Below are 105,170 nucleotides of genomic sequence, written 5' to 3'. Positions count from 1 at the left end.
TATCAAACCTAAAGCAATCGAAGCATAACCAGAAGCCGCCGCGCCATTACCTAAAGCAGCCGCATTAGAATTAAGAGCTCGCGCATTATAACCTACAACAGTCGCAGCATAAGCAGAAGCCGTCGCGCCAGTACCTAGAGCAATTGCGTATTCATTAGAAGCCGTCGCATTATAACCTAGAGCAGTCGCAAAATTACCAGTAGCCGTCGCATTATAACCTAGAACAGTCCCAAAATTACCAGTAGCCGTCGCATTATAACCTAGAACAGTCGAATATGGACCAGAACCTTGCGCTCTATTACCTAAAGCAATCGCCAAATTATCCGAGTCTATAGCATTAACACCTATACCAAGCGCATTAACACCAGTAGCCTCTGCTCCATCGCTTAAAGCAGTCGTATCATCATCAGAACCATCAGAGGCTGTACTCTGTGGATAAGACACACCAACACTGTCAACATCTTCAAGAGACGCATTTTTAACATCAGAATCCGCTGAAAAACTAGGAGAAATATTCAATAAAAATATAACACTCAAAGCCCCCAAACGCCAATTAATAAAAGATGGTCGATAACGAAGAAAATAAGGAAATTTCATTTTTTTTGCCATCAATATGATAGATATTTTTTTCATAATAAACTCCTCAATGAAAAAATAATTTTGAACATAAAAAAGACATATTTTGGCATTAACACCGTTTAATATTCTGAATAACGTTAGTGTACGGGGAGTGTATCTGAACGGATTTAGAATTAGAGATTACCTTTAGTAGAATCGGTAATATCGTAGGTAGAGTGTTTTGTGCTGTGTATCCTTTTTGTAGTGAAGTAAAAGTATGTCTTAAGAATGTATTTATAGTTACAGTGATTGTTGTGTTAGTTGTAGTTGAATAGAGTGTTTGTGTATTTTGAGAAGGGCTTCTTTGCTTGATAGTAAGTGGTAGTAGAAACTTGAAGTAAGGGATTGGTTGTTTTGTTTTAACTAACCTAAGTGTTTACTTCAGAGGTTTTACAGATATCATTGTAAAGTTGAAATGTCGCAATACTCAAAACTAATTTTTGTATTTTTTTAAGTTTTTTTCGTAGTGATTATATAAAAGCATTCTATAGTGTGTTTTTTATAATGCATTGCTTGCCCCCCTCTTCGAAGCCTCTCTTGAACAGAGAGATATTTGAACAAAAAGCTTGATATTTTTTAAATAACACTACTTAATAAATTACCTGTAGTATCACTTCTCGCGCTTATATAAACTCTTAAATAAAATAGCAAGAACAAAATGAGTCTTGTTAAATAAATAAGTCTTGTTAAATGTTTGTGATAATCCCTTTGTTTATACCGAATAAACGTTGTTTTTATTTACAATGATCGCGAAGTGTATTTCTACAATTTTTAAATCCGTACATAAAAATTATGTTTCAATCAGTTTGTAACATAAATACTGTTAAAAAAAATCTTCACATTACTTGATGCTTGTAAAAATAATCCACCCTCATCTTGGTTGATAAGGGTGGATTGTTTTTTTACTCACATATTTTGTTGATTATTATCGCAACCTCAGAGTAATTCCAGCACCTACTCCCCAATGACCACCTGAACGCGTTGCAGATATATTAGAGAGAATATTTCCATTTTCAGAGGTATAACCAGCACCAACAGAAAATGCAGATTGACTACGCCATAAACCACTACCAAATGAAAGACTTAAAGATCCCAGTATATCATAATAACGCAAGTTAGCCACCACCAAACCAATAGCTCCTGTCTGTCTTGCCTCTGTACAGACATCCTCAACTGCATAATTTAATATTTCAAACTTCATATCTGTATAAGACTTCGCATTATCAAGAATAATATCCATCTGCTACAAACTTACCCTCTCGTGGATATATCTTATCCGTAAAATCCTTTGCAATGCTATATTGCCAGAAAATCTCTACTTTTAAAAATGTATTTTTCCCTCTTAGATAGCCCTCCTATAATTAAAAAGAATCTCTCTCGAACAAAATAAGTCTTAAATTAATATACCTTCTACATTTATTAAGCCCTTAAACAAACGATCAAAAACAAAGTGATTCTTTTTCAATATTTGTACAAATCATTTTTCATAAAAAATAAAAATTATCTCTATTCACAGCAGTAGTGAAATAACTTCTTATAGCGTTTCTAAATTTGGATTTTAAAATTATCTGTCAATCTGGTCGTAATATGAACATTGTTTATGTCTGTAAAAAACAATTCACCCTCACCTTATTAGGAGAGGGTGAAACAAATTTTTCTTATGCATTTTATTTATTATCAGTTCAATATCATATTGAATCCCGCACCTACACCCCAATGACCACCAGAAGTACTGACCGATACATTAGACCGAAGAGAGCCATTCTCAGATGTATAACCAGTTCCAAAGGCAAAAGCAGATTGGCTACGCCATAAACCAGTACCAAATCCAATGCTTAATTTTCCAGGCATGTCACTGTAACGTAAGTTCGATACTGCTAATCCAATAGCTGCAGCTTGTTTTGCTTCTTTTCTTACATTTTCTATGCTGTAGCTTAAAGCATCAAACTTCATATTGGTATAGTTGTTCGCACGTTCAACGGCATCGTCAATCGCATCAATAACAATATTATTCACCCGTTGATCCGTATAATTTTTCGATTCATCAAGAATAATCTTCATCTGTTCTTTTGTATAATCATGAAGCTGACCACCATTAATCGCTTGCTTAGAACCCTCTTCAATCTTTCCATCCGCTACATTATCAATCGTTACAGGTTCACTGGCATCGCCACCTTTCAAAGTAACTTTGTTGATCTTTTTGCCATTTTTATCCCTATCATAACGAACAGCATCTTCAGCAATACCATCAACTTTGTTCTCAATATTAATAACCGTTTCGCCAATATCGGTAACCGCACCTGAAATATTATCAACTCTATCTCCAATATGCTTAACATCTTTTTCAACATCAGAGATACGTTCATTGGTTTGCCAGAGTTGTCCACCATTAACTGCATCTTTTGAATTTTCTGCAATTTCACCATCAGCAACATTGGTAATCCTATTCGGCTTACCACCGCGTCCAGCATCATAGGCGTTTTCCTCTTCATTCCACTTTAAAGCATCCGAATCGACCTTGTTTATGACATCATTAATACGGTTGTTAATATTTGACATCCCATTATTAATACCATCAAAAGCATCAGAAACATTATTATAGCTTTTCTTCTCACCAGCAGTGCCATTTGCATCGAATTGGGAAATCTTAAAATCAGGCGCTGTCCATTGACCATTTTCATATTTAGCACCACCACCAAAATACGTTGCAAGAGTCTGATTCAAAAGATAAAGCTGGTTGCCCGTAATGGCATCTGTCGAGCCTTGTGCAATTTCTCCATCCAAAAGAAACTTAAGTTTACTCTTTGTCTTTTCACCATTTTTGCCATGTTTTGCAACAAATGCTTGCTCTTCTTCACTCCATAATAAAGCATCATTCAAAAAACCATCAAATTGATTAGTAAACTCATTCACCACATTTGTTAGACGATTGTCCACACTCTGAATATTGCTATCAAGACCTTTTAAAGCTGAACCGACATCATGATATTTAACCTTAGCATTTTCTCCCTGACCATCTTCAGTAATGACAGATAAAGTATATGTTGGTGCACTAAAAATACCATTCTCAAATTTTGTATCACCACCAAAGTAATTTGCAATATCTCCAGCTATTTTATTAATCTGACTACCGTTGATTGCATCATGCGAATCTTCAGAAATATTACCATTCTTGACATTAAGGAGAGCAACAGGTTCGTTATTATTATTTTTACCACCTAAAGTTACACTGCCATAATTAACAGTACCATCTTCCTTTTTATCGTAGAGAACCGCTGCTGCAGTTACTGTCTCAATATTTTGAGAAATCTTCTCTATGCTTTCATCAAGTTGGTCTTTATTAACAGCTTGATCGCCGTTTTCTGCCTTACGCACACCAGAAATAGTGCGCGGTGAATTGCCATATCCTGCAATACTAATTTCAGTACCAGCTGTTTTCTTACCGATAGTGATAATATTTGTTGATGCGTCCTGTTGCACAAGATCATTTTTTTCCATATCAATAATCTTATTATTAATATTGTTGATAAAGGTATTTACACCAATAAATGCATCCGTAACATTATCATATGCCTCACCATCAATAAGGAAAGCTGGGTTTGTACTGTTAATCACGTTGGCACTACCACCAAAAAATTTTGAAGTATTTTCAGCAATCTTGAAAAGCTGGGAACCATTGATAGCGTCAGTTGAATCTTCAGCGATTTCACCATCCAAAAGGAATGTAATTTTGCTGTTTGCACCCTCACCATTACCATGAAGTGCAACAAACGCCCGCTCATTTTCACTCCATAATAAAGCATCTTGAGAAAAATTATCAATTCTCTGATTCAACACATTGGATACATTTGTTAGACGACTGTTCACATTTCTGACATTCCCATCAAGCCCTCTCAACGCAGAACCGACATCTTTAAAGACTTTTTGTTCCGTCTCACCATCTGCACCAACAAATGTTAAATTATATTGTGGACCTACAAAAGCGCCATCTACAAATCCTGCATCACCACCAAAGTAATTTGCAATATCTCCAGCTATTTTATTAATCTGGCTACCGTTGATAGCGTCAGTTGAATCTTCAGCGATTTCACCATCCAAAAGGAATGTAATTTTGCTGTTTGCACCCTCACCATTACCATGAAGCGCAACAAACGCCCGCTCATTTTCACTCCATAATAAAGCATCTTGAGAAAAATTATCAATTCTCTGATTCAACACATTGGATACATTTGTTAGACGACTGTTCACATTTCTGACATTCCCATCAAGCCCTCTCAACGCAGAACCGACATCTTTAAAGACTTTTTGTTCCGTCTCACCATCTGCACCAACAAATGTTAAATTATATTGTGGACCTACAAAAGCGCCATCTACAAATCCTGCATCACCACCAAAGTAATTTGCAATATCTCCAGCTATTTTATTAATCTGGCTACCGTTGATTGCTTCTTTTGAAGAATCGCTAATTCTTCCCTTTGCAACACCAGAAATTATACGATCTGCACCAGATTGGTTTGCAATATCAATCTTCGTACCATCTTTTTCTTTACCAATAGTGATAAGCTGACCATCTTCTTGCCACTTAACAAGAGTGTTGCCTGCTATTTCATTTTTCATTTCTTTTAACTGTGCAAAATTCACTGCATCAGTAGCTTGCTCTCCAGCTTTTACACCCCTGATAGTCCGATCGCCACTACTTCCTGCAATATCAATCTTTGTACCGCCTTTTTCTTTACCAATAGTGATAAGCTGCTCATCTTCTTGCCACTTAACAAGAGTGTTGCCTGCTATTTCATTTTTTATTTTATTCAGCTGTGCAACATTGACTGCATCACTCTCGTCAGTACCTTCTTCCACTCCTGTAATCTTTTGATTCCCTCCATCAATACCATCACTAGTCATTCTCGGACCATCAGCAATCACGAAGCCATCATCACTCATAGTGCTTCGGCCTGTAGTAACACTTGTCAGCTTAAGATTCTCGTTTAAAGCAAACTTGATGTTATTATTAGCTTCTTTTGCAATCTTTAAGTTCTCTGCTCCCTCTACATTGCTATTATCTACTGAAAAATCTACCGTACTGCCTAATGCAACAGATGTCGCTTCTTGTCCGCTAACAGAAAGTTTCCATCCTTCTTCCACCAAGCTTTTGATAGTCTTAAACTGTCCATAATTTACTGCATCGGTATCTTGCTCTCCAGCTTTTACACCCGTGATAGTCCGGTTGCCCCCACTTCCTGCAATATCAATCTTCGTACCGCCTTTTTCTTTACCAATAGTGATAAGCTGACCATCTTCTTGCCATTTAACAAGAGTGTTGCCTGCTATTTCATTTTTTATTTCTTTTAACTGTGCAAAATTCACTGCATCGTTATCATCAGTACCTTTCTCCACTCCTGTAATCTTTTGATTTCCTCCATCAATACCATCACTAGTCATTCTCGGACCATCAGCAATCACGAAGCCATCATCACTCATAGTGCTTCGGCCTGTAGTAACACTTGTCAGCTTAAGATTCTCGTTTAAAGCAAACTTGATGTTATTATTAGCTTCTTTTGCAATCTTTAAGTTCTCTGCTCCCTCTACATTGCTCTTATTTACTGAAAAATCTACCGTGCTACCTGGATCAACATCTGTAGCTTTACTACCGTTGACAGAAAGTTTCCATCCTCCTGCTGCAATATCTTTCAAAGCTTTTAGCTGGGCAACATTGACTGCATCGGTATCTTCAGTTCCTGCTGCCACCCCTGTAATCTGCCGTGTAATTTTATACCCTTCAACCTCTTTACTAGTATCACCAACACTAAAAGCCCCTGCAGTACTTTTCCATGTCTCACTAACTTCTGTTGATATAGTATCAGTCACAGGATCATAACCATTAACACCCTTTTCAACACGAGAGACAGATCCCCCACCAATAGCAACCCCATCTCTAACACGTGCCTGTGCATTTGCACCAATAGCAACAGAATCGTCCTTTTCAGCAAAAGTAAACGTACCTATTGCAATAGAATTTTCAGCTTCTGCTATTACTTTTCTGTTAGGCTCAGGACTTCTCTTAGACGAACCACTACCTATTGCAATAGAACCTGAAGCTTTTGCTTCAGCTTCTATTCCTATAGCAACCGCATAACTATCTTTTGCCTTTGTTTTTGTCCCTATAGCAATGCTCTCTTTACCAGTTGCAGTCGCAAGTCCACCGAGAGCAACTGTAGATTCCCCCGATGCCTCTGATCCCACTCCCATAGCAACACTTGCTTTACCGCTTGCAAGTGCAGAAACACCAAAAGCTTGCGCCCCTCCAGCTTTTGCTGTCGCTCCTGCACCAAATGCTGTTGAATAATTCCCCGTTGCAGAAGACCCACAACCGGTTGCAAAAGAATAAACACCAAAAGCTTCAGGCATAGCATTGGGTATCCCCCCTGTAAGAGTCCCCATATAACCACTATTTTGGGTTGTCGTGCTATCACCATTCCAAACAGCCTGTTGAGTAGTTGTGCCATAAGGATTATACCCATTAAATGCTAGATTTTCGATAAACCTTCGATATTGCTCCTCTGCAGTTATTTTTCTGTTCTCAGCAACTGACTGCTGCTGCTTACCGCCACGACCTACAACATTATCTGCACCACAGTAATCGTCATCACCAGCCAACACAACACTACCGTGGCTACCATGAGGATATAATACCCCCGGAGCACCGGTGCCTAGATTTACATTACCTGTTATAGCAAGGTTTGCAGCAAAAATAGGAGAAACACTCGATAAAAGCGTTGCCATTGCAGCTCCCAACGAAACCACTTTAACTAAATTTGATGTTAAATATAATTTTTTCATAAGAACTTCCTCCTATAAAGCTCAATATCATCACAACGCGCAAAACCCTCATCGCAAAATCCTGTTTGCGCACCCCAAAAAACAATAAATAAAGATAAAACCCACCCCCTATGATGCCGGTGTTTACTACGGCGCCATCCTCAAATATCTGCGACAATATTGAATCTAGAAAAGTCCCCAACCCTTTTAGCTAGAGGGATTCAAGCTAAAAAATAAAGAAAAACAAAATCTTTAAAAGTATTACATTAATCTCCATTCAAAAATATTACTATTCACCTCATAACAAAAACGGCTTTTTCAAGAGCAATTTTACTTTTCAGATAAAGCGCATAAGCAAAATGGCAAGAGTATAGAAAATAATTTTCCATTCATTTGCAAAAATACTTCCTCATAAACATGAAGAGAGGCATTTTATAATCGCTGTTCTTATAAACATAAGCTTATGATTTTTTTAGACTTAATCATATAATGTGTGATAGATAGCTGTTATCATGAGTATCTCACTCTGGAATAATACATACATCTTTAAAAGAGAAATTTCTTCACGCAATCAAGCATTTTTTTAATAAAGTCTCGATGCTTTAATCCTGTACTATTCATGAAATATAGAGCAGTTCTGTAAACTTTCTTTCGTTTTTTCTGCCTTTTTACGTGTGTTATCTTTTATTTTTAATTTATGGCAATCAAATTGCTGTAATGATTATTGTTTTTCACTGTTGCATAAATTTTTATAGAATATTGGTAAACGAAAAAATCTGTTTTTTAGCTCTTTACTCTAAAATGACCCGTTATATTTTTAGTATTGTCAGCATTATTTTTGCGGTCAAATATTACTAAAGAAGCGGATCCATAAATACCATTCCTCTTTCTAAAATTGTATCTTATTGGCTTAACCACAATTCTGTTTATGGGCGATTTTGTCTTTGAATATTAAACAAAAAAGCTCTCATCAAATTTTATTAAGGAAACCCATAAAAAATACTTGAGATTTTTTCCATCAACAAACCTTAAATCTCTTAGAGATGTGCACAAATAAAGCAAGATGCATACAACTTTCTATTGAAAGCAAATGGTTCATCCATATTCTGAAAAATTGCCGCTTTTCTTTTAAAAATAATTTATAGAAACATATGTTGAATGATAACTTAAAATACCGCTATCGTTTTCTTACCCATTTTAAATGATAAAGAAAAAAATCTTTAAAGATTTTCATTTTTAAGCAATGAAAACATATGAAACATTCTTGAGTAAGAAAAGAATCTCAAAACAAAATTATGATTCGCAATTATAAAAAAGAGACAGGACTACTTGGTAGCATCCTTTAGTGCACGGTAGGATAACTCAAAAAAAAATCTATAGTGCTATTTCAAATAACATATTGAAGGAAAAAAGAAAATTTTACAATGGCGCACCCGAAGAGATTCGAACTCCTGACCCCCAGATTCGTAGTCTGGTGCTCTATCCAGCTGAGCTACGGGTGCAATTTCTAATTCCTTATTACCTCAAGACAAAGGGTTCCTAATCGTTTCATTGATGAATTGCAAGTAAAAGTTGGTAAAAATAAGAATTTTATCTTTTCGTTGATCATATATTTTAACAAAGGCAACTGTGTATTTCTAATTTTAGCTGGATTTTAATACAACCATTTTCTTTTTGTATTAACAGTACAACTTAAGATGAACGATAGTTAACTTGACGTTTTAACTTACGAGAGATAGTCAAGCAAAAGATGAGATCTGTTTTTTGCGGTGGGGAGTAAGATACGCTACCTGCAGTTCGTTTTTGTATGAAATTCGAATGTTGCTGTTGAAGACTATTTCAGGCAAATTTGCATATTCATAACATAGCAAAGGTAGAAGTATGCGATTGTTTAAAAAGATTTTTCCACTAGTATTGTTCATTGTCATTTTGACGGTAGCTTATTGGGTAGGGAAACACAGTTCAGAGAAACGCATTGCTTTAATAAATAAAACAACAAGTTCATCCCATAAAGCTTCAAAAGTGACAAAAGAAAAATCGACAACAAATGTTGTTGTTGATCTTGTAAAAATTCAAGATTTTTACGAACATTTAAATACACTTGGAAGCGGACAAGCATTCGCTGAGGTGGCATTGACACCTTGGTCATCAGGTGTTGTTGATAAGATTTTTGTATCAGCTGGTACAAAAGTACAAATGGGCGATGTCATTGCAAAGCTTGATTCTGAAAAGGAAAAAATAGCAGTTGAAAAAGCAAAAGTGCAACGTGATAATAGTGCCTTAACACTTTCACGTGTTCTTAAATTACGTGCCAGCAAAACAGCAACAGAGGTTCAGGAAATTACTGCCCGACTAGAGCTGGAAAACGCTAATTTGGCTTTGCGTAATGCTGAATTAGATCTCGATCGGCGAACAATTCGTGCACCAATAAACGGAATCGTTGGCATTTTGCCCATCAACACAGGCAATACTGTAACCCTTAATACTGTAATAGGTCGTATTGAGAATAGAGAACGCATTTTAGTCGATATATGGGTTCCTGAACGGTATATATCCTATATTCATAAAGGAGATAAAGTAACCGCAACATTAACGGCGCAACCAGATAAAACCTTTGTTGGCCATATTTATGCTATTGATAATGTCGTTGATCCAGAAAGTCGCACACTTCACGTTCAAGTTGAGATCAAAAATGAAAAAGATACGCTTATGTCTGGTATGTCTTTTTCTATTGCACTGCAATTTTATGGTGGTTCCTTCCATGTCGTTCATCCTCTTGCTGTTCAATGGAACAGTAAGGGATCTTTCGTCTGGCGTGTGAAAGAAGGAAAAGTAGAATCTATACCAGTTTCGATTATTCAGCATAAAGAAGATAAAATATTTGTGAAAGCACCCCTCAAAAATGGTGATCAAGTTGTCATACAGGGAGTGCAGATGCTTCGCCCAGGCAGCAAGGTGACTATTAATGAAGCAAACGCCGACCAACAACAATTATCAGCACCTCGTGGGTAAAATTATATAATGAGTCAAGAAGTGAATACGAAACAAACTATAACCCAAGCAGAACAAGGTGGTATGATTGCCTTGTTTATTCGCAGACCGGTTTTTACCTTTGTTTTGAACGCCATGATCATCATTGCGGGATTTGCTGCATGGTTGAACATTGAAGTTCGTGAACTACCAGATGTTGATACTCCAGTGACAACGATTATGACAACTTTTTCTGGAGCATCAGCAGAAACAATTGATCGTGAAGTTACGAAAATTATAGAAGATGCAGTTTCTCGTGTTTCTGGTGTTAAAACAATTTCTTCAACATCTTCTTTTGGTCGTTCACGTGTCGAAATCAATTTTAATGTTGGTGTTGATTTGAATGTTGCTGCATCCGACATTCGCGATGCTCTGTCTCGCATTGCTTATTCTTTACCCAAAAACGCCGATACACCTCTCATCATTAAAGCAGATTCAAATGCTGCTGCTATGATGTATTTGGTTGTAACCTCACCAACGATGAGTATTGATGATTTAACAACGGTAGTAAACGATCAAATTGTTGATGTACTTTCTGCCGTTGATGGTGTTGGTGATGTGCAAGTTGCGAGTGCACGCACGAAGATTTTTCAAGTTGATATCGATGTAGCAAAGCTTGCAAGTTATGGATTAACCGTAGCAGATATTTCACGCGTTCTTGCTGATATGACAACAGATGTACCAGTGGGGTCATTACGCAATTCTAAACAAACTTTAATTGTACGTGCGACTGCACGCTTAACAACAGCAGAAGCTTTTGAACAAGTTCTCTTAAAACCTCATGTGCATCTTGGTGATGTTGCACATGTTACTTTGTCACCTGATATAGAAACAGTTATTCTTCGTGTTAATGGAAAGCCCGGAATTGGATTGGGGATCATACGTAAAGCACAATCTAATACTCTTAATATTTCTCAAGGTGTTCGAACTGTTCTTGACCATCTTAAAAATGTTGTTCCTGCTTCTGTACATGTGAGTATTATCAATGATGATGCACTTTTTATTCAAAATGCACTGCATGAGGTTGAAGTTGCATTGGTTATTGCTATTCTCAGTGTTATCTTGGTTATTTTTCTTTTTCTTAGAGATATACGTGTAACGCTTATTCCTGCCTTATCTATTCCTGTTGCTTTAATCGGTACAATTGCTGCCATTTACGTTGTAGGATTTTCTTTAAATATTCTCACATTGTTAGGACTTGTTTTAGCAACAGGTCTTGTGGTGGATGATGCGATTGTTGTGCTTGAGAATATTGTTCGATGGCGTAATATGGGATTAGGTCCTCGAGCAGCAGCAGCGTTAGGAACACGGGAAGTTTTTTTTGCTGTTTTAGCTACGACATTAACTTTAGTTGCTGTGTTTGTGCCTATCTCTTTTCTTCCTGGGCAAGTAGGAGAACTTTTTAGGGAATTTGGCTTTGTTTTGGCAATTTCTATTCTACTTTCTTCTATTGTTGCTTTAACACTTTGTCCTATGTTGGCTTCACGTCTTCTCAAAGAACATCCTGAGAACGATAAGAAAGAAAAACATCATTTTACTTTGTTGAATAAATTGGGAGCTTTTTTGAGCAAAAAGTATGCTTATAGTTTGCATAAATGTTTAGAAAAACCTTGGACGGTTATTTTTGCTTCACTTATTTTTGCGTGTCTTTGTGTCGGAGGCTATACAAAATTACAACAAGAATTGATACCAGCAGAGGATAGAGCTCTTGTTTTTTTGGTTATTAATGGACCACAGGGGATTTCAACACAATATCTAAATGAGCAAGTAGAACAAATTGAAACGAGTTTACAACCTTTACGTGATTCTAGAGAGATTGCTAATAGTTACTCTATCGCTGGTATTAATGGTTCACCCAATACTGCTTTTTTAATTTTATTGCTTTCATCTTGGGACAAGCGTTCGCGTAGTCAACAAGAAATTGTAGAAGATATTAATGCAAAAGTAAGACAGTTTCCGGCAGTCTTGGTATTTGCGGCACAGGGAAATTCTTTAGGAGTTAGAGGAACTGGTCAAGGTTTACAATTTGCAATTCTTGGAAATGATTATACAAAATTACAGCCAATTGCCGATAAGCTTGTTACTGCTTTACAAGCTGATCAGCATTTTATTCACCCACGGCTTACTATTGATGCAACACAACCGCAATTTTTTATTGAAATTAATAGAGAAAAAGCTTCTGATTTAGGGATTGATGTTACCAATTTGGGGGATACATTACAAGCAATGTTGGATGGGAAAAAAATTGGCTCCATTTATGTAGATGATCATTCTTATGATGTTAAACTGACATCACGTAAGAATCCTCTTAATAATCCGAGTGATTTAGAAAATATTTTTTTAAAAACCAAAGACAACAAATATGTTCCTTTATCAGTCGTAGCAAACTTGCATGAAAAAGCCATTGCACCTCAATTAAAACGAGAGGAACGCATGAGTGCTGTTATTATCAGCGCAAATCTTGCTCCAGATGTTGTTTTAGGAAGTGCATACCAAACTGTACAGAAAATTGCTGCTCCTTTGTTGTCAGAAGGCAACTATATTGTTCCTTTAGGGGAAGCTGCTACATTTGGTGAAACATCTTCCAATTTTATGATTGTTTTTGGAATTGCCTTTGTGATCACTTTGTTGGTTTTGGCTGCGCAGTTTGAAAGTTTTATTTCAGGATTTATCATCATAGCTACTGTACCATTAGGGATTGGTTGTGCCGTAATTGCTATGCTTTTAAGTGGAGTTAGCCTTAATATTTACAGTCAAATTGGTTTAATTTTGTTGGTTGGGGTTATGGCTAAAAATGGTATTCTCATTGTTGAATTTGCCGATCAGTTACGTGATCAAGGAAAAAGCGTGCGTGAAGCTATAGAAGAAGCAGCAAATATTCGCCTTCGTCCAGTTTGTATGACGATGATTTGCGCCATTTTAGGAGGAATTCCTTTAGTTTTAGCCAAAGGTGCTGGCGCAGAAGCACGTGTCGCTTTAGGGTGGGTTATTGTTGGTGGTTTGGGTTTAGCAACTATTTTTACGCTTTATGTCACACCAGTTATTTATCTTTTTCTTGGACGTTTTATAAATCCAAAAGCAGAAGAAGTTACACGCTTAACAAGAGAACTTAGCCAAGTTAATTAATCTGATAGGAAAAATTTGAAGTTTTGTACTTTCGTTTAAAAAATGTCGCTTTCAGATCTTATTCTTTTTGTGTCGCTTGATTTTATTATGTAAACAATCAAAACTGATTTCAACAAAAGAGACGATTTTCGTTTTGTTATTGTTTGTGTGTAAATTGTATTGTCAAAATCATAGGAGATAGCTTATTGATTCGAAATGAAAAAATCTTTGAGAAAGCTTTGAAAACTTTAAAAGAACATGCCACAAAGGATGGAGTGAATGATATTCGTAGGCATTTTCTAGAAGATAAGCAACGTTTTTCCCATTTTTCTTTGAGATTTGACGATCTCCTTTTTGATTTTTCAAAATGTGGTGTAACGCTAAAAACGTTGCAACTCTTAGATAATTTAGCTGTTGCAGCAGATGTATTGAAACGGCGTGAAGCAATGTTTTCCGGTGAACCCATTAATACAACTGAAAAACGCTCAGTTCTTCATATTGCGTTACGTTTACCTGCTAGCGAAAATTTTATGTTAAATGGTCGTGATCTTGTCCAAGATATTCAGAATGTCCTTGCTCATATGGAAAGATTTTCTGAAATGGTTCGTGATGGCACTTATAAAGGAGACAGTGGCGAGAGAATAAATGATATTGTCAATATTGGTATTGGTGGCTCTGATCTTGGACCTGTGATGGTCACAAGTGCTTTAAAACCTTATCATGATGGTCCGCATTGTCATTTTGTTTCTAATGCAGATAGTGCACATATTTTTGATACTCTTTCTGGTTTGAATCCGGCAACAACTTTGTTTGTCATTGCTTCTAAAACTTTTACTACAGCTGAAACGATTGCGAATGCACAAATTGCACGCCAATGGATTTGTTCACATTTAGGGGAGCAGGCTGTTTATAAGCATTTTGTAGCTGTTTCAAGTGCGCTTGATAAAGTGATAGAATTTGGTATCGATTCTTCAAGAGTTTTTGGATTTTGGGAGTGGGTTGGAGGACGTTATTCAATTTGGTCGGCCATTGGTCTTATTGTTATGCTAGCAATAGGAGGACAAAATTTTCGCCAATTTCTCAAAGGTGCTCAGCATATGGACCAACATTTTAAAACAGCACCTTTACATAAAAATATTCCTATTCGATTTGCCCTTTTAGGATTTTGGCATCGTGTTATTTGTGGTTATTCATCACGAGCTATTATTCCTTATGCACAGCGTTTAGCGCATTTCCCAGCTTATTTGCAGCAACTTGATATGGAATCAAATGGTAAGCAAGTTTCTCTGGATGGCAAGCCATTAACTTTTTCAACTGGTCCAGTTGTTTGGGGAGATTCAGGAACAAATGGTCAACATGCTTTTTTTCAGCTTTTGCATCAAGGAACAGATATTATTCCTGTAGAATTTATTTTATTTATAAAAGGACATGAGAAAAATTTATATCCTATGCATGACATGTTGATAGCAAATTGTTTAGCACAATCAAAAGCCCTCATGAAAGGACGTAGTGTTGAGGATACTCGGCGCATCCTTATAAAAAATGGAATTGGTAAATGTGAAGCAGATAATTTAGCACTCCATAGAAGTTTTGAGGGAAACCGCCCCAGTATTATGTTGGTTCAAGATTTGTTGACACCTTTTGCGCTCGGTCGTCTCATTGCACTTTATGAGCACCGTATTTTTGTCGAAGGTATTTTGATGAATATTAATTCATTTGACCAATGGGGTGTTGAGCTTGGGAAAGAATTAGCAAATGAATTGTTACCTATACTCCGCGGAGAAAACAAAGCTGATAAACGAGACAGTTCAACATTAGGACTGTTAGCACATATTCAAGAAAGACGTTCAGAATAAGTGTAATTTAACAACAGTTTTTTACTCTGTAGGAAAGAGAATATAAGATAGGACTGCATAAAATTTCATTATTTTTGTGTATATTTTTTTGATCATTAATGCGATTTTCTAAATTGTTTTTTAACAAAAAAGCTATAAAAATCTCATAATAAGTTATACAAAATTTGCTGATAAACCACAGTTCTCGTTTCATATTCGAAATAAACAAAAAACATTGAACAAATCAAAAGACTTAAAACTCTCTAAATTTTGCATAATAAACTGATTTTGTTGATAAATGGCGGTGCTATTGAATCCCTTCGAATTCAAAGATCGTAACCCAACAAGCAAAACATATCAAAAATCATCGTAACACAAGATTATTAAATACAACAACCAAGGATATAAAAGTAAACTTACGCTTATTCATTTTCTTGATTTTATTAAGGAGAGATATATACACTCTAACCTCCTAATACGCTGAATTTATTTACGAAATTGTGGTAAGTTATGATTGCAAAAAACAATAAGGACAGCACTAAGCAATAAATACTCAATAGTCCCCTATGTTTCAATGAAGATACAAGGGATGACACGAAAGAAGCCATTGGAAAATGAAAATACTTAAAGTTGATATGAACGCATGGTTTTTGAACAATAAACGCAGAACTGCTTTTGTATCCTGCCAATCAGTACGGATATGAGGAAGATAAGACTTTTTTCCTAATCCGTCACCGCATACCGTTTAAGTGTGAAGAAAAGATTGAATCTAGCCAATCTAAAACAATTTTTACCATCCAGAATTGCATACATACAAAGCATTGATTTATAATGATAATTTACTTTCTGTATGTTGGATGAGAGTCCTTAATATCGTAAGATTCTCTTATTTCAAACCTATTTATCTTAAATCAATCAAAACTATTCGCTTGCACATTACAAGCAGAATGAGCGTGTGGATAAAAACTGTACAAAAAAACTAAAAATGGTTCTTATGAACCGTCTTAATGCAAGGGCTGTTGGCAAAATTGGAGGCTGGCAAATATAATGATAGTGCCTGCTTTTACTTCCTAAGCATGGTGCTCAATGAATTTTACGGTATGCCATTCACAGGCGCCATCGTGAAATGGGCTTGGGTGCCTTAAGAAATGTCTCTTTAAAACAAGCCCACGAAGGTGCAGACCAATGGCATTCTGTTTTATGTGAAGGTCGTGCCCCCATTAAAAAACGTAATTATTTATGACCGCGCCAACAATGAATTGGCAATCTTCAATAAGTCTGGATCCCCCAAAAAGCGCACCATGTATCTGAAGTTATTCAGCTAACATCTTTTCAGTCAAGCAAAGTATTTCCTAAGTTCAGAAAAATACATGCTGCTGCCACTTATCAACAATGGCTCTGATACTTCAACATGTAACGATATTGATAAATTACTAATAGAAATTCAATACCAGTTTTATGAATCTTAATAATGATAAACAAACTCTACACTCTAACAATATCTTTGCTTCACTGAATGCCAGAAAGCATTCAAAGCGCGGTTCGTTATCAAAGCTACCGATATGCGCTGTATTAGCTAGCGCGTTAACAATGACAGAGATAGACTGGTATAAACTAGTCAATTGCTAAGATATTGATTTTTCATAACTAACAGCTCTGTATTTGCTTCAACGTACGGTTTTTCAGGAAAAGGTTATATATTAAGAGAAAAATTAGAAAAACGGGGTGTTTATAGAAGGAAAGTCAATTGTAAACAGCAAAAAGCTGCCAATACTGACATTTTGAAACAGAAACTCTTAATGCATAAGAACTTTTGTTTGGAATTAATGGCGGAGAGAGAGGGATTTGAACCCCCGATAGAGTTGCCCCTATGCCGCATTTCGAGTGCGGTGCTTTCAACCACTCAGCCATCTCTCCTTATAAAAGTACGGTGAGCTTTATACTCTTTTTCAGTACATGGCGGGTAGATAACCTTCAATTGCTTTTCATACAACCATTTTTTGCTTTTTTATGGGACTTTATTGACAGAGAATAGAAATTCCGTCATATATACAGAATGCAAGCGTGGGGAAATCTGCGCATATTTTCGTTTAGGAAGGTATTTTTACCCTTCTGTGGCAATCTATAACGACTGATAAAAAGCAGCCTATTTTTTCTTAACTTATAAGAAAGAGATTAAATAAGAGCTGGAATGAACGAAAGGATAAAAAATGTTCGCAGTCATTAAAACCGGTGGTAAGCAATATCGCGTTGTTGCTAACCAGAAGGTGAGAGTTGAAAAAATTATTGGTAATGCTGGTGAGGTTGTCGAATTAAGTGACATCTTGATGGTTGGGGAAGAAGGGAATGCAATTATTGGTGCACCTTTTGTCGATGGTGCCTTGGTTACAGCAGAGATTGTAGAGCAAACGCGTGGACGTAAGGTTATTGCATTTAAAAAGCGCCGTCGTCAAAATTCGAAGCGCACGAGAGGACATCGCCAAGAAGTAACGACACTTCGTATTTTAGAAATTTTAATGGGTGGTTCGAAACCTAAAAAAGCAGCGACAAAGTCAATTAAAAAAGAGGAAAATGCTGCATTAAAGGAAACCACAAAGAAAGTTAGTGCAGCTGATCCTGCTAAGAAGGTAGCCAAAAAAAACACTGAAAAAAAAGTTACATCGCAGAAGAAAACGACTGTAGCATCAAAGAATAAAGAAGATTAAAGGAGAACATCCATGGCACATAAAAAAGCTGGCGGTTCCTCGCGTAACGGTCGCGATTCAGAGTCAAAGCGTCTTGGCGTTAAAAAATTTGGTGGTGAAGCCGTTATCGCTGGGAATATTATCATCCGTCAACGTGGTACACGCTGGCACCCTGGTGATAATGTTGGCATTGGAAAAGATCATACCCTTTTTGCTCTATCAAATGGAACCGTTTCCTTTCGTAAGAAAGCGAGTAACCGTTCGTATGTTTCAGTTATTCCTGTAGTAGAGGCAACGAAATAAATTATAATATTTTTACAATAAATCAGTATTTTGTTGAATTTCAGGCTTGGAATTCTTTAACACGAAAAAGGAAGGGTGGGATACTATCTTTCCTTTTTTGTTATCTATGGTATAATGCAAATTAGAAGTAAGTGTAGAAAACTAAAAAACAGAATCTGGAAAAATGCTTTTCTTAAATAACTAAAAGATTGAAGTTATATTTCATTGGGACTGAAAACATTGACATGATGGGAATTACTGATAATCGGTGTGTGATGGTATAGAAGATTTATTTTTTTATTAACGAAAAAATATCAAGCAATTTATTTTTAAAAGATTTTAGGGAGTATCTGTGCAATCATATTGGTGAAATTGTTCTTGTTTTTTTAACGTTGGTAGTATTCATAATATTCTTTAAAGGTTATGATAAATTTATCTGTATAGAAAAAAATGATAAGTAGTAAGAGGCATTTATCAAAAATTTTTTGCACGTAATACGCGTTTAAGGAAATTTCAATAAATCGAGAGTGACATCACATTTAGCATAGTTTGGAGCAACCCAAATAAACAGCGTGCAATCAATGACATAAATAGTATTTTGGGGAATATTTATTATTGGATGTTATAAAATAACCTTTTTCAGTATAAGAGAAAAACTTGATTTAGAGTGAAAGCGCTTTTTATGAGAGTGTCTTACTGATCTTGTTTCAAATTATCTAGAAATTAAAATCATGCATGGGATTTTGTTTGGTTTTAGCTATTGAGAGTATCGTTTTTTAGAAAAGATACTTTACCTTTCTGGTATGTGACAAACAATACTCTGTTATCACGATATTTGTTTGAGAAAGAGAAGACTACAGTTAAGGCTACACCTTGAGGACCTTATATCATAAGATATCAGCTACATTGAATTTTAAGTAGCAAATTACATGCGGAAATTTGTGGCCGTGTAATACACCAAAAAAGAACAAAGACTGATTGCTTAGTTGGAGAGGAAGCTGTGAAAATGTTAATAAAGTTGCAGATTATTAGGGAGATACTTTCTTCTATAAGAGATGATGACAAATTATATCGAATAACTCAAGATAGTAAGAGCGTTTTTTAAAATAGCTTTTCAGTTAATAGAATCTGTAAAAATCAGGGCATTTATCTTTTTAAAGTAGAGTAAAAATCATATTTTCTTATGATAATTTTACGCAATTTGGGAGCAGATATACTTAAAATAAGATGATACTTGAAATCATTTGATAGATCATATTTGGTTATTTAAACATCTCACTAAGCCATATCCCATACAACAAAGGAAAATCATGATGTTACTTGTATTCTGTATTTTGGAAAATATGACTTTGAAATAAAATTTATCAGACATATTCATACTCAAATGTGAAGCAATTTAAATTCATTATGAGAGCTGAGGAAGTATAAGCAATGAATGCAGATTTTGATGATGTAGAAATTTTATCTATAAGATCTGTACTACTTGCAGCTTCTTTTGACCATAAAAATGACGCGATTCATGCTGCTGCTGAATTGCTTGTACAAGTTGGTGCGATTGATAAATGTTACCTAGAAAGCATGCTCAAACGTGAAGCAATCACGAATACTTGGCTTGGAAATGGTATAGCGATTCCCCATGGAATGGTTGAAAGCTGTGATTTGATTATCAGAGACGCTATTGCTGTTATACAGATTCCTGCTGGTGTTGAATGGTGGAATGGAAATAAAGCCCGTTTGGTCATTGCCATTGCAGCGTCTCCAGATCGCTACATAGAAATTTGCAAAAAATTGACGTGTCTTTTATTTGATAAAAGACGGCTTGAAGCACTTTTGACAACAGCAGATAAACAACAAATTATTACAACCCTTTTTGATCATAACATGAAGATGGAAAAGGCTTTCAGAGGCGATCTTCCAGTATACCAGGAATGGACTCTAGATTATCCAAGTGGTCTTCATGCACGACCAGCCTCTCTTTGGGTTGACTTTGCAAAAAAAATTTCAAGCTCTATCAGAATTCGCCATGGTCAATATGCCGTTGAAATGAAAAATTTAGTTGGTTTATTGCAATTAGGAGTAAAAAACGGCGATGTTCTCATTTTTTCTACGGATGCTGTAGAAGGCGCACAACTTCTTAAGGATGCGATTTCTGTCGTAAAGAAAATAAGCATAAGTGAAAAATGTATGGTGCGAGAAATAGAATCTCAAACAAAGGCTTTTCATGGTTGGTATCCGCGTTCCAGACAAAAAGGCATTTCTGGAGTTGGTGCAAGTTCAGGGCTAGCCTCTGGCAAAATCTTTGTTTTACGACAAAATACTGTTTCCATAATAGACCAACCAATAGATTTTGCAGCTGGCGCAGCATGTCTTGAAAATGCTCTTACAAAAACAAAACATAAAATGGCATCTGTTATTTCTAATATTACAGCGCGTATGGGAGCAGATTCTGCTGCAATTTTTTCTCCGCAAATGGTTTTGCTTGAAGATGAAAACCTGATAGCACAAACTTGTCGTTTTATGGCAGAAGGTCATGGTGTTGCTTGGTCTTGGGACAGAGCGGTTCGGCAATTTGCAGATATGTTTTCTAAGGTAGATAATCCTTTATTAGCAGCGCAGGCTGTGAATTTAATTGATGTCGGTCGTCGTGTTTTAGGAGAAATTAATCCATCATATCGATCATTCTTTTTAGATGATATTCCGTGTGGTATTATCCTCATTACAGATGATCTATCTCCTTCTGATTTAGCGCAGCTTGATTGTACAAAAGTTCAAGGATTGGCAACCGCGTGGGGCGGACCATTGTCTCATACTGCCATTTTGGCACGCACTCTTGGTATTCCAATGGTTGTTGCTGCAGGAGCTAATATTTTAACCGTTAAGTGTAATATTCAAGCTATTATTGATGGCGATAATGGATTCGTTTATCCTGATCCTACTCCCGAAGATGTTGAAGATGTTCAAAAGCACATGAGTATTATTGTGCAAAAGCGTGATCGTGAAATCCGCGGGTGTAAAACACCAATGCAAACGATAGATGGTCAAAAAATTCGTATTATGGCTAATGTCAATGATGCGAACCAAATCCCTGTTGCGCTAAATTTAGGAGCTGAAGGCGTGGGACTTATGCGGACAGAATTTTTATTTTTGGATAGTCCACATATTCCAAATGAAGAAGCACAATTTAATGTGTACCGAGCAATAATTGAGAAGGTAGGAGATAAACCATTAATTATTCGTGTACTCGATATTGGTGGAGACAAGCAGGTTACACATTTACATTTATCTAAAGAAAATAATCCTTTTTTAGGTATTCGAGGAACGCGGCTTTTATTGCGTCGGCGTGATCTTTTAATTCCTCAGTTGCGTGCTCTGTATCGAGCAGCAAAAGAAGGCGGAGATCTATGGATTCTGTTTCCAATGGTTATGTCTGTTTCAGAGATTTTTGCTATAAAAAAGATTACAGAAGAAATCCGCAATGATATCGATGCACCAAAATTAAAGCTTGGTATTATGATTGAAGTTCCAGCAGCAGCTGTTATGGCAGATATTTTGAGTGCTTATGTTGATTTTTTCTCAATTGGAACCAATGACTTAACGCAGTATACTATGGCTGTTGATCGGCAAAATCCTTATCTTGTTTCTGAAGCTGATAGTCTTGATCCTGCAGTTTTACGCATGATCCATCAGACTATTCAGGGCGCGGAAAAACACAAATGTTGGGTTAGTGTATGTGGTAGTATGGCTGGAGATCCTTTTGCAGCCATGATTTTAACTGGATTGGGGATTCATGAACTTTCCATGATATCCTGTGACATTTCTTCAGTAAAAGCCTGTTTACAAGGTCATAGTTTTGAAGATATGAAAATTTTAGCAAAAAAAGCATTACAGTGTGAAACTGCACAAGATGTACGCGCGCTTAGCAATAATATAATCTGATACAGAAACTTTAAAGATGGTTTGTCAATTCTGCAATTTTGTCAAGTCGTTATATTATAAATCACTTTTATTGAAGTGAAGTTTATTATCCGCGTGAATTACATTTCAATTTTGAAGATCCAGAAATAAGTGTAGCCATTTGTATTTCTGATGACTAAATACAATGAATAGTAACGGATTAATAGCAATGTTAATGATCTAATTTAAAAAAAACATGAGCAGCATATCAATTTTAAGATAATATTTATCTATGAGCGAGAGGATATCAAAGCAGGCATAAAAATTTCTGATTTACGATGATCCAATTATTGCGTTTTTATGATTATTCACGGAAAAATGATCTTTTAAAGAAAGAAGATGTGTTTGTTATTCAATAAGTATTACATCTTTTGATAAATAAAGTTATTTTTTGGGTTTTAAGTGTATAATTTAGGCTTGCACGTTATTTCTTTCTGGGTATAGTGCAAAACTTCTGGAGAGGTGGCCGAGTGGTTGAAGGCGCACGCCTGGAACGCGTGTATATGGGGAAACCATATCGAGGGTTCGAATCCCTCTCTCTCCGCCATTCAAATTTTTACTTTATGTAACATATTTATTTTATTAATCTTTTTTAGGGTGCGGGATAGTAAAATAAAATTTCGGGAATAAGATTTTTTTTACTCCTGTAAGATGGTAGTACTTTTCTCTTTTTTTGCTTCATTAATTAGCTCTTTAAGATTTGCTCCAATGATTGCGAATCAAGAATTCTTTTCGGGATATTTTTTTAGCAAAACCTGATGCTCAAATAATCTCTAATTTTAAACAATCAAAATCCTTAAAGATCTCTCGAACTATATCGCAATCATTGAGACTCAAGACAAATTTTCCTTGAATACCTTTAAGAAATCTCACTATTTTTATAAAAATTATCTTCAACAAAGTTGTTGCTGCGCTGTCTTCCAAGCCTCCTCATTAAAAAAGTGATTTTTAGACAGTGACAACATCTCTGGTCTTATCATCTGATGTCAGTCCCAAATCACCACTAACGATAATAAACTCTGTTTGACCAATACACTGAATAATTGTTTCTGAAATTTGTCTTAGATTCTTGGAATATACAAATTGTTATGAAGATTTAACACCGCTATTCTTAAGAATCTGACTTATTTCCTGTAGATTTGTATCTTGATACTGTCCAGAAACAAGCTCATCGCCGATTATTATCACTGAAGCTCGTGACGACCTTACAAGCTCGATCGCATTCATAATAGCTTTTTCTATTTCTTGAGTAGAGTTTATACCACTTAAATCATATGTAAGAGTTTTCCCAGTACGGATAACATCATCAATTATTTGGCTATTTTTTTGTGCTGGCTGGGAGAAACCTAAATACCCTCACAAAAATATGATAGTATAGAACATAATGCAAGGATTGGCTTCACCTTAACCTGCAATGTGAAATGCACTGCCGTATACTGGCTCGAAATAAGCAATATGATTGCCAATATTGGTGCTAAGGGCAACTCTCCTAAGCTCCCCATGTTTCTGTGGCTAAACCTAACAAAATATCGCAAAACATATTTTCTGCGACGATAACACCAAAATGTTCAGTTTTTTAACTAACCACAATGCAACTGCATCGACATCATGAATTTTAGCTTCGATATCTGATTACTGAGAAGCAATAAGGTTAAATAAGTCTTTAGTAAATTGTTTGCGCTTCATAAAATTAAGGATACGGCATAATTCACGAACGTTTTGCTAGCTTGGTTTTACACTCTGCTTCTGGAAGTGCAAAAAATTACTCTAAAATCAATATAATGATTGATTTATATCTATCATTATCACCCTTTATGTTGGACAATTATTATTGATAGGACTCCACAACGAACGAATGTCACAGCATCCGTTTAAGCAGGAGAGAAAATTATAATCATCACATATGAATGAAATCGTTATTATATTCAAAGCAGCTACACTGCTGTAATATAGCCTTAGTGGAATCAGCAAAAGCACATTAAAGACCGCTACCAGTATCAAAAACATTTGGGCACAATCCAGAAAGACTAAACATTGCCATTTTTGTCAGTTTGCTCATAAAACAGATCCTCGCAAACTGCTATCCAAAAAACCACAATCATCTCTTCAAAGCAGAAAGATAGTCCAATACGTCTTTTTCTTATCCATTCTCATCATGTGATAGCATTGCTTGAATTTCGGCGACAAGGATGTGTGCAAACGTATTTTCTATAGTTTTTAATGATACGAGATTTATCAATGTCTAAAAGCCAATACAAAATAAGCAAGATAACGCATGTTCTATAAAAAATGAGACTATTACCTCTCATTCAAAGCCTGAATACTTTCAAATCGTGCTTTCTTATGTGATTATGATTGATATCAATAGCACTGGTTTAGCTTTGATGAACAATAACATAATTTTATGGTATTTTGTTTATCATCACAATAATCCATCTTATACACAAATTATATATTTCGTGTATAATCTCTGTTCCTCATTGTTCTCAAAAAGTTTTTGTAAAAGCCATTTGGCAATATATCTTAAATGCGGTAAACTCTACAGTAGAAATGTTACCGAACTTCATTCATGAAGGGAAAATTGAAAATCATGGAGCAATAAGTTTTCTGATAGGAATTGGTTCAAAAGTTGATACTTTTCACCAAATTGACAAAACCATGATGTTGCTATACATGGCAACTCTTGGTGATAACAGTGGGATGATGATTCAGCACATTAAAGCCACATGGGAAAGCCGCAACGTGGAGGAGTGAGCATGACCTCTTTATGCGATAAAGAATTATCCGATACACTTGTTGGTCTTTATGATGATTATCAACGCGGTTTTGATATTGGAAAAGAGCTTAAATTGTGCGTGGATTTGGCTTTATCTCTTGAATTGGAACTCAGTATTCACCGCTTAAGTGAAGCAGATTCAGTCTTAAGAAAAGAAATCGTGCAAACCTTGCATCGTCGCAAAAACTCTCATTCCAATGAGAATGAGACTGGTACAGTTATTCATATGGATTCTGAAGAGCATAACTAATGAAATATGCCTCATACATGATTAAGAATTTGCTGATTTCTTTGCTAAATATAAAATAAAAGATCCCTAAAAATTTCAAAAAAATATGTCATGATATCCTTACGATAGTGAAATTAATCAGAAAAATCTGCCTAATACTTTTGATAAACCATCAAAAATGACTAGCATTCTCTAACACGAGTGCAATTCATGTTTTATTCATAAAAAACTCAAACTTTGATATTTGCTCATATGCGCTGTATGATCTTACATGCCAATTAAACATAACATATTGATTCATAAATATAATTAATCGATCTGCATATAGAGTATGAAACTCAAATATAATCAGACTCTCCTATTTCAAATCCTTTTTATGGCAAATCAATCAAAACCGTTTCCTCGCGCTTCATAAACAGGATAGCTATATGAATAAAAATCACTTGAGATAAGGATTAATGTGCCTCTTATAAACCATCTAAAAGTAAAGTTATTGCAACCTATAAACTAGCAAATAGAATAATGGCGCTGACTTGTACTTTCATAATCGTAAAGATGGTGGTGCTCAATGGATCTTATGCTACACCACACACAGGTGCCGTTGTGAATGGCGATGAACCTTACTAGCACCGTATTTATTTTGATGATGTAGATATCTTCATTAATCTCAATAATGGTATCTGCATTTTCCATGACCGCAATGTCCATACCCTGAACACCGATCTTCACCTCGTATCCCTGTTATGGAAAACAATAACTATAAAAATTAAGAGAATATTTTTTCAATTCAGGCGCATCAGTCTACTATAAACTAGTTTCCTCATCTATTATATTTGTTAGCTCTCAATAGAGCCTTCTAATACCTGATAGCTATCTAATGTCACAAACATGTATCTCTCATGTCAAAAAGCTCTCGCTCATACTACAACACGTTCCCAATGCTATGACAATTTTTACATACATCGAGAAAATTCTGAAAATACATTTTTGATTCTTATCTCAAGCAATTTTATTTGCACCCAATTTTACTTAAAACGCAAAACAAAAATATTCTCTTCTGAAGGATTTTTACCATTTTAATAAAACTATCTTCCACAAAATTTTCAGAGCTATAATATCCCTTCTTTGGGCACACATAAAAGAACCTTGCACATAAACCATTTAGAGAATTAAACGCGCTATAAGATACTTTTATGAAAAATTTAAATCTTAATATTTAAAGTAATTTTTTCCAAAGCTCCCATTGATTCTAAAGCTTATCAAAACTAAAATTGTGGCACTTTTTTCTAAAAAACTATTAAAATTCTTTTTGTTCTCATCTAACATTTCTACTCACATAATACGTTATTAACCTTTTAAATAGTATTTTATCTTGTCTCTATGTGCTATAAACTTTCTTGTCAGGCTAGAATGCCCCTCCTCAATACCCCAAAAATAAGTTTAAAGAATTTTCCCATGCCTAAAACAGATATTGAAATTGCTCGCACTGCTCAAAAACAACCCATCACTGAAATTGCGCAAAAAATTGGTATCGCACATGAAAATTTGATTCCTTATGGACATGATAAAGCTAAAATTTCTTCTGCATACATAAGATCACTCCATAAAAATCCTGATGGGAAACTTATCCTTGTCACAGCGATCAACCCAACGCCTGCGGGAGAAGGAAAAACAACAACAACCGTTGGTTTGAATGATGCACTCAATCTCATTGAAAAAAAAACAATCGCAGTCTTAAGAGAACCATCATTAGGTCCTTGTTTTGGGATAAAAGGTGGGGCTGCTGGAGGTGGTTATGCCCAAATCATACCGATGGATGACCTTAATCTGCATTTTACTGGCGATTTTCATGCTATCACGGCTGCCCATAACCTTCTTGCAGCAATGATAGATAACCATATCTACTGGGGGAATTCCCTAAACATTGATCCACGCCGCATTGTTTGGAAGCGAGTCCTTGATATGAATGATCGTGCATTGCGTGATATCATTATTTCATTGGGTGGAGTTACCAACGGTTTTCCACGACAAACAGGTTTTGATATTACTGTTGCATCAGAAATTATGGCTATTTTTTGTCTCGCTGAAAATTTAGAAAATCTTACGCAAAGACTCAAAAAAATTATTGTTGCCTATCGTTATGATAAAACACCCGTCACTGTCGCTGATCTTAATGCAGAAGGTGCAATGACAGTTCTCCTTAAAGATGCCATACAACCCAATCTCGTACAAACAATTGAAAATAACCCCGTTTTTGTTCACGGAGGGCCTTTTGCTAATATTGCTCATGGCTGTAATTCCGTTATAGCAACAAAAACCGCTTTAAAACTCGCCGATTATGTTGTCACAGAAGCCGGATTTGGAGCCGATCTTGGAGCAGAGAAATTTTTTAACATTAAATGTCGACAAGCGGGAATTAGACCAAATGCTACAGTAATTGTAGCAACAATTCGAGCATTAAAAATGAATGGTGGTGTAGATAAAGATAATCTAGCAGAAGAAAATATCACTGCTTTACAAAAAGGAGCAGATAATCTTTTAAGGCACATAAAAAACATGGAATACTATGGTATCCCTTGTGTTGTAGCTATCAATCATTTTGATTCCGATAGCGATGCTGAAATAAGCACATTACAAAAAATAGTTGCGACAACTGGATGCAAAGCTATTCTCTGCCAACATTGGAAACGAGGTGGAAAAGGCGCTATAGAACTTGCACAAGAACTTATTACCTTAATTGAAGAAAAAGATTCCCATTTTAAAGTTCTTTATCAAGATGATCTTCCACTTGTTCAGAAAATTAACTGCATTATAAAAAAACTCTATGGTGGATGTCGTGCTATTATCCCAACCCCTATTCTCAAACAGCTTGAATCTTGGGAAAAAGAAGGTTTTGGCACATACCCTATTTGTATGGCAAAAACACCCTATTCCTTTTCTTCTGATCCCACACAATACGGTGCCCCTACTGATTTTGAAATTCCTGTACGAGAAGTTCGTCTCTCAGCAGGTGCTGGCTTCATTGTTGTCATTTGTGGAAATATTATGACCATGCCTGGCTTACCACATCATCCTGCCGCTGAAAAAATTCAACTCGACGAAAATGATGAAATTCAAGGGCTTTCATAAAACTGTGTTCGCACATTCAATCATCACTCATAAAAAATTGCTTATAGCAAAAAAATAGAATCTTAAAAAGCAATGTAGACAAATGCCTTATATGTATGATATATACCTCATAACGTATTTCCTTTTAATATATTTTAAAAGGGATAGGTTTTTTGCCTATTATTTATGACACTAAAAAAAGCAGGATAGACCGTGCAAGTACTCGTTCGTGATAATAATGTTGATCAAGCGCTGCGTGCGCTGAAAAAAAAGATGCAGCGTGAAGGCATTTTCCGTGAAATGAAGATGCGCGGATATTATGAAAAACCATCGGAAAAGCGCGCTCGTGAGAAAGCTGAGGCTGTTCGTCGTACGCGTAAACTTGCTCGTAAGCGCGCACAAAGAGAAGGCCTTGTTAGCAACGGTCGAGCTGCTGCATTAAGATAGAGAGTTATCACACTAAAAATGAATGTCTCACTAAAATAGTGAGGTGTGATGGTAGTGTGTTTTTCTGATATTTTGATGTCTTACAGTTACATTAGTTGTGATGTAGGGGTAGTGTTGTGGTACTGAGATTAGACTTTTTCTCAATGTGAGTTTTGTTTTTTTCTTTCGTTTTATTTGTCTGATGTTATTCATTATCTGCTTTATTTAAAATGTAGTTTTTTGCTTTTTGTAAGTTAGTGAATTTTTCTGGGCTTTTAATCATCTCAAATAGAAAAAATCGAACACATTGTTCTTTAACGTTATTCAAAGTGTTTATTGCTGTGTGAAATACGCATTACATGTAAATTTTTTTGTCTGTCCCTTAATATTTTCTCTTTGCTCACAAACCCCATAATAATTTTACTTATCTGATATTAAGTATTCAGTATCTTTATCCTATAAATCAGTGCAAATTATGAAATGGAATTAATTACCACTATAGACATTGAGTCGATAAGGCATCATCATAGGCGGTCAAAGCATTGATTTATAATCATAAATCACTGATTTGCATATTGAATTAAGAATCCCAAATATCGTAAGATTCTCTCATTTCAAATCTGTCTATGTTGAATCAATCGAAAACATTCCTTTGCACGTCATAAGCGGAGCTGGCGTATGAGTAAAAACTGTATAAGAAAGGATTTTAAAATGGCTCTTCTGAACCTTCTTAATGCAAGGTCTGTTACAACATTGGGAACTAGCAAATATAATGATAGTGCCGGCTTGCTTCTCCATAAGCATACAAAACATTGATTTATAATAATAATTCACTGCTTTGCATATTGAATTAAGAATCCCAAATAACGTAGATTCTTTCATTCAAATCTGTCTATGTTGAATTAAACAAAACCATTCGCTTGCACATAACAAACGTGCAAGGCATGATATCAAAGTACTCTCTTTTTCTCATTTATTAAGAAACTCTATAATGCCTATTATTGTATAATAATCCGGAATTCATAGATGCCTATATAGTCCAAATTCTCTGCTTAGTATATCATTGGAATGAGCAATAAATGAGATGATATTATCCTAAAATAAAACTGCAAGGTTTGTAAGAAACGTTGCAAACTAGGAGTCGTTGTCTTTTTTATATTGATAACGTCATAAGCCAGACCATCATATCTTGTTTTCCCCCAATGCTGCCCACAATCCCGCATTAAACAGTTCATGAGTTATAGCTGTATCCGCATTAAAACTGCTTTTAAAATCGCATACCAATTGCATTATTAACATGTGATTAAATAATTTTTTGCTCATAATATGAATATAGTTGACTCTTTCTGTTTTGAAAAAAGTAGATACAATGTGTAATCTTTGTATGTCATGAAAAAGCTAACCCAACGCGTAAGATATTCAATCGTTTCGATATTCATCTAAAATAGACAATTATATGAGGATCGGATGCTGCTTTAAAAGTATACTCTCATAAGCATTAAGAGATGCAAACTTTTGTTTCATTTATTCCGTATTCTTATAATAATTCTCTCGTTGTTTAGATATCTTTAACTAGCAGTGTGCTATATTTTTTTAATACTATCTTTCAGATTGTAGATTATCGATATGCAGAAATGAAGAGATAAAAGGTTTAAGTGTGCAGTATTCTAGTTGGTTTAGATTTTCAACACCCGCATTATGCATCTTCATAGTAGGAATCGCTGTATTTCATTCATCTCACTTTTCGTACGCACAGACATCTTATCAAAATTTAGGACCAAGTGGTTTACCACTTCCACGGTTTGCTTCTATTAAGCCTACTCGTGTTAATGTACGTGTCGGACCAGGAAGCAATTATTCTATCATCTTTACCTATACAAAACAGGGCTTACCTATCGAAATCATTCAAGAATATGATCAATGGCGTAAAATTCGTGATGCAGAAGGTGATGAAGGATGGGTATATCAATCGCTTTTATCAGGAAAGCGAACTGCTATCACTATTCCATGGCAAAAAGATAAAACAAAAAGGTTGCTGCTACGCAAAAGCCCTTCAGACAACGCAAAACTTGTTGCAGAAGTAGAATCTAATGTCATTGGTAACATTCACCAATGCGATGGAAACTGGTGCGAGTTAAGCATTAATAATATCCGAGGATGGCTTCACCAACCCCAGTTATGGGGAATTTATCCTGATGAAAAAATTAAAGGCTAATGAACCTTTAAATCAATCAAGTTTGTTTTTTACTGAATTTTCTATATTCTATAGGATCATCTTTTCGGTTTTAACCGAACTATCAAATCAACATGTGATATTTCCATACCTTCTGGTGGTTTAGGCAAATTCCCAATAATAGGAGCTTCTCCTAAATTACAAGGAATATCAAGAATACGATTTTCGCCTTCGATATAAAAATGGTAGTGATCAGACGTATTGGTATCAAACCAAGTTTTCGAACCTTCTACAGCAATAATCCGCAATAATCCTGCTTCTGTAAATTGGTGAAGTGTATTATAAACAGTCGCTAAAGATACAGGAACGCCTAATCTAACTGCTTCTTCATAAAGCTCTTCAGCAGCAATATGACGGTTACCTTGAAAGAAAATCATATTAGCAAGCTCTAACCGCTGACGTGTTGGACGCAACCCATTTTGACGTAAATGTTTTTCTAACATAGATACAGAACGATGACGCACAATCTTCTCACAATCTTGCGTAGACTGTTTTTCCTCATTCAAAGCTAAATTTTCTGTGCTCACCGACATACTACGAACCATAATTTTCTTTTCCAATAGGGATAAAATACAAAAAATGAGGATAATACGCTATAATTTTTTATTCCATTTTTAAATAATCTACTATGCAAAATACATAAAAAAGGGGGAGTGTCATTAAAAATGATATAAAATCATTTCCCTCTTCTTAAAATTTGCTCTAAAAGTAGGTGGGGGAAAAGCACAGAAGTCAAAATATACGCAAATAAATGGAGTAACAATGGCTGAACAAAAGTCTCGCTACACTTATGAAGAACTTCTAAGCTGTGCTCGCGGCGCAATGTTTGGTAAGGGCAATGCGCAATTACCTGCACCACCGATGTTGATGATTCATCGAATCACTCAAATTAGTGAAACTGGCGGTGAATACAATAAAGGAATGGTTCGTGCTGAATTTGATATTACTCCAAACCAATGGTTTTTTGACTGTCACTTTTTAGGTGATCCGGTCATGCCAGGATGTCTTGGGTTAGATGGTATGTGGCAGTTAACAGGTTTTTTTCTTGGTTGGCTAGGTGAACAAGGAAAAGGAAGAGCTATATCGACAGGTGAAGTCAAATTGTCCGGTATGGTAACCCCGCAAACCAAAATTCTTGAATATGGAATCGATTTTAAACGTATCCGACGCGGAAACTTGGTCTTAGGAATAGCCGATGGATGGGTGAAAGCAGATGGAGAAGCCATTTATAAAGCAAGCGATTTACGTGTTGCTTTATTTAAAGAAGGTTGAAGCCATTTCTATTAAACGAGACATTTTGTTATTCTGTATGAAATAAGGAGGTATGAATGCGTCGCGTTGTTGTAACTGGAATAGGAATTGTCTCCGCAATTGGAAATGATCCTCAAACCGTTCGAACCAGCTTGTATGAAGCAAAGTCCGGAATTTCTTATGCACCCCAATATGCTGAATTAGGCTTTCGTAGCAGAGTTTATGGCAAACCTGATATCAATATAGAAGAACTTGTTGATCGACGTGCTTTGCGTTTTCATGGGCGTGGAACTGCTTGGAATCACATCGCCATGGATCAAGCAATTGTTGATGCAGGTTTAGAACTTCATGAAGTCTCAAACGAACGCACAGGTATCATTATGGGTTCTGGAGGTGCTTCAACACAATCAATTGTTGAAGCTGCTGATATTACACGCCAAAAGGGTCCAAAGCGCGTTGGTCCTTTTATTGTTCCCAAAGCAATGAGTTCTACAGCATCCGCAACGCTTGCAACTTTTTTTAAAATTAAAGGCGTGAACTATTCAATTTCTTCGGCTTGTGCCACTTCTAATCATTGTATTGGGAATGCTTATGAATTGATCCAATATGGTAGGCAAGATCGTATTTTTGCCGGTGGTTGTGAAGATTTGGATTGGACATTATCTGTTTTATTCGATGCCATGGGTGCTATGTCTAGCAAATATAATGATGTACCGGAAAAAGCTTCACGTGCCTATGACCTCAACCGTGATGGATTTGTTATTGCTGGTGGAGCTGGTGTTCTCGTTCTTGAAGAATTAGAACTCGCTAAAGCACGCGGTGCAAAAATTTACGGAGAAATTGTTGGATATGGTGCTACATCCGATGGACACGATATGGTTGCTCCATCTGGTGAGGGAGCAGAAAGGTGTATGCGTATGGCTCTTGCAACCGTAAATAATAAAATTGATTACATTAACCCTCATGCAACAGCAACACCTGTTGGTGATCCCTCTGAAATAGAAGCAATAAGACGTATCTTTGGAACAGGGGATCAATGCCCACCAATTTCTGCCACAAAATCTCTAACTGGTCATTCTTTAGGAGCGGCAGGCGTTCAAGAAGCAATCTATACATTATTAATGATGAATCACAATTTTATTTGCGAAAGCGCACATATCGAAGAACTCGATCCAGCTTTTGCCGATATGCCCATTGTTCGTGAACGTCGTGAACATCAACAACTTAATACTGTATTGTCAAATACATTTGGTTTTGGCGGTACCAATGCAACGCTTATCTTCCAACGTTATGCATGAATAGGAATTCTTAGCTGGTTGAAAAAGAACGGTCTTACGGAGAATAATATGAAAGGTTTGATGGAGGGCAAACGCGGCCTTATTATGGGGGTTGCAAATGACCATTCAATTGCTTGGGGCATTGCGTGTCAACTAGCAAAAGCAGGTGCTGAATTAGCATTTACCTATCAAGGAGATGCTTTCGGAAAACGAGTGCAACCATTAGCAGAAAAACTCGGCTGCAAATTGTTGCTTGAATGTGATGTAGAACAAATTGAAAATGTCGATCGCATCTTTGAACATCTTGAAAAGGAATGGAAAACTATTGACTTTGTTGTTCACGCAATTGGCTTTTCGGATAAGGCTCAGCTAAAAGGACGTTACGTTGACGTCACAACACGTGAAAACTTTAAACGTACAATGGTTATTTCAGCTTACTCCTTTACTGAAATTGCACAACGAGCTGGTAAGCTTATGCCCAATGGAGGTGCGCTTCTAACACTTACCTATGGAGCTTCACAGCAAGTGGTCCCTAATTACAATATTATGGGTGTCGCTAAAGCAGCCTTAGAAGCTATGGTGCGCTATTTAGCCGCAGATTTTGGTCCTCAAAATATCCGCGTGAATGCAATTTCCGCTGGTCCTGTTAGAACCCTAGCTGGTAATGGAATTGCTGCTGCACGCGCAATTTTTTCGTATCAACGCCGTAATGCACCTTTGCGTCGTACCGTAAACATCAACGAAATAGGAAAATCTGCTCTTTACTTGCTCTCTGATTTATCATCAGGCGTTACAGGTGAAATTCATTATGTTGATTCAGGCTACAACATCATGTCGATGCCAACACTGGAAGAATTAAAACAAAGTGAAGAAACTCGAGGAGAATAATTACTTGTGGCTCTCTTAAAATGCAAAGAATGCTCGTTTGCATATACCGCTTTTAAAATATATTGAATGCTCTCTTTAATGTATAATATCTATCATTAGAAAATGATGGTTTGTATTCAAAAGTATAACTTGGATAATGATCGAATTTCTCATTTCTAAGATATATTTTATGAGAAACTGTGCTTCGTATGAGCTTACAATTTTCAAAGTATTGCTGCTTTCGTCTCATAGGTCCGTGTGACCTATTTCAAAATTCGTATAGCAATATATTTGGTTTATAATAATAATTCACCGTTTTGCATATTGAATGAGAGCCATTGAATATCGTAAGATTTTCTCATTTCAAACTCTTGATATGATAATCATTCCCTTCTATGTTGCAATAAATTCAAGAGATAAACATCGCTTGAGATAAAAGCTAAAAATACCTCTCATGAACCACCTCAAGACAAGAGTTGTCAGGAACGGTTAGAAGCCGACAAATAAGTAATGATGCCATGTTTACCTTCACAAAGGTAAAGATCGGTTGTACGCAATGTATTTTGCATTATACCCTTCATAAAAATTATTCTGAAATAAGCTTGAAAGCTTCAAAAAACGTTTTTTAAAGGTAAATTTCTAGATGGACTGCACAATGATATCCTACAGTTCAATAACGCTCCTTTGTGGATGAGAAGTACAAGCATATTAAAGAATACAATAAAAAACGTAAGGTGATGCGTAATTTCCATTATTTTTAAAATATGGCTGTAAATACTTTAAGTGTCAAAAGCTGAATTAAAAAGTAATGATAAGACTAGAAATTAATTTTTTACCTTTATGTCTTTATATTCTTCCCTAAACAAGACTACATGTCTATTTTAGAAATTATCTAAACATAAATACGCAACACATTCACTCCAACCCAGTATACAAAGCTGAAATGACTTATAAAGTACTACTCTAACCTTTGTCTCAAATTACTGCTGCATTATCACCACATTTTTCACATGTTTGAATAATTTAAAAACATGCCGTATCATACATTTCATCTTTGAGTGTTCGACTTAGTAATGTATTGGCTGCTTCAACTACGTTTTTACTACAAAATAAAATTTGATAAATTTGCTCTGTAATTGGCATTTCTATTCCAATACGTTGTGCTAATGTACGCACTTCTTTAGTGTTGAAATAACCTTCAACAACTTGTCCAAGTTGTTTTTCTGCTTCTCTTACATCTATTCCTTGACCAAGCAGCATTCCAAAACGGCGATTACGTGACTGGTTATCAGTACATGTCAAAACCAAATCGCCCAAACCTGTCATACCCATAAATGTGAAAAATTCAGCTCCCATAGCGATTCCCAAACGACTAATTTCAGCTAGTCCCCGTGTAATGAGGGCTATTCGAGCATTCGCTCCAAATCCCATGCCATCGGATATTCCTGCACCAATAGCAATAACATTTTTAACTGCTCCACCTAATTGAACACCGACCATATCTGAATTTTTATAAACTCTAAAACTTTTTCCACAATGGAAAAGTTTCTGTAATTCTTCACTAAATCCAGCATCAGAAGCCGCTACTGTAATTGCAGTAGGCAAACCGATAGCAATTTCTTTAGCAAAAGATGGTCCCGACAAGACAGCTAAAGGAATCTTATCACCTAAAATCTCACGCGCAACTTCTTGCAAAAGACGTCCTGTACCACGCTCTAGACCTTTTGTAGCCCAAACAACACGCGAATGTTGATTCAAATAAGGCTGAATATTGCACAATACCTGATGAAATGCATAGCTTGGAACAGCGATCAATATATTGCGACTTGCTGTTATTGCAGTCTCCAGTGAATCTTCAAGCAATAGATTATCAGGAAACCGAATATCAGGCAAAAATACCTTATTACAGCGATATTTCTGTAATTCTTTGATATGTTGAGAATTATGTCCCCATAGTAAAACACGATGGCCATTACGAGCAAGAACAACGGCTAATACTGTCCCAAAAGAACCGGCACCAATAACTGTCATTGAAATGGCATTCATTAAGTTTTTTGACTATTTTCCAAATTCTTTGTTTCAATTGTGTATTGTTATTGTAAACACCCCATGAAATATTATTTCATATAAATATTCAACAGATTTGAAAATAACACTCCTCGGTGACTTCATTCTAACACAACATAAAACCTTTTCAAACCCCTCATGCCTTTATCTGAACTGTATAAATACATCTCTTGTACATTCTATAAATGACTGTTTATCTCAAATTAAAATTAAGGCTGCACTCAATTATCTATAAATTCCCTTATTTAAAATAAAAGCACATTTAAAATTATAATCACCCCATGATCACTCCTGCACTTATCAGCCCCATATATCTTACAACTTTTTTGTGACCAATACCTACCAAAAGAGCCAATGCTGAATGCATTGGCTCTTCTGATATTTTCACTCTAAGCAACTACCTTATAAAACCTGCGTATTTTGCGCTTGTTCTACAGGAACTTCTACCTCTAGTATTTATTACTCCATGGAATCATGTGTGTTTGGTGCCTGTCCCGTAGGTATTTCTGTACCTTGCACCTTCTCCATGGGAGACTGTATATCTGGAACTCGTCCTGCAGGCACCTGAGTATCTAATAATTTCTCCTCCAATACGGAACTATCTTCTTTTGATATTTCTGGCTCAACAATACGTCCTGAACCACCCATCATATTATAATTCAAATGGGAAATAGCCCACCAAGTGCCTCCAACAATAATAAAAACGCAAATAACTACAAACCACAAAGAAGCTAAGTTCCATTTAGCATCTGGACCAGAATTCAAATGCAAAAAGAAAACAATTTGCACCATAATCTGGATAATCGCCATCCCAATAAGATATGCAACCTTTGTGCTAATTGCCCAACTTTCCATCATCCCATACATCACAGGAAAAAAAGAACCCAAAGTAAATAATACAGCCAAAATAAAGCCAACTAAATAGGAACCTGTACTAGGGCCGTGTGTTTCGTTTTGCATGCTCATTATAGTGCTCCTAACAAATAAACCATGGTGAAAACACCAACCCATACAATGTCAAGCAAATGCCAAAAAATTGAAAGACACGCTAAACGCGTTTTATTATCCTGATCTAAGCCACTACGACGCAGATGACAAAACATGACAACCATCCAAAGAAGACCAACACTCACGTGAAGGCCATGGGTGCCAACCAAAACAAAAAACGCTGACCAATAAGCAGAAAGTACTTCTCGCCCGAAAAGCTGTACCCCTGTTTCAGGATCAATACCCGCATAAGCACCAGGATCGTAATAAAATACCTCGCCCAAAAGCTCATGAAATTCATAAAGTTCCATTCCAATAAAGCAACATCCGAGTGCAAAAGTGATCGCCATCCATAAACGTACACCACTGATGTTGCCTTTATGCACTTGTACCATTACAAATCCATAAGTAATCGATGACAGCAACAAAATCGCAGTCTCAACCAAAACAAAGTGTAAATCAATAAACTCATTACCCGCTTTTCCTCCCCCATAAGAAGCAGAAAAAACAGCAAAACTTGAAAAAAGTGTCGCAAATAGGATCAAATCCGAAAGAATATAGATCCAAAAGCCAAATGTCATTGTTGAGCTACTATCGTGATGATGCTCATCAACGTGAGCATTACTCATTGCTGTCGTACTCATACTGTTGCTCCTTGTTCTTTAAGAACAGCTGTAAAAACATCTTCAGTTTTTTGCACTTCTTCCGCTGAAATATAATAACCATGGTGATCACCCTTTAACGAATGACACACAATCGTTGCAACAAAGCCAATTAGTCCAACCGAAACAAGCCACCAAATATGCCAGACAAGCGCAAAACCAACGACTAACGAGAAAAACCCTGCAATAATTCCAGCCGACGTATTTGATGGCATATGAATTTTTGTAAATCCACTGGTTGGACGTTGATAACCATTTTTCTTCATATACCAATAAGCATCATCAGACCGAATCTCTGGAAGCATTGCAAAATTATAAGAAGGTGGAGGAGAAGAGATAGACCATTCAAGCGTCCGTGTATCACCCCAAGAATCATTTACTGTTACTGGTAAGCATCCTTTATGCTTGATACCGTACCAAATCGCCAAAAGAACCTGTAGTACAAAACAAAGAATACCAAGTAAGATAATACAAGCGCCCAATGCGGCAATTATAAACATTGGCTGCCAGCTAGATTCCATGTAATGTTGAAGACGGCGCGTTGCACCCATTAATCCAAGCGCATAAAGTGGGAAAAAGGCAAGATAAAAACCAACGAACCAACACCAGAAAGATGCTATGCCTAATGCCCGATTCGGTTTATAACCAAAAACTTTTGGAAACCAAAAAGCAAGTCCAGCTAAGTATGCAAAAACAACACCTCCAATAATTGTATGATGAAAATGGGCTATTAAAAAGAGCGAATTATGAAACTGCCAATCAGCAGGCACAATAGACAATAAAACACCCGTTAATCCACCACCAACGAAAGTGAAGATCATTCCCATGCACCATAGCATTGGAGGCTCAAAACGAATTCGACCTTTATACATAGTCAGCAACCAATTAAAGACTTTAACACCGGTTGGAATTGCGATAATCATCGTTGCAATACCAAAGAAGGTATTTACAGCCTCACCCCCACCCATTGTGAAGAAATGGTGCCCCCAAACAAGAAGCGAAAGAATCAAAATGACCAACATTGCCCATATCATTGAAGTATAACCAAAGAGGCGTTTTGAAGAAAAAGTTGATACAACTTCAGAAACAATTCCAAAAGCAGGAATAACCAAAACATAAACTTCAGGATGCCCAAAAACCCAGACATAATTAATCCATACCATTGGATTTCCGCCACCAACATTGGTAAAAAAATTCATACCCAAGTAACGATCACATGCCAAGAGCGCAAACGCTACAGTTAAAACAGGATAAATAACTAAAATCAGAACATTGCTGACAAAGGCGCTCCAACAAAAAATAGGCATTCTCATCATTGTCATCCCAGGAGCACGCATTTTAATGATAGTCGCAACAAAATTGATTGAACCCATCGTTGTCGCAATACCAGAAAGCTGAAGCGACCATAAATAATAATCCACCCCTGTATCTGGACTCATTTGCAACTCTGTGAAAGGTGGATACATCAACCAACCACCACGACCAAAATTACCAACACCTAGTGATATATTAATCAATATTGCTCCTGCAGCTGTAATCCAAAATCCCAAATTATTAGCAAAGGGAAAGGCAACATCACGAGCGCCAATTTGAAGAGGTATAAGATAATTGAAAAGACCAAATAAAATCGGCGTAGCCATGAAAAAGATCATTATGGTGCCATGAGCCGAAAAAATCTGATCAAAATGCTCAGGAGGTAAATAACCTGCCGTTTCACTCCCAAGAGCTAAAGCTTGATGCGTTCGCATCATAATCGCATCCGCAAAACCACGAACAAGCATGATAATACCAAGGATGATGTACATAATGCCAATGCGTTTATGGTCAACTGTTGTAATCCAATTTCGCCATAGAACTCCCCACCACCCAAGTACTGTCAAAGCAATAACAGCAATTAAACCACCCACAACAATCGCAATACATGTGTATAAAACGATCGGCTCATGTGCAAGTGCATGAAAAGCACCAGCAGTAGGATCTGTAAGTCTTCCAAACATTGTCTTAACCCATATCAAATGAATTCGAGCTTAAAAGAAACCTCATTTTTAAAAGGATCTTTCTTAATCGATATTTTAAATTACCTAGCGATATTTAAATAACGCCAGGATCAAAAACTGAACAAAGTGCACCCCAAAGTGTCTGAGCTGCAGCACGCTTCATCAAGTCTTCATTACATACCGCCTTGTCATCGACACATCGATTAACAATATGGTAGTAAAGCCGCTTCTCAACAGGTGCAAAATAGCGCACTCTAGCATCCTTTTCCTTCGCAGCAATATCACCCATACGAGGCGCAACAGAAAGCTGACGATAAGATGCACGATCAAGCATTTGGCCATGAGCCCGTGCTTTAGCAATCCAACCATCAAAATCCTGCGAAGATACAGAATGCCATTGAAACCGCATACTTGCAAAACCATCACCGCTATAATTTGCCGAGCTTCCTTTGAACACTCCTTGTTCTTCAGCCACTAAATGCAACTTAGAATTCATCTGCGGCATAGCATAAAGAACTGTACCCAATTTGGGCACCCAAAAGGCATTAAGAGAATTTTCAGATGTTATCTGTAACAAAACCTGACGCCCTTTAGGCGCATAAATTTCATTAATTGATGCAATATTATACTCAGGATAAATAAAGAGCCATTTCCAATCCAGAGCCACAACATCAATTTGTAATGGCTTACCTTCACCAACAACTTCCACCGGAAGAGGTTTCTCTGGCTCAAGCTTATAGGTATAATAAGCTGTCAACGAACCTAAAACAATCACAATAATAACAGGTATGCCCCACATAAAAGCTTCAATTTTATTCGAATGCCCCCACTCAGGTAAATACTCCTTTGCTGTATTCGACGCACGATATTTAATGGCTAAAAATACCACACTCACCATCACTGGGATCACAACGCAAAGCATAACAGCAACGCAGACGATGATCAAAATAAGCTGTTGACGTGCTACATAACCTGAAGGTTGAAGAACATCAAATTTACAACCAGATAAAAGAAACGTAATCCCTAAAATAACGAGTACCTTCATTCGTCTAACAAAGCTTCTCATTTCACCTACCCCATCATACACACTAAAAGTTGCCATAAAAAAATGACGAAACTTTAATGATACGTTTACTTATTTAAAAAGAATTATCAAGTAAATTCAAATATCCCTATTAACATTATACAATTTTTGATCTCTCTATATCTCATTTAAGCCTATTAGTAATATATTCAAGCGCAAACCAATATCCATCACGCCCACAGCCAGCAATAACCGCATCTACAGCTCTAGATGTATAAGAGTTATGACGAAAAGATTCACGCTGATAAATATTAGACAAATGAACCTCTACTTTTGGTCCTGAAAACATTTTTAAAGCATCAAGAAGCGCAAGAGATGTATGACTGTAAGCCGCTAGATTGACGATCAATCCAGCACTCATCCCAATTGCTGCCTGTATCCATTCTATCAATTGACCCTCACTGTTACTTTGATGAAAATGCACCATCACACCAAGTTTTGTTGCCCATTCTCTGCAAAATTTCTCAATATCCTCTAGAGTTTCAGTTCCGTAAATTTCTGGTTCACGTCTACCAAGAAAATTCAAATTAGGACCATTTAAAACAGTTATAATTGTAGACATAGAAAACCTCTTCGTTTCGACCTTTATCCTATAAAAAATTGAGCAATTTTTTACTGTAATAAAGCTCCATCCTTAATTTCAAAAAACTCTGCTCGTCCTTTTAAAGCATCAAATAAAATGCGATCTGTTCCTGTCATAAATGTTTGCCCACCTAACTCATCAAGAATATCAAATAAAGCAGCACGTCGATGAGAATCGAGATGTGCTGCCATTTCATCAAGAAGAAGAATAGGAGCCTTATCCGACATTAGTCCTGTTAAACGTGCATGACACAAAACCAGACCTGTCAAGAGAGCTTTTTGCTCACCTGTTGAACAAGAGGTGGCAGGCATATTTTTATCAGCATAAAAAACTTGCAAATCTGTGCGATGCGGTCCTTCTAATGTCCGCCCAGCAGCACGATCTATTGTACGATTATGACACAACAAACGACAAAATTGCTCTTCAACTTCAACTGCTGATAGTTTACTCAAAGCCGTTTCTAAAAAACCATCAACTTGTAAAAAAGCCCGTGGAAAAAGTATCTGAGGTGGCGTTTGCACAAACATATCATTCAAAAGCCGAACAACCTCTATACGCGCGGCAGCAATAGCCGTTGCAAGCTCTGCCATCTGCTTTTCTAAAGCATCAAACCAAGCTCGATCGTCACTCCCATCTAAAAATAAACGATTCCGCGCACGCATAACTTTGTCATAATCCGCTATGCGGCGACCATGTAAAGAATCTATCGCTAAGACCATACGATCCAAAAAACGACGGCGTTCAAATGAAGAACCTAGAAAAAGTCCATCCATACTAGGAGTCAACACACTCATGTGACAGTAATCTGTTAAGCAATCACCTGTCTCATTCACACCATTAATATGTACTTTCCGACTGTTATCATTCACGTCCAAAGCTGTACCAATATTCACTTCGCCATAAAGAGCACATTCAAGACGTGCAAAAACAACAAATCCTTCACCTCCACCATTTGCAAAACTGACATCAGAATAAGCTGCACGCCGTAAACCACGACCAGGAGAAAGAAAAGACAGGGCTTCTAAAAGATTCGTTTTACCAGCACCATTATGACCAGTAAAAACGACATGTTGACCTGAAAAATGAATATTAAAAGAAGAATAATTACGATAATGCGCTAATCGTAGTTGCCTTACTGCCACTTTATGCACATGACCATCCATGCACCGCAAAGCAACTACTCTCAAACGCGAATGGGCATCAGCACGTAAAGCGCATCCGCATCATCATTATCACGAATCAAAGCCGGAGCCCCAGCTTCAGCTAGCATAAAAATCATCTCATCACTTGAAAGTTGTCCAGCAATATCCAAAAGATAACGAGAATTAAACCCTATCTCAAGCGGATCTGATGTATAAGTTGCTACCAATTGATCTTCTGCGCTTCCTGAATCAGGATTGTTAACAACAAGCTTCAACAGCCCCTGCTCGATCGTTAATTTTACCGCACGCCCACGATCACTCGAAATTGTCGAAACTCGATCAACTGAAGAAGAAAAGTCCTGCCTATTGACAACCAATTTTTTATCATTTTCAAGAGGAATAACACGCTGATAATCTGGAAATGTTCCATCAATCAATTTTGAGGTAAAAATAACAGAACCCACAGAAAAACGAATCTTCGTTTCTGAAAGCTCTACACATACTTCACTTTCAATTTCTTCTGAAAGAAGCTTTTGTAACTCTCCCACCGTTTTACGAGGAATAATAACACCTGGCATACCATCAACACCAGAAGGTGCCTGCATATCAACCTGTGCCAAACGATGACCATCGGTGGCAACTAAACGCAACTTTAGAACACCGTCATTAACAACATGAAAATAAATACCATTAAGATAATAACGAGTTTCTTCGGTAGAAATAGCAAATTGCGTGCAATCAAGTAAATGTTTTAACCCTGACGCGGATAGAGAAAAACGATAACCAAACTGACCAGGAAGTGACTCTGGAAAGTCTACCTTCGGAAGACACTGAAGCTGAAAATGTGCACAACCCGAAACAACCGACATCGTGCCCGCTTGATTCTCATCAACGGATAAAGCAACCTCACTGCCATCAGGAAATTTTCGAACTATGTCGTATAGCAAATGAGCTGGAACAGTTATTGCTCCAGTTTGCTCAACATTGACTGTAAAAGATTCCATAACCTCTAGATCAAGATCTGTTGCCTTTAATTGTACACGACCATTATCTGCATCAATCAGTACATTTGATAAAATAGGAACAGTATTACGGCGCTCTACCACACGGTGAACTCGGCCCAGAGATTTAAGAAACTGACTGCGATCGACTGTAATACGCATAAAATACCCATTGTAATTTACAAAAATTATAGAAACTCTTTAGATTTAAATAGCTTATCCCCTTAGGAATCACTTACCGAATTTTATTCAACATCTTTTCAAATGGCAAGCAACTCCTGTATAAGCAAAAAACTCTCCTTATTAAACCCTATACGATAATTTTAAAAAAGCAGAAAATTACAAACACTATACAGCCTGCTCGCCAATCAATCGTTTAAGCAATTCAAGTTCTTTGGCTAATGTCTGATCACCACAAACCAAATCTTCAATTTTACGAACAGCATGTAAAACTGTCGTATGATCACGCCCACCAAAACGACGCCCGATTTCTGGCAAAGAGCGAGGTGTCAACATTTTTGCCAAATACATCGCAACCTGTCGTGGCTTCACCACTGTACGTGTTCGACGATTAGACAACAAATCTTGCTTAGAAACATTATAATGACGTGCAACCGCACGTTGGATCTCTTCGATCCGGATACGCTTAGGTTCACCAGAACGCATCAAATGACCTAATAACTCATCAATTCGTTCTAAAGATAAATCAGACTCAAATGACTGGCGGAACAATAATTGATTAAACGCTCCTTCAAGATCACGCCCTGATCCTAAAACTGTTTTCGCGATATACTCTAGAATATCATCAGAAATCGTGATCATATTATCATCTTGTTGTGCTGCCTCTAAACGCTGACGCAGCATTTTTAAACGCATTTCATAATCTGGTGCTTCAATTTCAAGGGCAACGCCTCCCTGAAGACGAGAGCGAACTCTAAGATCAAGTGATTCTAATTCCGCTGGTGGACGGTCTGCAGCCACAACAACTTGTTTTGCGCTATCAAGCAACATATTTAGCAAATGACAAAATTCGTGCTGTATTGATTTTCCCTGCAAAAATTGCATATCATCAATAATAAGAAGATCAATATCACGAAGCTGCTCTTTAAAAGAAAGAGCGTTATTATCGCGAATAGCCGTTGCAAAACGCCACATGAAATATTCAGCGGTCAAATAAATAACCCGCGTAGGTGTTAAACGCTTTAGCGTAGCAGCAGCAATAGCTTGAAGCAAATGTGTTTTTCCCAAACCGACAGATGCATGAATAAAAAGAGGATTAAATCTTAAAGCACTTTTATGTCCTTCTGCAATCGAACGTGCTGCAGCTAAAGCAACACGATTAGAAGAACCCTCCACAAAACTTTCGAAAGTATAGCGAGAATCAAGTGGTGAACCAAAAACACCTGTTTGAATATTCTTTACTGAATGCTCTGTATAATTTTCAACAAAAGACGAAGCTGACTGATCTTCCAGAACAACAGGAGCTTCATTTGTTTTACAGACAATACCCTTGGAAACACGATTCATACCACGAACAATAATCTCAACGCGAAGAATCGCTGAATTCTCCTGTTTCCATAAATTTGTCAAAAGAGAACCATAGTGATTATTAATCCATGAACGCAAAAATGCTGTAGGAACAGAAAGCTTTATAAAATTGCGGCTATATTCGTCGAGTTTTAAGCGACCAAACCAACTTGTATAAGCTTCAATACCAACCTGCGCCTTTAATTGGGCCATAACACGTGTAAAAGCTGCTGCACCTTCCTCCTCTGAAATAATAGGATGCTCCACAGAAGCATTTCTCCTAACCGACTCTCCACTATCCACTATCTGACTTTTTATTATTTCTTTTGCCGATAGGATATCCACCGAAACCCTTTTAAAGGAGCTAGCTTTAGAGTTCAATTTATCCACCATCTTTCATCCTGATAAAAATAAAAATCTGTCTCGCCAAAAAGCTAAAAACCAATTTAGCAAAACACCATACCCCAAATAAAATTATTCATCTCCCCCTAGGATAGTTTCATTACAACCCCACAAACAAAGATGACCAATGAGATTTGCTTGCATTCACGATATGACCCAATTTTCTAAAATGGCAAACATACCAATCAAAAAACTAAAAAACACGCCAGAAAACTCTTCCAATATGAGAGCCTATAATAGCCTAAACAACAGCATCTTAATGCTCAACATAACCAAGATAATTCGCTCATGTGAACCCTGCTTGCTTTTAGCTTTCAACAAGGACCATACAAAACAGCAGAGGCAAAATGCAAGAGGTCAAAATCAAATCAAAAGCTCATAAAAAGCAGCTATAAACCTGCTTCTATACACAGGGAATGAGAAAAATTATTAATTCAATTCATTTTTTTTCTCTGAATTTACCAATAATTAAAGAATCTTCTCAGACTAAAAAAAAAAAATTAAAATGCTTGACAAAAAAGACTCTGTAAAAAAACCACAAAGCTTGTGGATAACCGTATAAATTCTCTTTACTCATTCATGGAAAGAATCAATCCAAAGTCTTACCTTTAAAGGATTTTAAATTGCCCAAAAATAAAAAAACCAGCTTCCATAAGGATGCTGGTCTGATTCTCAATAAAATGGAAAAAATTTAAACGCTAAGAGCTCTCAAACGTTTTGCCAAACGCGACACTTTCCGCGCCGCGGTGTTTTTATGAAAAACGCCTTTGGAAACTGCACGCATAATTTCAGGTTCAAAATCCTTAAACGCTATTTCTGCAGATACTCTATCACCAGAAGCTAAAGCATCATCAAACTTACGTATGAAGGTACGAACACGTGAACGGCGGGCCCTATTAATCTGCGTGCGTGCAGCAACTTTGCGCACCGCCTTTTGAGCGGAAGGTGTATTCGCCATAAATTAACTCTCTTTCAACACATCGGATAGAATGAATCTAAAAAACATCTCTACCAATACAAAAAACTCAGCCCAGCAAAGCTATAAAGCTGCTTATAACGGCACAACTTATAGCGCAACCCTAAAGGCAACGTCAATCAAATTCTCAAAGATGGACATAAAAAAACAATGCTCAATTTCTCAATAACTGCTTTAAGAGTTTTTCCCCTCAAATAAATATAATTTAAATCGCAAGATGACGCAAAACATACTGCAAAATTCCGCCATGATGCAAATAATCCAACTCATCTTCAGTATCGACACGGCACAACAATGGAACAGCTTTTACTGTTCCGTCAGAAAAAGTAATTGTAGCTACAGTCTTCTGACGGGGCTTCAAATTATGTATTCCTTCAATCGTTACTTTTTCATCACCCTTTAAACCCAATGACTTCCAGCTTGCACCTGCTTCAAACACAAAAGGAACAATTCCCATACCAACAAGATTAGAACGGTGAATTCGCTCAAAAGACTGAGCAATTACCGCTTTTACACCAAGAAGATTGGTGCCCTTCGCTGCCCAATCACGAGATGAACCATTGCCGTATTCAATACCAGCAAAAACAACAAGCGGAACATTTTCCTGTTTGTATGCCATTGCTGCATCATAAATTGTTTGTTCTTTTCCTGATGGGTAATGAATTGTATAACCTCCTTCACGACCATTCTCTCCTAGCATGAAGTTACGAATACGAATATTGGCAAAAGTTCCACGCATCATCACTTCATGATTCCCGCGACGAGTTCCATACTGATTAAAATCAGCCACTTTAACCCCATGATCAATTAAATATTTTCCAGCAGGAGAATCAACCTTAATAGAACCAGCAGGAGAAATGTGATCTGTAGTGATCTTATCACCAAATAAACCTAAGATTCGTGCATCTTTAATATCTGGTAAAACATCAGGAATCTTCCGCATACCATCAAAATACGGTGGATTGCGCACATACGTTGACGTATCATCCCAAGAATAGGTAGCCCCTGTTGGGACTTGAACTTTTTGCCAATTTTCGTCTCCCTTAAACACATCTGCGTATTTTTCGGCAAAAATTTTACGTGTGACATTCTTTTCGATAAATTCCTGAATTTCTTTAGAAGTTGGCCAAATATCTTTCAAATAAACGGGTTGACCATCTGAACCTACTCCAAGAGGCTCTTTAGTCAAATCTTTACGCACTGTTCCTGCTAAAGCATGCGCGACAACTAACGGTGGTGAAGCTAGATAATTTGCCTGCACATCAGGGGATACACGCCCTTCAAAATTACGATTTCCTGAAAGAACCGCTGCTGCAATTAAACTATTATGATTAATCGTTTTAGAAATAGCTGGATATAAAGGACCAGAATTCCCAATACATGTCGTACACCCAAACCCTACTAAGTTAAATCCTAAAGCATCCAAATCTTTTTGCAAACCTGAATTGTAAAGATAGGCTTCCACAACTTGTGAACCAGGTGCCAGAGAAGTCTTAACCCACGGCTTACTTTTGAGACCTTTTGCCACAGCATTGCGCGCTAAAAGTCCCGCAGCAATCAAAACACTTGGATTTGATGTATTCGTACAGGAGGTGATTGCAGCAATGACTACATCACCGTGACCAAGCGTGTATTTCTCACCCTCAACCTGATAACGGTCATCTTGCCCAGCAGTTTTCTTATAATCTTCAACCAATGCCTTCTCAAAACCTTGCCCAACACTTTCTAATGCAATGCGCCCTTCAGGACGCTTAGGACCTGCCATAGAAGGCACAACACAACCCATATCTAATTCCATCGTATCACTAAAAATGGGGTTGGCTATCATTTCATCATGCCACATCCCTTGCGCTTTGGAATAAGCTTCCACCAGAGCTATACGATTTTCATCACGTCCTGTCATATTGAGATAACGCACGGTTTCCTTATCAATTGGGAAAAAACCACAGGTTGCTCCATATTCAGGCGCCATATTTGCAATCGTCGCCCGATCAGCAAGTGTCATATGTTCTAGACCGGGGCCAAAAAACTCAACAAATTTACCGACGACACCTTTTTTGCGCAAAATTTGCGTCACCATCAACACTAAATCGGTCGCCGTCACACCTTCTTTAAGTTTACCTGTTAGACGGAAACCAATCACTTCAGGGAGCAACATAGAAACGGGCTGACCTAACATTGCCGCTTCGGCTTCAATACCACCAACACCCCAACCTAAAACGCCCAAACCATTTACCATCGTCGTATGCGAATCAGTTCCCACACAAGTATCAGGATAAACCGTTTGATAACCCTCTTCATTCTTTACCCATGCGCATTGTGCTAAATATTCTAGATTAACTTGGTGACAAATCCCCGTCCCTGGAGGTACAACGCGAAAATTTTGAAACGCTTGCTGCCCCCACTTAAGGAAACGATAGCGTTCACTATTGCGTTCATATTCATGCGTAACATTCTCCTTAAAAGCCATAGGAGTGCCAAAATCGTCAACAATAATTGAGTGATCAATGACAAGATCAACGGGAATGAGTGGATTTATTTTTTCAGCACTCCCTCGAAGTTTGGCCATAGCATCGCGCATAGCAGAAAGATCAACAACTGCCGGAACACCTGTAAAATCCTGCATGAGAACGCGCGCAGGGCGGTAGGCAATTTCTGCACCAGCCTGACCTTTATTGTTTAACCACTTCGCGACATTTAGGATGTCCTCTTTCTTGACCGTACGACCATCTTCAAACCGTAATAAATTTTCTAGAATAACTTTCATCGAAAACGGCAAACGGGAAATACCCTCAAGCCCATTTTTCTCTGCCTCAATCAAACTATAATAAATATATTCTTTGCCACTAACATCTAAAGCTCTACGACAATTAAAGCTATCAATTTGAGTCATGACTGTCCACCCTCATACTACAAACTCACCCAATTTCCCGGAACGAACAACACAAACTACGAGTTAAGGTCGCAGCTTGAGCGCAGACGCAATAACCTCCGCCATCCATTTCCCCCTTCACCTTTTCATAGGCAAATTCGGAAATCAGCGTAAAAAACCATTTTACACCACATCGATGTAACATATCGCTTATAGAACTATTTCTAGAACTATTCTAGGTACAATTACATAAAAAACGTGTTTTTTATCCTATAATGCAATAAAAACTATAAAAATAAATGAAAATAGGAAATTACATGGTATTATTGGGTAAAAATCTGGCAGCTCACAGAAATGAAAAAGTTCTGTTTCAAGATCTTTCTTTTCGTTTATTTCCACAACAACTCATGACAATAACAGGGCCAAATGGAATCGGAAAATCCACATTACTACGAATCATTACCGGTCTTTTAAAAGCTGCTAAAGGCCATATAAGCCTTGAAGATCATGAAAAAACATACCCTGTAGCAGCCGCATGCCATTATCTTGGTCCTCAAAATGCTATGAAACCTTTCTTATCTGTCATCGATAATCTACAATTTTGGTCAGTATTTTACGGACAACATCTACGCTATCCGCATGAAGCCCTTACTGAAATTGGTCTTTCTGATCTTGAAAACTTACCCTTCAACATTTTGTCAACCGGACAAAAAAGACGCGTCGCTCTTGCCCGCCTTTTACTTTCCTATCGCCCCCTTTGGATTTTAGATGAACCCATATTGGGAGTTGATAGCTGTGCTCAAACTCTCCTTGCCAATATTTTCCAACGCCATTTAAACCAAGGCGGTATGATTATCGCTGCAACGCATAACTCCCTCGGCATTCCAGAACATCATAGAATCGCTCTGGAACAATTTTCACCACTAGGAAACAAAAAACATGAAAGCACTGTTTTGGCGCGATCTTAGATTAACCTTATCGTCACAAACCTCTTCGTTAACAGGGCTGTTATTTTTCATCGCTGTTATTATAATAACTCCGATCACTCTCGGACCAGATCCTAAGATGCTTGCACAAATAGGACCAGGCATATTATGGCTTGGAGCTCTCCTTGCAGGAATTCTTAATCTGAATAAACTTTTTCAAACCGACTACGATGATGGAAATCTCGACCAATTCATCCTTTCTGGACAAAGACAAAGTTTCACATTGATTGTACTGACCAAATGCCTTGCCCATTGGGCAGGAACGATGCTTCCCCTTATTTTGGCTACTCCTATTTTGGCATTTATGCTGCATTTAGATACCATGATAACTTTTACAACAATACTTACCCTATTATGCGGAACACCTGCCATTATTTTTATTGGCGCTATAGGAGCTGCACTTGTAACATCATTGTTACACAATACTCTTCTCATTTTCATCATTATCTTGCCGTGGATCATTCCAATCATGATTTTTGGTGTTTCTGCTGCTACAGCCCCAGTAAATTCAAATGTCTCTTTTCTCTCTTCCTTAGCTCTTCTTATCGCTTTTTCACTTCTTTTGAGTCTTTTTGGCTCTCTGGTCACAGCTATAACACTCAAGCTTTTATCAGAATAATAAAAGATGATTGCCGCACAGCAAAACTCTGCCTATTATAAACCGTATGAATGAAACATCTCACACACAAAAAATGGGGTCACTCTCTGCAAGTTTAACCCATTTTATGAAAATAAGCCGTACCATTTTACCTTGGTTAACCGGTATAACATTGTGCCTTCTTATCTTAGGGCTTATTTTGATTATGCGCTCTCCTGATGATTATCAACAGGGTATTACCGTTAAGATTATGTATATTCATGTCCCTTTCGCATGGCTTTCTACATTCTGTTATATTATAATAAGCGCTGCTGCTTTAGGAAATTTAATTTGGAGAAATTATCTTGCTGATGTAGCACTTAAATGTGGTGCACCTATTGGGGCAATTTTTACAGCCTTAGCCCTAGTGACAGGTGCGCTTTGGGGACGACCCACATGGGGAACATGGTGGGTATGGGATGCACGACTGACATCCGTTTTAATCTTGTTTTTTATTTATCTTGCCATTGTTGTGCTTGCTCGCGCTTTTGATAATCGAGAAAAAGCTGCTCGCGCTACAGCAATTCTCACACTTATTGGGCTTGTAAATATCCCTATTATCAAATTTTCCGTTCATTGGTGGAATACGCTCCATCAATCCGCATCCATTCTGCGTTCAGATGGGCCGACAATTGAGTATGCTATGCTATGGCCTCTTGTCACAATGATTTTTTGTTTCAGCTTTATGTTTATTGTGCTCTATTTAATGGCTATGCGAAACGAAATTAATAGTCATCATATCCAAATGCTTCAGATAAAAAAAGCCTGTCGTGCACAACATCAGGAATCTTCATCATGCTCGACCTAAATAACATTTACAATAGACTTTTAGGAAATCTCTCTCAACAAATTGACTTTTTCCTTGGTACTCTTCACCACAATCAAATTGTTATCTTAAGCTATATGCTTTCTGCCATTTCTCTACTATGTCTTATTGGGCACATCCTTTGTAAAGCTATATACCAAAAGAAGATTCTACAGCAGTTAAACAAAAAAGAACCGTTTAGGAAAGAAAAATATAATGAAAACAATCCCTAAAAAACCTAAAACACACATATCACTATCTGTATTTTTGGGTCTTTTTGGATCTTTTATATTTCTTCTTCTCATTATGATTTTCTCCTATTTTATGGATAGAAAACACCTCAACAATACTTCTCTTTTCCCGAACACATTTACTGAAAAAATTGCTCCTCAAACAAATCTTCCCCTCCTTGATAATGAAAATTATTTTCTAAATTCAGAACAATTTAAAGGACGCGTAACACTGATCAATTTTTGGGGATCTTGGTGCTTATCTTGTCGCAAAGAGCATCCACTTCTTATGAAGATTGCACAAGATAAACGTTTTGATCTTATTGGCATTAATTATAAAGATAGCAAAGAAAACGCCAAACGATTTTTGAACAATTTTGGAAATCCTTTTAAAGCTATTGGCATTGATATTTCAGGTCATACAGCTATTAACTGGGGAGTGTATGGACCACCAGAAACTTTTCTTTTGAATAAAGACGGTATTATTGTTGCTAAGCATGTTGGCCCTTTAACATGGCAAATTTATCAGAAAAAAATCCTGCCAAAAATCGAAAAAGCTATAATATCAGATGACGATGAATTGCTTCATTAAGAGAAGCCATTATTTTCCTTTATTAAACGGAGAAAACAATCAGATTTTCTCATTACATTTCCTTTATAATGAAACAATAAAAATCCTTGCTTACACCTCGTAAAAAGAGATGACATATGAATAAAACTGTTTGGAAAACGCAGGATACCTTCTTATTGCACTTCATGCAAAAGCAAACGCAACATTAGAAAATATAAATACCTGCCATGAACTATCTCAATATAAGAAACAATATTGGGGACTGGAAAAGAGAATGCTAGTTACTCTCGTAAAGATAAAGGTAGTGATAAGAAGCCATATCGCAATTGAAAGAGTGTAAACAACAAAAATACGAGCTTCTCTACAATTTCCATTACTTAAAAGACATTGCTGTAGCTACTTTGGAAATTTGTAAAATAAGGACGGTAAAAATGGAAAACTTATACCTTAATGATATATAATGATGTGATAACATGGGAGGGTAACACTTCAACGTATCATCCAAGAGAAAAAACCTCTATACTCATTAAGAGCCCCACCTTTGCAAATTTCTCCCTCATTGCATATTATGCGCTGTTCACTGATAATGTATAAAAGGCAATAGAGATTATATTCTTATCCGCCGTCTTTCAGATATTGGCTGAAATGCTATTTTAGCATGAAACGTACAATAAGGACTATTTTCACTGGAATCAGCGCCACAAAAATGAAAATCAGATGACAAAGGATCCCCAACTGGCCACCTACATGTATTTTCACTCAATTGCAGAAGGTTCAGCTGGCGTGATATAGGCACAATGACATCGGATTTTGTAGGTACATCATTTTCTATCACATCCTCTTCTATAAATTCCATCTTTAATGCTGTTGCTCCCACATTGCAAGACGTGGTATCTGCTGGCATTACCGTTGATGTAGTGCGGCGTATACGCGAAGATGATGGGCTTATAGGTGTCTTTTGTGCACGTGACACTGCTTGCGCTGTCTTACCACGTCCTGGTAGCTTTAATCGGTGCACTTTACCAATAACTGCATTCCTGCTGACTCCACCTAACTGAGCTGCAATCTGACTTGCACTTAAACCTTCACTCCAAAATTTCTTTAAAAGTTCAACGCGTTCATGTGTCCAACTCATATCTGCACTCCATTTCAATCATCTCATCGAGATATAGATCACATGTTCCAATTACATTTTCAATAAGCTAAATAAAAAACTTTCACTTCCCCATCCAAGCACAAAAGCCTCATTCAACCTATAAAATTTATAAACTGAAACACCTCCTTACCTGCTGATTTAAACTACAATATGCATTGACTTTATGACAAGAGTCTTTCCTTCTTGAAGAGTTTATTTAGAATGTTTTCCCCAACTTGAAAATCAAGCACAAGACAACTCTCCTAATTGCTTAGACTTTTCCTTTACAGATGCTTATCGCAGAACCTTTATTGACTTTTCGTCAATCGATGCAATGATCTATTATATGGGTGTGACAATTAACTGCACCATATTTAAAGATGCAACATTGTCTTGTCTATTATATGCATATGGCAAAATTTCAAACATAAAGGAAAGAATAATGAATGCTACTGCTATACAGCCACTTTACAGGTGCTTTGCTCGACGTGATTTGCATTTCAAAAAAGGTAATGGTGTATGGCTTATTTCCGATAAAGGAGAGTGCTATCTTGATTTGACATCTGGTATTGCTGTTAACGCATTAGGGTATGCACATCCACAATTAGTTGAGACCCTCAAAAGACAAGCTGAAAAAATTTGGCATCTTTCCAACCTTTTTCAATCACCTGAACAAGAGATTCTCGCCACACAGCTTTGCGCAAACAGCTTTGCTGATAAGGTTTTTTTCTGCAATTCTGGTGCTGAAGCTCTAGAATGTGCATTCAAAACTGCTCGTCGTTATCATTACGAATCTGGTCACCCAACACGCATTGAAATTATTACTTTTGAAGGAGCATTTCATGGACGTACACTTGCAACGCTTGCTGCTACTGGGCACGAAAAATATCTTGAAGGCTTTGGTCCCAAAGCTGGTGGATTTACTCAAATCCCTTTTTGTGATGAAAACGCTTTACAAAATGCTATCAATGAAAATACCGCTGCTATTCTGATTGAACCTATTCAAGGTGAAGGAGGAATACGAACAGTTCCTCATGAATATTTAAAATTTTTACGCAAAATATGCGATGATAATAATCTGTTATTCATTTTAGATGAAGTCCAAACAGGTATTGGACGAACAGGAAAACTGTTTGCCTATGAATGGAGTAATATCACACCTGATATCCTTACCCTAGCAAAAGGACTAGGTGGAGGATTTCCGTTGGGAGCTTGTCTTGCAACAGATAAAGCTGCAAAAAGCATGACACTGGGAACCCATGGATCAACCTTTGGAGGAAATCTTCTCGGGATGGCTGTCGGCAACAGTATTCTTGATATCATATTAGAACCAGGCTTTCTCGATCACGTTCAGAGTATGGGAAATAAGCTAAAAAGTGGACTTTTGAATATTCTCAATACCTATCCTGATATTATCTATGCAATTCAAGGCACGGGCCTTATGATAGGCATTCAGTGTGTTGTGCCTTCAAATACCGTCGTTAATGCTTTGGAAAAAGAATATGTTCTCAGTGTTGGTGCCAATAACAATGTTGTGCGCTTATTACCTCCTCTTATCATAAATGAAGAGGAAATAATGGAAAGCTTGCATCGTATTGAAAAAGCAATTGCTTATCTTTCGCAAACAAACAAAAAAAAGCAAATATCATAAAGTGTCACCTCACAGACTTATCTGTTTTAACCCCACGAATAGCACGACCATTATCGATTATGCAAAAACTCTCAAAGCATCTTTTAAAGCAGGAAATATTTCAAAACCTTTTATTGGTAAAACGCTTGCGATGATTTTTGAAAAACCATCAACACGAACCCGTATTTCATTCGATATCGGCATGCGCCAGCTTGGTGGAGATACAATCATGCTAACAGGTTCAGAAATGCAACTTGGTCATAGTGAAACCATAGCTGACACAGCACGCGTTCTATCACGTTTTGTGGATATTATTACATTACGCACAACAATACATGACCGGATGCTTGAGTTGGCACAATATGCACAAATTCCTGTCATTAATGCCCTTACAGATGATACGCATCCCTGCCAAATTCTAGCAGATATTCTTACCTATGAAGAACACCGTGGACCAGTTGTGAACAAAATATTTGCGTGGATGGGAGACGGCAATAATGTGCTTCATTCTCTGATTGAAGCTGCTGCTCTTTTTAACTTTCACCTGCGAATTGCCACTCCAAAAGGGTATGAACCACAAGAAAAGTTTGTACGCTGGGCACGCGAACGTGGAGCCCATATTACCCTGACCCATAATCCCCAAAAAGCTGCTCAAGATGCTGACTGCATTATAACCGACACATGGGTTTCGATGGGACAAGAATTTCGTGCCTGCAATCATTCTATTTTTTTGCCTTATCAAGTCAATGAAGCTTTAATGCAATTAGCTAAACCAGATGCTCTTTTCATGCATTGTCTTCCTGCTCATCGTGGTGAAGAAGTTGTCGATAGTGTGATAGATGGTTCACATTCCGTTGTTTTCGACGAAGCTGAAAATCGTCTTCATACCCAAAAAGCAATTCTTTCTTGGTGTTTACAAGATACATTTTTCTCTTCACAATAACCTCTAAAAACAAACCATAATAAAAGGCAAAAATATGAGCGAACAAACCGCAGAAGAAACCTCTCTCAACAATATCTATCTAAATGAAGATGATACTGTTATTCCCTTTCAAGTCGAAGAACTTGATATCCGTGGGCGTGCTGTACAATTTGGAGAAACTTTAAATTCTATTCTCACAAGACATCAATATCCTGAACCGGTTTCTTACCTTTTAGCAGAAGCTTTAGTTTTAACCGTTTTGCTCGGAACTTCTTTAAAACTTCAAGGAAAGTTTATCTTACAAACCCATTCCGATGGACCAGTTAACATGTTAGTATGTGATTTTTCTCCTCCTTCCAATCTACGCGGTTATGCTCGTTTTGATAAAGAACAGTTAAAAAAAGCAATGACCAATAATCAAATATCTTCAGAAACACTTTTGGGAAAAGGGACTTTAGCCTTCACCATATACCAAGGTACCCATACGCAACCCTATCAAGGGATAGTTGCATTAGATGGATCAAATTTACAAGAAGCCTCCCGTATCTATTTTGATCAATCAGAACAAATTCCCACCGATATCCGTTTGGCAGCTGCTCTATTAATCAATCGAGATAAACATGGAAAACCGCAGAAAAAATGGCGAGCAGGAGGACTTTTGACCCAACTCTTGCCCAACGCATCATCTCATCATAAAATAGATGAATTCAATCAAAAACGAGATGAAATAAAAAAAACCGAACAACTTGAAAACCAATGGCAAGAAACCAAAGCACTCACAGCAACCATTGAAAATACAGAATTGACAGATCCCCAAGTCGGCAGTAAGCGGTTATTATTCCGTCTTTTCCATGAACACAGTGTTAGAGTTTTTAATCCCTTCTCTCTTGTAGATCAGTGCTCTTGTTCACGAGAAAAAATTAAAGGAATGCTGGAAGGATTTCCCACTGATGAACAAAGAAAAATGATTAAAAATGAATATATTTCAGTTACATGTGAATTTTGCTCAACAACGTATCGTTTTAAACCACAAGAACTGTCTGAGAATAAAACGTAAAAAATATCTCTTACAAACGAAAAAATGTTGGTTGCACTGCGCAAACCATGTTCATCATACTACCACAGCCAACACAAACTTTATTACTGTGCATGCTCTGAAGCAAAAAACAAAGTAAAATATTGTATGATTTTGATAACATCATTGCTGATAACAGCTAAAAATCCAAGTACGGCATTATTTATGTAAACCTAAATAACCAAAACCGAAGCTAGCAGACAAATATCTAATGACTTAAAAACTGAAGATTTCAAAACTGTTGTCATACTTCAAACATTTTTTATACAGAATTATTTATTTCACAAATACTCTTAAATGATAACAGTAATCCTTTTTAAAATAGCTTGCACAAAATCACTGCTTGTAAAAATTGAAAGCGATAGCGTAAATACTACGCGTAAAACTCTATCTTCTTGCATTTTTTTCAATAATATGTCCTACAAAACACTACAGTGGATAAAAACAATAGTAAAAAATAGCCAAACAGTATTATAATGTTCCCCTCCCCGACACAAAACGACGCAATAAAACATAAAGTGCACCTCCACCACCATGCTGGCGAGCTGCTTGCTCAAAGGCATGAACATAATATCGAAAAGCGGGCGTTGATAACCAATGGGGGACAACCTTATACAAAGCACCATCGCTTCCAGGTGACTGACCTTTTCCTGTAATCACAAGCACATAACGTAATCCATTTTTCTGAGATGAGTGTAAAAAATTTTTTAAGAAAAAATAAGCCTCTTCCTGCATACAACCATGAAGATCAAGACGCGCCTCAATAGGATAATGACCTTTGGCAATTTTACGGTGCGCAGCACGATCGAAAAAATGAAGCTTATGCACTTGTGCATCAGTTCCCTTTTCTTTTTTTATCACAGCTGATCTCTGTTTGTCTTCCTGAGATAACGGAAAACCTTGTATTATCTGCTGTTTTTTATTGTCAATATTTGCAACATCTTTTGTAATAGAAGAATGGGATTTATCATGCAGTGGTTTTATTGTACGACGAACCATATCCCATAAAAGACGATCTTGTGAAGATAGTAAATCTTTTTTTTGTCTCCATTCATTCGTAGACATTTCAATCTTTAATCTTTTATAAAATTTTATTTACATGATCTCACAGATGGCAGAAATATTAATTTTCATCTTCTGTTGCAAAAAGCTTCCAATTTGGATCTGATGATAGGCTATTGCGAACAAAAGTCCAAACATCTCTAATTTCTACGATAGTATCAGGATCCCCTTCTATAGGCTCTTCCTGCTCATTATAGGTTACAGAAATCATTTCACTGATAATCCGCACGGTTACAAATTCATCCTTGTCTTTTACTGTTGCTGAAACAAACTCGATCTTATTAATCCCAACAAAAGTAAACTGAACCCTTTCATTATTTTTTTCACGGTTTTCAATAGCGGCACAAAAGCTCTCAAAAACATTTTTGGAAAGCAATCTTTTTAATTGATCGCGATCACCTTTAGCAAAGGCTGTTACAATCATCTCATAAGCAACCTGCGCACCCTTTATAAAAAATTGAGGAGAAAAACGAGAATCAACCTTACGAAGTGCCCGCAAACCTTCATTCAATACACTTCCTTTTGGTGCAATAGCATCAATTTCGCTAAAATCGCTCTTTTGCGAATTACCCTCATGAGGGAACGAAATAATATTGTCAGCCGTTTCTTCTTCAACCTGTTTTTTAGAACAACGTGAATAAGGATCAAAGGGAGGCTTTTCAAAACCAATCCGTTTTCCTAATACATTACGCAGTTGCATAAAAACGACAACCATAATAACAAGAGCTATGACAAGTATAACGTCAAATTCCATAGGTGCTGTTAATCCCCAAATCTAATATGATCTGTAATAAACATTGCAGTCCATATCATTTATCAATAAATATGTAAAATAGGGAATTGATCATTCAAATATTTTATTCATATCTTTTAAAAAAGATGTCTCTTAATAATTAATAATTTTTATCCTAAATCTTAAGAAGGAAATTTTTATGTGATAAAGTTTTATTCGATAAATCCTCGTTTTTTTATCATTATCCTCCTCAGCATTCTCTTGATTGAAATCGCTGGTTTTATCTTTGTTGGAGAAGAAATTGGAATTATTGCAACTTTGAGCTTGATTATTCTTACAACACTCGTTGGAGTTATTTTGTTGCGAATTCAAGGGCTTAGCCTTTTAAAAAATATACAACGTGAACTTATCCAAGAACAAGCATTAGAAAATAACGCCTTTATCATTTTTAGCGCCATTTTGCTTATTCTTCCTGGATTTGTAAGTGATCTTTTGGGACTACTACTCCTTATTAAACCAATCCGTTCTGTTGTATGGCATTTCTTTTTATCCTTGAGAAATAAAATAAACGCTCATGATCAAAATAAAACCACTTCTGGAAATAATTCTGAAAAAACCATCGACCTTAAAGCAGAAGACTACAAAATCCACAATACCGCAGAATCTCCATGGCGTAAAAATGATGAGCATCATTGAAATACCGAAAAATCTGTAATGGACTTAAAAAATCATGAACACAAGAAGAGCTTTCCTTGCAACCTTTTGCAAGGCGTGATAACCAGCTTGGTCTTTAGATCTAAGATAGAAATAAATACATTGTAATAATGAGAAGGTTTGTACTATGGTCGAAGGTGAAATAAATAACAGTGGTGGAGAGCCAATTTTTGCTGTATTAACTCAATATTTAAAAGATTTATCGTTCGAGAATCCAAGTGCTCCCAGTTCACTGCGTCCACGTGAAAAAACACCACAAATCGATATTAACATTAATGTCAACGCTGATCCAATCGGAGATGACAATTATGATGTTGTTTTATCCCTTTCCGTCAAAGCCAATGATGATGCCGAAACCTTATTTCATGTAGAGCTCATTTACGGTGGTGTTTTCCATATCAAAAACATCCCACAAGAGCATGTGATGCCACTCGTGTTTGTTGAATGCCCTCGTCTTTTATTTCCATTTGTTCGACAAATTGTATCTGACGCTACCCAAAATGGTGGTTTTCCACCTTTGTGGATTGATCCGATCGATTTTGCAGCGCTCTTCCAGAAACGTATCGCTGAAGAACAAAAGAACAATGAAAGTCAGACTCAACCATCCTAAGAATTTATTCTTTAATGATTAAAAAGGCCCTGAAATATCAGAGGCCTTTATTTTTATAACTTTTTCGCATGATAGGCGGCTAACATCGCAATATTGACGACGTCAGTATCATTTCCGCTAAACGGCACAATTTGCACGGATTTTTCCAATCCAATCAAAATAGGACCAATAATAGTTGCTTCACCAAGCTCTTGTAGCATTTTGCTCGCAATAGAAGAGGCATGATATCCAGGCATTACTAAAATGTTCGCAGGCTCCGTTAATCCCATAAAGGGATATTGCTGCATCAATTTCAAATTCAGCGCCACATCAGCACTCATTTCTCCATCAAATTCAAAACTAACCTTGCGTTCATGTAAAATATTAATAGCATCCTGAATATGTTGTGTAATCGGTCCTTTCATATAGCCAAAAGTAGAAAATGCTACAAACGCTACCCGTGGTTGATATCCCAACCCATAAACAAAAGAAGCTGTTTGTTCTGCTATATCAGCAAGCTCTTCAGCATTCGGATTCTCGTAAATAGCTGTATCTGCGATAAACACAGTTCGTCCACGACAAATAGCCATTGAGATCCCAATCAAACGTTCTTTTGGATTTTCACCAATCACTCGGCGTATATCAATCAGGGCTGTTTCATAATTGCGTGTCACCCCTGTAACCATGGCATCTGCATCCCCTAATGCCACCATACAAGCAGCAAAATAATTGCGATCATTATTGATACGACGGTGACAATCACGCAATAACCAGCCTTGACGCTGCATCTTTTTATAAAGATAATTCGCATAAGCCTCCGTATGACAGGAAAGCTTAGCATTCATAATCGAAATACCTTCACGCTTAAGATCAATACCTGCTGCTGCGGCGGTTTCTCTCACTTGCTCTTCACGACCAATCAAAATTGCTTGTCCTAATTTTTGACGAACATAAGAAACTGCAGCGCGCATTACCGGCTCTTCTTCACCTTCTGCAAAAACAATTTGTTTTGGCGCTTGACGAACATGATTATAGATACCACGCATCATAGAAGAAATGGGATCACGTCTTGCATTTAAATCACGCTCATAAACTTCTAAATTATCAATGTTCTTTTGAGCAACACCACTTTCCATCGCTGCTTTTGCCACTGCCATTGAAACGACCGTGAACAAACGCGGATCAAAAGGAACAGGGATGATATAATTTGGTCCGAATTTCAATCGTTTTCCACTATAGGCTTCTGCAACACTGTCAGGCACTTCCTCATGCGCTAAATCTGCAAGAGCCCTTGCTGCAGCGATTTTCATGTCTTCATTGATAACTGTCGCACGCACATCAAGCGCACCACGAAATATATAAGGAAAACAAAGAACATTGTTAATCTGATTTGGATAATCCGAACGACCTGTTGCTATAATAGCATCATCGCGTACTTTCATCACCTCTTCTGGCGTAATTTCTGGATCGGGATTGGCCATAGCAAAAATGATCGGCTGAGGTGCCATTGACTTTACCATTTCTGGGGTAATGGTACCTTTAGCAGAAACCCCAAAAAATATATCAGCGCCTTCCATTGCTTCAGCAAGAGTGCGTTTATCCGTTTGAATAGCATGAGCAGACTTCCATTGATTCATCCCCTCTTCACGCCCTTTATAAACGACACCCTTTGTATCACATAATATGATATTTTCAGATCGAAATCCCATTGCCTTCATCAATTCAATACACGCAATTCCAGCAGCCCCCGCACCATTACAAACCAACCGTGTATTTTGCATATCGCGCCCCGTTAAATGTAAGGCATTCAACACACCAGCAGCAACAATGATTGCTGTGCCATGTTGATCGTCATGAAAAACAGGAATATTCATAATTTCTCGTAAGCGACTTTCAATCATAAAACATTCTGGTGCTTTAATGTCTTCAAGATTGATTCCTCCAAAAGACGGCTCTAAATAACGCACTAAATTGATAAAACTTTCTGTATCATTTGTATCAATTTCTAGATCGATTGAATCAACATCCGCAAAGCGTTTAAAAAGCACAGCTTTGCCTTCCATTACTGGCTTAGATGCAAGCGCACCTAAATTGCCTAAACCCAAAATAGCTGTTCCATTTGATATAACAGCCACAAGATTGCCCTTTGCCGTATAATCATAAGCTAGCGCTGGATTTTGAGCAATTGCTTTAACCGGAACAGCAACACCTGGTGAATAAGCAAGTGATAAATCATGCTGCGTTGCCATGGATTTTGTTGCAACAATTTCAAGCTTTCCAGGACGACCTCGCCTATGAAAATCAAGAGCTTCTCGTTCACCAGCACTATAAATCGTTTGAGGTGTTTTCTGATCCTGTTCACTTTTTTTCATTTCACTCAATTTTCTCCAAAAACAGTGTAAGTTCTGTTCTACAGTACATCTCATTACTCAATTTTAAAATTTGATTAATATATGAGAAATCGCTATGCTTACTCTAACAGACCTGATCGTACGTTTCAATTGAGAGATAATGAAGACGAATGTTGAAGTAAATAAAAAAGGATATTAAAAGCTCAATTGAAGAAAACAGACACATCAAAATGGATAAGAAGATCAACCACAAGAATAATTTAATGATACAGCCTGATTCTTCATCTGCTCCCCATCAACAACGCCCCACACCTATGATGGAGCAATATATAGAGATCAAAGCAGTGAATAATGATTCCCTGCTCTTTTACCGAATGGGCGACTTCTATGAATTATTTTTTAATGATGCAATTGAAGCAGCTCAAGCTTTAGGAATCACACTAACAACACGTGGCAAACATTTGGGTGAAGATATTCCTATGTGTGGAGTCCCTGTTCATGCTGCTGATGATTATTTACAAAAGCTTATTGCACGCGGTTATCGCGTTGCTGTGTGTGAACAAACAGAAGATCCTATAGAAGCGAAAAAACGTGGATCAAAATCGGTCGTTCGGCGTGATGTTGTCCGCCTTGTGACACCTGGAACGATAACAGAAGAAAAACTCCTTGATCCGACATGTGCAAATTATCTGATGACACTTTCTCGCATCAAAACCAGCGATGGAGAAGAATTTGCCCTTTCCTGGATTGATATCTCAACAGGTATATTTCGTGTAACAGAAAGCCGCCATGACAAACTCTTGACAGACATTATGCGTGTGGACCCACAAGAACTCATTGTTTCTGATTCCTTTTTTCATGACAAAACCCACAAGCCACTTTTTAATGTTCTCGATCGCATTGTTTCGCCTCAACCTGCTAGTCTTTTTGACGTGGTCACCGCTGAACGTGATATTTGCGGTTATTTTAAACTCTCAACCCTTGAAGGTGTTGCTGATTATTCACGATCAGAACTTTCCGCAATTGCGTCTGCCATTCGCTATATCGAAAAAACACAAATCACGCATCGCCCTCCTCTCATGCGCCCTGAACGCCAAAATGAAAGCGATACCCTTTTCATCGATGCTGCAACAAGACAGAGTCTTGAGCTTGTTCGAACCACATCAGGACAACGTGATGGAAGCTTACTCAAAGCTATTGATCGTACCGTAACAGGAGGTGGATCACGCCTTCTTGTTGATCGACTCATTGCTCCCCTCACCACACCTTCTGTTATTGATCATCGTCTCGATTCGATTTCCTTTTTTTTACGAAATACCTCTCTCGCAGAAGCTATAAAGCTCATTTTAAAGGGAGGACCCGATATGCCCCGTGCAGTTTCACGTTTGGCTCTTGGACGTGGAGGTCCTCGTGATATCGCTGCAATTCAACGTGGTTTTGACATCATTCGTGAACTTCATCAACTTCTTAACAATGAATTACTGCCACAAGAAATAAGTGACGTACAACAGGTTTTCTCACATCTGCCTACGGCTTTACATTGTCATTTAGAAAAAGCCTTAGCTGATGATCTCCCTCTGCTTAAACGTGATGGTGGTTTTATCCGTCCTCAATATCATCAAGAGCTCGATGAAATGCGCGCTTTACGCGATGAATCTCGCCGTATCATTGCTGAACTTCAAGCACAATATGCTCAAGAAACAGATATTAAAACTCTTAAAATCAAGCATAATAATATTCTAGGATACTTTATTGAAGTCACAAATATACAAGCATCAGCACTCACAAATAGTCTACAAGCTAAAGCACGTTTTATTCACCGACAAACAATGGCAAATGCTATGCGCTTTACCACTACAGAACTTGCCGATCTTGAAAGCCGCATTGCCCATGCTGCTAACCATGCCATGATGCTTGAACTAGAGATCTTTGATACTCTTGTTCATGAAATTATCGAACAAGTTGATTTCATTCGTAAAGCTGCTGAAGCACTTGCTATTTTAGATGTATCCGTCGCATTAGCACAACTTGCTGAAGAACAAGAATATTGTCGTCCTAAAATTGATCAATCACTTACTTTTCATATCACAGCAGGACGCCATCCTGTGGTAGAACAAGCATTACGCAAGCAAGCAGCAGAACCCTTTGTTGCCAATAACTGCGATCTCTCTGTACAAAATAATCATCAATATGCAGCAATTTGGCTTTTGACAGGCCCCAATATGGGAGGAAAATCAACTTTTTTACGACAAAATGCTCTCATTGCTATTATGGCACAAATGGGATCATTTGTTCCAGCAACTTCAGCCCATATTGGCGTTGTTGATCGTTTATTTAGTCGTGTTGGTGCTTCCGATGATCTTGCACGGGGACGCTCAACCTTTATGATGGAAATGATTGAAACAGCAACAATCCTTAATCATGCAAGTAGCCATTCCCTTGTTATTCTTGACGAAATTGGACGAGGAACCTCAACATTTGATGGACTTTCAATTGCTTGGGCAGCTGTTGAATATCTTCATGAAGTTAATCACTGTCGCGCAATTCTTGCCACGCACTTTCATGAAATGACAGCCCTGACCGAAAAACTTAACCGTCTTCATAATGTAACAATGAAAGTCAAAAATTGGGATGGAGATGTAGTTTTTCTTCACGAGGTTGCACCAGGAGCCGCAGACCGCTCTTATGGCGTACAAGTTGCAAAGCTTGCTGGACTTCCCGAGGCAGTTATTACACGTGCTACAGATGTTCTCTATCAATTAGAACAAGGTGAAATGACTGGAAAAGGACATAAATTAATTGATGATTTACCGCTCTTTTCCCTTAAAGCAGTATCGCCTGTGAATGAAAAAACACAAAAACATTGCGCACTGCATGAAGCTTTAGAAAATATCCACCCTGATGAACTTTCTCCTAAAGAAGCGTTAGAAGCACTTTATCGCCTCAAACAACTGGAATAAATAAAACCCTTTGAATGAAAAAGAACGGACTTCTTTCTTTATTATTCTCATCCACACGGATCATTTATTGTATTAGCAAATCTTACTTTAAGAAGAGATCTAGACATGCTCTGCCTGCTTTTACATTTAGCTCTTGAACATTGACGCCTTCGTGGACACTGCTGCAATCTCGTATCGTCTTTACACAATATGTCTTAAAAAGCATTAAAACCGATACCAAGAAGGCAAGTATACAACAATTTCTGAAACCAATGATTTATTTTTATACAAAAAAGAAATTTGTAACACTCAATAATCCTCTCATCACATTTTTCTTTTTTCAAAAACAGACTCACTCTACCTACAGGCACAACGATAAAATCTAGCGTGCTTTCCTCATTGAATTTTTCCCATTGCAAAATAGCCTCATAGAGAACTGTCATTTTCCTACGTAACAATGTAAACATCACCACAAGTAGGTACATCATACCACTATTTTGTATCATAAAAGATTAGCAGAGGCATTTTATCGCCTCAAACAACCGGAACAAAAAAACCTTTGTTAGCATAACATTGATCAAATTTTCACCAAGCTTTTCATCTTCTACAAACTGGATTTTTTATGCAATCAAATGCTACGAACTGCGCCTTTTGCAGCAGAAGTCGTTAGTGCTGCGTATGCTCTAAGAGCCTTTGAAACTTTCCGTTTACGCTCCTCAGCAGGTTTCCAAGCTACAGTTCCTTTTGCTTCCATTTTGGCACGACGACGCATTATTTCAGCATCATTGACCAACATCTGAATAGTACGATTAGGAATATCTATTTCTATGATATCACCTTCTTCTACCAAAGCAATTTCCCCTCCTTCCGCAGCCTCTGGAGAAATATGTCCGATAGAAAGACCTGATGATCCCCCTGAAAAACGACCATCTGTGATAAGTGCACAAACCTTTCCTAATCCTTTGGATTTGAGGTAACTCGTTGGATAGAGCATTTCTTGCATTCCAGGTCCACCGCGTGGACCTTCATAACGAATTAAAACAATATCACCTGATTTAATTTTATCAGTCAAGATTGCTGAAACAGCTGCATCTTGACTTTCAAAAATTCTTGCCGGACCTTTAAAAGTCAGAATTGATTGATCAACACCTGCTGTTTTCACAATGCAGCCATCTTTTGCAAGATTTCCATACAGAACAGCTAATCCGCCATCTTGCGAATATGCATGTTCGCTATCACGAATCACACCATTTTCACGATCAAGATCAAGGGTTTCATAGCGACAAAATTGGCTAAAGGCCGTTTGTGTTGGAATCCCACCTGGAGCAGCGCGATAAAATTCATGAACTGTTGTTTCATGGGTTTGTTTCACATCCCAGTGCCCAAGAGCTTCTTTCATTGTTTTTGCATGAACCGTATAAGTGGATGTATCGATGAGCCCAGCTGAATCCAATTCACCTAAAAGACCCATAATACCACCAGCACGATGCACATCTTCCATATGCACATTAACAACAGAAGGCGCAACCTTACACAAAACAGGAACACGACGTGAAAGACGATCAATATCCTTTATGGTAAAATCCACCTCACCTTCTTGTGCGGCTGCTAAAATATGCAATACAGTATTGGTTGATCCTCCCATGGCGATATCCATAGTCATTGCATTTTCAAAAGCCTTACGTGAAGCGATAGAACGCGGCAAAACTGTCTTATCATCTTCTTCATAATAACGTTTGACCAATGTTATGATCTGTCGTCCAGCTTCTTTAAAAAGAATCCGACGATCTGCATGCGTTGCTAGCACTGACCCATTTCCAGGAAGAGCAAGCCCTAATGCCTCAATCAAACAATTCATAGAATTAGCCGTAAACATTCCTGAACATGAACCACAGGTAGGACAAGCAGCACGCTCTATTTCAACAATTTCTTCTTCTGTATTCTCTTGAGAAGCTGCCGCAACCATTGCATCAACTAAATCAACGGTAAGATCTTGATTTTTCCATTTAATCTTACCTGCTTCCATAGGACCACCTGAAACAAAGATTGTTGGAATATTCAAGCGTAACGCAGCCATTAACATGCCAGGTGTAATTTTGTCACAATTGGAAATACATACAATTGCATCAGCACAATGGGCATTGACCATGTATTCAACAGAGTCAGCAATAATTTCACGCGAGGGCAAGGAATAAAGCATTCCATCATGTCCCATTGCGATTCCATCATCCACAGCGATCGTGTTAAATTCTTTCGCAACCCCACCAGCAGCAATTATTTCTTGTGCTACCAATTGTCCAAGGTCTTTTAAATGAATATGTCCTGGTACAAATTGTGTAAAAGAGTTTGCAATGGCAATAATAGGTTTACCAAAATCAGTATCTTTCATTCCTGTTGCACGCCAAAGCCCGCGAGCTCCTGCCATATTGCGCCCATGAGTTGACGTCCTTGAACGGTAAGAAGGCATTACTTTTTCCCCTTAAATAATTCCACTTTCTCTTTTGCACTGTAAGCAAATCCAAAAACAAGAGGTCGTGTATTAAAATAAGAAAAATACCTCTATTGAGGCATTTAAATCATAAAACTTTGAAACCATCTATAAGCTCCATTCAACAGCTATTGTGCGTAGCTCAATAGGTTTCTCTCATAACTAAATATTTTTTTACACAATGTTCTTTGAACCATTTGCGAAATCGATAATAGCTAAACTTAGATAACATTGACTTGAGAGAAGTTTAGAATAAGCATTCACTTGAATTATAGAGATCATGGTTGGCACTTTATCATGAAAGCTAAACTTATCGGTAATACTTCTTTATGCAAATACTCTTTTATCCTTTTGATACGTTGATTTATCTTTACTACTTTAGAACAGCTAATATAGTAATTAATGTATAAAGCTTAAGATCAATTTTTTACTTTAAAAAACTATACCATGCATTCACGATTTTTTGCCTTTACTAAGATACTCCTATTTTGAGCTTAAACAAACTGATAGCATCGATAATATGAGCAAAAATATTTGTTTTAAATGTTTCACTGAGGAATATTTATGTTCCTCAATGGTTTCAAGATACCCCTCTGGCTTAAAATGGATAGTTCTCATTGATGAGAGAATCTCTTCTGGATTAAGTTAATATATTGATTTATAATAACTTATTCCTTCGTATATTGAATAATAGCCCTGAATGTCGCGAACTTCTTTTATTTCAAATTTTTTATGATGAATCAACCAAAACCATTCCTATCCACACACCATAAATGGAATTGTTATGTTTGCTTTAGAAAAGACTAAAAACATTTCTTATGCACCATATTAATGCAAGAATTGCTATAATATTGAAAGTTAGAAGATAAACTGGAAGCTAGTAACTAGAATAATAGTGCCGATTTGTGCCTTGCAATCGAAATGGTAACGCACGATATATTTTACATTATTCTCTTTACGGTACTGTTGCAAAATAGACTTATTGAACAATGAGAAATGTCTCTTTAAAAACTACGCAGCATATTAAAGAACTCCGTAAATGAGCAACGCAATTGCATTCTATACTTTGTGAGAAATATGTCCCTATTAAAGAGGTGATAACAAAAACTGTAGAGCAATATGTACATTATAAATATGTACATCATAAATGGCCAATAATTCACGCGTTTCATAGGCATTGCAAAATATCACCTGCCACTTCTTCATTCCTTATTCATTACAGAAAAAGCTTATAAACTCATAAAAGTGCATAGCGGACAATTGTAAACCAACGCACTATAAGCTCACTGAGAAATATGAGGAAACATTACTGTCGAAACAACTGCTATGAAAAGCAGAATACCTTTCCAAAGGCTCTTTTATACAGCCAGTACTTTATATAAGAAATTACCTTTTTGGTGGAGCTAAGCGGGATCGAACCGCTGACCTCTTGCATGCCATGCAAGCGCTCTCCCAGCTGAGCTATAGCCCCACATAAGAAAAAATCTTCCCTAAAGATATGATAATCTTAGAAGGATTTTTTTAAAACGAGAAAAATCGAAGATCAAGAAGAATTTGCATTCTACCAGAACGAACAGCTTTCCGCTTCTTCTTTAAGAGTCATCATCGTTAGAAACACCCCCTCCGAGAATGTCAGATACATCATCATCATCATCTTCATCATGAGATAAGAAAGCATCATCATCATCACCAAGATCAACATCACTATCCTCTAAATCAGGAAGATCATCATCTTTAGAATCATCACCATCCTCTTCAAGAAGCATAAATGCAGATTTTTCAAGTGCTGTATCAAGCTCTTCAGTATCAATATCTTCTTCACTATTTGCTTCAGCTGCTGCAACCTCAAAATAAGAACGTGGATAAGAAATCCCTGTATAAGGCGACACAATAGGATCGCGATTCAGATCATAAAATTTCTTTCCCGTTTCCGGATCAACACGCTTAGTTCCAAGTTCTTGTTTTGCCATGAACCGTGCCTCTTTAGTTAACTATAATTCCACTGAAAAAATGAATTTTATGGTGCTTAATCAAAAAATAGTGTCTTTGTCAAAGATAAATACATCATACACATAGATTTCCTCATGACGCCTTTCAAAGCATATGCTAAAGAATACCTAATTCATAAAATGTAGATAGAATTAAATAGAACTTTCATGCAAAAATCAATACCCATAACTGCCTATAAATCTGCTAGTCTTTCTGGAAAAATTAAGATCCCTGGAGATAAATCAATTTCTCACCGATCTCTTATATTAGGAGGATTAGCGAGCGGTAAAACATATATTCATGGATTGCTTGAAAGCGATGATGTTTTAAAGACAGCAACTGCCATGCAAGCTATGGGAGCCTGTATTCGTAAGGAAAATGATCTCTGGATTGTACATGGAACTGGAAATGGCTGCCTTTTAGCTGCGCAAAATCCTTTAGATTTTGGTAATGCTGGAACAGGTGCCCGCCTTATCATGGGAATGGTTGGTCCTTATCATATGAAAACAACCTTTATTGGTGATGCTTCTCTCTCTAAACGCCCGATGGGACGCATCCTCGCCCCATTGCGGTTAATGGGTATTGAAGTTGAAGCAACCCATGGCGATCTTCTCCCTTTAACACTTTATGGCCCCAAAATGGCTAACCCAATTTGCTACCGCATTCCCATGGCTTCTGCTCAAGTTAAGTCAGCACTCCTACTTGCTGGGCTTAATACTGCCGGCACCACAACAGTTGTTGAACCAATTCCTACACGAGATCATACAGAAAAAATGTTAAAAGAGTTCGGTGCTCAACTTGAGATAGAAACAGATGCAAAAGGAATGCGTTTTATTCATCTCCATGGTCAACCACACCTTACTGGACAAAGAATTGATATTCCAGGAGATCCCTCTTCTGCAGCTTTTCCACTTATTGCAGCTCTTCTCGTAGAAGATTCTGACATCACCATTGAAAATGTTCTTATAAGTAATTCTCGAATGGGGCTTATTGAAACATTATGGGAAATGGGAGCCAAAATTACGCTTTTGAATCAAAGACAAACAGGTGGAGAGACTGTTGCTGACCTGCGAGTCCAATCATCAACGCTAAAAGGTATCACTGTACCCACAGAACGCGCCCCATCAATGATTGATGAATACCCTTCTCTAGCAATAGCTGCAAGCTTTGCGGAAGGAAAAACAGTTATGCTCGGAATTGAAGAGTTGCGTGTTAAAGAATCAGATCGACTATCTGCACTTGCTCAAGGGCTCAAAATGAATCATGTAGAATGTGAAGAAGGTCAAAGCTTTCTCATTGTTCATGGGAAAAACTCTGCAAAAGGATTGGGAGGTGGAAGCGTTATCACACATCTTGATCATAGAATTGCTATGTGTTTTCTGATTTTCGGGCTTGTCTCAGAAAAACCTGTTACGATTGATGATAAACGAATGATTGCTACCAGCTTTCCAGAGTTTATCCCTTTTATACAACAACTTGGAGGGAAAATCTTTTGAAACCTTTTGTTATTGCAATTGACGGACCAGCAGCCTCTGGAAAAGGGACATTAGCACGAAAAATTGCTGCGCATTATCATCTTCGCCATCTTGACACTGGTCTCTCTTATCGCGGTGTTGCATATGCACTTTTACAACAAGCATTAGCTCTCGATGATGAAAAAAAGGCTCTTGCTTATGCCACAGAACTTGATTTTAATACTTTAAATTCAACTCTACTCTCTTCTCATGAACTTGGAGAAGCCGCTTCAAAAATAGCGCTTATGCCTGCTGTACGTAAAGTGCTTGTCGCCAAACAACGTCACTTTGCAAAAATTTTGCCTGGCAGTGTGCTTGATGGTCGAGATATTGGCACTGTTGTCTGCCCCGATGCAGATATTAAGTTTTATGTTCTAGCCAATGTTCAAACGCGTGCAAAACGTCGCTATCAGGAAATTTTAAAAAAAGGAGTTCAAGCAGATTATCATAAAATTCTTGAAAATCTTGAACAACGTGACAGTCGCGATATAACCCGTAAACAAAGCCCACTAAAACCAGCCCCAAACGCCCACTTGCTTGATACATCAGAATTGAGTATAGAAGCAACATTCGCAATTGCATGCACTTTTATTGATCCAATCATAAAAGAGCGTATAATTGGATAAAGTCGTCAAGGTGATTTCCGGCTGAGCGCTAATTTTTCTTCCTGTATTAAGGAAAAAAGCAGGAAGTTACCCAGTGTCAACACTAACCTAGCGCTTATACCTTTATAAGGTATGTATCAGGAGTTCTTATGTCACAATACAATCCCACAACAGCGGATTTCGAAGCTCTTCTCATGGAATCCTTCCAAACTAATGACCTTAACGAAGGATCAGTTGTTAAAGGCCGTATCATTGCAATAGAAAAAGACATGGCCATTATTGATGCTGGACTTAAAGTCGAAGGACGCATTCCACTCAAGGAATTTGGAGCTAAAGGAAAAGATGGTTCCTTACAAATTGGAGATGAAGTTGAAGTTTACATTGAGCGCATTGAAAATGCGATGGGAGAAGCCGTCCTCTCGCGTGAAAAAGCACGCCGTGAAGAAAGCTGGATCCGTTTAGAGGAAAAATTTAATGCCGGTGTACGCGTCGATGGAGTTATCTTTAGCCAAGTAAAAGGTGGCTTTACAGTCGATCTCGATGGTGCTGTTGCTTTCTTGCCTCGCAGCCAAGTTGATATTCGCCCTATTCGCGATGTTTCGCCTCTCATGCACAATTCACAATCCTTTGAAATTTTAAAAATGGATCGTCGCCGTGGAAATATTGTTGTTTCACGTCGTACTGTCTTAGAGGAAAGCCGTGCTGAACAGCGTTCAGAAATTGTACAAAATCTTGAAGAAAACCAGATCGTTGAAGGTGTTGTGAAAAACATCACCGATTATGGTGCCTTTGTTGACCTTGGAGGAATTGATGGCCTCTTGCACGTCACAGATATGGCTTGGCGACGTGTAAATCACCCATCTGAAGTCCTCACAATTGGTCAAACGATTAAAGTTCAAATCATTCGCATTAATCAAGATACACACCGTATCTCTCTTGGCATGAAACAGCTCGAAAGTGATCCTTGGGAAAGTATCAGTGCTCGATATCCAATTGGTAAAAAAATTACCGGAGCTGTTACAAATATTACAGATTACGGTGGTTTTGTTGAAATTGAACCAGGAATCGAAGGCCTCATTCACGTTTCCGAAATGAGTTGGACAAAGAAAAATGTTCACCCAGGAAAAATCCTCTCTACTTCACAAGAAGTAGAAGTGGTTGTTCTTGAAATTGATCCTTCTAAACGGCGTATTTCCCTTGGCTTAAAACAAACATTTGAAAATCCATGGGTTGCTTTTGCTAATAAATTCCCTGTTAATTCACAAATCGAAGGAGAGGTTAAAAACAAAACAGAATTTGGTCTCTTTATTGGTCTTGAAGGCGATGTTGACGGCATGGTTCACCTCTCCGATCTTGACTGGAACCGTCCTGGTGAACAAGTTATTGATACCTACAAAAAAGGTGATGTCGTTCAAGCTGTGGTCCTTGATGTTGACGTTGAAAAAGAGCGTATCTCTCTTGGAATTAAGCAACTTTCTAGCGATAAAGTTGGAGAAGCAGCAGCCTCTGGCGAACTTCGCAAAGGAGCTGTCGTAACATGTGAAGTTATCGCTGTTAATGATAATGGCATTGAAGTCAAATTGATTGACCACAATCTTGAAACAACCATTCGCCGTGCTGACTTGGCACGTGATCGTGATGAGCAGCGTCCTGAACGCTTCGCAATTGGTCAAAAAGTTGATGCCCGCATTACTGCTTTTGATAAAAAAACACGTAAACTTTCTGTATCTATAAAAGCTTTAGAAATTGCAGAAGAAAAAGAAGCCGTTGCACAATATGGTTCTACAGACTCAGGTGCTTCTCTTGGTGATATTCTTGGTGCAGCCTTGAAAAAACAAGAACAAGAATAGTTGTAAATTTTAAAATAGATATTGAAATTAAGGTCGCTTATCTTTTTAGCGACCTTTTTTATATTTCAAAATAATTGTCTGTTTGTTTGTTCAACAAACTTTTCAAAAATTACAAATATTTCTCAAATAAAAACAAAAAATTTGTTTTTTTTCTATAAACTGCTCACTATTAGGATAAAGTACTCACAACCTTTTAAACATGAAGAAACTATGGAATTAAATAACAATAGAATATTATGGCACTCACAACATCATCATTTATAAAGTATTTTTTTTCTAGAAAAACAAAAAGCTCTTATTTTACTAAATCTTACTTTCCTATTCGTTCAACTTATAAATCACAGGATGAATTTTATAAATTAGGCTATAATATAGCATCAAGCAAAGAAATCCTCCTTCCTGAATATAAAGGAGAAAAAGATTTTTATAAGCAATTGAATGAAAATGCTAAACTTATTCTTCATGTTTTTCATATCTGTGATGCTGCTGCTCGAAATGACGAAACTATTTCACCATCTGCTCAATGGCTTATTGATAACCATTATACCATTGACAAAACGATACAACAGCTACGCCGTAATTTATCCAAAGCCTTCATTAAGAAACTTTCTCTTTATCAGCAACAGGCAGGAATACCACGTATCTTTGCTTTAGCTTGGCTTTATATTGCTCATACAGATAGTAGATTTTCACAAAAAACACTTACAGCTATGATCAATGGATTCCAAGAAATTTGTGTCCTTACAATTGGTGAATTATGGGCTCTGCCTTCTGCTATACAGATGCTCCTCATTGAAAATGTCTGTCGTCTCTCACTGCGGATTGAACAAAGAAAGCATATGCACTATCTTGCTCATCAAGCAGCTGATAAAATTTCTCGTGCAGATAACGAAACAAAATTACACGCTCTTTTTACTCAGTATGAGTCATTCACCGTTGATACAACCTTTTCAGCACGCTTATTTTATCATCTGCGTAGTGCATCTGTTGATTCAACCACCGCATTAACTTGGCTTGAAAAGCAATTACAGAAACAAAGCAGTAACCTAGAAACTATAACAGCCAATGAACATGATTGCCAAGCCGCAGATGGCATAACTATGGGCAATATTATCCGCTCCTTCAACATTATTGAAGACGTTGATTGGACAGCATGGTTTGAAACTGTCAGTTCTGTAGACTCTATTTTACGCAAAAATAGTGATTTTTCCGATATCGATTCTCATTCACGTGATATCTATCGACAAGTAATTGAAAAAATTGCGTGTTTTTCACCTTTCAGTGAGTTGGAAATTGCACAAAAAGCTATAGAGATGGCACACTCTTCATCTCAAGAGACATCTCATCATAAAAAATCCTCTATTGGGTGGTATCTTACCGATGAAGGGCGTTGTGCCTTTGAAAAAGCCTGTGATTACACTCCACCTCTTTTTACAAGATTGGCGAGAGTTCTTTGTTGCTCAAAGATAAGAATCATTGCAATTCCTGTTTCTTTTTTAACGCTTGTTTTTCTGCTTGTAGTCCATGCTCTTTTACAGACAAGTGGTATAACACCATGGATGTCCTTTCTTTTTACCGCATTAGCACTTTTTCCTGCTATGGACGCTGCTTTTGCGTTCTTTAACACTGTTGTTTCATGGCTTATCCCATCAAAACAGCTCATTGGTTATGAATATAAAGAGGGTATTCCCAACCATGCGCGTACAATGGTTGTTGTGCCTACTTTAATCACATCACGCGATGATATTGATGAGCAAGTACGCAATCTTGAAGTGCACTATCTTTCTAACCCTAAAGGTGCCATTCATTTTTCACTCATTACAGATTGGAGTGATGCTCCCTTAAAAGAAAAGCAAGATGATCTTGACCTGTTGCATTATGCACAAAAAGCTATCGATAAACTTAACCACCGTTATCATCGTGATGATATCCCGCTCTTTTTCCTTTTACATCGTCGCCGCCTTTATAATACCAGTGAAAAATGCTGGATGGGATGGGAAAGAAAGCGTGGCAAACTCCATGAACTAAATCTGTTATTAAGAGGCGATAAAAACACAAGTTTTTACCCAACACATCCTCACCTTCCTATGGATTGTCGTTTTGTGATGACTCTTGATGCAGACACAAAGCTTACCCCTGAAAGTGTTACAAAACTTGTTGGAAAACTGAATCATCCACTCAACCACCCCATTTTCGATCCACAAAACAAAAAAGTTGTAAAAGGCTACAGCATTTTGCAACCCCGCGTTACACCTTCTCTGACAACAGGAAAAGAAACTTCAATCCTGCAACGCGTTTTTTCTACCAATCGTGGCATTGATCCTTATGCTTTTGCTGTTTCTGATACCTATCAAGATCTTTTGGGAGAAGGAACCTTTATAGGCAAAGGTCTTTATCATATCGATGCATTTGAACAAGCGCTTAATGGTAAAATAAAAGAAAATACCGTTCTCAGTCATGATCTTCTAGAAGGAGGATATGCACGTGCAGCGTTGGTAAGTAGTGTAGAAGTGATTGAGGATTACCCGATAGCTTATAACGTTGACGTTGTGCGCCATCATCGCTGGGTACGCGGTGATTGGCAACTTTTACCTTATCTCTTCTCTTGCCATAAAATCAATTCCACGACACGTTGGAAAATGCAAGATAACTTGCGTCGTTCTCTCACACCACTTATGTGGTTAATCGCAGCTATTGCAGGATGGTCTCTTTTACCGTTACAAATAGCAATTATTTGGCAAATATTCTTGCTATGTAGTCTCTTTGTTTCACCAATTTTAGACGTGTTACAAACTCTTATTCCATCCAATAATGATGATTCTTTGCGCGAAAAAATCCAATTAATTTCGCATAAAACAGCCCTCGTGGGAGCAAATATCTTACTCAAAACGACATTTCTTGCCCATTCAGCTTATTTTATGACTGATGCAATTATCCGCACACTCTATCGCATGAAGATTTCAAAACAATATTTGCTTGAATGGAAAACCTCCGCCGCAACAAAAGCTATTCCAAATAGTTTAAGCTTCTATGCCCTTACAATGTGGCCAGCATCACTTATTGGGATTATTGCCTTAGCAATGCCTCTATCCTCTCATAATCTTACGAGCTTTATTGCTTTTCCCTTTGGACTAGCATGGTTTTTTTCACCTTTGATTGCTTGGATTGTCAGTAAACCATCAACATTTGAAGATGGCCTTCATCTCTCTTCAGAGGATACAAAAACACTACGGAGCATCGCACGGCGGACATGGCTTTATTATGCAACCTTTGTTAATGCCAAAAACAACCATTTGCCACCTGATAATTTCCAAGAAGATCCAGAACCTCTTCTTGCTCAACGTACATCCCCTACAAATATTGGAGTTTATCTTCTCTCTGTTATTGCTGCACGGGATTTTGGTTGGATTCATTTTAAAGATGCTCTTACACGCATCGAACACACGCTAAACACTCTTACAAAAATGGAAAAGTTCCGTGGTCACCTTTATAATTGGTATGAAACGGACACACTCAAACCTCTCTTGCCGACTTATGTATCAACTGTTGATTCAGGAAATCTTGCTGGACATTTGGTAACCCTCTCCTCAGCTTTGAGTGAATGGGCTGAAACACCTGATATTTTATTACAAACTGATAGAGCAGGCTTATCTGATGTCAATACTATTCTTGAAGAAACTGTAAAAGAAATTCAAGATAATCAAGCAGCTTTACGACCCTTACGCCAACAAATCGAAGAGCGCATCACTCATTTTCATCACTCTATTAATGCTTTCATAGAAAAACCAGATATGGCTGTCTGCCATATCACAGATCTTTCACTTACCGCTTATGATATTGTGCATTTAGCAGAGAAACTCAATCAAAAAATCCAAACTATAGAATCCACTAATGCATTATCTTGGGCGAAACGCCTTTTAGAAACCTGTGAAGTTCACCATCACAATGTTACGAATGACTATGATAACGAAAAATTACGAAAAACATTAAACAGTTTGGCTATGAAAGCACGGCAAATAGCCTTTGATATGCAATTTGATTTTTTAGCACAGCCTGAACGACACCTTTTGTCTATTGGATATCGTGTTCAAGAAAATAAACTTGATGAAAATTGTTACGATCTACTCGCTTCAGAAGCGCGCCTTGCAACTCTTTTTACTATAGCAAAAAGAGATATAAAAGTTAAATATTGGTTTCACCTTGGTCGACTTCATGTTCCTATCGGTTGGAAAGGCGCTCTCTTATCATGGTCTGGCTCCATGTTCGAATATCTTATGCCATCTCTTGTCATGCGTGAGCCATTGGGGTCTCTCATGGACCAAACAAATCGGCTGATTATTCGTCATCAAATAGAATATGCTCATAAACGAGGATTGCCATGGGGTATTTCAGAAGCTGCATTTAATGCTCGCGATCACTTAATGAATTACCAATACGCCAATTTTGGCGTTCCAAGCATCGGGCTCCAACGTGGACTCTCACGCAATACGGTTATTGCCCCCTACGCCAACTTTTTAGCAGCACAATATGTACCAAACCAAGCTGTTACCAATTTAAAACGACTGCGTGATCTTGGAGCTCTAGGAACATATGGTTATTATGACTCCGTCGATTTTACCCCTTCACGCGTAAAAACAGGAGAAAAATACGCTGTTGTGCGCAATTATTATGCGCACCATCATGGTATGTCTATTCTTGCTGTCAACAATGTTATTTTTCAAGGACGGATGCGCGATCGTTTTCACCGTGATCCAGCCATTGAATCCGTACAATTTCTCTTACAAGAAAGAGCCCCGCATCAAATTCCTATTATTCATACTAAAGCTATTAATCCCATAAGTCATAATTCTCAAGAATGGGATGAGGTCCCCTTACGCATTATTACAAACCCGTTACTCAAACCACGTGCAACTTTGCTCTTATCCAATGGTTTTTATTCTACAATGCTGACAGCAAACGGATCTGGTTACAGCCGTTGGCACGACTATGCTATCACGCGCTTTATACCTGATACGACAGAAGATCAACAAGGTACTCTATTCTTCCTACGTGATATGCATAATGGACGCTGGTGGTCTGTTACGAGTGAACCAACACGCATTATCGAAGAAGAAACAACTTGCATTTTTACAGATGAAAAAGCTGAATATACGAAAACAGTTGATGGCATAAAATCAACACTTGAATGTCTTATTGCGTCTGAAGGATGCGGTGAAGGCAGACGTATTCAACTTATGAATACAACAAACAAAGACCGCCTTATTGAAGTTACCTCTTATGGTGAACTAGCGCTAGAAACTATAGAGAATGATTGTGCACATCCTGTTTTTTCTCGCATGTTTATAGAAACAGAAATTGCAGAGAAAGGAACAACAATTTTTGCCACAAGACGTAAACGTTCTCCCAATGACCCTGAAATCTGTATTGCTCATTTTGTCACTGATCCCACAGGATCTCTCCAAAAAACAGAAGCGGAAACTGATCGCTCCTTGTTTATTGGTCGTGGACGATCCATTCATCGGCCGGCTGCATTTGATCAAAATGCTCGTTTTAGCAATAGTCAGGGTTGTGTTCTGGACCCAATTATCTCACTGCGATGCTATATAAAAATTCCAGCATATGAAAAAGCTGAACTCATTTTTTGGACTTTTGCTGCGCATACAAAAGAAACATTGCATAGTCATATTAAACATTATCGACAATCTAATATATTCCAGCAAGAATTTTCAATGGCATGGACACGCTCACAAGTTTCATTGTATCAAAAAGGTATTGACCTTAGAGAAGCTATTACTTTTCAAAAATACGCAACACCACTTATCTATCCTGATCGAACGTGGCGTCTTCCTTCCCCAATATTAGCAAAAACTCTTGGAAAACAATCTGATCTCTGGCCAATGTCCATTTCAGGAGATATCCCTATCTTTCTTCTCCGATTAGATAATGAAGGAGGTATTGCTGTACTGCGTGAACTTCTTAAAGCGCACGAATATTGGCGTATGCGCGGACTTATTGTTGATCTGGTTATTCTTAACGAACACGCATTTTCCTATATACAGGATACACAACGCGCCATTGAATGGGTATGCGAATCTTACCGACATCGTGCCGATGAAATGAACAAACATCAACATATTTTCACGCTACAGCGTGATCAGATGAATGAACAAAGTTTTAAGACACTTCTTGCAACAGCCCGCATTATCCTTCATGCTCAAAATGGCTCTTTATCTGAACAACTCAAACGGCTTGATGAGAAGGATTTTGAGGCAGAAATTCGTAGTAGTTGTCAAGAATCTCGCTATAAAGTAAATTACGAAAAGCATCATGAAAGAAGGCAAAGTTTAACTCAAACAGAACAAAGCTTCTCTGGCTCTATTGGTACTATTAATCAACAAAAATCACCTACTCTCTTTGTTAATGGAGAAGATCTACAATATTGGAATGGTTATGGCGGTTTTAATCACCATAACTATTATGTGATACGTCTTCATGGACACACTAGGACACCACATCCGTGGATTAACGTCATTGCTAACAAAAACTTTGGCTTTCATGTCTCTGCTGAAGGTGCACTCTTTACATGGACGAACAATAGCCGTGATTATCAATTAACCCCTTGGAGCAATGATCCTATTTCTAACCGTCCAGGGGAAGCACTTTATCTCGTGGATCGCTTGTCTTTAAAATGTTTCTCACCCGTTTCTGCTGTTGAATGTGATGAAAGTGTTGTTTATGAAGCTTGCCATGGTTTTGGATTCTCAACCTTTAAATCCACACATTCAGGAATCACTCTGGAGCTTACCCATACGATTGATCAAGAAAAGCCTGTTCGTCTCTCGCGTCTCATCCTCAAAAATGAAGGAAAAAAATTACGCAGCTTACGCCTTTATAATTATGTTGAATGGGTTTTGGGCAATGTCCGCACAAAATATGCCCCCTTTATACTCCCTTCTTATGATTCCAACCGTGGTGCACATTTCATTCAAAATCCTTATCACATCGAAAAATATCAACAAGTAACATTTTTATCAGCATCTGAAATGCCAACCAGCACTACTGCTGATCGTACCGAATTTATTGGTTTAACGGGAACAGTTATGCACCCACACGCTATCCGCAAAGCTGGTACCCTTTCAAATACTGTTGAAGCTGGATGTGATCCTTGTTCAGCATTCACGTATGATATTGATTTGTTGCCAGGACAAACAAAAGAAATCATCTTCTATCTTGGCAGTGCTGAAAACAGACAGGAAGCTGAAAAACTATTGGATCAAGTGCGTCAATATGACTTTGAAGTTCTTCTCACGCAACAAAAACAACAATGGTGTGATTTTGTTTCTCCTCTCCAAGTAAAAACACCTGATCCCTCTTTTGATATTATGGTCAATCATTGGCTTCCTTATCAAACCTATGCTTGCCGTATGATGGCACGTGCCGCTTTTTATCAAGCCAGCGGCGCATTTGGCTTCCGCGACCAATTACAAGATAGCTTATCCTTGTTATTATTGAAACCACAACTAGCACGTGAACAATTATTAAACGCTACGAAGCATCAGTTTCTTGAAGGTGATGTACAGCATTGGTGGTTACCTGATACCAATGCGGGTGTTCGCACACGCATTTCTGATGATATTGTTTGGCTTGCCTATGGAACAGCCATTTATGTTAATACAACCGGCGACTACGCATTTCTTGATACCTTAACGCCTTTTATTGAAGGTATCTCTCTTACCGAACAACAGCATGATGCTTATTTTCAACCCACGCAATCCTCAAAAAGTGCCACAGTTTATGAGCATTGTGCCTTAGCTCTCAATCTTGCTATCAAACGCTGTGGACCACATGGACTCCCCCTTATTCTCGGCGGAGACTGGAATGATGGTATGAATTTAGTGGGTATTGAAGGAAAAGGTGAAAGCATTTGGTTAGGATGGTTTCTAGGCACCACGCTACAAACATTTATTCCCCTCGCCCAAAAACGTGATGATAACAATCATGTGAAAGCATGGAGTTCCTATCTTGAGCGTTTGAAAAAATCCCTCGAAAAAAACGGCTGGGATGGTGCTTGGTATCGACGTGGTTATTTTGATGACGGAACACCTCTTGGCTCTAAAATAAATGATGAATGCCAAATTGATACTATTGCACAATCTTGGGCTGTTATTTCTCAAATGGCACCTCTCAAGCGCCAAAAACAAGCAATGACCTCAATGCTTGAACATCTGTGCGATGAAAAAGGCGGTCTTATACGTCTTTTCTGGCCACCTTTTAATAAAACAACTCTTGAACCCGGTTATATAAAAGGTTACCCTCCAGGAATTAGAGAAAATGGCGGTCAATACACCCATGGTGCTATTTGGAGCATTTTGGCACTTGCAGAAATGAATGAAAACGATAAAGCCTATGCTTTATTTTCTATGATCAATCCAATTACACATGGAGAAAACCCTGAAATTTATCGTGTTGAGCCTTATGTGATAGCTGCAGATATTTATGCTCTTAAACCACATCATGGACAAGGCGGTTGGACATGGTATACAGGCTCAGCAGGGTGGTTTTATCGCGCTGCAACACAAGCTATTCTTGGCATTAATCGTCAAGATAACCTGTTATTTCTACATCCACACTTGCCTTCCTCATGGCCAAAATATGAAGCAAAAATGAAATTTCATGATGCTGTTTATACCATTAAAGTACAACGGGGATCTGAAAATATGCTCAGTGTGAATGGAAAAAAACATACCGAAATTCATGCAGGAATAGAGTTACAAAAGACAGGAAAACATGAAATCATACATATAATTAAGTCTTAAAAACAGAAAAAATAAAAGGCTTTTTTATTCTTGCTCAAAACCTTAGAGTTGTTATAGTCTCTCCCGTCCTTATATTGATTTTTGTTAATACATAGTCATTTTAGAGGCTACGAGACTGAAAGAAAGAGGGTTATGAACCATCCTGATATTGCTAGGCGTGTTTACAATCATACTTGGAAACTTGATCCCATTATCCGTTCACTTCTCGATACGGATTTTTACAAACTTCTTATGGTACAGATGATTTGGGGACTTTACCCCAATGTTAATGTTACTTTTTCCCTTATAAACCGTACCCAAACAATACATCTTGCTGATGAAATTGATGAAGGTGAATTGCGTGCACAACTTGATCACGCTCTTAGTTTGCGATTTACGAAAAAAGAAATGATCTGGCTTGCTGGTAATACATTTTATGGACGTAAACAAATTTTCGAGCCAGATTTTCTTCATTGGCTTGAAAATTTTCAACTCCCTGAATATGAACTCGCCCGTAAAGATGGACAATATATACTCCATTTTCATGGCCCGTGGCCCCATAGCTCCATGTGGGAAATCCCCGCCCTCGCTATTATCTGTGAATTACGTTCACGTGCTGCTATGAAAAAATTGGATCGTTTTGCTCTCGATGTACTTTACGCACGCGCTAAAGCAAAAATGTGGAGTAAAGTTGAACGTCTCAAAAAATTGCCTGATATTAAAATATCTGACTTCGGCACGAGGCGTCGTCATTCTTTCTTATGGCAACGCTGGTGTGTTGAAGCATTGAAGGAAGGTATTGGCGATTCCTTTACTGGAACTTCCAATGTTCTTCTCGCCATGGATACAGATTTAGAAGCTCTTGGTACTAATGCACATGAATTACCAATGGTTATTGCCGCTCTTGCCAATAATGATGACGAATTGCATAAAGCCCCTTATAAAGTCCTGCAAGATTGGAACCGTTATTATGGTGGAAATCTTCTCATTGTTTTGCCTGATACCTTTGGTACAGAAGCATTTTTACACAATGCTCCAGATTGGGTCGCTGATTGGACAGGTTTTAGACCTGACAGTGCTCCCCCCATTGAAGGCGGTGAACGCATCCTCCAATGGTGGGAAGAAAAAGGAAAAGATCCACGTGAAAAATTATTGATTTTTTCTGATGCGCTCGATATTGAAACAATTGAAAAAACTTATCATCATTTTCATGGAAGAGTACGCACGAGCTTTGGCTGGGGAACAGACCTTACGAATGATTTTGCAGGTTGTGCACCACAAGACATAGCAACCTTCGGTGCTCTTTCTCTTGTTTGTAAAGTCACCCACGCCAATGGTAAACCCGCTGTAAAACTTTCAGATAACCCTGAGAAAACTATCGGAGAACAGCGAGAAATACAACGTTATCTCAATTTTTTTGGTAATGAAAAACGTGTTGCAAGACCCGTAAAGATCTGATTGTAAGTCCATTTCCATAAAACGTAAAGATAAATGCTTATAAAGTTTCTAATGAATGATAACTCATAAGCCAATGCGATTTCTTAAGCATTGAATAAAAAGAGCATTCCTTCTCTCTATATAACCCGTCATTATTCATCAAAGTAGCTTTACAAATATTTGTGTTCAACTGTTCATGCAAAATACTTTCCACGTGTAAAATTGTTTCATAAACCTCTCTCATACCACATTCTCAAAAAACTTATGATCCTATACACCACTTAATACCCTATACACCGCTTAATACATGAATGTTATTTCCCATTGAGAACCACCATCTTTACACTTGTAAAGGTACAAACCAGCGCCATCGTATATTTGCCAGCTCATGATGTTGCCAACAAACCACGCATTAAGATAGCTCATAAGAGACGTTTTAATCTTTTTTACAGCAGCCATTTATCCACATACCAACCCCGCTTGTGACGCGAAAGAGAGTGATTTTGATTGCTTCAAAATGAACAGATTTGAAGTGAATGAATCACACAATATTCGAGCCTTTGATTCAATATGCTACGCAACAAAAAATTATCGTTATGAACCAATTCTTTGATATTTTGATATGAAAAACTCTCTTAATGAACAGAGTAAAAAAGTATTCGATTTGTAAAACCTTTTATTTTTGTCATTATGAAGATGGACGCGTCACGACATAAATAGAAATAAATAGTAAAATAACCGCAACGAATAAGGCAAACCACAAGGTAGGATGCACCATCACTAAAAATGATAAAAAACCACCTGCCATACTTACTACCGCAAAAACTTTAACAAGTGTAGAAATGGCTCCCCTTTCTTCCCATTGTTTAATAGGTGGACCAAAAATACGGTGATTATTCAACCAATGATGAAAACGCGGTGACGAACGAGCAAAACACCATGAAGCAATTAATAAAAATGGCACTGTTGGCATAATAGGTAACATAATACCAATAATACCCAATACAACCATTACCCATCCCACTATAAAAGTGCAAATACGCACAGAGCGAGACATTTTAAAATCTTTTTTCATTCTTTAATACTATTTTTCTCTATAAAGACCTTTTTCTTCCTGCTTTTCAAGCGCTCTTGAACACAATTACTTCCAATACCACCTTATTCATAAATATATTTCTTGTGATAATATCCTCTAAAACATAAAGCAGTTCACGAGATATGATGATCATTTAAAAATTTTCAAGAAATCAGCATAAATCTTTAGAGAAAAGTAAAATAAAAAGGCTGCAGAATAAATCAATGCAGCCTTTTAATCACGAATGCAGTCTTGGGGGGAAGAAATACTGCACCCATTTGCTAGATATTAGGAGGAAAAAAATCTAGCGCTCTGCTGTTTAGTTAAAACAATTATATGAGACAACACACAAAAATGCATAGCTGACATGTGTAAATTATATTACACTTAAATTTCTTGAACACGAACATGACGTAAAAACATTGATGTAAAAATAGCAATAAAAATCAGTGTTAAAATAAGCACAATTGTGGAAGCAGAATCTGAACCAATGAATAAGCTTAAATAAATTCCTAAAAAACCAGAAAAAGCCGCAACAAATACAGCAATCACCAACATGAGAGAAAATCGTTTCGTAATGAGATAAGCAATCGCTCCAGGTGCTATCAAGAAAGAAATAACAAGAACAATACCAACAGCTTTTAAAGCCGCAACAATCGTGAGAGAAATCATCGTTAAAAGGGTATAATGGAGCATCGATATCCGTAATCCCACTGCACGCCCCTGAACTGAATCAAAAATATACAGCATAAAATCACGCCATTTTGCGACTATAATAAAAGTAACAATAGCAGAAATGATTACTGTCTGCGTAATATCAAGCCAGTTAACCCCTAAGAGATTGCCGAATAGAATATGATTTAAATCTAAGCTACTATAAATAGATGTTGCCAAAACAAGCCCTAAACCAAACATTGATGAAAAAACGACACCCATCACTGTATCCTGCTTAATACGGCTATTGCTCTCTAAAAAACCCGTCAAGATAGAACAAACCATACCCGCAATAAAGGCACCACAAGCAATCAAAGTCATCGTCACATTAGCAGGATGCATCTGCTGAAACCAAACAAATGGCAAAGAAGTCAAAAATGTTATCACCCATGGTGTTGCCATATAACCAAGAACAACACCAGGAAAAACAGCATGGGAAATTGCATCGCCTAAAAGCGCCCACCCTTTCAAAATAAGAAAACAAGAAAGCATCGCCATGGGGATAGAAAGAATCATGACAATAAGCATACCTTTCAGCATAAAAGAAAACTGAAAAGGAAGGAGTAATTGATCAATCATGATAGCATCATACCTTTTTTTGCCGCATTGATACGTAAGCGCGCAGCAATAAAACCATGTTTAGGAGCAAAAATAAAAGCTAGAATAAATAAGAATGCTTGAAAAAGCACAACAACACCACCTGTTTGCGCATTTAAAAAATAACTCACATAAACACCTAATATGCTTGTGAATGTTCCAATCACAACAGCAATAACCAAAATATTTACAAAACGATCACTTAAAAGATAAGCTGTTGCCCCAGGCGTCACAACAAGGCAAATAACCAAGAATGCTCCAACCGTTTGCATAGCAGCAACAGTACAAGCAGCAAGTAGCGTGAAAAAAAGAAACTTTAAAAACTTTACATTTAATCCGATAGCACGCGCATGCGTTTCATCGAATAAAGAAACAAGAAGATCTTTCCATTTCAAAAGCAATATAAACAAAGAAAAAAAACCAATAAAGGCCAATTGTAAAATATCTGATGAACTAACCGCCAAAATATTTCCCAAAACAATCGTATCAATATTAACTGCCATCGGTTTTAACGATTTGAGAAATAACCCAAAAGCGAAAAAGGAAGAAAAAATAAGACCAATAATGGTATCTTCTTTTAACTTTGTCCTGTTATTAAAAAATAACATCGCTGCTGCTGCAAGACCACCAGAAAAAAAAGCCCCAAGTGAAAAAGGTAAACCTAAAAGATAAGCACCTGCTACGCCAGGTACAATCGAATGTGAAAGTGCATCACCAATAAGCGACCAACCTTTTAACATCAAAAAAGCAGAAAGAAAGGCACAAACACAACCAACCAATCCCGAAACCCACATCGCATTAACCATATATTGATAACTCAGTGGTTCAAGTAACCAAGAAATCATGCCACGTGCCCCATATTATGAGTATTTTCATGAATGAGAGATTGTTTATCCCCTGTACAAACTTCATCTCTTTTAGAATCTTGAAGATCAAAAATATGATGATGCAAAACACCACCAAAAGTTTTCTCAAGATTTTCCTTTGTAAAGATAATTTCTGTTAACCCAGAAGCTAAAACTGTCCCCTTTATTAAAACTGTGTGATCACAAAATTCCCGAACAGAACCCAAATTATGCGTAGAAACCAATATCACAGCTCCTTCTTTACGAAGATCTTGTAATAAAGCAATAATTTTATCTTCTGTTGTGACATCAACCCCTGTAAATGGTTCATCTAATAAAATTGCTTTTGCCTGCTGTGCAAGAGCACGCGCTAAAAAAACACGCTTTTTCTGACCACCAGAAAGTTCTCCAATTTGTCGCTTAGCAAATGCCAGCATATCGACACGTTCTAATGCAACACGGACAGCTTCATAATCTCGTGCCCGTGCATAGCGAAAGAAATTCATGTGACCATACCGCCCCATCAAAACAACATCTTCAACAAGAACAGGAAAATTCCAATCAACATCTTCACTCTGAGGAACATAAGCGATAAGATTCTTTTTCAAAGCCGTATCAACGGGCAAATCAAAAATGCGAATTTTTCCTTTTGAAGGGTATACAAATCCCATTATAGATTTAAATAATGTTGATTTACCTGATCCATTGACACCAACCAACGCCGTAATGGAACCTATTGGACTCTCAAAATTTACGTCCCACAAAGCTGTATGTCCATTACGATAAGTAACTGTTATTCCTTGAGCAAATATTCCAGATCCTGTCATTGGCCCTTTACTCCCTCTAACAAGGCATCGCTAATGCGCCCACTGGTAACACGTAATAAATCAATATAGGTTGGCACCTCACCATTTTTTTCACTCAAAGAGTCAACATAAAGAACACCACCGTATTTAGCTCCCGTTTCTCTAGCAACTTGTTTGGCAGGTGCAGAAGAAATAGTGCTTTCAGAAAAAACTACATTGATATTGTATTTACGAACCATATCAATAACATGCTTAACTTGCTGCGGTGTTCCTTGTTGATCAGAGTTAATGGGCCATAAATAAAGTTCTTTCAGATCAAAATCATGCGCCAAATAGCTAAATGCGCCTTCACTCGTTACAAGCCAACGCTTGTCTTGAGGAACCACGTCTAATTTAGCTCTTATTGGATCAATTGTTGCACGAATCTTCTGTTTATAAATTTCAGCATTTTCTTTATAAATAGCAGCATGCTCAGGATCGTATTTTACAAAAGCGTCGCGAATATTATCAACGTAAATCAAAGCAGAAGTTGGTGACATCCAAGCATGCGGGTTAGGTTTACCACTAAAGGGACCCTCACCAATTTCAATGGGTATAATACCTTCTGAAACAACAACACTTGGAACATCCTTGATGTTTTGAAAAAACTTTTCAAACCAAAGCTCTAACTCTAATCCATTCCACAAAATAAGATTTGCTCCCTGCGCACGCATGAGATCGCGAGGTGTAGGTTGATATTCATGAATTTCAGCACCTGGTTTTGTGATTGATTCAACTTCAGCAACATCACCTGCAACATTTCGCGCCATATCAGCAATGATGGTAAATGTTGTAACAGCTTTAAATTTACCAGCACACAAAGCAAAATTGGGTGTGAAAAAAATAACAGCCCCCAAAACTATGGTAAAAAATGTTTTCATGTTCATGGATCTTCTCTTTCGTTCATAGCCCAATATTATTGCTAATGATTTGCATTACCATTTATTAATAACAATTATTTTTTACTTTTACAACGAGGAATTCTTACAAAAAAATAACTTTTCTAGTTATTTTTAAATTCCCTTTTTACCTTTGAAAAACTGATAATTTAAAAAGAATATATTTGGCACAATAATTTATTTCAAAAAACATGACAGATCTTAAATATCTAAAAATAAAGGAGCACTCAGAAGCACTCCCTTTTCATAAAATAATTCAGTAAAAAAGAAATATATTCAACAACGCAAATATGCGCCTGTCATCTTAGTAACATTTTCTACAACCTTCAAAGCAAGTTCTTCTAGATCTTCATCCGTCAAAGTTCGTTCAATAGGCTGAATAGAAATTTCAATTGCAACAGATTTTTTATTTTCTCCAAAACCTGAGTCTTCGAAAATATCAAAAACTTGTACCGAATGAATAAGCTTTTTATCCGCTCCACTTGCGGCACGAACAATCATAGAAGATGTGACAGTCGCATCAACAACAAACGCAAAATCACGCCGCACCATTTGAAACGGTGATAATTTCAATGGAGAACGGCTTTTTGTTGCTTTTTTCTTTGACTCTGGAATACGCTCGAGAAAAATTTCAAAACCACATAAAGGGCCACTGATATCCAACTTTTCTATTGTCGCAGGATGAAGAACACCAAAAAAACCAAGAATAATCTTTGATCCAAGCTTCATAACCCCTGAACGACCAGGATGATACCAATTAGGTGCTCCAACTTCAATTTGAACTTTGCTAATATCCATACCACATGCTTCTAAAACAGCCAATGCATCTGCTTTTGCATCAAAAGCATCAACAGCTGCTGCATTCCCATTCCAAAAACGCCCAACCCCTTCAAATTGTTCTGTTCCGCGACGAATCCCACCAACAACACATTGTTGCTTATCAGGTGTATCACCTTCATAGATGCTGGAAACTTCAAATAATGCAAGATCTGAAAAACCACGGTCAGCATTTCGTTGTGATGCCATAAGCAAACCAGGCAAAAGAGAAGGACGCATCACTGACATATCAGCAGAAATAGGATTAACTAATTTAAGCTGTTTTTGTCCCCCTCCAAAAGCAAGTGCCTGACTTTCAGAAATAAAAGACCATGTCACCGCCTCTTTCATACCACGCTGAACTAAAGCCAAACGCGCAATGCGTGAGCGAATTTGTGCACAGGTCAAAACTGGACCTCTTTCCTCTGTAAAATTTGCTAACGGAATGGGCTTAATTTTATCCAACCCATAAATCCTCATAACCTCTTCTACTAAATCAGCTTTGCCCACAATATCAGAGCGCCATGTTGGCACTTTAACTGTTATGACATCTCCTTCCCCTTCAATGTCAAATCCAAGCCGCGACAAAATAGAGACAACTTGTGCAGGCTCTATTTCCAAATTTGTTAAACGTTTAATTTCAGAAAAAGGAAAAGTTATCTGTCTCATTGCTAGCTGATGATAACCAACAATCTTCATCTTTGAATTTTCACCACCACAAAGACGCAGAGTTAATGATGTTGCAATATCAAGCCCCATTTCCATAAAAGCCGGATCAACACCACGTTCAAACCGATAACGGGCATCAGTAATAAGCCCTAATGCACGCCCCGTCTGCGCTATGCTCTGCGCATCCCAAAGTGCCGATTCAATAATAACATGGCGTGTTGTTTCATCACAGCTTGTTCTTTCACCCCCCATAATACCAGCTATCGAAACAACACCTTCCTCATCTGCAATAATACAATCTTTAACCCCTAAATTATAAATTTTTCCATTAAGTGCTTGAAGCTGTTCACCTTCACGCGCATATCGTACACTCAAGTTCCCTTTAATCTTATCTGCATCAAAAACATGCAGTGGGCGACCAAGATCAAAACTTATGTAATTGGTCATATCAACCAATGCATTAATTGGTCTTAAACCTATCGCACTTAAACGCTGTTGCATCCACTGTGGCGCTGCACCATTTTGAACATTGCGTATTTCACGCCAAGCAAAACCTAAACATAACGATGTACTTTGCAAAAAATCTAACGAAACATTAAGCGGTGTTTCAAAAGAAATATCGAATTGTGGCAAAGACAATTCTTTTAATCGCCCAATTCCAGCAGCAGCAAGATCACGCGCAATACCACGAACACCCGTGCAATCAGAACGATTAGGTGTTAAACCAACATCAATGACCGGATCATCTAAACCTGCATAAGCTGCAAATGAACCTCCTATAGGAGCATCTTCAGGAAGCTCAATAATCCCATCATGTTCATTCGATAATTCAAGCTCCGCTTGTGAACACATCATTCCAAAACTTTCAATACCGCGAATTTTGCCTACAGACAGTGTTACATCAAGCCCAGGCACATAAGTCCCCGGTAAAGCAAGGACACCAACAAGCCCAGCACGTGCATTTGGAGCTCCACAAACAATTTGCTTAGGCGTATCATCTCCCATATCTACTGACAAAATCTGAAGTTTATCTGCATCAGGATGCTTTGTGGCTGTCAAAACTTTTGCAATCACAAAACCTTTTAAAGAAGAACGATCATCAACATGATCAACTTCAAGGCCTATAGCCGTTAGTTTATCGCAAATTTCATCTAAAGATGCATCTGTTTCTAAGTGATCTTTTATCCAAGACAATGTAAATTTCATTTTAAAACCTCATCTGAAAACCATGTTAAGATCACACATTGTTTAAGCCGAGAAAAAAGCAGGCATATCAAAGAAGCGAAAACCATAATGATCTAGCCAACGCAGATCAGCATCAAAAAAGGCACGTAAATCAGGCATTCCGTATTTCAACATGGCAATACGATCAATACCCATACCCCACGCAAAACCCTGATATTCATCGGGATCAAAACCAACATTCTTGAGCACATGAGGATGCACCATTCCACATCCTAAAATTTCCAACCAATCCTGCCCTTCCCCAAATTTTACTTCTGAACCAGAACGATCACACTGAATATCCACTTCCATAGACGGCTCTGTAAAAGGAAAAAAAGAAGGACGAAAACGCATCTTCACTGAAGGAACCTCAAAAAAAGCTTTACAAAAATTCTCATGAAGCCACATCATATGTGCAATATTAGAGGTTTTATCAATTACAAGGCCTTCTACCTGATGAAACATAGGTGAATGCGTTGCATCCGAATCCATACGGTAAGTTTTTCCAGGAATAATGATACGTATCGGTGCTTTTTGCTTTTCCATCGTACGAATTTGTACAGGGGATGTATGGGTGCGTAATAATTTCCGCTCTCTCATGTTATCAAGATCAAAAAAGAAAGTATCATGCATTTCCCGCGCTGGATGACCTTCAGGAAAGTTCAGCGCCGTAAAATTATAATAATCTGTTTCAATATCTGGTCCCTCTGCAAGAGAAAAACCCATTTTTGTATAAATGGCTATAATTTCCTCAATCACCTGCGAAATAGGATGAATACGCCCCCGTTCTATGGGCGAAGAACGTACAGGCAAAGTGACATCAATCGTTTCGCAAGAAAGGCGCGCATCCATTTCCTGACTCTTAAGAAAATCACGTCTTTGCGCCCATAATTCTAAAACACGATTTTTTAACCCATTAAGAACAGGTCCAACTTTACGACGCTCTTCAGCATCCATCTTTCCTAATTCTTTTAATTTTTCAGAGATACTGCCTTTTTTGCCTAATGCTGCAATACGCACCCCTTCAAGTGCCTGTTCATCTCTCGCTGCTTCTAAAGCTAAACAAATGTCTTGTTCCAAACGCTCAATGTCGCTCATGTTTTTGCCTATTTTTTGAATAGAAAAAACCCGTACTAGTAACAACCAGTACGGGATCCCGAATAAATAAATGCTTTAAGAGAACACGACTGGCTTATTTGACAGCGCCTTCAAAAGCATTAGGCGTCGTATCCTTTAAATATTCCAAAGCCTTCTTTGCAGAAGCAACAAGAGCAGAAAACGCTGCCTTTTCGTGAATCGCTATATCTGAAAGAACTTTACGGTCAACCTCTACACCTGCTTTTGATAAACCATCAATAAAGCGTCCATAAGTTAAACCTTCTGCGCGAACAGCTGCGTTAATTCTCTGGATCCATAAAGCACGGAAAGTACGCTTTCTATTTTTGCGATCACGATAAGCGTACTGCTTTGAACGATCAACTGCTGCTTTGGCTGCACGAATGGTATTTTTACGCCGACCATAAAAACCCTCAGCCTGTTTCAGAACTTTTTTGTGTTTAGCGTGTGCTGTCACACCTCTTTTTACACGTGCCATGTAATATTCTCCTAAAAATCAAAAGCGTGAGGTTTAAAAACCATTTGGCAAATAATGCTGGATAACTTTTTTAGCATCTTGTTCGCACAAAACCATCGTTCCACGTGCATCACGAATAAATTTATTCGAACGCTTAATCATGCCATGACGCTTACCCGCAGCTGCTACTTTAACTTTGCCTGACGCAGTGATTTTAAACCGCTTTTTAGCGGATGATTTGGTCTTCATCTTGGGCATTTTGCTACTCCATACATTTCATTCATTTAAGTGAACTTGTTCATTCAAGCGGACCAACGCCTAAATAAGCATTTAAACAGCCACGGCATGCCCTGCCGGGCGGCTCTACAAAGACTTTTCATAAGCTAGTACACATAAAATAGCAAGAGCATATTAAAAAAAAATGGGTGCACCATTTCCTTGAACTTCAACCAAAGGTGCTGGAATTGCATTCGTCTTGATTGCTGCTTTACACAAATCAGCAATAATACACCGTGTGCATTGTGCTTTACGGGCTTGACAAATATAACGACCATGTAAAATAAGCCAATGATGTGCGTGACGAAGATAACGAACCGGTATAATCCTTAGCAGCTTTTCTTCAACAATTTCTGGTGTTTTGCCAGGTGCTAAACCGAGACGATTACTTAAGCGAAAAATATGCGTATCTACCGCTAATGTAGGATGTCCAAAAGCAACATTTAAAACAACATTCGCTGTTTTACGTCCCACTCCAGGAAGTGTCATAAGAGCTTCACGATTATCAGGAACTTGTCCCCCATACCGCTCAATTAAAAAATTACAAAGCGCGTAAATATTACGTGCTTTTGCACGCCAAAGACCAATTGTACGAATATAATGGGCAATCCCTTCTTCTCCTAATACAACCATTTTTTCTGGCCTATCAGCGAGACGAAATAATTCCCCCGTTGCTTTATTAACGCTCACATCTGTAGCTTGAGCTGAAAGAACAACAGCAACTAAAAGAGTAAAAACATTTGTATAAATAAGATCACTCTTAGGAAGAGGACGTTGAACAGAAAAACGACGAAATATTTCTACAATTTCCTCTTCACTGTACACTATTCCAGAAGATTTTCGTGTCTTTGACAATTTTATTATTCTTTGAGTCATTGAACTCTCTTAATCTTCTCTCTTGAAGTTATCACTTACGCTCGCCATATGAGAAATATGCAACAAACGATTTTTTTAAGTTTTGTTAAATAAAGCCGCTTTGAAGAGGATCATCACAATGACACATGTGACGCCTTTCTCCAATCCCTTTCTTTTAGGATTTGAAACAGTAGAGAAAATATTACAACGTATTGGTAAGTCCGATGAGTCTTATCCAGCCTATAATATTGAACGTTTACACAAAAATGATGATACCAATCATATACGCATAACTTTGGCTGTTGCTGGGTTTAAAGTCAATAATCTCAGTATCGCGCTTGACGACAATCAACTGATCATTCATGGTAAGCAAATGGATAACCAGAATCATCAATATTTATATCGAGGTATAGCTTCACGCCAATTTCAACGCACCTTTGTTCTTGCTGAAGGAATGCGTGTCACAAATGCAGAGTTGAAAAATGGTCTCTTATCAATTAATCTGCATCAACCAAAGTCACAAAAACAAATAAAGCAGATTCCTATCAAAGTCAGCAATAATGCGTGATAAAAGTTTAAAGCGTAAAGGAATAGTGAAATGGGAGAACATAAACAGAACTTGTTATTACAGGATGAGTCCTATTCTGAAATGGGTCAAATTGCCTATCTAAAAAAAGTTTGTACAGATGATCTCGCTAAAAATTTTCCTGATCTTCCACCAATGACTCCAGGCATTACAGTATGGGCTCTTTTTGGTGAAACAGGCTACCCAATCATTTTATCCGATGAGCGCTCTATCGCTCTGGCAGGAGCTAATGAACATGAACTCCAAATTGTAACTCTACACTAAATCATATTATGAGAATAACTTAATTGTCTGTATAAATCTTTTTCAATTCTATCTGAATGAAAAAATAAACAGACTATATGCAGTAAAAGATTTAAGTGGCAAATGATATGCTTTCCTGAACCAGTAGAGCACGATAATAAAATTTCTACTGATAAGGAAATAATAAGTGGGTTAGTGCAATTTAACAAGCTATCATGCTTGTTTTAAATCAAAAGTTACATCGCTCTCAACTTTATACACCTCACCTTTAGAATGAAGGCGGTGTTCGTTTGTTCTCTTTTATACTTTAATTTTTTGGCTATTATAATGAACAATCTTTATGAATTAAACATTTTAATTTATTCTTCTGTTTTTGTATATTAATTTTTTTACCTTTTGATTTTGTATTTTTTTGAAAAAATTTGATGAAAAAATCCTCCGCCGGATATTCTCAAATGCATTAGAAGCATTTCCTGCTATCTAATTTTTCAATTATTGCAATCAAAAAACCAACCATTCATGGACCACAAAAACGGTATTTTCTTATTTCAGCCATAAAAATCTTGCATTAAAGTTGCTTAAAACCAACATAATCCTTGATCAGATATTTTATAATCCTCCTAACGGCGCCCACATGCTCTTAGTTGCTGTTCGTAGCGTCTAGATAGACTTGCCATACGTTGTGCTGCTTGTACAAGTGCGCTATTTGCATGCCCTCTATTTCGTGCATAACCCCCATGACCCATATGGTAATTTAAATAAAGGTTATAGGCATCATCAAACCGAATACCATTACGTTGAACACTTTGACGATGGTACCAAGCAACGAAATCAGCCGCATCTGCAAAATCCGTACGCCGTGCAAAAGACCTCCCTGTGGAGCGGAGATATACTGCCCATGTACTGTCAAGCGCTTGAGAATAACCATAAGCTGTTGATTTACGCTTCCATGGAATAAAACCAAGCAGTTTTGTGCGTGGAGGACGTGCATTATAACGAAAACTCGATTCCATATTAATGGTTGCAAGAATAATAGGCATAGGAATTCCATAGCGCATTTCTGCTCTTTTAGAAGCTTTTTCCCAATTATCAAAAAAACCATCTTTTTGAGCAAAAATAGCGCAAGCATTATTTGTATAGATAGGGGTGGTGGTTGCGCATCCTCCCAACAAAAACACCAATGTCCCTAAAAACAAAGAATTCCGCATATTCTTTCTTCCTCTCATGGAAAATAATGAAATGAGAGTACTAAAAAATTATTACCAAGCCAATAAAAGAGATGAACCTACTTGTAACAGCAAAATCCTCGCTTTACTCTTCATCAACCATACGCAATGCTTGTGGTTCAACAGATGTTGTTACTTTCGTTATCTTAGAGTTATCTTCTTTTAATTCAAAAGTCTCAATACGGTTAGCCCGCTTCATAATTTTAGAAGATGATATTAAAATTCCTTCTATATCTTCATTCGCTTTGTAAAAATGCTTCTGTAATGCACGCACACGTGTGTCCATTCGTCCAAAATCTTCCATCAATTTTGCTACTTCCGACTGAATCAAATGCGCTTGTTCACGCATCCGCGCATCTTTCATAATGGTTTGAACAACCTGAACAGATAGCATCAATAAAGATGGTGAGACAATAATCACATGTGCTCTATTGGCTTTTTGTACCAATGACTCAAAATCCTCATAAATTGTTGCAAAAATTGATTCCGATGGCACAAAGAGAAAAGCAGTGTCATGTGTTTCTCCAGGAATTAAATATTTTTGTGCAATATCACGAATATGCACTTCCATGTCGGTACGAAATTGCCGTTCTGCTTCTTGGCGTTCTTGTGCTGATGTTGTTTTACGCATGGCATTCCAAGCCTCTAGAGGGAATTTAGCATCAACAACAAGAGAAGGTGCCTTATTCGGCATATGAATGAGACAATCTGGCCGTTTTCCATTTGAAAGAACTACCTGAAAAGCATAAGCATTAGCTGGTAGAGCATCAGTAATAATTGCTTCCATCCGCCCTTGACCAAAAGTGCCTCGCGTTTGCTTATTGCTTAAAATAGCTTGTAACTGAACAACCTGTCCTGCTAATGATTGAATATTATTTTGTGCTGCATCAATGACCGCTAAACGCTCTTGCAAGCGATTTAAATTTTCATAAGTAGATTTTGTCTGTACCTGAAGAGTTTGACCCAAATTGGCTGTCATCCCATTGAGTTGTTCACTGAGTGATTTATTCAATTCAGCCTGTCTTTGACCAAAAATTTCTGCCATCGTCTGCATCCGACCTTGCATTTCAGCTTGTGTTTTTAGCAATGTAGCCATTTGCATTTGTGCCTCACGAGCACGTTCAGCAATCTCACTTTCTAAAAATATTTTCTTCCTATGAAAATGTATCAATATAAAAAGTACCAAGATAACAAATGCAAATAATAGGAAAGCCATCAGTTTAGCAAAGGGATCAATTGAAAACATGAACGAAAAAAACGAATCAAACATGAAAGATAATATAACTCTCTTCTTATAAAAAAGCGTAAGAATTTGCTATTCAATATTGACCAGCAGCAAACCATTGATTAATCTATACTTATGCCAATAAAACCTTTAGTTACTTTACCTAATCCAATTTTACGGGAAGTGTCCAAACCTATCGAGCATGTTGATACAGAAATCCAAAAGCTTGCTGATGATATGTTAGAAACCATGTATCATGCCCACGGTGTTGGCCTTGCTGCTATTCAAATTGGTATACCATTATGTATGTTGGTGGTGGATGTTTCTGGAAATGATGCCCCAAAGAATCCACTTGTATTTATCAATCCTGAAATCTTATGGCTTTCAGATGAGCACAATGTTTATAAAGAAGGCTGTCTTTCTATTCCTGAATATTATGCAGAAGTCGAGCGTCCCAAATGCCTACGTGTTCGCTATATAAACCGCGAAGGTAAACAAACAGAAATTGAAGCTGATCATCTCCTAGCGACTTGCTTGCAGCATGAAATTGATCACTTAAACGGCCGGCTTTTTATTGATTATATTTCAAAAATCAAACGTGACATGGTAATACGAAAATTTAAAAAACGTGCCAAAGAAGAAAAAGCACAGGAAGCAATTTTATAATGGCATTACGATTAAGTTTTATGGGAACACCTCATTTTGCTGTCCCCATTTTGCATGCTTTGTTAGACGCGGGTCATGATATTGTTGCTGTTTATAGCCAACCCCCTCGACCAGCAGGACGCCGAGGACTTAGACTTACTCCTTCACCTGTTCAAAATGCAGCACAAGAAAGATCTCTTCCTGTTTTTACCCCTCAAACACTCAAAACAGCTGAACAACAAGCTCAATTTACAGCACTTTCTGTTGATGTAGCTGTTGTTGTTGCCTATGGACTCCTTTTACCAAAAACTATTCTCGAAACCCCGCGTTTTGGTTGCTTTAATGCCCATGCTTCACTCTTGCCACGTTGGCGAGGTGCTGCACCCATTCAACGTGCCATCATGGCTGGTGATAAAATGACAGGCGTAATGATCATGAAAATGGATGAAGGACTTGATACGGGGCCTATCGCTTTATCTCATTCCATTCCCATCACCGAAAATGCAACAACTCCTGAACTTTCAGAAAAGCTTTCATATATAGGCGCCAAACTCATGATAGAAGCTTTGTCAAACCTTGAAAAAGGGCAACTTAAGCTTACTCCACAATCAGAGAAAGACGTAATCTATGCTCATAAAATCAAAAAGGAAGAGACCCGCATTGACTGGGAAAATCCTGCAGAACTGATTCATAGACGTATCTGTGCTCTTTCCCCGTCTCCTGGTTGCTGGTGTAATATGAATATTTCTGGTAAAGAAGAGCGTGTAAAAATCCTAGGAAGCCGTTTAACAACAGGTCCTTCTCTCAAAATTGGTCAAATAGAACCGGATTCTTTGATTGTCCATTGTGGACAAGGGCGTCTTGAAATCACCCATCTCCAAAGATCTGGTGGTAAAACTCTTGATAGCGCAACATTTTTGCGAGGCGCTCATATTTCCGCTGTTTTTTAATATGCCACGGTTTAAACTCACTCTTGAATACGATGGTTCAAATTATGCTGGTTGGCAGCGTCAAGAAAAACTTCCCACCATACAGGGAGCACTTGAGCAGGCTATTTTTCACTTTAGCGGACAACAATTAACAATCACCACAGCTGGCAGAACTGATGCTGGTGTCCATGCTACAGGACAAGTTGCACACGTTGACTTTGAAAAAAATTGGCTCACACATACTGTACGCGATGCCCTTAATGCTCATTTACGAAAAATGGGAGAAGATATTTCAATCCTAGAGGTACAGAATGTCCCTGAGAGCTTTGATGCACGATTTTCTGCGATCAAACGACACTATCTTTTTAAAATTCTCAATCGCCGCTCACCACCAGCCTTAAATGCCAAACGTGTATGGTGGTTACCAAAACCTCTCGATGCTGAAGCCATGCATGAAGCGGCACAAAAACTTGTAGGACAACATGATTTTACAACTTTCCGCTCAGTGCATTGCCAAGCTAAAAGTCCTATTCGTACCCTTGAGCGCCTTGATGTTCAAAAAAAGGGAGAAGAAATTTTGCTGTATGCACAAGCACGATCTTTCCTTCATCATCAAATCCGTTCATTCGCAGGAAGCCTTATGGAAGTTGGTATTGGACGTTGGACATCTCAAGATCTTGAGGCAGCTCTTCATGCTAAAGACCGCACACGTTGTGGTGTTGTCGCACCACCTTCAGGACTTTATTTGACCAAAGTGGAATATTAGTCATCCTTCAATAAATTATTTCTCACAAACCATTAAGACAGCTCATAAAAAGAACAAATTTCTGCAAAAGCTTCTGCTGCTGTATGAACAAATTTTACCAAATCGACATCGGAAGGAGAAATTGTACCTTGCTTTGCTAAATAATCAAAATTGATAACATTTTCCCAAAATTCTTTGCCAAATAATAAAATCGGAACCCGTTGCATACGCTCCATCTGTATTAAAGTTAATGTTTCAAATAATTCATCAAGAGTTCCAAATCCTCCAGGAAAAATAGCGACTACCTTCGCTCGCATTAGAAAATGCATTTTGCGCACTGCCAAATAATAAAAATTAAAGCATAAGTGTGGAGTTACATAAGGGTTGAGCTTCTGTTCATGCGGTAAAATAACATTTAAACCAATCGTTGGCGCACCGACATCAACAGCACCACGGTTTCCCGCTTCCATTATCCCTGGTCCTCCTCCTGTAACCACGACAAATTCACGATAGTTAGTTGTAAGAGAATAGCGTGAACACAAACGCGCAAATTCCCTTGCCTCATCATAATAATGTGACATAGCATGTAAATTTTTCTTTTGTGTTTCATTTTTTGCTGCCCACGCTTCTTGCCCAGGTTTAGGAATACGCGCACCACCAAACAAAACAACTGTTGACTGAATCCCACACTCTTGAAGTGTTATGTCTGGCTTTAAAAACTCAAGACCAATACGTTGTGAACGTAATTCAGGACGCATTATAAAATCTCTGTCGAGATAAGCCAAATGACACGCAGAAGAATGTACTTTCTCTGTATCAGAAATTTCATTCTCCTGATGTATAGGATCATCTACAGAATCAAGGAACGTTAATTTTTTTTCTTTTCCTTTATAGCCTTTTTTCATATAGCCTTTTTTCATGCATCCATCCTAGTTTTGCATCGTTTTATTGACTGAAAACATTTCTTCACGTAGCATAAAGAATAAATATTGAATCTTTCAACTTGTTTAATAGAAATCTGGTCATGACTTATCTCACACAACTTGAAATGATTATTGAAAAAGCATTTGACGAACGTGCTTCTATTAGTAGCACAACAAAAGGCGAAATTCGTGACAGCGTTGAACATGCATTAAATCTTCTCGATCAAGGCAAAATTCGTGTCGCTGTACGCCAAGAAAGTGGGCAATGGCATGTTCATCAATGGTTGAAAAAAGCTGTTCTTTTGTCTTTTCGTCTCAATCCTATGCGTATTATTTCTGGTGGAGCACATGAATCATATTGGTGGGATAAAGTTCCTTCAAAATTTTCTGGTTGGCAAGAAGCTGATTTTAAAAAAGCCGATTTCCGTTCAGTTCCTGGAGCAATTGTACGCCATTCGGCTTATATTGCACCCAACGTCATTTTAATGCCATCCTTTGTGAATCTTGGTGCCTTTATCGATGAAGGAACAATGGTTGATACATGGACCACCGTTGGCTCTTGTGCACAAATTGGTAAACATGTCCATCTTTCTGGCGGTGTTGGTATTGGAGGTGTTTTGGAACCACTACAAGCAAACCCAACAATTATTGAAGATCATTGTTTTATCGGGGCACGCTCTGAAGTCGTTGAAGGATGCATTATCCGCGAAGGTGCTGTTTTAAGCATGGGAGTCTTTATTGGAAAATCCACAAAGATTATTGATCGTACAACAGGAGAAACCTTTATAGGAGAAGTCCCCGCCTATGCTGTTGTTGTTCCAGGCTCTCTTCCAGGGAAACCACTGCCAAACGGTGAAATAGGTCCGGGTCTCTATTGTGCTGTTATCGTGAAACGCGTTGACAAAAAAACACGAGAAAAAATATCCATTAATGATCTTTTACGTTTCTAAAAAGAAATCTTCCAGAAACTTAGCGAAATACAAAAGCGTAATTAATCAAAAACAATATGCTCTTTATTTCATTATCTATCCATTTTGAGTGCCTGAATAAAAGCCGATTGCGGAATTTCTACTTTCCCGAATTGCCGCATGCGCTTTTTTCCTTCTTTTTGCTTTTCTAAAAGTTTTCGCTTACGCGTTACATCGCCCCCATAACATTTAGCCGTGACATCTTTACGCAAAGCACGAATTGTTTCACGCGCAATGATTTTACCACCAATGGCTGCTTGAACTGGAATCTGAAACATATGTTGAGGGATAAGATCTTTCAGTTTCTCACACATTGAACGCCCACGCCTTTCTGCAATAGTGCGATGCACAAGCATCGATAATGCATCTATAGACTCTCCATTCACCAAAATAGACATTTTAACTAAATCGCCTTCAGAATAGTCAGTCATCTGATAATCAAAAGAAGCATATCCCTTTGAGATTGATTTTAAACGATCATAAAAATCAAAAACGACTTCATTTAATGGTAAATCGTATGTCACCATGGCACGTGTTCCAACATAGGATAAACTAACCTGTATTCCCCGCCGTTCTTGGCAAAGTTCTAAAATTGATCCAAGATAATTATCAGGAGTCATTATGGTTGCTCGAATCCATGGTTCCTCAATGGAAGAAATTTTAACAACATCAGGCATATCCGCTGGATTATGGAGTTCCTTCACAGAGCCATCATTCATATTCATACGATAAACAACTGAAGGTGCTGTTGCGATTAAATCCAAATTAAATTCGCGCTCTAACCGCTCTTGAATAATTTCAAGATGAAGAAGCCCTAAAAAACCACAACGAAAACCAAAACCCAAAGCGGCTGAAGTTTCCATTTCAAAGGAAAAGCTCGCATCATTCAAACGCAATTTTCCCATAGCTGCACGCAAATCATCAAAATCGGCAGCATCAATAGGAAAAAGTCCACAAAAGACAACCGGTTGAGCCGGTTTAAAACCAGGAAGCGCTTCTTCACAAGGACGGCGCTCTTCTGTAATGGTATCACCAACCCGTGTATCAGCAACCTCTTTGATAGAAGCCGTTATAAAGCCAATTTCCCCTGGCCCTAACGCATCAACCTGAACCATTTTTGGAGTGAAAACCCCAACCCGTTCAACTGGATATTTTGCACCAGTCCCAAACATGCGAATGGTTTGACCTTTTTTTAACACACCATCGATCACCCGAACCAAAACAATCACGCCAAGATATGCATCATACCAACTATCAACCAACATTGCCTTTAAAGGCTGATTCACATCACCAGTACTCGGAGGTGGCAATTGTTTAACAATCGCTTCTAAAACATTAGGGATACCTAAACCCGTTTTTGCTGATATTTCTACTGCCTCAGATGTATCGATGCCAATAACATCCTCAATTTGTTCTTTCACACGTTCTGGCTCTGCTGCTGGAAGATCAACCTTATTGAGAACAACCACCAATTCATGAGAATTATCAATAGCTTGATAAACATTTGCCAATGTTTGTGCTTCTACCCCTTGGCTCGCATCTACCACCAATAACGAACCTTCACAAGCTGCCAATGAGCGTGAAACCTCATAAGCAAAATCTACATGACCAGGTGTATCAATAAGATTTAAAATATAGCTTTCACCATCTTTTGCTTTATAGTGCAAACGTACTGTTTGTGCCTTAATCGTAATCCCACGTTCACGCTCAATATCCATAGAATCGAGCACTTGCTCTTTCATCTCACGTGTCTCAAGTCCCCCTGTCATTTGAATCAAACGATCAGCCAAAGTGGACTTTCCGTGGTCAATATGCGCCACAATGGAAAAATTACGAATATGATTACGATCTATTGTCATACAAGGCGATTTAGCAAAGAATAGCACAAAACGCAAAGACCAATTATACTCCTTTGAAAACCTTCAAAAGAATACCTATGAAAGAACTTATCAAAACATTTCTCTTTATAGCCTAAAAAGGTTTTTATTCGTCATAAAATATAAATAATTGAAAATACCCAAATGCTCTTAACTTTTTCATATTTGTTAAGCTTATCACTCGCATGCCCGTATACTATGAGAAATGTATCTATCACCTCAATTTGCGATAAAATTCGCGAGAAATGGTCTTTTTTCTTTGTACATAATAGCCCCTTTCTTTATTAATTCTATACAAAACAAAAATTAATATCGGAGCAGCAAATTTTTTCAACCGTTACACTACAGAAACATTCTCTATTGGATAATATCTTTTTAAAAAGGTTATAGCTTCTATAAGATACCTCGATCTTCTTCCCTTAAAGACAAAAAAGTATCAAAAATTGCCTTTATTCTGCTAAAGAAACAGAATAATGAAATCTCTTCAATGGAAATATCATGAAAAAAGAGAAGCAACATTAATTAATTTTTTTCATTACTTTATCTTTTTTACGCCATTGTGAAGGT

At 37.6% G+C, this 105,170-nt stretch carries 70 protein-coding genes, 4 tRNA genes and 3 pseudogenes (1 of these 77 only partly in view); 38 read left to right on the top strand and 39 right to left on the bottom strand.

Going from position 1 to position 105,170, the window contains the following annotated elements; genetic code table 11:
* The 4 genes and pseudogenes from ABID39_RS01625 to ABID39_RS01610 all read right to left on the bottom strand — a co-directional run.
* Positions 1-633: pseudogene (locus ABID39_RS01625) on the bottom strand (hypothetical protein); the annotation flags it as partial.
* Between the two features lie 910 nt (positions 634-1,543).
* A pseudogene (locus tag ABID39_RS01620) lies at positions 1,544-1,837 on the bottom strand (YadA-like family protein); the annotation flags it as partial.
* A gap of 458 nt (positions 1,838-2,295) precedes the next feature.
* Positions 2,296-7,455, bottom strand: a complete 5,160-nt coding sequence (locus ABID39_RS01615) for a Vomp family autotransporter (RefSeq protein WP_354185357.1) — start codon at positions 7,453-7,455, stop codon at positions 2,296-2,298.
* 1,404 nt (positions 7,456-8,859) lie between these two features.
* A tRNA-Arg gene (locus ABID39_RS01610) sits at positions 8,860-8,936 on the bottom strand.
* A gap of 379 nt (positions 8,937-9,315) precedes the next feature.
* On the opposite strand from ABID39_RS01610, the gene ABID39_RS01605 reads away from it, so the two are divergent.
* The 4 genes and pseudogenes from ABID39_RS01605 to ABID39_RS07910 all read left to right on the top strand — a co-directional run.
* Positions 9,316-10,446, top strand: a complete 1,131-nt coding sequence (locus ABID39_RS01605) for an efflux RND transporter periplasmic adaptor subunit (RefSeq protein WP_354185355.1) — start codon at positions 9,316-9,318, stop codon at positions 10,444-10,446.
* Between the two features lie 9 nt (positions 10,447-10,455).
* A complete protein-coding gene (locus tag ABID39_RS01600) occupies positions 10,456-13,590 on the top strand; it encodes an efflux RND transporter permease subunit (protein ID WP_354185353.1) in 3,135 nt (1,044 codons plus the stop codon).
* A 170-nt stretch (positions 13,591-13,760) separates the two neighbouring features.
* Entirely contained in the window at positions 13,761-15,425 is a 1,665-nt protein-coding gene (gene pgi, locus ABID39_RS01595; protein WP_354185387.1) for a glucose-6-phosphate isomerase, read from the top strand.
* Between the two features lie 964 nt (positions 15,426-16,389).
* Positions 16,390-16,638: pseudogene (locus ABID39_RS07910) on the top strand (integrase); the annotation flags it as partial.
* Between the two features lie 593 nt (positions 16,639-17,231).
* Here ABID39_RS07910 and ABID39_RS01590 read toward each other — a convergent pair.
* Positions 17,232-17,321 (bottom strand) — tRNA-Ser (locus ABID39_RS01590).
* Between the two features lie 293 nt (positions 17,322-17,614).
* On the opposite strand from ABID39_RS01590, the gene rplU reads away from it, so the two are divergent.
* The 9 genes from rplU (at position 17,615) to ABID39_RS01545 (ending at position 31,078) form a co-directional block, all read left to right on the top strand.
* Positions 17,615-18,109, top strand: coding sequence for a 50S ribosomal protein L21 (gene rplU, locus ABID39_RS01585; RefSeq protein WP_354185351.1), 495 nt, complete (start codon positions 17,615-17,617; stop codon positions 18,107-18,109).
* Between the two features lie 12 nt (positions 18,110-18,121).
* Positions 18,122-18,391 (top strand): 50S ribosomal protein L27, encoded by a 270-nt coding sequence (gene rpmA / locus ABID39_RS01580; protein ID WP_354185349.1) that lies wholly within the window; start codon positions 18,122-18,124, stop codon positions 18,389-18,391.
* Between the two features lie 1,410 nt (positions 18,392-19,801).
* Positions 19,802-22,306, top strand: a complete 2,505-nt coding sequence (ptsP, locus tag ABID39_RS01575; protein ID WP_354185347.1) for a phosphoenolpyruvate--protein phosphotransferase — start codon at positions 19,802-19,804, stop codon at positions 22,304-22,306.
* A gap of 474 nt (positions 22,307-22,780) precedes the next feature.
* Positions 22,781-22,871: transfer RNA gene (locus ABID39_RS01570), tRNA-Ser, on the top strand.
* A gap of 2,003 nt (positions 22,872-24,874) precedes the next feature.
* Positions 24,875-25,078 (top strand): hypothetical protein, encoded by a 204-nt coding sequence (locus ABID39_RS01565; protein WP_354185345.1) that lies wholly within the window; start codon positions 24,875-24,877, stop codon positions 25,076-25,078.
* A 2-nt stretch (positions 25,079-25,080) separates the two neighbouring features.
* Positions 25,081-25,350: a hypothetical protein gene (locus tag ABID39_RS01560; RefSeq protein WP_354185343.1), complete on the top strand. Its 270-nt coding sequence runs from the start codon at positions 25,081-25,083 to the stop codon at positions 25,348-25,350.
* A gap of 1,434 nt (positions 25,351-26,784) precedes the next feature.
* Positions 26,785-28,458 carry a formate--tetrahydrofolate ligase gene (locus tag ABID39_RS01555; protein ID WP_354185341.1) on the top strand — a complete coding sequence of 558 codons (1,674 nt, stop codon included), beginning with the start codon at positions 26,785-26,787 and terminating at the stop codon, positions 28,456-28,458.
* Between the two features lie 192 nt (positions 28,459-28,650).
* Positions 28,651-28,884: a 30S ribosomal protein S21 gene (rpsU, locus tag ABID39_RS01550; RefSeq protein ID WP_354185339.1), complete on the top strand. Its 234-nt coding sequence runs from the start codon at positions 28,651-28,653 to the stop codon at positions 28,882-28,884.
* A 1,636-nt stretch (positions 28,885-30,520) separates the two neighbouring features.
* On the top strand, positions 30,521-31,078 hold the full coding sequence (locus tag ABID39_RS01545) for an SH3 domain-containing protein (protein ID WP_354185337.1): 558 nt from the start codon (positions 30,521-30,523) through the stop codon (positions 31,076-31,078).
* A gap of 56 nt (positions 31,079-31,134) precedes the next feature.
* Here ABID39_RS01545 and irrA read toward each other — a convergent pair whose 3' ends face one another.
* Entirely contained in the window at positions 31,135-31,629 is a 495-nt protein-coding gene (gene irrA / locus ABID39_RS01540; RefSeq protein ID WP_354185335.1) for an iron response transcriptional regulator IrrA, read from the bottom strand.
* A gap of 229 nt (positions 31,630-31,858) precedes the next feature.
* Between irrA and fabA the strand changes: the two genes are divergently transcribed.
* From fabA to fabI, 3 genes are read left to right on the top strand one after another with little or no spacing between them, the layout of a single operon-like run.
* A complete protein-coding gene (fabA, locus tag ABID39_RS01535) occupies positions 31,859-32,368 on the top strand; it encodes a 3-hydroxyacyl-[acyl-carrier-protein] dehydratase FabA (protein ID WP_354185333.1) in 510 nt (169 codons plus the stop codon).
* Positions 32,369-32,424: 56 nt separating this feature from the next.
* The gene (fabB, locus tag ABID39_RS01530; protein WP_354185331.1) at positions 32,425-33,645 is read left to right on the top strand and encodes a beta-ketoacyl-ACP synthase I; all 1,221 of its coding nucleotides are present in this window, start codon (positions 32,425-32,427) and stop codon (positions 33,643-33,645) included.
* Positions 33,646-33,693: 48 nt separating this feature from the next.
* Complete coding sequence (gene fabI, locus ABID39_RS01525) at positions 33,694-34,512, top strand: enoyl-ACP reductase FabI (RefSeq protein ID WP_354185329.1); 819 nt, start codon at positions 33,694-33,696, stop codon at positions 34,510-34,512.
* Positions 34,513-35,514: 1,002 nt separating this feature from the next.
* Here fabI and gpsA read toward each other — a convergent pair.
* From gpsA to acnA, 11 genes are all read right to left on the bottom strand, one after another.
* Positions 35,515-36,537 (bottom strand): NAD(P)H-dependent glycerol-3-phosphate dehydrogenase, encoded by a 1,023-nt coding sequence (gpsA, locus tag ABID39_RS01520; protein WP_354185327.1) that lies wholly within the window; start codon positions 36,535-36,537, stop codon positions 35,515-35,517.
* Positions 36,538-37,017: 480 nt separating this feature from the next.
* On the bottom strand, positions 37,018-37,524 hold the full coding sequence (cyoD, locus tag ABID39_RS01515) for a cytochrome o ubiquinol oxidase subunit IV (RefSeq protein WP_354185325.1): 507 nt from the start codon (positions 37,522-37,524) through the stop codon (positions 37,018-37,020).
* Complete coding sequence (locus ABID39_RS01510) at positions 37,524-38,189, bottom strand: cytochrome (ubi)quinol oxidase subunit III (protein WP_354185323.1); 666 nt, start codon at positions 38,187-38,189, stop codon at positions 37,524-37,526. Before ABID39_RS01510 ends, cyoD begins: the two co-directional genes overlap by 1 nt.
* Positions 38,186-40,204 carry a cytochrome o ubiquinol oxidase subunit I gene (cyoB, locus tag ABID39_RS01505; protein WP_354185321.1) on the bottom strand — a complete coding sequence of 673 codons (2,019 nt, stop codon included), beginning with the start codon at positions 40,202-40,204 and terminating at the stop codon, positions 38,186-38,188. Before cyoB ends, ABID39_RS01510 begins: the two co-directional genes overlap by 4 nt.
* 94 nt (positions 40,205-40,298) lie before the next feature.
* The gene (cyoA, locus tag ABID39_RS01500; protein WP_354185319.1) at positions 40,299-41,270 is read right to left on the bottom strand and encodes a ubiquinol oxidase subunit II; all 972 of its coding nucleotides are present in this window, start codon (positions 41,268-41,270) and stop codon (positions 40,299-40,301) included.
* Positions 41,271-41,412: 142 nt separating this feature from the next.
* Positions 41,413-41,850, bottom strand: a complete 438-nt coding sequence (gene aroQ, locus ABID39_RS01495; RefSeq protein WP_354185317.1) for a type II 3-dehydroquinate dehydratase — start codon at positions 41,848-41,850, stop codon at positions 41,413-41,415.
* Between the two features lie 50 nt (positions 41,851-41,900).
* A complete protein-coding gene (recF, locus tag ABID39_RS01490) occupies positions 41,901-43,034 on the bottom strand; it encodes a DNA replication/repair protein RecF (RefSeq protein ID WP_354185315.1) in 1,134 nt (377 codons plus the stop codon).
* 20 nt (positions 43,035-43,054) lie between these two features.
* The gene (dnaN, locus tag ABID39_RS01485; RefSeq protein ID WP_354185313.1) at positions 43,055-44,176 is read right to left on the bottom strand and encodes a DNA polymerase III subunit beta; all 1,122 of its coding nucleotides are present in this window, start codon (positions 44,174-44,176) and stop codon (positions 43,055-43,057) included.
* Between the two features lie 186 nt (positions 44,177-44,362).
* Entirely contained in the window at positions 44,363-45,934 is a 1,572-nt protein-coding gene (dnaA, locus tag ABID39_RS01480) for a chromosomal replication initiator protein DnaA (RefSeq protein WP_354185311.1), read from the bottom strand.
* A gap of 700 nt (positions 45,935-46,634) precedes the next feature.
* Positions 46,635-46,901 (bottom strand): 30S ribosomal protein S20, encoded by a 267-nt coding sequence (gene rpsT / locus ABID39_RS01475; protein WP_354185309.1) that lies wholly within the window; start codon positions 46,899-46,901, stop codon positions 46,635-46,637.
* Between the two features lie 223 nt (positions 46,902-47,124).
* A complete protein-coding gene (gene acnA / locus ABID39_RS01470; RefSeq protein ID WP_354185307.1) occupies positions 47,125-49,812 on the bottom strand; it encodes an aconitate hydratase AcnA in 2,688 nt (895 codons plus the stop codon).
* Between the two features lie 296 nt (positions 49,813-50,108).
* Between acnA and ccmA the strand changes: the two genes are divergently transcribed.
* Genes ccmA through ABID39_RS01445 form a run of 5 tightly spaced genes read left to right on the top strand, consistent with a single transcriptional unit; the run spans position 50,109 to position 53,041 of the window.
* Positions 50,109-50,759, top strand: coding sequence for a heme ABC exporter ATP-binding protein CcmA (gene ccmA / locus ABID39_RS01465; RefSeq protein WP_354185305.1), 651 nt, complete (start codon positions 50,109-50,111; stop codon positions 50,757-50,759).
* Complete coding sequence (gene ccmB, locus ABID39_RS01460) at positions 50,731-51,396, top strand: heme exporter protein CcmB (RefSeq protein ID WP_354185303.1); 666 nt, start codon at positions 50,731-50,733, stop codon at positions 51,394-51,396. The genes ccmA and ccmB overlap by 29 nt, the downstream gene beginning before the upstream one ends.
* Before the next feature lie 46 nt (positions 51,397-51,442).
* A complete protein-coding gene (locus ABID39_RS01455; RefSeq protein ID WP_354185301.1) occupies positions 51,443-52,222 on the top strand; it encodes a heme ABC transporter permease in 780 nt (259 codons plus the stop codon).
* Complete coding sequence (locus ABID39_RS01450) at positions 52,210-52,452, top strand: hypothetical protein (protein ID WP_354185299.1); 243 nt, start codon at positions 52,210-52,212, stop codon at positions 52,450-52,452. Before ABID39_RS01455 ends, ABID39_RS01450 begins: the two co-directional genes overlap by 13 nt.
* Entirely contained in the window at positions 52,436-53,041 is a 606-nt protein-coding gene (locus ABID39_RS01445; protein WP_354185297.1) for a DsbE family thiol:disulfide interchange protein, read from the top strand. The genes ABID39_RS01450 and ABID39_RS01445 overlap by 17 nt, the downstream gene beginning before the upstream one ends.
* A 586-nt stretch (positions 53,042-53,627) precedes the next feature.
* Here the strand turns inward: ABID39_RS01445 and ABID39_RS01440 are convergent.
* Positions 53,628-54,155, bottom strand: coding sequence for a GcrA family cell cycle regulator (locus ABID39_RS01440; RefSeq protein ID WP_354185295.1), 528 nt, complete (start codon positions 54,153-54,155; stop codon positions 53,628-53,630).
* 442 nt (positions 54,156-54,597) lie between these two features.
* Between ABID39_RS01440 and ABID39_RS01435 the strand changes: the two genes are divergently transcribed.
* From ABID39_RS01435 to ABID39_RS01425, 3 genes are read left to right on the top strand one after another with little or no spacing between them, the layout of a single operon-like run.
* Complete coding sequence (locus ABID39_RS01435; RefSeq protein ID WP_354185293.1) at positions 54,598-55,806, top strand: aspartate aminotransferase family protein; 1,209 nt, start codon at positions 54,598-54,600, stop codon at positions 55,804-55,806.
* A 1-nt stretch (position 55,807) separates the two neighbouring features.
* Positions 55,808-56,728, top strand: a complete 921-nt coding sequence (gene argF, locus ABID39_RS01430; RefSeq protein ID WP_354185291.1) for an ornithine carbamoyltransferase — start codon at positions 55,808-55,810, stop codon at positions 56,726-56,728.
* A gap of 34 nt (positions 56,729-56,762) precedes the next feature.
* On the top strand, positions 56,763-57,764 hold the full coding sequence (locus ABID39_RS01425) for an Hsp33 family molecular chaperone (protein ID WP_354185289.1): 1,002 nt from the start codon (positions 56,763-56,765) through the stop codon (positions 57,762-57,764).
* Positions 57,765-58,253: 489 nt separating this feature from the next.
* On the opposite strand, the gene ABID39_RS01420 is transcribed toward ABID39_RS01425, so the two are convergent.
* Both ABID39_RS01420 and ABID39_RS01415 read right to left on the bottom strand, forming a co-directional pair.
* Positions 58,254-58,847: a Smr/MutS family protein gene (locus ABID39_RS01420; protein WP_354185287.1), complete on the bottom strand. Its 594-nt coding sequence runs from the start codon at positions 58,845-58,847 to the stop codon at positions 58,254-58,256.
* 58 nt (positions 58,848-58,905) lie between these two features.
* Complete coding sequence (locus ABID39_RS01415; protein ID WP_354185285.1) at positions 58,906-59,598, bottom strand: Tim44/TimA family putative adaptor protein; 693 nt, start codon at positions 59,596-59,598, stop codon at positions 58,906-58,908.
* Between the two features lie 180 nt (positions 59,599-59,778).
* Between ABID39_RS01415 and ABID39_RS01410 the strand changes: the two genes are divergently transcribed.
* Together ABID39_RS01410 and secB are read left to right on the top strand one after the other, a co-directional pair.
* Positions 59,779-60,273 (top strand): FxsA family protein, encoded by a 495-nt coding sequence (locus ABID39_RS01410; RefSeq protein WP_354185283.1) that lies wholly within the window; start codon positions 59,779-59,781, stop codon positions 60,271-60,273.
* A gap of 145 nt (positions 60,274-60,418) precedes the next feature.
* Positions 60,419-60,901 (top strand): protein-export chaperone SecB, encoded by a 483-nt coding sequence (gene secB, locus ABID39_RS01405; protein WP_354185281.1) that lies wholly within the window; start codon positions 60,419-60,421, stop codon positions 60,899-60,901.
* Positions 60,902-60,954: 53 nt separating this feature from the next.
* Here secB and ABID39_RS01400 read toward each other — a convergent pair whose 3' ends face one another.
* Positions 60,955-63,252: an NADP-dependent malic enzyme gene (locus ABID39_RS01400; protein WP_354185385.1), complete on the bottom strand. Its 2,298-nt coding sequence runs from the start codon at positions 63,250-63,252 to the stop codon at positions 60,955-60,957.
* Positions 63,253-63,461: 209 nt separating this feature from the next.
* Between ABID39_RS01400 and mutS the strand changes: the two genes are divergently transcribed.
* Positions 63,462-66,191, top strand: coding sequence for a DNA mismatch repair protein MutS (gene mutS / locus ABID39_RS01395; RefSeq protein WP_354185279.1), 2,730 nt, complete (start codon positions 63,462-63,464; stop codon positions 66,189-66,191).
* 607 nt (positions 66,192-66,798) lie between these two features.
* Here the strand turns inward: mutS and ilvD are convergent.
* The 3 genes from ilvD to ABID39_RS01380 form a co-directional block, all read right to left on the bottom strand.
* A complete protein-coding gene (gene ilvD, locus ABID39_RS01390) occupies positions 66,799-68,637 on the bottom strand; it encodes a dihydroxy-acid dehydratase (protein WP_354185277.1) in 1,839 nt (612 codons plus the stop codon).
* Positions 68,638-70,053: 1,416 nt separating this feature from the next.
* Positions 70,054-70,129: transfer RNA gene (locus tag ABID39_RS01385), tRNA-Ala, on the bottom strand.
* Positions 70,130-70,250: 121 nt separating this feature from the next.
* Positions 70,251-70,628, bottom strand: a complete 378-nt coding sequence (locus ABID39_RS01380; RefSeq protein ID WP_354185275.1) for a TIGR02300 family protein — start codon at positions 70,626-70,628, stop codon at positions 70,251-70,253.
* A gap of 186 nt (positions 70,629-70,814) precedes the next feature.
* Between ABID39_RS01380 and aroA the strand changes: the two genes are divergently transcribed.
* The 5 genes from aroA to pncB all read left to right on the top strand — a co-directional run bounded on the left by aroA (position 70,815) and on the right by pncB (position 84,869).
* The gene (gene aroA, locus ABID39_RS01375; RefSeq protein WP_354185273.1) at positions 70,815-72,143 is read left to right on the top strand and encodes a 3-phosphoshikimate 1-carboxyvinyltransferase; all 1,329 of its coding nucleotides are present in this window, start codon (positions 70,815-70,817) and stop codon (positions 72,141-72,143) included.
* Positions 72,140-72,787: a (d)CMP kinase gene (cmk, locus tag ABID39_RS01370; RefSeq protein WP_354185271.1), complete on the top strand. Its 648-nt coding sequence runs from the start codon at positions 72,140-72,142 to the stop codon at positions 72,785-72,787. Before aroA ends, cmk begins: the two co-directional genes overlap by 4 nt.
* A 128-nt stretch (positions 72,788-72,915) precedes the next feature.
* Entirely contained in the window at positions 72,916-74,616 is a 1,701-nt protein-coding gene (rpsA, locus tag ABID39_RS01365; protein WP_354185269.1) for a 30S ribosomal protein S1, read from the top strand.
* Positions 74,617-74,852: 236 nt separating this feature from the next.
* Complete coding sequence (locus tag ABID39_RS01360) at positions 74,853-83,432, top strand: glycoside hydrolase family 94 protein (RefSeq protein WP_354185267.1); 8,580 nt, start codon at positions 74,853-74,855, stop codon at positions 83,430-83,432.
* Between the two features lie 132 nt (positions 83,433-83,564).
* Positions 83,565-84,869 carry a nicotinate phosphoribosyltransferase gene (gene pncB, locus ABID39_RS01355; RefSeq protein WP_354185265.1) on the top strand — a complete coding sequence of 435 codons (1,305 nt, stop codon included), beginning with the start codon at positions 83,565-83,567 and terminating at the stop codon, positions 84,867-84,869.
* A gap of 667 nt (positions 84,870-85,536) precedes the next feature.
* Here pncB and ABID39_RS01350 read toward each other — a convergent pair.
* The 10 genes from ABID39_RS01350 to nth form a co-directional block, all read right to left on the bottom strand.
* Positions 85,537-85,923 carry a YbaN family protein gene (locus tag ABID39_RS01350; protein ID WP_354185263.1) on the bottom strand — a complete coding sequence of 129 codons (387 nt, stop codon included), beginning with the start codon at positions 85,921-85,923 and terminating at the stop codon, positions 85,537-85,539.
* 387 nt (positions 85,924-86,310) lie between these two features.
* The gene (locus ABID39_RS01345; RefSeq protein ID WP_354185261.1) at positions 86,311-87,216 is read right to left on the bottom strand and encodes a metal ABC transporter permease; all 906 of its coding nucleotides are present in this window, start codon (positions 87,214-87,216) and stop codon (positions 86,311-86,313) included.
* The gene (locus tag ABID39_RS01340; protein WP_354185259.1) at positions 87,213-88,079 is read right to left on the bottom strand and encodes a metal ABC transporter permease; all 867 of its coding nucleotides are present in this window, start codon (positions 88,077-88,079) and stop codon (positions 87,213-87,215) included. The genes ABID39_RS01345 and ABID39_RS01340 overlap by 4 nt, the downstream gene beginning before the upstream one ends.
* Positions 88,076-88,906 (bottom strand): manganese/iron ABC transporter ATP-binding protein, encoded by an 831-nt coding sequence (locus ABID39_RS01335; protein ID WP_354185257.1) that lies wholly within the window; start codon positions 88,904-88,906, stop codon positions 88,076-88,078. Before ABID39_RS01335 ends, ABID39_RS01340 begins: the two co-directional genes overlap by 4 nt.
* Positions 88,903-89,811: a metal ABC transporter substrate-binding protein gene (locus tag ABID39_RS01330; protein ID WP_354185255.1), complete on the bottom strand. Its 909-nt coding sequence runs from the start codon at positions 89,809-89,811 to the stop codon at positions 88,903-88,905. Before ABID39_RS01330 ends, ABID39_RS01335 begins: the two co-directional genes overlap by 4 nt.
* Positions 89,812-90,099: 288 nt before the next feature.
* Complete coding sequence (gene pheT, locus ABID39_RS01325) at positions 90,100-92,514, bottom strand: phenylalanine--tRNA ligase subunit beta (RefSeq protein WP_354185253.1); 2,415 nt, start codon at positions 92,512-92,514, stop codon at positions 90,100-90,102.
* A 42-nt stretch (positions 92,515-92,556) separates the two neighbouring features.
* Positions 92,557-93,630 carry a phenylalanine--tRNA ligase subunit alpha gene (gene pheS / locus ABID39_RS01320; RefSeq protein WP_354185251.1) on the bottom strand — a complete coding sequence of 358 codons (1,074 nt, stop codon included), beginning with the start codon at positions 93,628-93,630 and terminating at the stop codon, positions 92,557-92,559.
* A 94-nt stretch (positions 93,631-93,724) separates the two neighbouring features.
* Positions 93,725-94,126, bottom strand: coding sequence for a 50S ribosomal protein L20 (gene rplT / locus ABID39_RS01315; RefSeq protein ID WP_354185249.1), 402 nt, complete (start codon positions 94,124-94,126; stop codon positions 93,725-93,727).
* Positions 94,127-94,159: 33 nt separating this feature from the next.
* The gene (gene rpmI, locus ABID39_RS01310) at positions 94,160-94,363 is read right to left on the bottom strand and encodes a 50S ribosomal protein L35 (RefSeq protein WP_019220862.1); all 204 of its coding nucleotides are present in this window, start codon (positions 94,361-94,363) and stop codon (positions 94,160-94,162) included.
* Positions 94,364-94,516: 153 nt separating this feature from the next.
* On the bottom strand, positions 94,517-95,257 hold the full coding sequence (gene nth, locus ABID39_RS01305; RefSeq protein ID WP_354185246.1) for an endonuclease III: 741 nt from the start codon (positions 95,255-95,257) through the stop codon (positions 94,517-94,519).
* A 118-nt stretch (positions 95,258-95,375) separates the two neighbouring features.
* Between nth and ABID39_RS01300 the strand changes: the two genes are divergently transcribed.
* Both ABID39_RS01300 and ABID39_RS01295 read left to right on the top strand, forming a co-directional pair.
* On the top strand, positions 95,376-95,804 hold the full coding sequence (locus ABID39_RS01300) for an Hsp20 family protein (protein WP_354185243.1): 429 nt from the start codon (positions 95,376-95,378) through the stop codon (positions 95,802-95,804).
* A gap of 30 nt (positions 95,805-95,834) precedes the next feature.
* Positions 95,835-96,086, top strand: coding sequence for a BQ00720 family protein (locus ABID39_RS01295; RefSeq protein ID WP_354185241.1), 252 nt, complete (start codon positions 95,835-95,837; stop codon positions 96,084-96,086).
* Positions 96,087-96,685: 599 nt separating this feature from the next.
* On the opposite strand, the gene ABID39_RS01290 is transcribed toward ABID39_RS01295, so the two are convergent.
* Together ABID39_RS01290 and ABID39_RS01285 are read right to left on the bottom strand one after the other, a co-directional pair.
* Entirely contained in the window at positions 96,686-97,273 is a 588-nt protein-coding gene (locus tag ABID39_RS01290) for a transglycosylase SLT domain-containing protein (RefSeq protein WP_354185239.1), read from the bottom strand.
* Positions 97,274-97,376: 103 nt separating this feature from the next.
* Positions 97,377-98,561 (bottom strand): DNA recombination protein RmuC, encoded by a 1,185-nt coding sequence (locus ABID39_RS01285; protein ID WP_354185237.1) that lies wholly within the window; start codon positions 98,559-98,561, stop codon positions 97,377-97,379.
* Between the two features lie 90 nt (positions 98,562-98,651).
* Here ABID39_RS01285 and def point away from each other — a divergent pair, with 90 nt between their 5' ends.
* From def to truA, 3 genes are read left to right on the top strand one after another with little or no spacing between them, the layout of a single operon-like run.
* Positions 98,652-99,182 (top strand): peptide deformylase, encoded by a 531-nt coding sequence (def, locus tag ABID39_RS01280; protein WP_354185235.1) that lies wholly within the window; start codon positions 98,652-98,654, stop codon positions 99,180-99,182.
* Positions 99,182-100,111 carry a methionyl-tRNA formyltransferase gene (fmt, locus tag ABID39_RS01275; RefSeq protein ID WP_354185233.1) on the top strand — a complete coding sequence of 310 codons (930 nt, stop codon included), beginning with the start codon at positions 99,182-99,184 and terminating at the stop codon, positions 100,109-100,111. Before def ends, fmt begins: the two co-directional genes overlap by 1 nt.
* Position 100,112: 1 nt before the next feature.
* Complete coding sequence (truA, locus tag ABID39_RS01270) at positions 100,113-100,856, top strand: tRNA pseudouridine(38-40) synthase TruA (protein WP_354185231.1); 744 nt, start codon at positions 100,113-100,115, stop codon at positions 100,854-100,856.
* Positions 100,857-100,888: 32 nt separating this feature from the next.
* Here truA and ABID39_RS01265 read toward each other — a convergent pair whose 3' ends face one another.
* Positions 100,889-101,755, bottom strand: coding sequence for an LOG family protein (locus tag ABID39_RS01265; protein ID WP_354185229.1), 867 nt, complete (start codon positions 101,753-101,755; stop codon positions 100,889-100,891).
* Positions 101,756-101,859: 104 nt separating this feature from the next.
* On the opposite strand from ABID39_RS01265, the gene dapD reads away from it, so the two are divergent.
* A complete protein-coding gene (gene dapD, locus ABID39_RS01260) occupies positions 101,860-102,708 on the top strand; it encodes a 2,3,4,5-tetrahydropyridine-2,6-dicarboxylate N-succinyltransferase (RefSeq protein ID WP_354185227.1) in 849 nt (282 codons plus the stop codon).
* A gap of 71 nt (positions 102,709-102,779) precedes the next feature.
* Here dapD and lepA read toward each other — a convergent pair whose 3' ends face one another.
* On the bottom strand, positions 102,780-104,585 hold the full coding sequence (gene lepA, locus ABID39_RS01255; protein WP_354185383.1) for a translation elongation factor 4: 1,806 nt from the start codon (positions 104,583-104,585) through the stop codon (positions 102,780-102,782).
* A gap of 536 nt (positions 104,586-105,121) precedes the next feature.
* On the bottom strand, positions 105,122-105,170 hold the 3' end of the coding sequence (locus tag ABID39_RS01250) for a DMT family transporter (RefSeq protein WP_354185225.1). 860 nt of this gene lie beyond the right edge of the window; the window shows 49 of its 909 coding nt (coding positions 861-909); its start codon lies beyond the right edge, outside the window — the gene reads right to left on this strand; it ends in the stop codon at positions 105,122-105,124.

Source organism: Bartonella japonica (genome assembly GCF_040545385.1).
Taxonomy (GTDB): domain Bacteria; phylum Pseudomonadota; class Alphaproteobacteria; order Rhizobiales; family Rhizobiaceae; genus Bartonella; species Bartonella japonica.
The sequence above is the reverse complement of the archived record's forward strand: the minus strand, read 5'-3'. Positions and strand labels throughout refer to the sequence as shown.

Bases quoted from the DNA above. Each gene is read 5' to 3' on its own strand.
- ABID39_RS01420 (WP_354185287.1), bottom strand. From the start codon at position 58,847: ATGTCTACGAATGAATGGAGACAAAAAAAAGATTTACTATCTTCACAA.
- cyoD (WP_354185325.1), bottom strand. From the start codon at position 37,524: ATGAGCATGCAAAACGAAACACACGGCCCTAGTACAGGTTCCTATTTA.
- ABID39_RS01360 (WP_354185267.1), top strand. From the start codon at position 74,853: ATGGCACTCACAACATCATCATTTATAAAGTATTTTTTTTCTAGAAAA.
- ABID39_RS01400 (WP_354185385.1), bottom strand. From the start codon at position 63,252: ATGAAAAAAAGTGAACAGGATCAGAAAACACCTCAAACGATTTATAGT.
- ABID39_RS01445 (WP_354185297.1), top strand. From the start codon at position 52,436: ATGAAAACAATCCCTAAAAAACCTAAAACACACATATCACTATCTGTA.
- ABID39_RS01285 (WP_354185237.1), bottom strand. From the start codon at position 98,561: ATGTTTGATTCGTTTTTTTCGTTCATGTTTTCAATTGATCCCTTTGCT.
- cyoA (WP_354185319.1), bottom strand. From the start codon at position 41,270: ATGAGAAGCTTTGTTAGACGAATGAAGGTACTCGTTATTTTAGGGATT.
- aroQ (WP_354185317.1), bottom strand. From the start codon at position 41,850: ATGTCTACAATTATAACTGTTTTAAATGGTCCTAATTTGAATTTTCTT.
- ABID39_RS01455 (WP_354185301.1), top strand. From the start codon at position 51,443: ATGAATGAAACATCTCACACACAAAAAATGGGGTCACTCTCTGCAAGT.
- mutS (WP_354185279.1), top strand. From the start codon at position 63,462: ATGGATAAGAAGATCAACCACAAGAATAATTTAATGATACAGCCTGAT.
- nth (WP_354185246.1), bottom strand. From the start codon at position 95,257: ATGACTCAAAGAATAATAAAATTGTCAAAGACACGAAAATCTTCTGGA.
- recF (WP_354185315.1), bottom strand. From the start codon at position 43,034: ATGGATGGTCATGTGCATAAAGTGGCAGTAAGGCAACTACGATTAGCG.
- ABID39_RS01265 (WP_354185229.1), bottom strand. From the start codon at position 101,755: ATGAAAAAAGGCTATATGAAAAAAGGCTATAAAGGAAAAGAAAAAAAA.
- gpsA (WP_354185327.1), bottom strand. From the start codon at position 36,537: ATGAATGCCATTTCAATGACAGTTATTGGTGCCGGTTCTTTTGGGACA.
- rpsT (WP_354185309.1), bottom strand. From the start codon at position 46,901: ATGGCGAATACACCTTCCGCTCAAAAGGCGGTGCGCAAAGTTGCTGCA.
- ABID39_RS01295 (WP_354185241.1), top strand. From the start codon at position 95,835: ATGGGAGAACATAAACAGAACTTGTTATTACAGGATGAGTCCTATTCT.
- ABID39_RS01335 (WP_354185257.1), bottom strand. From the start codon at position 88,906: ATGACAGGATCTGGAATATTTGCTCAAGGAATAACAGTTACTTATCGT.
- ABID39_RS01380 (WP_354185275.1), bottom strand. From the start codon at position 70,628: ATGGCAAAACAAGAACTTGGAACTAAGCGTGTTGATCCGGAAACGGGA.
- ccmB (WP_354185303.1), top strand. From the start codon at position 50,731: ATGAAAGCACTGTTTTGGCGCGATCTTAGATTAACCTTATCGTCACAA.
- aroA (WP_354185273.1), top strand. From the start codon at position 70,815: ATGCAAAAATCAATACCCATAACTGCCTATAAATCTGCTAGTCTTTCT.
- irrA (WP_354185335.1), bottom strand. From the start codon at position 31,629: ATGTCGGTGAGCACAGAAAATTTAGCTTTGAATGAGGAAAAACAGTCT.
- ABID39_RS01345 (WP_354185261.1), bottom strand. From the start codon at position 87,216: ATGATTGATCAATTACTCCTTCCTTTTCAGTTTTCTTTTATGCTGAAA.
- truA (WP_354185231.1), top strand. From the start codon at position 100,113: ATGCCACGGTTTAAACTCACTCTTGAATACGATGGTTCAAATTATGCT.
- ABID39_RS01340 (WP_354185259.1), bottom strand. From the start codon at position 88,079: ATGATTTCTTGGTTACTTGAACCACTGAGTTATCAATATATGGTTAAT.
- ABID39_RS01435 (WP_354185293.1), top strand. From the start codon at position 54,598: ATGAATGCTACTGCTATACAGCCACTTTACAGGTGCTTTGCTCGACGT.
- pncB (WP_354185265.1), top strand. From the start codon at position 83,565: ATGAACCATCCTGATATTGCTAGGCGTGTTTACAATCATACTTGGAAA.
- acnA (WP_354185307.1), bottom strand. From the start codon at position 49,812: ATGACTCAAATTGATAGCTTTAATTGTCGTAGAGCTTTAGATGTTAGT.
- fabA (WP_354185333.1), top strand. From the start codon at position 31,859: ATGGCTGAACAAAAGTCTCGCTACACTTATGAAGAACTTCTAAGCTGT.
- ABID39_RS01425 (WP_354185289.1), top strand. From the start codon at position 56,763: ATGAGCGAACAAACCGCAGAAGAAACCTCTCTCAACAATATCTATCTA.
- ABID39_RS01565 (WP_354185345.1), top strand. From the start codon at position 24,875: ATGTTACCGAACTTCATTCATGAAGGGAAAATTGAAAATCATGGAGCA.
- pheT (WP_354185253.1), bottom strand. From the start codon at position 92,514: ATGAAATTTACATTGTCTTGGATAAAAGATCACTTAGAAACAGATGCA.
- ABID39_RS01300 (WP_354185243.1), top strand. From the start codon at position 95,376: ATGACACATGTGACGCCTTTCTCCAATCCCTTTCTTTTAGGATTTGAA.
- ABID39_RS01330 (WP_354185255.1), bottom strand. From the start codon at position 89,811: ATGAACATGAAAACATTTTTTACCATAGTTTTGGGGGCTGTTATTTTT.
- dnaN (WP_354185313.1), bottom strand. From the start codon at position 44,176: ATGCGTATTACAGTCGATCGCAGTCAGTTTCTTAAATCTCTGGGCCGA.
- rplT (WP_354185249.1), bottom strand. From the start codon at position 94,126: ATGGCACGTGTAAAAAGAGGTGTGACAGCACACGCTAAACACAAAAAA.
- ABID39_RS01560 (WP_354185343.1), top strand. From the start codon at position 25,081: ATGACCTCTTTATGCGATAAAGAATTATCCGATACACTTGTTGGTCTT.
- ABID39_RS01615 (WP_354185357.1), bottom strand. From the start codon at position 7,455: ATGAAAAAATTATATTTAACATCAAATTTAGTTAAAGTGGTTTCGTTG.
- fmt (WP_354185233.1), top strand. From the start codon at position 99,182: ATGGCATTACGATTAAGTTTTATGGGAACACCTCATTTTGCTGTCCCC.
- pheS (WP_354185251.1), bottom strand. From the start codon at position 93,630: ATGAGCGACATTGAGCGTTTGGAACAAGACATTTGTTTAGCTTTAGAA.
- def (WP_354185235.1), top strand. From the start codon at position 98,652: ATGCCAATAAAACCTTTAGTTACTTTACCTAATCCAATTTTACGGGAA.
- ABID39_RS01415 (WP_354185285.1), bottom strand. From the start codon at position 59,598: ATGGAATTTGACGTTATACTTGTCATAGCTCTTGTTATTATGGTTGTC.
- secB (WP_354185281.1), top strand. From the start codon at position 60,419: ATGGTCGAAGGTGAAATAAATAACAGTGGTGGAGAGCCAATTTTTGCT.
- ABID39_RS01450 (WP_354185299.1), top strand. From the start codon at position 52,210: ATGCTCGACCTAAATAACATTTACAATAGACTTTTAGGAAATCTCTCT.
- rpmA (WP_354185349.1), top strand. From the start codon at position 18,122: ATGGCACATAAAAAAGCTGGCGGTTCCTCGCGTAACGGTCGCGATTCA.
- ABID39_RS01350 (WP_354185263.1), bottom strand. From the start codon at position 85,923: ATGAAAAAAGATTTTAAAATGTCTCGCTCTGTGCGTATTTGCACTTTT.
- ABID39_RS01600 (WP_354185353.1), top strand. From the start codon at position 10,456: ATGAGTCAAGAAGTGAATACGAAACAAACTATAACCCAAGCAGAACAA.
- cyoB (WP_354185321.1), bottom strand. From the start codon at position 40,204: ATGTTTGGAAGACTTACAGATCCTACTGCTGGTGCTTTTCATGCACTT.
- ABID39_RS01605 (WP_354185355.1), top strand. From the start codon at position 9,316: ATGCGATTGTTTAAAAAGATTTTTCCACTAGTATTGTTCATTGTCATT.
- ABID39_RS01510 (WP_354185323.1), bottom strand. From the start codon at position 38,189: ATGAGTACGACAGCAATGAGTAATGCTCACGTTGATGAGCATCATCAC.
- ABID39_RS01555 (WP_354185341.1), top strand. From the start codon at position 26,785: ATGCCTAAAACAGATATTGAAATTGCTCGCACTGCTCAAAAACAACCC.
- dapD (WP_354185227.1), top strand. From the start codon at position 101,860: ATGACTTATCTCACACAACTTGAAATGATTATTGAAAAAGCATTTGAC.
- rpmI (WP_019220862.1), bottom strand. From the start codon at position 94,363: ATGCCCAAGATGAAGACCAAATCATCCGCTAAAAAGCGGTTTAAAATC.
- ptsP (WP_354185347.1), top strand. From the start codon at position 19,802: ATGAATGCAGATTTTGATGATGTAGAAATTTTATCTATAAGATCTGTA.
- dnaA (WP_354185311.1), bottom strand. From the start codon at position 45,934: ATGGTGGATAAATTGAACTCTAAAGCTAGCTCCTTTAAAAGGGTTTCG.
- fabI (WP_354185329.1), top strand. From the start codon at position 33,694: ATGAAAGGTTTGATGGAGGGCAAACGCGGCCTTATTATGGGGGTTGCA.
- lepA (WP_354185383.1), bottom strand. From the start codon at position 104,585: ATGACAATAGATCGTAATCATATTCGTAATTTTTCCATTGTGGCGCAT.
- ABID39_RS01440 (WP_354185295.1), bottom strand. From the start codon at position 54,155: ATGAGTTGGACACATGAACGCGTTGAACTTTTAAAGAAATTTTGGAGT.
- ABID39_RS01290 (WP_354185239.1), bottom strand. From the start codon at position 97,273: ATGCGGAATTCTTTGTTTTTAGGGACATTGGTGTTTTTGTTGGGAGGA.
- rpsA (WP_354185269.1), top strand. From the start codon at position 72,916: ATGTCACAATACAATCCCACAACAGCGGATTTCGAAGCTCTTCTCATG.
- ccmA (WP_354185305.1), top strand. From the start codon at position 50,109: ATGGTATTATTGGGTAAAAATCTGGCAGCTCACAGAAATGAAAAAGTT.
- ilvD (WP_354185277.1), bottom strand. From the start codon at position 68,637: ATGCCTTCTTACCGTTCAAGGACGTCAACTCATGGGCGCAATATGGCA.
- rplU (WP_354185351.1), top strand. From the start codon at position 17,615: ATGTTCGCAGTCATTAAAACCGGTGGTAAGCAATATCGCGTTGTTGCT.
- fabB (WP_354185331.1), top strand. From the start codon at position 32,425: ATGCGTCGCGTTGTTGTAACTGGAATAGGAATTGTCTCCGCAATTGGA.